82 protein-coding genes and 1 pseudogene (1 of these 83 running past the window's edge) are annotated in these 115343 nt (G+C 61.5%); 58 read left to right on the top strand and 25 right to left on the bottom strand.

The window, feature by feature from the left end; translation table 11 throughout:
* The 9 genes from ACILSO_RS24695 to ACILSO_RS24655 form a co-directional block, all read left to right on the top strand.
* A protein-coding gene (locus ACILSO_RS24695; protein ID WP_395740146.1) for a sulfatase crosses the window boundary here: on the top strand, positions 1-739 show its 3' portion. It extends 668 nt beyond the left edge of the window; the window shows 739 of its 1407 coding nt (coding positions 669-1407); its start codon lies beyond the left edge, outside the window; the stop codon is at positions 737-739.
* A 23-nt stretch (positions 740-762) separates the two neighbouring features.
* Positions 763-2205, top strand: coding sequence for a sulfatase-like hydrolase/transferase (locus ACILSO_RS24690; RefSeq protein WP_395740145.1), 1443 nt, complete (start codon positions 763-765; stop codon positions 2203-2205).
* Positions 2206-2330: 125 nt separating this feature from the next.
* Positions 2331-6074: a family 16 glycoside hydrolase gene (locus ACILSO_RS24685; RefSeq protein ID WP_395740144.1), complete on the top strand. Its 3744-nt coding sequence runs from the start codon at positions 2331-2333 to the stop codon at positions 6072-6074.
* Positions 6075-6093: 19 nt separating this feature from the next.
* A complete protein-coding gene (locus ACILSO_RS24680; protein ID WP_395740143.1) occupies positions 6094-7851 on the top strand; it encodes a sulfatase in 1758 nt (585 codons plus the stop codon).
* Positions 7851-9311 (top strand): sulfatase, encoded by a 1461-nt coding sequence (locus ACILSO_RS24675; protein ID WP_395740142.1) that lies wholly within the window; start codon positions 7851-7853, stop codon positions 9309-9311. The genes ACILSO_RS24680 and ACILSO_RS24675 overlap by 1 nt, the downstream gene beginning before the upstream one ends.
* A gap of 113 nt (positions 9312-9424) precedes the next feature.
* A complete protein-coding gene (locus tag ACILSO_RS24670) occupies positions 9425-10834 on the top strand; it encodes a hypothetical protein (protein WP_395740141.1) in 1410 nt (469 codons plus the stop codon).
* A 26-nt stretch (positions 10835-10860) separates the two neighbouring features.
* Entirely contained in the window at positions 10861-12261 is a 1401-nt protein-coding gene (locus ACILSO_RS24665; protein WP_395740140.1) for a sulfatase, read from the top strand.
* On the top strand, positions 12258-13829 hold the full coding sequence (locus tag ACILSO_RS24660; RefSeq protein WP_395740139.1) for a hypothetical protein: 1572 nt from the start codon (positions 12258-12260) through the stop codon (positions 13827-13829). Before ACILSO_RS24665 ends, ACILSO_RS24660 begins: the two co-directional genes overlap by 4 nt.
* 71 nt (positions 13830-13900) lie before the next feature.
* Positions 13901-15784, top strand: coding sequence for a sulfatase (locus ACILSO_RS24655; RefSeq protein WP_395740138.1), 1884 nt, complete (start codon positions 13901-13903; stop codon positions 15782-15784).
* Between the two features lie 25 nt (positions 15785-15809).
* On the opposite strand, the pseudogene ACILSO_RS24650 reads toward ACILSO_RS24655, so the two are convergent.
* Positions 15810-16343, bottom strand: a pseudogene (locus ACILSO_RS24650) (IS630 family transposase); the annotation flags it as partial.
* The gene (locus tag ACILSO_RS24645) at positions 16331-16747 is read right to left on the bottom strand and encodes a hypothetical protein (RefSeq protein WP_395740137.1); all 417 of its coding nucleotides are present in this window, start codon (positions 16745-16747) and stop codon (positions 16331-16333) included. The pseudogene ACILSO_RS24650 and the gene ACILSO_RS24645, both read right to left, overlap by 13 nt.
* 88 nt (positions 16748-16835) lie before the next feature.
* On the opposite strand from ACILSO_RS24645, the gene ACILSO_RS24640 reads away from it, so the two are divergent.
* From ACILSO_RS24640 to ACILSO_RS24625, 4 genes are all read left to right on the top strand, one after another.
* Positions 16836-18338 (top strand): sulfatase-like hydrolase/transferase, encoded by a 1503-nt coding sequence (locus ACILSO_RS24640; RefSeq protein WP_395740136.1) that lies wholly within the window; start codon positions 16836-16838, stop codon positions 18336-18338.
* Between the two features lie 37 nt (positions 18339-18375).
* Positions 18376-19320 carry an alpha/beta hydrolase fold domain-containing protein gene (locus tag ACILSO_RS24635; RefSeq protein ID WP_395740135.1) on the top strand — a complete coding sequence of 315 codons (945 nt, stop codon included), beginning with the start codon at positions 18376-18378 and terminating at the stop codon, positions 19318-19320.
* A gap of 169 nt (positions 19321-19489) precedes the next feature.
* Complete coding sequence (locus ACILSO_RS24630) at positions 19490-20059, top strand: hypothetical protein (RefSeq protein WP_395740134.1); 570 nt, start codon at positions 19490-19492, stop codon at positions 20057-20059.
* Positions 20060-20115: 56 nt separating this feature from the next.
* Positions 20116-21000, top strand: coding sequence for a GH25 family lysozyme (locus ACILSO_RS24625; protein WP_395740133.1), 885 nt, complete (start codon positions 20116-20118; stop codon positions 20998-21000).
* Between the two features lie 5 nt (positions 21001-21005).
* On the opposite strand, the gene ACILSO_RS24620 is transcribed toward ACILSO_RS24625, so the two are convergent.
* Positions 21006-21926: a LysR substrate-binding domain-containing protein gene (locus tag ACILSO_RS24620; RefSeq protein ID WP_395740132.1), complete on the bottom strand. Its 921-nt coding sequence runs from the start codon at positions 21924-21926 to the stop codon at positions 21006-21008.
* A gap of 101 nt (positions 21927-22027) precedes the next feature.
* Here ACILSO_RS24620 and ACILSO_RS24615 point away from each other — a divergent pair, with 101 nt between their 5' ends.
* From ACILSO_RS24615 to ACILSO_RS24595, 5 genes are read left to right on the top strand one after another with little or no spacing between them, the layout of a single operon-like run.
* A complete protein-coding gene (locus tag ACILSO_RS24615; protein ID WP_395740131.1) occupies positions 22028-22399 on the top strand; it encodes a hypothetical protein in 372 nt (123 codons plus the stop codon).
* A gap of 42 nt (positions 22400-22441) precedes the next feature.
* The gene (locus ACILSO_RS24610; RefSeq protein WP_395740130.1) at positions 22442-23053 is read left to right on the top strand and encodes a pyridoxamine 5'-phosphate oxidase family protein; all 612 of its coding nucleotides are present in this window, start codon (positions 22442-22444) and stop codon (positions 23051-23053) included.
* Positions 23050-23475: a DUF1348 family protein gene (locus ACILSO_RS24605; RefSeq protein ID WP_395740129.1), complete on the top strand. Its 426-nt coding sequence runs from the start codon at positions 23050-23052 to the stop codon at positions 23473-23475. The genes ACILSO_RS24610 and ACILSO_RS24605 overlap by 4 nt, the downstream gene beginning before the upstream one ends.
* Positions 23476-23498: 23 nt before the next feature.
* Positions 23499-24185, top strand: a complete 687-nt coding sequence (locus ACILSO_RS24600; protein WP_395740128.1) for an SDR family NAD(P)-dependent oxidoreductase — start codon at positions 23499-23501, stop codon at positions 24183-24185.
* Positions 24186-24223: 38 nt separating this feature from the next.
* Positions 24224-25189, top strand: a complete 966-nt coding sequence (locus ACILSO_RS24595) for a right-handed parallel beta-helix repeat-containing protein (RefSeq protein ID WP_395740127.1) — start codon at positions 24224-24226, stop codon at positions 25187-25189.
* Here the strand turns inward: ACILSO_RS24595 and ACILSO_RS24590 are convergent.
* Positions 25173-26111, bottom strand: a complete 939-nt coding sequence (locus tag ACILSO_RS24590) for a VPGUxxT family thioredoxin-like (seleno)protein, type 2 (protein WP_395740126.1) — start codon at positions 26109-26111, stop codon at positions 25173-25175. The genes ACILSO_RS24595 and ACILSO_RS24590 overlap by 17 nt on opposite strands.
* 72 nt (positions 26112-26183) lie before the next feature.
* Between ACILSO_RS24590 and ACILSO_RS24585 the strand changes: the two genes are divergently transcribed.
* The 9 genes from ACILSO_RS24585 to ACILSO_RS24545 all read left to right on the top strand — a co-directional run bounded on the left by ACILSO_RS24585 (position 26184) and on the right by ACILSO_RS24545 (position 38059).
* A complete protein-coding gene (locus tag ACILSO_RS24585) occupies positions 26184-27563 on the top strand; it encodes a sulfatase (RefSeq protein ID WP_395740125.1) in 1380 nt (459 codons plus the stop codon).
* Between the two features lie 50 nt (positions 27564-27613).
* Positions 27614-29008, top strand: coding sequence for a sulfatase (locus tag ACILSO_RS24580; protein WP_395740124.1), 1395 nt, complete (start codon positions 27614-27616; stop codon positions 29006-29008).
* A gap of 65 nt (positions 29009-29073) precedes the next feature.
* The gene (locus ACILSO_RS24575) at positions 29074-30393 is read left to right on the top strand and encodes a sulfatase-like hydrolase/transferase (RefSeq protein ID WP_395740123.1); all 1320 of its coding nucleotides are present in this window, start codon (positions 29074-29076) and stop codon (positions 30391-30393) included.
* Positions 30394-30454: 61 nt separating this feature from the next.
* Complete coding sequence (locus ACILSO_RS24570; protein WP_395740122.1) at positions 30455-31054, top strand: hypothetical protein; 600 nt, start codon at positions 30455-30457, stop codon at positions 31052-31054.
* Positions 31055-31095: 41 nt separating this feature from the next.
* On the top strand, positions 31096-31998 hold the full coding sequence (locus tag ACILSO_RS24565) for a leucine-rich repeat domain-containing protein (RefSeq protein WP_395740121.1): 903 nt from the start codon (positions 31096-31098) through the stop codon (positions 31996-31998).
* Between the two features lie 46 nt (positions 31999-32044).
* Complete coding sequence (locus ACILSO_RS24560) at positions 32045-33592, top strand: arylsulfatase (protein ID WP_395740120.1); 1548 nt, start codon at positions 32045-32047, stop codon at positions 33590-33592.
* Between the two features lie 58 nt (positions 33593-33650).
* Positions 33651-35024: a sulfatase-like hydrolase/transferase gene (locus tag ACILSO_RS24555; protein WP_395740119.1), complete on the top strand. Its 1374-nt coding sequence runs from the start codon at positions 33651-33653 to the stop codon at positions 35022-35024.
* A 20-nt stretch (positions 35025-35044) separates the two neighbouring features.
* Entirely contained in the window at positions 35045-36466 is a 1422-nt protein-coding gene (locus tag ACILSO_RS24550) for a sulfatase (RefSeq protein WP_395740118.1), read from the top strand.
* Between the two features lie 69 nt (positions 36467-36535).
* Entirely contained in the window at positions 36536-38059 is a 1524-nt protein-coding gene (locus ACILSO_RS24545) for an arylsulfatase (protein ID WP_395740117.1), read from the top strand.
* Here ACILSO_RS24545 and ACILSO_RS24540 read toward each other — a convergent pair.
* The 5 genes from ACILSO_RS24540 to ACILSO_RS24520 form a co-directional block, all read right to left on the bottom strand.
* Positions 38056-39159 (bottom strand): radical SAM protein, encoded by a 1104-nt coding sequence (locus ACILSO_RS24540; protein WP_395740116.1) that lies wholly within the window; start codon positions 39157-39159, stop codon positions 38056-38058. The two genes, ACILSO_RS24545 and ACILSO_RS24540, sit on opposite strands and share 4 nt — an antisense overlap.
* Before the next feature lie 75 nt (positions 39160-39234).
* Entirely contained in the window at positions 39235-40431 is a 1197-nt protein-coding gene (locus ACILSO_RS24535) for an NnrS family protein (RefSeq protein WP_395740115.1), read from the bottom strand.
* 17 nt (positions 40432-40448) lie between these two features.
* On the bottom strand, positions 40449-41738 hold the full coding sequence (locus tag ACILSO_RS24530) for an SUMF1/EgtB/PvdO family nonheme iron enzyme (RefSeq protein ID WP_395740114.1): 1290 nt from the start codon (positions 41736-41738) through the stop codon (positions 40449-40451).
* Between the two features lie 3 nt (positions 41739-41741).
* Positions 41742-43286 carry a copper-containing nitrite reductase gene (gene nirK, locus ACILSO_RS24525; protein WP_395740113.1) on the bottom strand — a complete coding sequence of 515 codons (1545 nt, stop codon included), beginning with the start codon at positions 43284-43286 and terminating at the stop codon, positions 41742-41744.
* Positions 43283-43759: a group III truncated hemoglobin gene (locus tag ACILSO_RS24520; protein WP_395740112.1), complete on the bottom strand. Its 477-nt coding sequence runs from the start codon at positions 43757-43759 to the stop codon at positions 43283-43285. The genes nirK and ACILSO_RS24520 overlap by 4 nt, the downstream gene beginning before the upstream one ends.
* A 162-nt stretch (positions 43760-43921) precedes the next feature.
* Here ACILSO_RS24520 and ACILSO_RS24515 point away from each other — a divergent pair, with 162 nt between their 5' ends.
* The 8 genes from ACILSO_RS24515 (at position 43922) to ACILSO_RS24480 (ending at position 58093) form a co-directional block, all read left to right on the top strand.
* The gene (locus ACILSO_RS24515; RefSeq protein WP_395740111.1) at positions 43922-44518 is read left to right on the top strand and encodes a hypothetical protein; all 597 of its coding nucleotides are present in this window, start codon (positions 43922-43924) and stop codon (positions 44516-44518) included.
* A gap of 125 nt (positions 44519-44643) precedes the next feature.
* A complete protein-coding gene (locus tag ACILSO_RS24510; RefSeq protein WP_395740110.1) occupies positions 44644-45894 on the top strand; it encodes an alpha/beta hydrolase family protein in 1251 nt (416 codons plus the stop codon).
* Positions 45895-45908: 14 nt separating this feature from the next.
* Entirely contained in the window at positions 45909-47024 is a 1116-nt protein-coding gene (locus tag ACILSO_RS24505) for an acyltransferase family protein (RefSeq protein ID WP_395740109.1), read from the top strand.
* 34 nt (positions 47025-47058) lie between these two features.
* A complete protein-coding gene (locus tag ACILSO_RS24500; RefSeq protein ID WP_395740108.1) occupies positions 47059-48423 on the top strand; it encodes an AAA family ATPase in 1365 nt (454 codons plus the stop codon).
* Positions 48424-48480: 57 nt separating this feature from the next.
* Positions 48481-50931: a CehA/McbA family metallohydrolase gene (locus ACILSO_RS24495; protein ID WP_395740107.1), complete on the top strand. Its 2451-nt coding sequence runs from the start codon at positions 48481-48483 to the stop codon at positions 50929-50931.
* Between the two features lie 50 nt (positions 50932-50981).
* On the top strand, positions 50982-53342 hold the full coding sequence (locus tag ACILSO_RS24490) for an alkaline phosphatase D family protein (RefSeq protein WP_395740106.1): 2361 nt from the start codon (positions 50982-50984) through the stop codon (positions 53340-53342).
* Positions 53343-53437: 95 nt separating this feature from the next.
* On the top strand, positions 53438-56584 hold the full coding sequence (locus ACILSO_RS24485) for a DUF4838 domain-containing protein (protein ID WP_395740105.1): 3147 nt from the start codon (positions 53438-53440) through the stop codon (positions 56582-56584).
* Positions 56585-56620: 36 nt separating this feature from the next.
* On the top strand, positions 56621-58093 hold the full coding sequence (locus ACILSO_RS24480) for a flavin monoamine oxidase family protein (RefSeq protein ID WP_395740104.1): 1473 nt from the start codon (positions 56621-56623) through the stop codon (positions 58091-58093).
* A gap of 3 nt (positions 58094-58096) precedes the next feature.
* Here the strand turns inward: ACILSO_RS24480 and ACILSO_RS24475 are convergent, their stop codons facing one another.
* Positions 58097-58888, bottom strand: a complete 792-nt coding sequence (locus tag ACILSO_RS24475) for a DUF1080 domain-containing protein (protein ID WP_395740103.1) — start codon at positions 58886-58888, stop codon at positions 58097-58099.
* Between the two features lie 119 nt (positions 58889-59007).
* On the opposite strand from ACILSO_RS24475, the gene ACILSO_RS24470 reads away from it, so the two are divergent.
* From ACILSO_RS24470 to ACILSO_RS24445, 6 genes are all read left to right on the top strand, one after another.
* The gene (locus ACILSO_RS24470) at positions 59008-61809 is read left to right on the top strand and encodes a DUF1553 domain-containing protein (RefSeq protein ID WP_395740102.1); all 2802 of its coding nucleotides are present in this window, start codon (positions 59008-59010) and stop codon (positions 61807-61809) included.
* Positions 61810-61889: 80 nt separating this feature from the next.
* The gene (locus tag ACILSO_RS24465; protein WP_395740174.1) at positions 61890-63287 is read left to right on the top strand and encodes a DUF1501 domain-containing protein; all 1398 of its coding nucleotides are present in this window, start codon (positions 61890-61892) and stop codon (positions 63285-63287) included.
* A gap of 73 nt (positions 63288-63360) precedes the next feature.
* Entirely contained in the window at positions 63361-64158 is a 798-nt protein-coding gene (locus ACILSO_RS24460) for an SDR family oxidoreductase (protein WP_395740101.1), read from the top strand.
* Between the two features lie 45 nt (positions 64159-64203).
* Complete coding sequence (locus tag ACILSO_RS24455) at positions 64204-65625, top strand: sulfatase (RefSeq protein ID WP_395740100.1); 1422 nt, start codon at positions 64204-64206, stop codon at positions 65623-65625.
* Positions 65626-65684: 59 nt separating this feature from the next.
* A complete protein-coding gene (locus ACILSO_RS24450; protein WP_395740099.1) occupies positions 65685-67583 on the top strand; it encodes a sulfatase in 1899 nt (632 codons plus the stop codon).
* Between the two features lie 48 nt (positions 67584-67631).
* Positions 67632-68918 carry a nitrous oxide reductase family maturation protein NosD gene (locus tag ACILSO_RS24445; protein ID WP_395740098.1) on the top strand — a complete coding sequence of 429 codons (1287 nt, stop codon included), beginning with the start codon at positions 67632-67634 and terminating at the stop codon, positions 68916-68918.
* A gap of 127 nt (positions 68919-69045) precedes the next feature.
* Here ACILSO_RS24445 and ACILSO_RS24440 read toward each other — a convergent pair whose 3' ends face one another.
* Positions 69046-70128 carry a DEAD/DEAH box helicase gene (locus ACILSO_RS24440; RefSeq protein WP_395740097.1) on the bottom strand — a complete coding sequence of 361 codons (1083 nt, stop codon included), beginning with the start codon at positions 70126-70128 and terminating at the stop codon, positions 69046-69048.
* Between the two features lie 145 nt (positions 70129-70273).
* On the opposite strand from ACILSO_RS24440, the gene ACILSO_RS24435 reads away from it, so the two are divergent.
* The 10 genes from ACILSO_RS24435 (at position 70274) to ACILSO_RS24390 (ending at position 84887) form a co-directional block, all read left to right on the top strand.
* Positions 70274-71866 carry a sulfatase-like hydrolase/transferase gene (locus tag ACILSO_RS24435; protein ID WP_395740096.1) on the top strand — a complete coding sequence of 531 codons (1593 nt, stop codon included), beginning with the start codon at positions 70274-70276 and terminating at the stop codon, positions 71864-71866.
* Positions 71863-72711: an alpha/beta hydrolase gene (locus ACILSO_RS24430; RefSeq protein WP_395740095.1), complete on the top strand. Its 849-nt coding sequence runs from the start codon at positions 71863-71865 to the stop codon at positions 72709-72711. The genes ACILSO_RS24435 and ACILSO_RS24430 overlap by 4 nt, the downstream gene beginning before the upstream one ends.
* 48 nt (positions 72712-72759) lie before the next feature.
* Positions 72760-74244: a sulfatase gene (locus tag ACILSO_RS24425; protein ID WP_395740094.1), complete on the top strand. Its 1485-nt coding sequence runs from the start codon at positions 72760-72762 to the stop codon at positions 74242-74244.
* A gap of 45 nt (positions 74245-74289) precedes the next feature.
* Entirely contained in the window at positions 74290-75750 is a 1461-nt protein-coding gene (locus tag ACILSO_RS24420; RefSeq protein ID WP_395740093.1) for a sulfatase, read from the top strand.
* A gap of 41 nt (positions 75751-75791) precedes the next feature.
* Positions 75792-77303 carry a sulfatase-like hydrolase/transferase gene (locus ACILSO_RS24415; RefSeq protein ID WP_395740092.1) on the top strand — a complete coding sequence of 504 codons (1512 nt, stop codon included), beginning with the start codon at positions 75792-75794 and terminating at the stop codon, positions 77301-77303.
* 21 nt (positions 77304-77324) lie between these two features.
* Positions 77325-78668: a sulfatase gene (locus ACILSO_RS24410; protein WP_395740091.1), complete on the top strand. Its 1344-nt coding sequence runs from the start codon at positions 77325-77327 to the stop codon at positions 78666-78668.
* A 256-nt stretch (positions 78669-78924) separates the two neighbouring features.
* Positions 78925-80556 (top strand): lysostaphin resistance A-like protein, encoded by a 1632-nt coding sequence (locus ACILSO_RS24405; RefSeq protein ID WP_395740090.1) that lies wholly within the window; start codon positions 78925-78927, stop codon positions 80554-80556.
* Between the two features lie 70 nt (positions 80557-80626).
* A complete protein-coding gene (locus ACILSO_RS24400) occupies positions 80627-82000 on the top strand; it encodes a sulfatase-like hydrolase/transferase (RefSeq protein WP_395740089.1) in 1374 nt (457 codons plus the stop codon).
* A 74-nt stretch (positions 82001-82074) separates the two neighbouring features.
* Positions 82075-83631 (top strand): sialate O-acetylesterase, encoded by a 1557-nt coding sequence (locus ACILSO_RS24395; RefSeq protein WP_395740088.1) that lies wholly within the window; start codon positions 82075-82077, stop codon positions 83629-83631.
* Between the two features lie 20 nt (positions 83632-83651).
* Positions 83652-84887, top strand: a complete 1236-nt coding sequence (locus ACILSO_RS24390) for a hypothetical protein (RefSeq protein ID WP_395740087.1) — start codon at positions 83652-83654, stop codon at positions 84885-84887.
* A gap of 31 nt (positions 84888-84918) precedes the next feature.
* On the opposite strand, the gene ACILSO_RS24385 is transcribed toward ACILSO_RS24390, so the two are convergent.
* Both ACILSO_RS24385 and ACILSO_RS24380 read right to left on the bottom strand, forming a co-directional pair.
* Positions 84919-88179, bottom strand: coding sequence for a tetratricopeptide repeat protein (locus ACILSO_RS24385; protein WP_395740086.1), 3261 nt, complete (start codon positions 88177-88179; stop codon positions 84919-84921).
* Positions 88180-88454: 275 nt separating this feature from the next.
* Positions 88455-89738: an SGNH/GDSL hydrolase family protein gene (locus tag ACILSO_RS24380; protein ID WP_395740085.1), complete on the bottom strand. Its 1284-nt coding sequence runs from the start codon at positions 89736-89738 to the stop codon at positions 88455-88457.
* 48 nt (positions 89739-89786) lie between these two features.
* Here ACILSO_RS24380 and ACILSO_RS24375 point away from each other — a divergent pair, with 48 nt between their 5' ends.
* Entirely contained in the window at positions 89787-90806 is a 1020-nt protein-coding gene (locus ACILSO_RS24375) for a dihydrodipicolinate synthase family protein (RefSeq protein ID WP_395740084.1), read from the top strand.
* A gap of 74 nt (positions 90807-90880) precedes the next feature.
* Here ACILSO_RS24375 and ACILSO_RS24370 read toward each other — a convergent pair whose 3' ends face one another.
* The 4 genes from ACILSO_RS24370 to ACILSO_RS24355 form a co-directional block, all read right to left on the bottom strand.
* Positions 90881-92251 (bottom strand): NlpC/P60 family protein, encoded by a 1371-nt coding sequence (locus tag ACILSO_RS24370; protein WP_395740083.1) that lies wholly within the window; start codon positions 92249-92251, stop codon positions 90881-90883.
* 182 nt (positions 92252-92433) lie between these two features.
* Positions 92434-93333 (bottom strand): EamA family transporter, encoded by a 900-nt coding sequence (locus ACILSO_RS24365; protein WP_395740082.1) that lies wholly within the window; start codon positions 93331-93333, stop codon positions 92434-92436.
* A complete protein-coding gene (locus ACILSO_RS24360; protein ID WP_395740081.1) occupies positions 93330-94274 on the bottom strand; it encodes an AEC family transporter in 945 nt (314 codons plus the stop codon). The genes ACILSO_RS24365 and ACILSO_RS24360 overlap by 4 nt, the downstream gene beginning before the upstream one ends.
* A gap of 454 nt (positions 94275-94728) precedes the next feature.
* Positions 94729-95334 carry a class I SAM-dependent methyltransferase gene (locus ACILSO_RS24355; RefSeq protein ID WP_395740080.1) on the bottom strand — a complete coding sequence of 202 codons (606 nt, stop codon included), beginning with the start codon at positions 95332-95334 and terminating at the stop codon, positions 94729-94731.
* A 125-nt stretch (positions 95335-95459) separates the two neighbouring features.
* On the opposite strand from ACILSO_RS24355, the gene ACILSO_RS24350 reads away from it, so the two are divergent.
* The 4 genes from ACILSO_RS24350 (at position 95460) to ACILSO_RS24335 (ending at position 103101) form a co-directional block, all read left to right on the top strand.
* Entirely contained in the window at positions 95460-96947 is a 1488-nt protein-coding gene (locus ACILSO_RS24350) for a YdiU family protein (RefSeq protein ID WP_395740079.1), read from the top strand.
* 144 nt (positions 96948-97091) lie between these two features.
* Complete coding sequence (locus tag ACILSO_RS24345; RefSeq protein ID WP_395740078.1) at positions 97092-97841, top strand: hypothetical protein; 750 nt, start codon at positions 97092-97094, stop codon at positions 97839-97841.
* Positions 97842-97857: 16 nt separating this feature from the next.
* Positions 97858-98787, top strand: coding sequence for a CsgG/HfaB family protein (locus ACILSO_RS24340; RefSeq protein ID WP_395740077.1), 930 nt, complete (start codon positions 97858-97860; stop codon positions 98785-98787).
* Between the two features lie 18 nt (positions 98788-98805).
* Positions 98806-103101, top strand: a complete 4296-nt coding sequence (locus tag ACILSO_RS24335) for an ankyrin repeat domain-containing protein (protein WP_395740076.1) — start codon at positions 98806-98808, stop codon at positions 103099-103101.
* Positions 103102-103271: 170 nt separating this feature from the next.
* Here ACILSO_RS24335 and ACILSO_RS24330 read toward each other — a convergent pair whose 3' ends face one another.
* From ACILSO_RS24330 to glmS, 3 genes are read right to left on the bottom strand one after another with little or no spacing between them, the layout of a single operon-like run.
* Complete coding sequence (locus ACILSO_RS24330) at positions 103272-104324, bottom strand: NAD(P)/FAD-dependent oxidoreductase (protein WP_395740075.1); 1053 nt, start codon at positions 104322-104324, stop codon at positions 103272-103274.
* 22 nt (positions 104325-104346) lie between these two features.
* Positions 104347-105159 carry a hypothetical protein gene (locus tag ACILSO_RS24325; RefSeq protein ID WP_395740074.1) on the bottom strand — a complete coding sequence of 271 codons (813 nt, stop codon included), beginning with the start codon at positions 105157-105159 and terminating at the stop codon, positions 104347-104349.
* 23 nt (positions 105160-105182) lie between these two features.
* On the bottom strand, positions 105183-107036 hold the full coding sequence (glmS, locus tag ACILSO_RS24320) for a glutamine--fructose-6-phosphate transaminase (isomerizing) (RefSeq protein ID WP_395740073.1): 1854 nt from the start codon (positions 107034-107036) through the stop codon (positions 105183-105185).
* Between the two features lie 311 nt (positions 107037-107347).
* Between glmS and ACILSO_RS24315 the strand changes: the two genes are divergently transcribed.
* On the top strand, positions 107348-107662 hold the full coding sequence (locus ACILSO_RS24315) for a hypothetical protein (RefSeq protein ID WP_395740072.1): 315 nt from the start codon (positions 107348-107350) through the stop codon (positions 107660-107662).
* 153 nt (positions 107663-107815) lie between these two features.
* Here the strand turns inward: ACILSO_RS24315 and ACILSO_RS24310 are convergent, their stop codons facing one another.
* The 3 genes from ACILSO_RS24310 to ACILSO_RS24300 all read right to left on the bottom strand — a co-directional run bounded on the left by ACILSO_RS24310 (position 107816) and on the right by ACILSO_RS24300 (position 110537).
* The gene (locus ACILSO_RS24310) at positions 107816-108313 is read right to left on the bottom strand and encodes a ferritin-like domain-containing protein (protein WP_395740071.1); all 498 of its coding nucleotides are present in this window, start codon (positions 108311-108313) and stop codon (positions 107816-107818) included.
* 132 nt (positions 108314-108445) lie between these two features.
* Positions 108446-108880: a hypothetical protein gene (locus ACILSO_RS24305; protein WP_395740070.1), complete on the bottom strand. Its 435-nt coding sequence runs from the start codon at positions 108878-108880 to the stop codon at positions 108446-108448.
* 61 nt (positions 108881-108941) lie between these two features.
* Entirely contained in the window at positions 108942-110537 is a 1596-nt protein-coding gene (locus ACILSO_RS24300) for a hypothetical protein (RefSeq protein WP_395740069.1), read from the bottom strand.
* A 130-nt stretch (positions 110538-110667) separates the two neighbouring features.
* On the opposite strand from ACILSO_RS24300, the gene ACILSO_RS24295 reads away from it, so the two are divergent.
* Positions 110668-111165, top strand: coding sequence for a cytochrome c oxidase assembly factor Coa1 family protein (locus tag ACILSO_RS24295; protein ID WP_395740068.1), 498 nt, complete (start codon positions 110668-110670; stop codon positions 111163-111165).
* A gap of 40 nt (positions 111166-111205) precedes the next feature.
* On the opposite strand, the gene ACILSO_RS24290 is transcribed toward ACILSO_RS24295, so the two are convergent.
* Both ACILSO_RS24290 and ACILSO_RS24285 read right to left on the bottom strand, forming a co-directional pair.
* Positions 111206-113596: a PVC-type heme-binding CxxCH protein gene (locus tag ACILSO_RS24290; RefSeq protein WP_395740067.1), complete on the bottom strand. Its 2391-nt coding sequence runs from the start codon at positions 113594-113596 to the stop codon at positions 111206-111208.
* A gap of 462 nt (positions 113597-114058) precedes the next feature.
* Positions 114059-115021: a hypothetical protein gene (locus ACILSO_RS24285; RefSeq protein ID WP_395740066.1), complete on the bottom strand. Its 963-nt coding sequence runs from the start codon at positions 115019-115021 to the stop codon at positions 114059-114061.
* Between the last annotated feature and the right edge of the window lie 322 nt (positions 115022-115343).

Below are 115343 nucleotides of genomic sequence, written 5' to 3'. Positions count from 1 at the left end.
ACTGGCCAGGGACAAGGTGCCGGGAGACACGCTCTTCATCTACACCGCAGATCACGGCGGGCAGTGGCCCTTTGGGAAATGGAATCTGTACGATGCGGGCATTCGCATCCCGTTCATCGCAGCATGGCCAGGGCATCTCGCTCCCGCTTCCACCAATGATGCCATGATCGCCTGGCCGGATCTCATACCCACCTTTGTCGAGCTCGGTGGCGGCATGGTGCCCGAGGGCATCGATGGCAAGTCGTTCGCGGGTGTGCTGCTGGGCAAAGCCACGGCACACCGGGAACAAATCTTCACCACGCACAGCGGCGATGGCGACTTCAACGTCTATCCCATCCGCAGTGTGCGCACGCGGGACTGGAAGTACATCCGCAATCTGCACCCCGAGTTTCAGCACCACACCCACATCTCGCGCTCCAGCAATGTGAGCAGCGGACTCAACTACTGGCAGAGCTGGCTGACTGCTGCAGAATCCAGCCCGGCTGCTGCTGCCATGGTGAAAAACTATTCGGTGCGTCCGGCGGAGGAGCTCTATGATTTGAAGAGTGATCCTGCTGAGTTGCACAACCTTGCCGCAGATCCCGCGCAGGCAGAGCGCCTCCGGCAAATGCGCGCTGATGTGGATGCCTGGATGCAGCAGCAGGGCGACAAACAAACCGTCTTTGGCAAACCGCTCCTCCTCGGCGAGCCGGTGACGATGGTCGATCCCGGTGCCGGCAAAAAGAAGAAGGCCAAATGACAGCTCATTTTTATTCTCCTCCCATGAAAACCCTTACACTTCTATTTTCATCGCTGTTGCTCACGGTTTCGGCATTTGCCGCCGGGAAGCAGCCGAACATCGTGTTTTTCTTGATCGACGACCTCGGCTACGCCGACTGCGGCTTCAATGGCGGCAAGGAGATCCACACGCCAAATATCGACAAACTTGCGGCCGGAGGCACGGTGCTGGAATCTCTTTACGTGCAGCCGGTCTGCTCGCCCACGCGTGCCGCATTGATGACCGGGCGCTACGCCACACACACGGGCGTGTACACCATCGTGCGCCCCCATGCCACCTGGGGCCTGCCACTGACCGAGCGCACGCTGGCCAATGCGCTGCATGATGCAGGCTACGCCACCTCGATCATCGGCAAATGGCACCTCGGTGAATATGAGCCCGCCTACCTGCCCACCGCGCGCGGTTTTGACCACCACTACGGCCACTACTTTGGCATGCTGGACTATTTTACTCACCTGCGCGGCCAGGACCTGGACTGGTACCGCGATGGCCAGCAGATCAAAGAGGAAGGCTACACGACGCATCTGCTCGCGAAGGAGGCCTGCCGCACCATCACGGAGAAGGACAAGACGAAGCCGCTCTTTCTCTACGTGCCGTTCAATGGAGTGCACGGCCCTCTGGAAGTGCCGGATGAGTACCTCAAGCCCTACGGTGCTCTGACGGGCGGACGGCAGAAGCTCGCCGGCATGCTGGCGGCAGTGGACGAAGCGATCGGCCAAATCGTCACAGCAGTGGAAAGCAGCGGCGAGCGTGAGAACACGCTCATCATTTTCTCCACTGACAACGGCGGCCCGCCTCCCGGCAGCAATGGGCCGCTGCGCGCCTTCAAAGGCAGCATCTATGAGGGCGGCGTACGTGGATGCGCCTTTGCCAACTGGCCGGGACATATCCCCGAAGGCAGGCGCCTCAAGGAACCCATGCACACGGTGGACTGGTACCCGACTCTGGTGAAACTGGCCGGTGGCTCGCTGGAGCAGAAGACGCCGCTGGATGGCAAGGATGTGTGGCCGATGCTCACGCAAGGAGCCGCCTCTCCCCACGATGCCATCCTCTGCGTTCAGTCTCCCACGGTGGCTGCACTCCGCATGGGTGACTGGAAACTCGTCATGAACGGCAGCGATGCCGACAGCGAAAACGCCCCCGAAGGCGCCGCCAAGGGGCAGGGAAAAGGGAAGGGCAAAAAAGGCAAGGCCGGGAGCACCGCGGATGCCGCCACAGAAGCCCAGTTCGGCGAAACCCTCGCTCTTTACAATCTGGCCACCGACATCGGCGAAAAGAAAAATCTCGCGCTCGCACAGCCGGAACGCGTGGCGGCCATGCGCGCACGGCTGACGGAGTTCCTCAAGGACGCCGCCAAGCCCGGCCAGCTGGGACAGGAATCGAACGCCTTGATCGAGCAGCCGAAGAAAAAGAAGGGCCAGCAATAAGCGGGTCAAGGGGGTTGCTCATCGCCGAGCCCCTCGCCGGGGGGCAGCGGCTGACTTGCGGAATCCGACACATCCTTTGCCGGTATTTCGAGCTGGGTGCGAGCGTTTAACCACGATTCGCCACCATGAAACGCCTCCTTCTTCTTCCCTTCCTGTTTGCCTCCCTGGCTCCTGCTCAGGATGGCTTTAAACCGCTCTTCAACGGCAAAGACCTCACTGGCTGGGATGGGAACCCGGAGCTGTGGAGCGTGGAGGATGGGTGCATCATGGGCAGGACGACCGGCCCGGAACAGCTTAAGTACAACCAGTTTCTCATCTGGCGCGGCGGGAAGGTGAAGAACTTTGAGCTGCGGGTGAAGGTGAAGCAGGCCGGCAATAACACGGGTATTCAGTATCGCAGCCGCGAGTTCCCTGAAACGGGAAAATGGTCCGTGGGCGGTTATCAGTGTGACATCCATCCCTCCGCCCCCAACAATGCGATGGTGTACGGAGAAAAATGGGGCGGCATTCTGGTGCAAAACGGGCAGAAGGTGGTGATTGATCCCGAAGGTGCGAAGTGGCTGACGGGCACGCATGAGCCGGTGAAGGTGGACATCGCGGAATGGCACGAATACACGATCGTGGCGCAGGGGAATCATCTGGTGCACAAAATTGATGGGCAGGAGACGATTGATCTGACGGATTTTGGCGCGAAGACGCAGCTGCTTGAGGGCATCCTCGCGTTTCAGATTCACCGCGGCCCAGCGATGAAGGTGCAGATCAAGGACGTGATGCTCAAAGAGCTGGCGGAGGGCGGCGTGGCGGCTTTTGACAAGAATTTGATCGCGAATGCCAAGCCGGTGGAAGCAAAGGCCAAAGCCAAGACGCAGCCGAAAGCCGAAGCAAACACGCCCGCGGCTGCGACGGATGCCGCCGCGAATGAAGAGTGGAAATGGCTCTGGAGCGATGCGGCGGCGGCCAAAGAAGCGGCAAGGCTGAAAAAGGAATTCGACCTCGGTGAAGCCGCTATTAAGAGCGCGACTCTGCGTGTGAGCTGCGACAATGGTGCGCAGGTTTTCCTCAATGGCGAGCTGGTGCTGACCAATCCTGACTGGCAGCGGCCCACGCAGGCGGATGTAACGAAGAAGCTGAAAAGCGGGATGAATGAACTGCGCGCCGAAGCTACGAACAAAGGCAGTGCGGCGGGTTTTCTGGCGGTGCTGAGTGTGACGTTTGCCGATGGCAAGGAGCGCAGCATCTTCACGGATGCCTCCTGGCTGGCAGCGGCGCCAAATACAAATGAGTGGAAACCGGCGAAGGTGGTGAACACCTACGGCAAAAAGCCGTATGGCGAGATCTTCAGCAAAGACCGGGTGAAGAGCGCCGCTGCGACTTCGGATGAAGTCATCGCGCCTGCGGACATCAAGGCGCTGCCGGGCTTTAAAGTGGAACTGATCCACAAGGTCTCAAAGACGGATGAAGGCTCATGGGTGGGGATGACGGTGGATGACAAAGGGCGCCTCCTGGCCACGGACCAGTATGGCGGCCTCTTCCGCATCACCCCGCCGCCGGTGGGCAGCGGCGACAAGGCTCAGGTGGAGAAACTCAGCGCGGAGATCAACGGTGCGCACGGTTTGCTGTATGCCTTCGACAACCTGTATGCGCTGGTGAATGAGAAGCCGAATGTCGCTGGCCTCTACCGCCTGCGCGATACGAAGGGCACGGGCCAGTTTGATGAGAAGACGCTGCTGCGCGAAATCAAAGGGCAGGGCGAACATGGGAACCACAGCATCACGCTTTCGCCGGATGGGAAGAGCCTCTACCTCTCCTGCGGCAACGGCACGGTGCAGCCGCAGATCGAGCACACGCGCGGCTCGCGGCCCTTTGCGGATGACCAGATCGTGCCACGCACGAGCAAGGGCGCGGAGTTTTCTGACACGGAGCCGCAGGCCTTCACCCTCAAGGTGTCGCCCGACGGGAAACGCTTTGAGATGATCGCCGACGGCATGCGCAATCACTTCGACAGTGCCTTTAATGCGCTGGGCGATCTTTTTACCTATGACAGCGACATGGAGTGGGATGCGGGCACGCCGTGGTACCGGCCCACGCGCATCTACCACGTGGTGAGCGGGGGCGACTACGGCTTTCGCGAGTCCTCCGGCAAGCTGCTCGGCTACTGCCCGGACATCGTGCCGCCGCTGGTCGAAGTGGGGCCGGGCTGCCCGACGGGCGTGGTGTCCGGGCTGGGCGCGGCGTTTCCTGCGAAGTATCAGCACGCCATCTATGCCTGCGACTGGACCTACGGCACGCTGTATGCCGTGCACCTGACGCCGAAGGGCGCGGGCTATGAGGCAAAGCTGGAGGAGTTCATCTACGGCAAGCCTCTGCCGCTGACGGATGCCGTCATCGGCAAAGATGGCGCGATGTATTTCGCCATCGGCGGACGCCGCACGCAGTCGGCGCTGTATCGCGTGACTTATGAAGGCAAGCAAAGCACCGCACCCGCCGCCGCACCGGCTGAAACGCCTGAGCACAAGCTGCGCGTGGAGCTGGAGCGCCTGCACGAAGAAGGGACCGGCCCCGAAGCGATCGACAAAGCATGGCCGCATCTCGGTCATGCGGACCGCCTGGTACGCTATGCTGCGCGCGTGGCCATCGAGCGCCAGCCCGCGAAGCTCTGGGCCGCACGTGCGCTGAAACAAACGGAAGCCTGGGCGGTGATCGAAAGCGGGCTCGCGCTGGCCCGGTTTGGCGGCAAGGAAAACCAGGCTGCGCTGCTGAGTATGCTCAATGCGCAGGATTTTGGAAAACTCGATGCCGCGCAGCAGCTCGCGCTGGTGCGCGTGTATCAGGTGGCGGTGGCCCGCAGCGGCCTGCCCGAGGGTGATGTGCTGGCGCAAACCGTCGCACGGCTGGATGCGGTGTTTCCCGCCAAGACGAACGACCTCAACCGAGAGCTCTCGCGCACGCTTGCCGCGCTGGGTTCCAAGGAGGTCGTGGCGAAGACCGTGAAACTCATGCGCAGCGCAAAGGATGATCCCGTCTCCTGGCTCTCGGTGGAGCGCATGGCGCGCAATGACCGCTACGGCCCGAACTTTTTGCGCAGCGGAGAGGCGAGGCCGAATCAGCAGCAGATCGCGTATGCGTATGGGATTCGCTTTGCCAAGGAAGGCTGGACACCGGTGCTGCGGCAGGAGTTTTTCTCGTGGTTTGCCAGCACCGGCCCATGGCTGGGCGGCAATCAGTTTCGCGGCTTTATCGACACCATCCGCAGCGACGCGCTGGCCTCCGTGCCGGATGTGAAGGAGCGGGCGAAGCTGGCCATCGTCGCCGCGCCGAAGATTCAAAACAAGGCACCCGCAGTCATCAATCCACCGAAGGGACCGGGTAAAAACTACAGCGTGGATGAAGTGGTGGCCTTTGCGAAGAACCTGCAGCGGGAGCGCAACTTTGAGCGTGGTCATGAGCTCTTCATCGCTGCGGCGTGCCAGGCCTGTCACCGTCTGGGTGCGGAGGGCGGTGGTGTGGGTCCGGATCTCACGGGCGCGGGGAACCGCTACACCCTGCGCGATCTGATGGAGAACATCGTGGATCCCAGCAAGGTGATCTCCGACCAGTATGAGAGCAGCATCATCACGCTGAAAAACGGCAGCACCGTGGTGGGGCGCATCACGGGCGAAGAGGGTGGCATCCTTCAAGTGGCCACCAATCCTGCCGCACCAGGCCAGATCACCGAAGTGCGGAGCGCAGAGGTGCAGAGCCGCAAGGTGTCCCCCGTTTCCCTCATGCCGCCCGGCCTAATCAACAGCATGAACCAAGACGAGGTGGCGGACCTCATCGCCTACATCCTGTCTGGCGGAGACAAACGGAACAAGATGTTCAAGAAGTGAATTCCACTCAAAGCCCTGCATGAAAGCACTCTTTATCACCCTTTCCTTGCTGCTGCTTCATACAGCCTCAGCCGCTGAAAAGCCGAACATCATTGTCTTCTACACCGATGACCACGGCTACGCCGACCTGGGCATCCGAGGTGTGGAAAAAGATGTGAAGACACCGCACATCGACGCGCTGGCTCGCAGCGGTGTCATCGCCAAGCATGGCTACAGCACCGCACCGCAGTGTGTGCCGTCGCGCGGCGGACTGATGGTGGGGAAATTCCAAGGACGCTTCAACCTGGACAACAACGGTTCCGCGCTGGACGGTTTTAACAAGGAGACCACCATCGCCACGCGACTGAAGCGCGCTGGGTATGTGACGGCGCAGTTTGGCAAATGGCACCTGGGGCCCACGAGCGAGATCACCAAGCACGGTTTCACCCATGCCTACTCGCAGCACGGGCAGCAGAAATTTACCGCCAACATCACGGTGGATGGCAAGGACCAGCCGATGAGCGAGATGAAGCCGGAGCTTTACCATGTGGACGGCTGCACGCGGGCCGCCGCGGCGATCGTCACACGCTACAAGGAGCAGCCGTTTTTTCTATACGTCGCCCTGCGCGCGCCGCATACGCCGCTGGATGCACCGCAGTCGTACAAGGACCGCTTTCCCGGTCCGATGCCGGAGCGCCGCCGTGCCGCACTGGGCATGCTGGCCGCCGTGGACGAAGGCGTGGGCCTGATCACGGACACACTGAAGCAGCACGGGCTGACTGAAAAGACGCTGATCTTTCTCATCGGCGACAACGGGGCACCGCTGAAAATTCACAAAACCGACTCGCCGCTGGATGGCGATGCGGGCGGCTGGGATGGCAGTCTGAACACGCCGCTGAATGGTGAGAAGGGCATGCTGAGCGAAGGCGGCATGCATGTGCCCTTTCTCATTGCATGGCCGGGGACGATCCCGGGCGGGCAGACGTATGAGCATGCGGTGAGCGCGCTGGATGTCGCGGCCACGGCGGCGGCGCTGGCGGAGGTGTCCGTCAAACCCGGAGATCTCGATGGCGTGAATCTCCTTCCGTATCTCAAGGGTGAAAACACGCGCCCCCCGCATGAGGCGCTGATGTGGCGCTGGATGGCGCAGAGCGCCATCCGTGAGGGAAACTGGAAACTGCTGCGCGGGGGCGAGCGTGAGTATCTTTACGATCTCTCCACCGACCTGGAAGAAAAGCACAGCCTGGCCTCGCAGCATCCTGAAATCGCGACACGGCTGCGTGGCAAACTCACCGCGTGGTGCGCGGAGCTGAATCCACCGGGCCTCGCACTTGGGCCCATGGCTCCGGTGTGGAATGACTATTTTGACTTTTACCTCGAAGGAAAGCCTGCGCCGAAACCCGAGGCCAAAGCCGACCAACCCGACACCAAAGCCACACGCGGCTGGCTGGCGCGTGGAGGCAGCCTCGTCAACCAAAACGGAGTGCTCGTGCTCACGCCGGACAAGGCTGGCAAAGGCACCTTCATCACCCACAGCCAGATCAAGCTGCCAGCGCCTGCCACCGCCAAAATCGTCTTTAAAACGGCCGCTTCCGGCCAGGGTGCCATCGCGTGGCGCATGGATGGAGACAAAGACTTTCTCCCTGCGAACCGCGTGCCGTTTGAAGTGAAGGCTGGCGGTGAATGGCAGACGCAGGAAGTGGCGATTCCGGCCAAGGGGCGTGTCATCCATGTGCGTGTGCATCTGCCCCCTGGTGCGGCGGAGTTTCGCACGCTGGACTTCAAACCTGCCAACTGATGAAAAGACTCTGCTCCCTGATCTTTCTTTGCATCCTGGGCGATTCGTCCCTCGCGGCGCAGCCCAATGTTCTCCACATTCTCGCGGACGACATGGGATGGAACGCCCTGAGCTGCTATGGCAACAAGGATGTCGCCACGCCGAACCTGGACCGTCTTGCAGCACAAGGCATGCGCTTTACTGCTGCGTATGCGGATGCGCAGTGCTCGCCGACCCGCGCGGCCTTTTTGTCCGGTCAATACGGAGCACGCACGGGCGTGTTCAAGGTGCTCAATGAGAAAGAGCCCTCAAGGGCACCGATGCTGTCTCCCGCAGCCAATGACGCCCTGGCTCCGAAAGTGGCGACGCTGGCGACGACACTGAGAAAGGCGGGCTATGCGACGGGGATCAGCGGAAAGTGGCACATCGCCAACAATGCCTCCGTGGCCCCGCTGAGGAAACGCGACGGGGGCGGATACTTCGACGCCTACGGCTTTGATTTTGCCGGTCCGGCAAATGGAGCGGAGCATCACGAAGACAAAACTGTGACGTCTATCACCGATGACATCATTCATTTCGTGGAAATGAACAAAGACAGACCATGGTTTGCCTTTGTCTCTCACTTCAGCCCACACACGCCGCTGGAAGCGCCGGAGGCTCTGATCGCAAAGCATGTGGCTCGCGGCTATCAGCGTGCTGCGACGAACGAAGGCCGCGCCACCGAGCGGCCCATCGCAAACTATCTCGCCATGCTGGAGCATCTCGACAACCAGGTGGGCCGCCTGCTCGCAAAACTCGACGAACTCGGGCTTCGTGAACGCACGGCCGTGGTGTTCACCAGCGACAACGGAGGGCTCTCGCGTGTGACCAAAAACGCCCCGCTGCGCGAAGGCAAGGGCTCGCCGTATGAAGGCGGCATCCGCGTGCCGCTCATCGTGCGCTGGCCGGGAAAGGTGAAAGAGGGAAGCACATCCGACGTGCCGGTGCATGCCGTCGATTTTTATCCCACCTATGCGGCGCTCGCAGGAGCCACGCCCCCGGCACAGCATGTGCTCGATGGCGAGAACCTGCTGCCACTACTGGAGCAAAGCGGCGCCCTTCAACGCACCGCGCTGCACTGGCATATGCCCACCTACACCACCAACTATGGCCGCACGCCCTGCGCCGTCATCCGTGAGGGCGATTGGAAGCTCATTCATTGGTTTGGCGACTATCTGGAGACGACGGGATTCACCCCGGACGACAAGCCTTATGGCAAGCTCGTCATCGGTCCGCGCACTGAACTCTACAACATGCGCGAAGACCTCAGCGAGGCGCACGATCTCGCCGCCGAGCGTCCCAAAAAAGCCGCGCACCTGATCAAAGCGCTGAATGCCTGGCTGGAACGGACGGGCGCCAGGCTGCCAACCCAAAATCCTGGCTTCGATGAAAAGCGGTGGTGGACGAGTGCCGAGGAGGAAAAGAAGGCCTCAGGCGACTGAACCACTTCGCATGTTGATCCTGCCCCCTATTTGCTATGATTCGAATTCTCTGCTCCTTCTTAGTCGCTCGTGTGAAGCTGGTCTCGTGTGTGCTTTTGACGGCAGGAATGGTCATGGCTGCTGATGCGCAGCCAGCCGTGAGCCTCTGCCAGATCGAAGGTGTCTGGTGGTTTCGCTCTCAGGCGGGAGAAACGTTCTTGTCCATCGGTGCCAACCATGTCGAGCCGGTTTACTGGCAGAGTCCGCGCAATACGAGCTTCGTTCGCGCCACTTATGGAGGAGAGATTTTCCGTGGAGACGGCTCGTATGACGATGAATCCGCGGCGGTGAAAAAGTGGGCCTCGCGCGTGGCGGCGAACTTCAAGGCATGGAGTTTCAACACGCTGGGGTTTCACAACCCGCTCTCCAGAAGCCTGCAGGAGGCAGTCGGCGGCTACTACGTGTGCCATCTGCCAGTCGAAGTGCCGTGGGGCTGGAACATGAAGCGCGCGGAACTGGTGCGCCAGTTTGCGAAGCGGCCGACGGATGTGTTTGACGACCGTTTCCTCGTGGAGCTTGCCGCGGTGGCTGACAAGCTTGTGAAACCGCGTGCGCAAGATCCTAGACTGCTCGGCTACGCTTATACCGACGGCCCGCCATGGACGGTGGATGATGAAGAAGGAAGTCCGGCTTATGCGAAGCTCTCTCCTGCGCAAAAGAGGCTGCACCCATGGGTGCATGCCCTGATGTTACAACCGGCCACAGCCGCGGGCAAGCAGGCGTGGATCTCCCTGCTGCAAAAGCGCCACGCCGACCCGGCCAAGGCGGCTGCAGTGTATGCGCTCAAAGCCACAAGCTGGGATGAGATCGCCGCCTGCACGCAATGGGTCGAGCTGGGAAATCCCGATGCCGCTGCCGCCGACAGCCGCGCTTTTCTCTCCGCCCTCATGCACCGCTGGTATGAGGAGCGTGCCCGAAGCATTCGCAAACACGACGCGCACCATCTCATTCTGGGTGACAAGCTGAACATGAACCGTGATCGCAAACATCCTGCGGAACGGAAGGAAAGCCTCCGGCAGATGCATGGCTTTGTGGATGTCATTAGCGTGCAGTATTACGCCCCTGCCGACGAGCAGGTGGCCACGCTCGCCAGCGTGCATCAGGAGAGCGGCCTGCCCATCATCAACGGGGACACGACCTGCAAGCCCATCTGGCCGGACAGCGCTATGAATGGCGGGAACCCGGAGTTTTATCAGGCGCTCGGCCAGACCTACGATGAGACTCTGACCAAGTTATTTGCGCAGCCGTGGTTCATCGGCTGGCATCACTGCGGCTACGTGCGTGGTCTGCGCCAGCCTTATCTGGCCGCCCTGAAGAAAGGAGACGCCAGGGAAATCTCATCCTACGAGCAGCGCGGCACTCTCTACCGCGAGGGTTTTATCAGCGACCACGAGGAGCCCATTGATCCGATTCTCACGCCGCTCAAAGCTGCCATCGCCAAATGTGATGAGCTGCACAAGAAAAGCGGGGGCACAAAGCCGTAAACGAAAGCCAAACTCCACAGCCGCCAATGATGCGCTCTTTTATACTCTTCCTGGCACTGCTCGGCGCGCCTGTGCTGCACGCAGCGCGTCCCAATGTGCTGTTCATCATTGTCGATGATCTGACGACCACCCTTTCATGCCATGGCAACACGAGCGTGCACACTCCAGCCATGGATGCGCTGGCGGCGCGTGGTGTGCGGTTTGAGCATGCCTACACGCAGTTTGCCCTGTGCAACCCTTCACGCTGCTCCTTTCTGACGGGCTGCTATCCGGAGAAAACGGGCGTGATGGATCTCACGACCAGCCTGAGAAAGGCGCTGCCTGAGGTGGTGACGCTGCCGCAGTATTTCAAGGATCATGGCTATGCCACGGGGCGAATCGGAAAAGTCTTCCATGTGGCCGACCCCAAGACGAAGCTCGATGTGGAACTGCGCACCGCGCTGCACAAGGACACCGAAAATTTCGTCGAAGCCAAGGCGGCGAACGATCCTGGTGACAAGCCGCACGGCACCACCAAGGGAGAGGGCTACAACCGCGCCTACGCTGCCTCGGCACGACCGGCGGCTGACTTTACCGACTATCAGATCGCCGATGATGCCATCGCCACGCTGGATGCTTTTAAAGAGAAAACCTTCTTTCTGGCAGTGGGCTTCATCCGGCCGCACACCCCGTATGTGGCGCCAAGGGCGTTCTTTGAAGCCATCGACAAAAACCGGCTCAGCCTGCCGCCGTTTTATCGTGAGGGAGGAGAGGTGCTCACGCACCTGCCGCAGTCATCGTTGCGGCCCAACAACAACGTCTTCCGCTACGCAGAGCCCACGCATGACGAAGCCCTTGATGCGCTGCAGGCCTATCTGGCAGCCACGGGTTTTGTGGATTCGCAGATTGGCCGCGTTCTCGCCAGGCTCAATGAGCTGAAGCTCGCAGAGAACACGATCGTCGTGCTCACGGGTGACCACGGCTACCAGTTGGGCGAACATGGCCTGTGGGCAAAGCAGACGCTGTTTGAAGCCGGAACTCACGTGCCGCTCATCATTGCCGCGCCCGGGGTCAAACCGGGAGTGCGCGCGGGACTCGCGGAGCAGGTCGACGTGTATCCGACGCTGTGCGATCTCGCTGGGCTGCCGCGCCCCAAGCACCTGCAGGGCCGCAGCCTGAAACCCGTTATCGATGATCCCGCCGCCAAGGGGCGTCAGATAGCCGTCAGCACCATGGTGGCCACCAACACAAAGCTCATCGGTCACAGTGTGCGCACGGACGCGTTTCGCTACATTGTCTGGGATCAAAACGGCGGCGAGCTTTTGTACGACCTGCGCACCGACCCGGACGAACTACACAACCTCGCTGACCAACCGGCGCAGGCAGAGCGCATGAAGCGCATGCGGGAGCGGCTCACGACGCATTTGAAGAACGTCACCTCGCCATGAAGTCTTTTTTTGCCGTCTTTTTACTCCCGTGCCAGATCATGGCGCAGCAGGCGCTGAGCGAATCCGCCACGCCCGTGCGCGCTGGTGCGCCGTTTTGGAATCAGGAGGCGGTGCAGTTTCAGTTTGCACCTGCGTTTGATTTTAAGGAAGTCGAGGGGGCCAAGTCGTACCGCTTTACACTGACCCCATCATCGGGTGAAAAGCTGGTGTTTGAGGACGCAAAGCCGAATGTGCCGCTTTCTCCGGTATGGACGCGAGTGCCCGTCGGCAAAACGACGCTGAAGGTGGAGGCGCTGGATGCAGGTGGTGCGATTATGGGCGAGGCGATGACGCGCGCGTTTCATCGTGCAGCGGTGTTTCAATCCCGTGAAGCCAAGGTGGACCAGAGCTGGAGTGAGAGCGCGCGGACGGCGCTGGATGCCCTGGTGCATTCGCCAGATCTGCGCTGTTGGTTTACCACGGGCGAGATCGACGAGCAGTTCCATCTCTACCGCTATCCTGCCAAGATCATCGGTGCGGCAGCCTCGGCGCTGGCGGTGTATGCCACGCAGACGCCCGCACCCGCGGATTCTGCTGAAGCACTGCAGGCGGCGAGACGTGCGGCGGACACGCTGCTGGCGCTTTGCGAGCCCGCGGAGTCTGCCTGGGCCTTTCATCCGCCGACGTATCATCCCACCAAGTTCCGCGAGCGGATGCAGGGACACATCAATCCGGCCAACTACATGACCAACTGCGGTGCGGAGGCCGGACGGTACTGTCTGGATGTGCATCAGGCGACCCAGGATGAAAGGTATCTGAAGGCCGCAGTGCGCATCGCCGAGACTTACCAGAAACAGCAGCGCGAGGACGGCAGCTGGCTGCTTTTTGTGACACCGAAGGACGGCAGTGCGGCCACGGACAATGTGCTGGTGCCCACGCTGGTCGTCGAGTTCCTCGATCATCTTGCCCATACAACGAAGGAGCGGCGCTTTGATGCCATGCGTGATAAAGCCGTGGCGTGGATCATGCGCAACCCCGTGCGCACCTGGAACTGGCAGGGGCAGTTTGAGGATGTAAAACCGCTGCCACCATACGAGAACCTGACCAAGCATGAGGCCTGCGATTTCGCCATTCACCTGCTCAACCAGACCAAGGTGTCACCGGTGGAAAAGACTCTCTCGCTCGATCTGCTGCGCTTTGCGGAGGATCAATTTGTCATGTGGGATCAGCCGCCTGAAACTCGTCCTGGCGGACAGAACGACGACGGCCAGGCCACGGCAAAATCAAAAAGCTGGCTGCTGCCCTGCGTGCTGGAGCAGTACCGCTGCTATGCCCCTGTCTGTGCCAGCTCTGCCAAACTGATCCGCACCTACCTCGCGGCGTATCGCGTGACTGGAGACCGGCTGCATCTGCAAAAGGCACGGGCGCTGGCGGGCACTCTCGTGCGCAGCCAGCAGAACAAGAAGGCACCGGGGCGCTATCTCACCTGGCTCATGAAATCCGGCGGGCCCACGATGTGGTTTAACTGTGAGCTCATGGCCGTGCGTGCCATGCAGGAGCTGCAGCAGGAGGATGCCGCAGCGCCCTGAGCTGCTAGATTTGAACCGCCGCCCCGCGCTTGCTGAAAAATCACTGTCACCGCTTCATTAAACACACCGTCATGCTTCGCCTTCTAGCCTGTCTTCTCGCGCTATCCACGCCGCTGTTTGCGGCACATCCGAATGTCATCATCATTCTGGCGGATGATCTCGGCTGGAGCGACACGACGCTGTATGGCACGACAAAGTTTTACCAGACGCCGAACGTGGAGCGGCTGGCGAAGCGTGGCATGACCTTCACGCGGGCGTATTCGGCCAGCCCGCTGTGCTCGCCCACGCGCTCCGCCATTCTCACGGGGCTAAGCCCTGCCCGCACGGGCATCACCGTGCCGAACTGCCACATGCCACAGGTGGTGCTGGAAGCGACGCTTCCAAAAAAATCAGCAGCAGACCAAAAGGCGATCCAGCCCACGCCGCCAACGCGTCTGAAGACCGAATATCGCACGCTGGCAGAGACGCTGCACGATGCAGGCTATGCCACGGGCCATTTTGGCAAATGGCATCTGGGCCCCGAGCCCTACTCACCGCTGCAGCAGGGCTTTGATATGGATGTGCCGCACCATCCAGGGCCCGGACCTGCGGGCAGCTACGTGGCACCGTGGAAGTTTGCCGATTTTGACGCTGACCCGGACGTGCCGGACCAGCATATCGAGGACCGCATGGCCAAGGAGGCCGTGGCCTTCATGGAGAAGCACAAAGACCGGCCGTTTTACATGAACTACTGGATGTTCAGCGTGCATGCGCCGTTTGATGCGAAGAAGGCGCTGATCGAGAAACATCGCGCGCGTGTGAATCCCGCTGATCCGCAGCACAGCCCCACGTATGCAGCCATGGTGGAGAGCATGGACGATGCCATCGGCACGCTGCTGGATGCGCTGGACCGGCTCAAGATCGCGGACAACACGATCATCATTTTCACCGCGGACAACGGTGGCAACATGTATGACAAGGTGGACGGCACCACGCCCACCAGCAATGCGCCGCTGCGTGGGGGCAAAGCCTGCCTGTTTGAGGGAGGCACGCGCGTACCGGGTGTGATCGTCTGGCCGGGTCTTGCCAAGGCGGGAGCACGCAGCGATGCGCTGATCCAGAGCGAGGACTACTACCCCACGCTGCTCGAAGCTCTCGCCATCCAGCCTGCGGAGGGACAGATCTTTGACGGCCACAGCATTCTGCCCGCGCTGAAAGGTGGCGATCTGCCTGGCAAGGCGGTCTTCCAATACTTCCCGCATACGGCTCCCAATGTGCCGGACTGGCTGCCGCCCGGCGTGTCCGTGCATCGCGGCGACTGGAAGCTTATCCGCCTCTTTCACGGCGGCGAGAATGGCGCGCACCGTCACCTGCTTTTCAATCTGCACGACGATCCCAGCGAGAAGAGCAACCTCGCCGCGCAGAAGCCCGAACTCGTGCAGGAGCTGGACGCGCTGATCGAAACCTTCCTCAAGGATACCCATGCCGTGGTGCCCGTGCCGAATCCGGCCTTTGATCTGAAGCAGTATCACCCGGAGCTCGAAGGCAAGCCGCAGGCCAAAGCGAAAGCCAAGGCCCCCGCCAAGGACGATGGTGACCCCGCACTGCAAGGCTGGAAGGCACGCGACTGCAAGGCCACGGTGAAGGACGGCATCGTGAATGTGACCAACATAGGCTTTGAATGCTTCCTCGGGTTTGCTGCTGGCAAGCACAGCGGGCCGACCACAGCGAAATTCCGCATCAAGGCCAAGGCGGGAACTTCCCACTTTGACTGGCTGCCCACCGGTGGCAAAGGGCAGCGCGCAGTCTTCACACTGAAGGGTGGCGGCTGGGAAGAAATCAGCGTGGAGATTCCTGCCACCGGACCGCTGGGCATCGCTCGGCTTTACCTGCCCATGCAGGAGAAGCCGGTGGAGATCGACTGGATCGAGGTGCGCTCGGAAAACGGCGCGAAGGTCACGCGGACGGAGTTTTGAGGCTGAGAACGCTGGCTAGAGCATATTAAAAAATACTATAGCCACAAGAGGCAAACCAACCCATGGCGTTTTTGGCCGTGATTTTTGAGAACGCCATGGTGATGGCTTCATCAAGCTGCGCGGGCGTGCGTGCCTCCGCGCTGCGCAACAGCCCCTTGATCTTGCTCCACATCTTCTCAATCGGGTTGAGATCCGGTGAGTAAGCGGGCAGGAACCGCACTTCAGCGCCAACCGCCCTCACCAGCTCCAAAACTACGGGACTTTTGTGCACCGCGAGGTTGTCCATCACAACGATGTCGCCCTGCCGCAACGTTGGGCAGAGCACCTGGCCGACGTAAGCCACGAAGGCGGCGGTGTCGGCCGCTCCAGAGAGGTGCATGCAAGCCGTGGTGCCATCGAGACGGATGGAGGAGATCATGGTGGTGCTCTGCCACCGGCCACACGGCGCTGCTGCATGCAGCCGATGACCGCGCGGAGCTCTGCCACGCAGGCGGGTCATGTTGGTCTTGGCACCGCTCTCGTCGAGAAAGACCAGCCGCCAAGGCTCTAGCCCGCCTTGCTTGCGCTTCCAGAGGCGGCGCGCTTTGCGGACGTCTTCGCGTTCTTGTTCGGCAGCGCGGAGCGTCTTTTTTTATATGTCAGCCCCATGTCCACGAGCACGTAGTGGATCGCAGGCAGGGTGCACTCCAGCCCCAATGCATCACGCAGTTCGGCCAGTGTCATGTCGGGCTTGCCCTTGAGATGCTGCCGAATGGCCATGCGGTGTGCGGCCACAATGAGCTTTTTGCGCCCGGCAAGGTGATGCCGTGGCTTGATGCATCCGGTGTGGCGCCGCTGCTGCAGGAGCTTTTTGACCATGCCAAGGGAGACCTGAAAGCGGTGCGCAATCTCATCGCGGCTGCCTTCGCCTTTGTCATAAGAACTCAGGATGCGTTCACGCAAATCAAGGGAGAGTGTGGCCATGTGCCTTCATAGCATGCAATCGCCACTACGGCTATATAATTATTTAAAATGCTCTAGAAATCATGGCGCGTTGCGTTTCAGCGCGGCCATGAAGCTTACTGCTGCACTTCGTTTCCTCATCTGCTTTGCTTTTGTCTCTTCCGCTGTTTCAGCGCGGGAGGGCAAACCCAATGTGATCGTCATTCTGACGGACGATCAAGGCTATGCTGATGTGGGCTTTCAAGGGCTGCCGGCTTCGAAGCAGGCGCTGACGCCGAATCTTGATCGGCTGGCGAAGGAGGGGGTGGTGTTTAAAAATGGCTATGTCGCCTTTTCCACCTGCGGGCCTTCGCGGCAGTCGCTGCTGACGGGGCGCTCGGCCAGCCGGTTTGCGGTGGAGGAAAACGGCTTCTTCGCCACGGCCAAGGAGGTCTTCATACCGCGTACATTGCAAGGGACGGGCTATGCGACGGCGATGTTTGGCAAATGGCACTGCGGACCCGATGGCGACAGCACGGGCGAGCTGAGTCCAAAGGGACGCGGGTTTGACCAAGCTTATCTGACATCATCGCAAGACTTCTTCATGAAGAAAACGCCGCACCCCAAGGCCTGGTCTTCGGGAGGCATGCGCGACTACGGGCCCTATGTGACCGATGCGATCACGGATGAAGCCATTGCCTTCATCCGCGAGCACAAGACGCAGCCGTTCTTTGCCTACATCGCCCACCACGCGCCGCACAGCCCCTTTTGCAGCAAGGAGGCGCTGATGCGCCGCATCGTGGAGCACGACCCAGGCTACAAGGCCGCCTTTGAGCGGATGAAGACGCACACTTCCGCCAAAGGCCGCAAGGCATCATATGCCGCGCCGAATTTTGACTTCGGCAATTTCAAGGGCACCGATCTCGACCAGGAGCTGCTGCGGCTGACCTACCTTTCCATGCTGCTGGCGGTGGACGATGGCGTGGGCCGCCTGCTGGACACGCTGAAGGAGGAAGGGCTGCGCGAGAACACGCTCATCTTTTATTTAAGCGACAACGGAGCTGCTCTGGCGCGACCCAATGATCTCGGCGGTGTCAATCTGCCGCTGCGCAGCGGCAAGGGCTCCGTGTATGAGGGTGGGGTGCGTGTGCCTTTTGTCATGAGCTGGCCCGGTGTACTGCCGCAGGGTGAAGTCAATTCCACGGCGGTGGTGAGCTCGATGGACATCTTCACCACAACGGTGAATCTGGCCGGAGGGAAAGTTCCGGAGGACCGGGTGATGGACGGTGTGGATGTGATGCCTTTTCTCACGGGCAAAAAGGCGGGCAGCCCGCATGAGGTTTTGTTCTTTCGACGTCTGGGACGCCAGGCGTGGTCCATCCGCAACGGAGACCACAAGCTGGACGCGGTGACGCTGCAGAGAAAGATGATCCGCAAGGGTGAAGATGCCTCACTTTATCCAGACGGAGGTGGATTTTATGACGTGCAGAATGACATCGGCGAGATCAAAGACGTCAGCGCCGGACATGCGGACAAAAAGAACGCGTCGCGCCAGCTGTATGAAAAGCTGACACGCGATTTTCCGGTGCCTCTGGACACTCTGCCTGGCGCGAAGCCGGACGCGGATGAGTAGCCGCACGCCGCGAATTTTTTACCCCGCCCTCTCCCTCATGAAACCCTTCCACATTCTCCTTACGCTGCTGTTGAGCACGCAGATCACCAACGCAGCGGGCAAGAACCGCGAGGCTGTTCCGCGGCTGCCCGCGGATCTAAAAATCGTCGATAACATCGTCTTCAAGCAGGTTGGAGAGAAGAAGCTGGAGCTGATGCTGTTTCAGCCGCTGGCAAAGAAGCATGATAAGTCACCCCTCGTGGTGTACATCCACGGCGGCGGCTGGGGCGGAGGAGACCGGTACAAGGTGCTGCGTCCTGACGTCATCGGGGTGATCCGCAGTCTCAATCAGGAAGGATTTACCTGCGCGAGCATCGAGTATCGGCTGGTGGATGGCAAACCCACGCTGGCCAGCGATGCAGTGGCCGACTGCAAGGACGCGCTGCGCTTCCTGATGAAGCATGCGCCAGAGCATGGCATCGACACGGAGCGGATCGGGACCTTCGGTTCGTCGGCAGGCGGGCACCTCACGCTGGTGACAGCACTCGGAAAGGACAGCGACTATCCCTGCGATCCCACGATCGAGGGACCAGCCGCCAGGGTGCGCTGCGTGGCGGCCTTTTACCCGCTGGTGTCGTTTGTGGACGCGGAGTGCATGAAGGGCGGAAACTTCGAGCGGCCGCAACGCATGATCCCCCTGCTGGGTGGACTGCTGGTGGAGAAGCGAGAACTGGCGCTGAAGCTCAGCCCCATCGAACTTTTGCGTGCAGACAGCCCTGACATCCTTGTGGCACACGGCGATGCGGACAAAGTCCTCTCCGTGCACAATGCCACCGCCTTGCGGGATGCCGCGCAGGCGAAGGGTGTGCCCATCGAATGCATCATCTCGAAAGGCGCAGGCCATGGCTTCAGCGGCGATGCGATATCGCCCACGATTGCGGAGATTGATCGGCAGACGACTGCTTTCTTCGTGAAGCATCTGGTGCCTCCGGCGGCACGGTGATCCCGGCAGGATGGAAACTCCTGTTCGTCGATCAACGCCTCCGCATGTTAAGAACTCTCAGGATGCCGGATACTGCAGTCGCTGGGTGCCGGGTCATCAACGATAGGTGGCTAGGAGGGTTCAGCGTCTTTTAAGTTGTCTTCTCGTCTTTCCAAGACCAGACAACTCCATGGGCCTCGACAGCGTCGAACTTGTTTTAACCTTTGAGGAAGTGTTTCAAATTTCGATCCTGAACGAGGAGGCCGAAAAGATGCGCACGCCTCGCGATGTGATTGATTGCATGGTCGCCAAACTGGAAGCGCAGGTGCACGGCCCTGCCATGGTCATGATGGCCAGAGAAGAGGCCGCCTGGGTGCAGCTGAGAAACGCCCTGCGAACTTCAGCCATGGTCAGTGAAGCTGCCACAAAGGAGAAAAAATTGGAGGACGTGTTCGCTGACCGTCATGCCCGTCGGCGGCAATGGCGGCAGCTCCGGCAGCAGCTCCAGGCGAAAGCATGGCCGGGTTTAAGCTGGCTTGGGCTGGGCAAAGACTTTCCCTGCCAGCTCCGAACACTCGGAGATTTGTCTGACTGGATCGCTCGCTGCAATCTGCAGCGCCTCACGGAAGCAGAACGCCAGGTGCTGACCCGTGCGGACATCGCCCTGCTCGTCAAACATATCACGCTCCAGCAAACCGGTCTGCGGGAGGAAAAATACGACGAGAACAAACATTTCGTCGATGACTTTGGCATCGACTAAGCGCTGCCGCGAAACGCCTTGTTGCGCACGCGGACGAATGAAGAATCTTCTTCGCAATGAAACCGCACCTTCTTCTTCCGCTACTTCTTGCTCTTGCCAGTTGCACCACACCGCCCACCGGCGGCCCGCCGGACATCCCGCCACCGATGTCCTCCTGGGGCATGCCGCAGGTGATCAATGTCTCCGCTTATGACCCCAAGGAAAAGCAGCGCCCTGGGCAGGGGTATTCGCAGCATGACGTCTCCGCGCTGCGGGCCAACGGGGCCAGCGCCCTGATCGCGCGGGCGGGCAAGGGTGGAAATCTGGATGAGAAGTGCGGGCATTTCCTGGCGGCGGCGGACCGCGCCGGAATGCTGCCTGGCGTTTACTACCGCCTGCAAAATCATGTGGATGCCGTGGCTCAGGCGGACCAGTTCTGCGCACGCGCGCACTCGCTGGCGCGCGGTCGCACGTGGAATGCACCGGCGCTGCTGCTATGCGCTGACTTTGACGCCAACTCGCGGATGTCGGACATCCTGCGCTTCATGGACCGCGTGGAAGCCCGAACCGGCGTGGTGCCGGTGGCGTATCTGGAGAACAGCACGCACCTGAAGCAGATGCTCAGCAGCGCGGATCCTGCCACGAAGGCAAAGCTGCGCCGCATGCCTTACTGGGTGGCGCTTTATTCGCATGATGGAGGCGCCGGTCCGGTGTACCCTGCTCCTGGCACTCCGCACGGCCTGCTGCACCAGTATGGGGTCTGGTCTGACTGGGCCATGTGGCAGTACGGCGGTGTGGACTGGTCCCATGGCCGCTCCCAGCCAAAAGTGTACAACCACGGCATGAACCGCAACAGCCTCTACTTTGGCAATCTGGACCGCCCGGTGGAGCGCAATGTGTTTAACGGCTCCCATGCGGCCATGCAGTCCTTCTGGCGGCAGCACGGCCTGGCGCTGCATTGACCGGATCACTGCAAGGCCGCAGCGACCTGCTTCAGTGCATCCACCAGCGCGCGGGTGGCGGCGGGTGCGCGGCCTTTCTGCCATAGCACCATGCAGTCCCAGCGTGCGTTTTCATCGGCCACGGGCACAAACGTCACGCCAGGGTGCTGCAGCTTTTCAAAGTAACCGGGCAGCAGTGTGACGGCGGACTCTGAGACGACCTGGGACAGCACATGGGTGATACCATCGACGATGATGACAAAGCGCGGCTTGAATCCTGACGCCTTGCACAAAGCCGCCGTCCAGCGATTGCGGCCTGGCACCTGGTCCTCATCCACACCGATGAAATCGCGGCCTTTGAGCTCATTGAGTTTGACGCTTTTCTTCATCGCCAGCGGATCTCCGTCTGCCACGGCGACGCACACATGCAATGAGCGGAGTCTGGCGCTGTGAAACTCCCTCGCGGCCAGCAGACCTTCCTGCCCGATAAGCGCGAGATCAAGCTCGCCAGCGCGCAGCCCGTCGATCTGCTCGCGCGGGGACATGTCGTGCAGTTTCAGCTTCACCTGCGGGTGTGATTTTCGCAGCCTGGCCAGCGCCGGCGTCAGCGTGCTCTGCGCCGCGGAACCGAGATAACCCACGCGCAGCACGGAGTGCTCCCCACGTGCCTGCCGCCGCAGACTGGCAAGTGCGGCGTCATAATTCTCCACGAGCGGGCGCATGACTTTGACCAAGGCATGGCCCAGACCTGTGGGTTTCACGCCGCTGCTCTCCCGCTCCAGCAGCCTGCCTCCGAGCTCGTGCTCCAGCGCCTGCACCTGGCGGCTCAGCGCGGGCTGGGTGATGCGCATCCGCACCGCAGCGCGGTTCACGCTGCCTTCCTCGATCACAGTCAGAAGGGCTTTAATGCGGTCCATCATGGCACCGAGGATATGCAGATCTGGCATAACGGCAAGAGACAGGCGGCATTACCCGCAGGTTCATTCATCGCGCAGTCTCCACTCGCTCCAGACGGAGCTGAACCGAACCAAACAAAACATATCACTCCATGAAACTTGCCATCATCATCACATCGGATCCTAAAAACGGCGAAGAAGCCCTCGGCCGCGCCTTCAACGGCCTGGCCCTGGCGGCTGAAGCCCAGGAAAAGAACGACGAAGTCAGCGTCGTCTTTGCCGGCACCGGCGTGCGCTGGCCTGCAGAGTTCTCGAAGCCCACGCATCCAGCCCATGGTCTCTACAATACCGTGCGTCCGTCCGTCGCAGGGGCCTCCTGCGGCTGCTCGGCGGTCTTTGGTGCCACGCAGGAAGTCGAAGCCTGCGGTCTGCCGGAGATCAAAGATTTCGCACTGGCCGGCACCCCCGGTTTTGCAAGCATCCGCCGTTACCTGGCAGAAGGCTGGCAGACGCTGGTCTTTTAAACCAATCCATCCTTCCTTCAACCCTTCGCTCCCACCTCGACCATGGCCGACCGATTCATGCATACCGTGCTCACGCCTGCTGTGTTCGAGGCGGAGCGTCACTACTATGGGCGGACCTACCCCGCCTTTGACTCCACGCCCGAGCATGATGTGCTCACTCCCGCAGAGGCAGCCTTCATCTCTGAGCGTGATTCGTTTTACATGGCCACGATCACGGAAAATGGCTGGCCGTATCTCCAGCATCGTGGCGGGGCGAAAGGCTTCCTGCGCGTCACCGGACCCAGCGAACTCATGTTTGCCGACCACGGTGGCAACCGCCAGATGATCAGCGTGGGCAGCCTGGCGAAGAACGACCGTGTGAGTCTCTTCCTCATGGACTACCCGGCGCGGGAGCGGCTGAAGATCCTCGGCCACGCCCGGGTGCTGGATGCCCGCGAGCATCCGGATCTGGTCACCCAGATCGCCCCTCCGGGAGGTCATGCTGCGAGGGTGGAACGCATCTTTGTGATCGACGTTTTATCCTATGACTGGAACTGCCCCAAATTCATCACGCCACGCTTCACCGCCGCCGAAGTACAGGACGCCGTTGCGCCGTTGAAGGCGCGCATTGCCGAACTTGAATCCCAGCTCAAACTTCACACCTCAACACCATGAACCCACGTCCGCCCCTGCCACCCTTTACTGAAGAAACGGCCATCAAAAAGATCCAGGCAGCCGAAGATGCCTGGAACAGCCGAGACCCAGAGCGCGTCTCGCTGGCCTACACATCTGACACCGAATGGCGCAACCGCGATGTATTCCTCAATGGTCGTGCCGAAGTCGTCGAGTTCCTGAAGAAGAAGTGGGCCAGAGAGCTTGACTACCGCCTCAAGAAAACGCTCTGGGCATTCACAGGAAACCGCATCGCCGTGCGCTTTGAGTACGAGTGGCATGACGACTCCGGCCAATGGTGGCGCAGCCATGGCAATGAGAACTGGGAGTTCGACGAAAACGGCTACATGGCCAAACGCTACGCCAGCATCAATGATCAACCGATCCGAGAGGAGGAGCGTAAGTTCCGCTGGGCTCGGGCGTGAGCTTCGTGTCCCAACACATCTCCATGAAACCAGTCATCCTCATCACCGGCGCGACACGGGGCATTGGCTTTGCGGCTGCAAAGCAACTGGCCGCACGTGGCGCGCAGGTCATCATCGGCAGCAGAAATGGCAGACGTGCGGCTGAGGCGGCAGAGCTTGCTGGTGGTGGAGCGGGCAGTGTGGAGCTCGACATCACGGATCAGGCGAGCGTGGATGCAGCAGCAAAACAGATCGGGCTGCAGTTTGGGAAGCTGGACGTGCTGGCGAACAACTCCGCCATCCTGCTGGATCACTATCAGAATCTTCTGGAACTGAAGCCCGAGGTGCTGCTGGAAACGCTGAATACCAATGTCGTCGGCACGCTGCGAGTGAGCCAGGCTTTCGCACCGCTTCTTGGCAAATCCGAGGCACCACGCATCATCAATGTGTCCAGCGGCGCCGGTCAGCTCGATGGTGAGCCACAGGCTTGGGCTCCTGCGTACTGCATCAGCAAGGCCGCGCTGAACATGCTCACGCAGCAGCTCACCGCCGCACTACCTCATGTGACGGTAAACAGCATGTGCCCCGGTTGGTGCCGCACGGAGATGGGCGGCAGCGAGGCACCGCGCACGCCCGATGAAGGCGCAGACACACTGATCTGGCTGGCCCTGGAGGCACCTCACTCCCTGCGTGGAAAGTTCCTCAAGGACCGCGCGGTCATTCCGTGGTGATTTGGAAGCATCGGGCCTGAACCGACGTTCTGGGTGCCATGACCCGCACCCTTCTCCTCTGCTCCGCCGTTGCCTCCCTTCTGCCTTCGTTGCATGCTGCGGACCTCGCCGGCGCGCCCGGCCCTGTAGGCACCAAGTCAGGTGCCAAGCTCGTGCACCGGCTGGAAATCACCAAGCCCGGTGTGTATGAAAACTTTCGGGTCGATGCCCAGGGCGCGGGCGGCAACATTGTGAAGATCACCGCGGACGATGTGACGTTGCGCAACTGCGAGATCTTCAACGGCACCGGCAATGGCGTGGGCGTCTTCGGCACACGTGTGGTCATTGAGAACTGCCGCATCCACCACCTTCTCAACGGCACTTTTGAAAAACAAACGGACGCGCATGGCATCACCGGCCGCTGGGGAGATGTGACCATCCGCAACTGCGACATCTCCCACATCACCGGCGACTGCATTCAGTTTGATCCGGACCGCAAGCAGCGCGGCAGCCTCACCATTGAAAACTGTCATCTGTGGACGGGCCCGCTGGCCGAAGACGCCCCCGGTTTCAAAGCAGGACAAAGCCCGGGAGAAAACGCCTTTGATTCCAAGACTCCGCCGGATGGTGAACGCTGCAAACTCATCATCCGCCAGTGCTACATGCACGGGTGGAACCAGCCCAGCCAGATCAACACGCGTGCAGCGCTAAATCTAAAAGAACACATCGAGGCGCTGGTCTCCCACTGCGTCTTTGATGACAATGAGGTGGCCATCCGTGCACGTGGCCCGGGCGGACGTGGAGATGCACGCGTGACGGTGGAGGACTGCGCTGTTTATCGCACTCAGGTGGCCGTACGGGCCGAAGACAAAATCCAGGATCTTAAAATCCTGCGCATGGCCTATGGACCGGACGTGAAGTCACGCGAAGAACGCCACGGTGGCAAGGAGCTGCCGGGCTATGAAAACAGCGGCGCACACGATGCTCCGCCGATGGAAAACCTGCTCATCAAGCCCCGCCCTTGAGCTGTGCCTGCTGCGATTTCGTGAGAAACGGCAATGCTTTGGCCGGATCGGTGCGGATCCACGCATTTACCTTGGTGGCCTGGCCGGGATCAAGTGTCAGCTTCTCCGCCGCAGTGCCGCTGATCTGCTTTTTCTGCTCGCTCTTCGGCGCCGCGCGGTAGCCCGAGATCGTGCCGACTTTGAGCTTCATCGTCCTGGCCGCGGGCAGTTCCGCCGCAGCAACGTACACTGCATGCGCGCACTCCACCTTCTCCGCTGCGGCGATCAATTGCGGCAGCGAAATCAGCTGCGGATCATATCTCACCAGCGTCACCTCTTTTCCATCCATGAATCCGGCCTCGGTGGTGATGACACCGTCGATGCGGCCCAGTTCCATCTCGCCGGTCCAGAAGCAGTACATGGCCAGCACCGCCTGTTTCAGACGCGGGGAGTGCTCGGCGGCCAGCAGCTTCAAATAGGCGGGCACCGGACGCTTTGCCTCCGTGAGCGCCGCCACCATGCGCTCGGCGATGCCACCGGCATCCCACACCTGGTCTTTGCGCGAGATGATGTCCTGGGCCTGCGCATTGAAAAAGCGCACCACCTGGTAGTTCCAAGCTGGTTCCCCGAAGCGCTGCAGCACTTCCGTGTCCCTGCCAGGCTTGTTGTTGTGAATGAGCAGCGGAATGAACTCGGTCTCGACCGCCTCCACGATCAATGGATGCGACATCACCTCGCGGCCAAACTGCCTGCAGCCCGCACAGCCGGGGATCTCCTGAAACAGGGCAAACACCGGCTTGCCCGTCTGCGCGCTGGAGGCCAGTGCGGTGTCCAGGATGCGGCCCCAATGCACCGCGCCCGCCTCTTCGGCGTGTTCGGTGGTGCCGGCGGAAAAGGACAATGAAGGCAGCATGAGAGCGAGGGCTAAAACGGCGGAGTTCATGCCTGTGAGAGGCGGGCCACGCGAATTTATTTCACGAAAGACTTCGTCGCACCTGCGTTTCAGGGGCCGAACATGAAACTGCTCTGCTGCCTCTGGACTCTTTTTGCCGTCACACTGGGTGCGGCTCCATCAAAGCCGAACGTGCTCCTCATCGTAATCGACGATCAAAACGCCTTCTCCGGTCGCACGGATCTCGCTCCTCAGCCGGTGACACCGCAGCTCGATCGCTTCGCCAAAGGCGGCATGACATTTGCCAATGCGCAGTGCGCGGCACCGGTGTGCAATCCCTCCCGCACCGCCTTTCTTTCCGGCCTGCGACCCTCCACCACGGGCATCTACGACAACAGCCAGGATAACCTGCCGAAAGATCACCTCTTGAAGAGCAAGATCTCGCTGCCCGCTTGCTTTCGCGATCAGGGCTATCATCTCGCGGGAGCAGGAAAGGTCTTCAGTTCCGCCATTGCCGCTGCAGCCGGAAAACGCATCTGGACCGAGAGCATCGAACTTGGCCGCAAAGAGAAGAAGCATGCTCCCGCACCGGAAGGCGAAGGGATGAATGCCATCGGCAAACATGCCTGGGGTCCGCTGTACAAGAGCAAGGACGAGATGGAAGACTGGAAGCTGGCGGGATGGGCTGCGGAGTTTCTCACAAAAAAACATGAAGCGCCCTTTTTCCTGGCCTGCGGAGTGGTAAAGCCGCACACGCCCTGGTACGTGCCGCAGGAGTATTTCGACCTCTTTCCGCCTGCCAGCATCACAGTTCCGGATCTGGCTGCTGATGAAAACGCGGGCCTGCCAGCCTCCGTCCGCGAAAAGAAGCACAAGACCGAGGACATGCTGATTCAGCGGCGCAAAGAATTGATCTCCGCCTACCTCGCCTCATCCCGGTACGCTGACGACTGCGTGGGCCGCATCTTGAAAGGTCTGGCGGAGGGGCCCAGCCGCGACAACACCGTTGTCGTCATCTGCGGAGACAACGGCTATGAATTTGGCGAAAAGCACAACTGGTCCAAAGGCAGCCTGCGCGAGGGCTCGGCCCACGTGCCTCTCATTATGGCCGGACCCGGCATCGCGGCGAATCAGACTTGCACGCACCCCGTCAGCCTGCTGGATATTTATCCCACGCTCGTGGAACTGACGGGACTCCCCGTCCAGCCAGGGCTTGAAGGCGTGAGCCTGATGCCGCTTCTGAAAAACCCCGCCGCGCCATGGGAGCGCCCGGCACTCACCACCGCCGGTTTTAAAAACCACGCGCTGCGCTCCGACCGCTGGCGTTACATCCGCTATGCTGATGGCGCGGAAGAATTGTACGACCACGACAAGGATCCCCTGGAACGCAACAACATCGCCAGCCAGCCAGATTCCGCCAAGGTCAAAGCAGAGCTGCAAGCCTGGCTCCCAAAACACGACGAGCCGCGAAATCCGGACTCGTCGGGTGGGAAGGAAGATTGAAGGCGTGCCCTGCATGAAGCGCTCCGTCTTCATCGTTTCCGCGGGCGACCATGAAGCCCCTGCTGCTCGCGATCCTGACCTTCGCTCTTTCACTGTCCTGCCGTTCAGCTGACAGACCAAACATCATCTTCATCCTCGCGGATGACCTTGGCTGGGGAGATCTGCACTGCTACGGGCATCCGTATGCGAAGACGCCGAACCTTGACAAGCTGGCGGCGGAAGGCACGCGCTTCACCAAGTTTCACGCCACCGGCGTCACCTGCTGCCCGGCGCGAACAGGGCTGATGACGGGCAGGCTTCCCGCCACGTTTCAGAAGTACCCGGCCAGCTTTGGATTTGGCAGCCGCATCACCATCACGGAGCTGCTGAAGAAGAACGGCTATGCCACCGGCCACTTTGGCAAATGGCACATCGGCACCACGCTGGAGCCGGGCACCTATGGCATCGATGTGATTGGTTCGGACCAAGGCGCGCCCAACAAACACCGCCAGCCGCAGGACGGACGTGGCCGCGATGCGCCGATGTATGATCAGGCCATCGACTTCATCGAGAAACACAAAGGGGAGCCGTTTTATGTGAACATCTGGGACCACATTTCGCATCACCCCATTCACCCCACGCAGGCGGTGCTGGATGCCTTTGGCCCGCTGGAGCTGGAGGAGGCAAAGTTCACCCCGGCGATGCAGGAGAAGTTTGCGCTGTGCAAGAAGATGGGAGGAGACCCGGCTGCGCACCTGCGGGCCTTTCTCGCCGATGTGAAGTCAATGGACGACGAGATAGGCCATCTGCTGAAAAAGCTGGATGAACTGGGCCTGCGGGAAAACACGCTCGTCGTTTTTTCCAGTGATCAAGGCGCCGCACCGCTGCGCGAGACGGATGGAGACGAGGCGAAGACCAGGAAGAAAAAAGACCGGTCTGGCGGCGACCTGGCAGATACCCGCCTCAACGCCATGGGCTATGCAGGGCCCGACTTCCGCGGCGGCAAGCACACCGATCTCGAAGGCGGGGTATGCGTGCCCTTCATCGTCCGCTGGCCAGCAAAGGTGCCCGCCGGACGCGTGGATCAACAGTCGGTGATCAGCGGCGCGGACTGGCTTCCTTCGCTTTGCAGCATCACCGGCATTTCCATCAATGCCGCAGATTTTGATGGCGAGGATTCTTCCAAGGCACTGCTTGGCAGCATTCATGTGCGCGGCAAACCGCTCTTCTGGAAGACAAACACGGAGCGGAGCGATCCCACGCTGCTGGTGAAAAACTGGAAGCTGCATGGCTCGCACCGCCGCCATGGCGAGGTGACTCTCTACGATCTGGACGCGGATCCAGGGGAGAAAAACAATCTGGCGGAGAAACAGCCCGAAGTGCTGAAGCGCCTCACCGAGCAGCTCGCCGCCTGGACGGCCACCCTGCCCAAAACCTACGAGCATGGTGATGACAAAGGAGATTGAGCTGCATGATCCGGCCGCGGCCAGCGTTTCAGCGGTTCACATCGCCCTTTCATCCCAGCCTTGCCATGAAACGCCTGCCGCTCCTTTGCTGTGCACTGCTCTGCCTGACATCCATCATGCTTGCAGCCGAACCCGGCACCAAGCCGAACATCATTTTCATCCTGGCAGATGACCTCGGCCACGATGGCCTGAGCTGCTACGGCTCGGACGTGCGCAAGACGCCAAACATCGACAAGCTCGCCGCCTCCGGCACGCGGTTTGACCTCTGCTACTCCGCACCGCTGTGCGGCCCCTCCCGCTGTGTGCTCATGACCGGGCGCTACGCCTTCCGCACCGGCGGCATTGGCAATGGCTCCTGGCGCGCCGACGGCCCGGGTGCAAAGGCCGCAAATGAGCAGCCCATGGCCAGGCTGCTCAAGCAGGCCGGATACGCCACCGGCGAGTCCGGCAAATGGCGGCAGGTGGGCGAAACACCGAAAGACTGGGGTTTTGAAGAATATTGCACAGACCCCACCGCGGGCGGCTGGTACTGGAAGACCAGCTACGAGAAAAACGGCGAGACCATCGACACGCCCAAGGAAGAGTACAATCCTGACATCATCCAGGCTTTCAGCCTCGACTTCATCAACCGGCACAAGGAACACCCTTTCTTCCTCTACTACCCCATGCACCTCGTGCACGGCCCCATCCTGCGCACTCCAGATTCAGCGGCGGATGCGGGCAGAGGCACGGATTTCTACAACGACAACATCGCCTACATGGACAAGCAGGTGGGGGCTCTCGTTGCGGAGGTGGAGAAGCTCGGCCTGCGGGAAAAAACCCTCATCATTTTCTCCGGGGACAACGGCACCGCTCTAAGCCATCCCAGCACCATCGGCGGCCGCATGATCAACGGCAAAAAAGCGTCCATGCTGGAAGGCGGATCGCGCGTGCCGTTCATCGCCAGCTGGCCCGGCGTGACGCCCGCCGGAAAAGTGAACAAAGACCTCGTAAACTTCACCGACATGCAGGCGACTTTCCTGGAGCTGGCCGGGGCAAAAGCACCTGAGGGCTTCAAGTTTGACAGTGTCAGCATCGCCCCGCAGCTGCGTGGAGAAAAGGGCACGCCGCGGGAGTGGGCCTACGTGCAGCTAGGCTCCAGATGGTTTGTGCGCAGCCAGGGCTGGAAGCTCAATGAAAGCGGCGAGCTCTTTGACATGAGCGATGCGCCCTTTGTGGAGAAGCCCGTGGCCGTGTCTGAAGACACCGAGGCCAGCAAGGCCGCACGCACACGCCTCACCGCGGTGCTCGCAGAGCTGAACCCAGCCGCAGGCAAGACGGACGGAGGCGATGGCAAAGCAGCCAGGCCCGGGAAAAAGAAGCGGAAGAAGAAAAAGAACCCCTGAGCCCCGGAACCCATGGCTGCGCGCTGCCGCATGCCTCAATGGCTGCCTCACGATCTTGTTCATGAAACGCTTCGCTCTCATTGCAGTCCTTCTTTGTGCCTGCCCTGTTTTCGCTCCGGCACAACGTACACAGCCCGCGCCCACGATGCTGCTGGGCCCTTCCGACTGGCGCTTCGAGCGTCTGCCCATCCCGCCGGGCTTCGCGCGTGACATTCCGTGGACGGGTTATGAAGAGGCGCGTTTTTCTCCCGGCATGTTCAGCACAGATTCGCCGACGTACTTCACCTACGCGCTCTCCATCTGCATTGATGGCACGCCCGAGATTCGGGAAAAAGAACTGAAGGACTTCTTCGACAAGTACTTCAAGGGCCTCAGCACCCTGGTTGGGCGCGGCAAAGGCATGAAGCCTGACCCCGCCGTCTTCAACGCCGAGGTGAAGCCTGGAGACAAGGCGGGCTTGTTCTCTGCAAAGGTGCCATACATCGACACCTTCACCGACGGGCGCCAGATAACGCTGAATCTGGAGATTGATGTGCGCCCTTTGCCCGGAAGCAGAAAGACACAGATCATCCTGCTTCTCTCACCTCAAGCACCGGAGGCGGAGATCTGGAAAAAGCTGCACGAAATCCGCGATGGGGCGCAGCCTCCCGTTTCGCGATAACCTGATAAGAGGCAGGCGGCAGCGACGTTCCGCAGCGAATCATGAAGCCCATCGTTTTTATGTTTCTCCTGTCTGCCGCATGCAGCTTGCAGGCCGTGATGCTGAGCGAAGTGGCGGCGAAAGGCCCTCTCAAACTCTTCGTCGCGGTAAAAGGCGCTGAGATGCCGAGTGATCACGATCAAACCAACAACCTGAAGGAAGGAGACCGCGCTCTGCTGCTTTCCGGAATGGGCCTCACTGATCTCACCGGCATCAGCACCCTCGCCGTCGTGGACGAAGGAAATCAGATTCCCATATCCAGAGTCAAAAACCTGCACCTCTTTGTGAATCAAAATGACCTCACAGCGCTGCCGGAAGAACTCAGCCGGCTCGACAACATCACCTTCATGTATTTCGAGCACAACAAGCGTCTGCGCTCCATTCCCGAGTCCATCATAGAGATGGACGCGCTCGAAGGCATGTATTTCACCCACTGCGATTTTCCAGCGATCCCACCATTCGTCTTTGGCATGACGCGGCTTAAGAAGCTGCAGTTTTCCCAAAACCACCTCACCGAGCTGCCCGCCGCCATTGGAAATCTAACCGAACTGCGCCACTTCAACGTGGCGGACAATCAGATCTCCAGCATTCCAGAGAGCATGTCCAGTCTGACGCGCCTGCGTGTGTGCGACTTGTCCGACAACCCGTTTACCTCATTGCCCGAAGCCTTTGGCAAGGTGCAGATCGTGAACCAGCTGCGCGTGAAGAACTGCCCGGTCACCTCGCTGCCCTCCGGTTTTTCCACCATGCGTGCCACCATCGACATCACCGGCACGAAGATTGATGAGAACAAGCTTCCGCCGGAACTGCGCGCCAGGATCAATACCGAAAAACCTCCAGGCTCGAAGGAGCCGGAAAAGATGATCGTGAAGAAGAAAGAGAAGCCGCAGAAGGGCGGCAGATAGAAAGCACGGCGTCATTTCCTTCAAAAAAATCCTGCGCCTTTCCATCATGAAACTTATTCCCAGACTTCTTGCCATCGTCGCATTCGTGGGTGCAGCTCAGGCCGCAGGTCCTTCCCGCCCAAACATCATCCTCATGATGGCGGATGACATGGGGTTCTCCTGCATCAGTCCTTATGGAGGCGAGATCCACACACCGAATCTTCAACGCCTTGCCGATGAGGGCCTGCGTTTCACGCAGTTTTACAACAACGCCAAATGCACCACCACCCGCGCCTCCCTGCTGTCCGGCATGTATCCGCGCGGCAGTGGAAACAGCATTCCTGAAAACATCGCCACTGTGGGCGAGCAGATGCGCGCCGCCGGCTACCGCACCGCACTCTGCGGCAAATGGCACCTCGGCAGCAAGGCGCCACAGCGCCCGTTTGACCGCGGATTTGACGAATACTACGGCCTCATGGACGGCTGCTGCAATTTTTTCAATCCCGCACAGCCTGACCCCGATTCGAAAGGCGGCAAGGTGCGTGTTTTCGGGCACAATGACGGGCTCGTCACGCAGTTTCCGCCCGGCTATTACACGACAGACGCGTTTACGGATCATGCCATCAAGACGATCAAAGGCTTCTCCGGTGAAGGGAAGCCTTTCTTCCTGCACCTCGCCTTCACCTGCCCGCACTACCCGCTGCATGCACCTGCAGAAGACATTGCCAAATATCGCGGCAAATACAAAGCCGGCTGGGAAGCCATGCGAAAGGCACGCTACGAGCGTCAGAAGGCCATGGGCCTGTGGGACACAGTGCCTGCGCTCTCCGGCACCGACTCCAAGGCCTATGCCTGGGACGGCGCGAATCAGGACTGGGAGGACCTGCGCATGGCCACCTACGCTGCCATGGTGGACCGCATGGATCAAAACATCGGCCGGCTGCTCAAGACGCTGGATGAACTCGGCATCGCCGACAACACGCTCATCATGTTCCTGTCCGACAACGGCGGCTGCACCGAGGAGCCCGGCGGGCGCGATGATACGCAGCAGCCGGGCATCGTGAGCACCTACACCGCGGTGGGTCCCTCCTGGGGCTGGGCGCAAAATGCGCCGTTTCGCCGCTACAAGAGCTGGGTGAATGAAGGCGGCATCAGCACGCCTTTCATCGTGCGCTGGCCTGGCCATGTGAAAGCAGGCACCAGGACGAACCAGATGGGCCACATCATTGATGTGCTGCCCACCTGCCTCGACCTCGCCAGCGCCAGGCCACTCGCAGAAATCCACGGGGCCAAAACATCGCCCCTCGAAGGCAGCAGCCTCGCCGCCATTCTGCGCGGCGAAACACGCCAGGAACCTGCCCAACTCTGCTGGGAATGGAGCGGGAACTGCGCCGTGCGCCATGGGAAGTGGAAACTCGTCTGGGACACCGCCGCCAAACCGGTGAAGTGGGAGCTTTACGATCTCTCCTCCGACCGCACCGAGCTTCACGACCTGGCTGCAGAGAAGCCTGAGCTTGTGAAAGAACTCAGTGAGTCCTACACCCAATGGGCCAACGCCACGGGGCGCAAGCTGCCTGGAGCGACGAAGGGGAAGAAAAAGAACGTGGAAGAGTAGCCACACAACCACCCAAACTGCCGCCGATGAACCGCCAACTCACATGTCCTGCACCCTTATGAAAACACATCTCCTGCTCCTGGCATCACTTCTCCTCTCGCACGCATCCTTTGCCGCGCCACCCAATGTCGTTCTTGTGATGGCGGATGACCAGGGCTGGGGAGACACAGGCTACAACGGCCACCCGGATCTCAAGACACCCAATCTGGATACGCTGGCCAAAAGCGGCGTGCGGCTCAACCGCTTCTACACCGCACACTTCAACTGCTCCCCGACCCGCGCCAGTGTCATGACGGGACGGCATCCGGACCGCATGGGCACCTTCAACCCCGGCGCGCCCATCCGCGCGGAGGAGCTGACCGTGGCGAAGGTTTTGCAATCCGCAGGGTACGCCACGGGTCATTTTGGCAAATGGCACCTCAATGGCAAAAACGGCGACAAGAACACCACCGACATGCCAGGCCGCGCCATCCTGGCCAGCGATCCCCTTTCTCCCGGGAAGATGGGGTTCGATGAATGGGTCTCTGCAGACAATTTCTTCGATCTCGACCCCGTGCTTGGCCGCAACGGCGTGCCGGAGAAATTCCATGGCGACAGCTCCGACGTGACAACGGATGAAGCGCTGAAGTTCATCAAAAAGCAGGCCGCGGCCGGCAAGCCTTTCCTCAGCGTGGTGTGGTTTGGCTCGCCGCATGTGCCACACATTGCGCTGCCTGCGGACAAGGCGCCCTACAGCAAGCTCTCTGAGGAAGAACAGAACTACTATGGCGAGATCACCGCGGTGGACCGCAGTGTGGGCCGTCTGCGTGCAGCTCTGCGTGAACTGAAGGTCGCGGATAACACGATCTTTTGGTACAACAGTGACAACGGCGGCCATGAAGGCGCGAAGTCCACCGGCTATCTGCGCGGTGAGAAAGGCACGCTCTGGGAAGGCGGCGTGCGCGTGCCCGCAGTCGTCGAATGGCCTGCACGCATCACCCAGCCCTTCATCAGCGAGACGCCCTGCTCCACGCTGGACATCTACCCTACCGTTCTCGCCGCCACTGGCGCCGTGGCGCAGAATCAGATCCAGCCGCTGGACGGCATCAGCCTGCTGCCGTTGTTTGACCGCCAGACGGAGACCCGCAGCAAGGCGATTCCATTTTGGGCGCACGGTCGCGACGGTGGTGGCCACGCCGCACTGCTGGAGTGGCCCTACAAGCTGCACACGAACCCGGCGAGCGGTCGCGGCAATAAAAAGAACAAGAAGGGAGCGGCGCCGATGGCGGCCACGCTGCTGTACGATGTTTCCAAAGATCCCAAGGAAACCACTGACCTGGCTGCGCAGGAACCGGAACGTGTGGCAAAGATGACCGCCGAATTGAATGCCTGGAAAGCCTCAGTGGAAAAAAGCCTCGCGGGTGCTGACTACCCGCAAAAGGCGGGGAAGTGACCTGCGTATTCATGCCAGCCATGAAGAACTTTTTGATAGCACTTGCTTTGCTGGCCGGCAGCGTGCCGTTTCAGTGCGCCTTTGCAGCATCCCCGCCCAACGTCATCATCATCCTTGCCGATGATCTGGGCTTTGGCGATCTCGGTTGCTACGGTCATCCGCAAATCAAGACACCTCATCTGGACCACATGGCTGCGGAGGGAGTGCGCTTCACACAGTTCAACTGCCCCGCGCCTTTCTGCGCACCCACGCGCGCTGCGCTGATGACGGGGCGCTACCCTTTCCGCTGCGGCATGACGCAGAACCCCGCACCGGACGGCGGCGCTGCGGCGGATGCGCTGCATCTGCCGGAGAAGGAGATCACGCTGGCGCAGGTGCTGAAGTCTGCCGGCTACGCCACGGGCATGGTGGGAAAGTGGCACCTCGGGCACAAGCCGGGCTTTCTGCCCACGGAGCGCGGCTTTGATGAGTACTACGGCATCCCCTACTCCAATGACATGCGCCCCGTGCAGGTGCTGGAAAACACGCAGGTCATCGAATACCCCGTGGTGCAGGCCACGCTGACACGGCGCTACACGGAGCGTGCGCTGGGCTTCATTGAACGCAGCAAGGACCGGCCCTTTTTTCTGTATCTTGCCGAAGCCATGCCACACAAGCCGCTGGCGGCCTCCGAGGCCTTCTACAAGAAAAGCGGTGCGGGCCTCTATGGCGATGCCGTGGCAGAACTGGACTGGAGCGTGGGCCAGGTGCTGGCCAAACTCAAAGAGCTGGGCCTGGATGAGAACACGCTCGTGCTCTTCAGCAGCGACAATGGCGCGTGGTTTGGCGGCAGCAGCGGCGGTCTGCGCGGCATGAAGTCGGCGCAGTGGGAAGGCGGCTACCGGGTGCCCATGATCGCCCGCTGGCCGGGACACGTCCCCGCCGGACGGGTGAGCGATCAACTCGGCATCACGATGGATTTCTTTGCCACCGTGCTGGAGGTTACCGGCGCGAAGCTGCCGGATGACCGCGTGCTGGACGGCCGCAGCCTCATGCCGCTGCTGAAGGGCGAGGCGAAGTCACCGCATGAGTTCATCTTCGGCCACCTCAATTCCAAACTGGCCAACATCCGCGACGCACGCTGGAAGCTGCACGTGCTGCCCGCCACGCAGATCAAACTCAAGCCCGGAGAGGATGGAAAATGGCTGGACCCACGCGCACCAGATGGCGTCACCATTCTCGCCCCGTACGAGCAGTACAATCTCGACGCCTTCCCCGGCCTGAACACGGGCGGTGCGGCGGCCAAGATGCAGCTCTTTGATTTGCAAAACGACCCCGGCGAGCAGAATGATGTGGCTGCCCAGCATCCTGAAGAGGTGAAGCGCCTCATGTCCGCTTATGAAGCCATGAACAAGGAGGTGCCGGTCATCGATGAGGTGAAGCGCGCGCCGTACAAAAAGTGACCTCCCCGCCTCTTGCGCGCACTTTGCTTGAAAGAGCGGCGCGCGGCCCTCGTCCTCAAACTCCCGACCATGAAACTCGCCCTGACCCTTCTCTTTGCCCTGGCTGCGACCGCGATTGCAGATCTCGCAGGCAGCAAGCCGAACATCATCCTCATCATGACCGATGACCAGGGCTACGGCCAGATGGGCTGCGTGGGCCACCCCTGGTTGAAGACGCCGAATCTCGATGCGCTGCACAACAAGAGTCTGCGCTTCACCCGCTTCCTTGTGAGCCCCACCTGCTCTCCCACGCGCAGCGCCATCATGACGGGCCGCCCCGACTTGAAGAACGGCATCACGCACACCATCCTGGAGCGCGAGCGCATGACGCTGAAGGCCACGATCCTCCCGCAGGTGCTCAAAACGGCGGGCTACACCTCCGGCATTTTTGGCAAATGGCACCTGGGTGATGAGGACGCATACCAGCCCACTCAGCGTGGCTTTGACGAAGCCTTCATCCACGGCGCGGGCGGCATCGGCCAGGCCTATCCCTGCTCCTGTGCGGATGCGCCCAATAACACCTACATGGACCCCGTGGTCCGCCACAACGGCAGCTTTGTGAAAACGCACGGCTTCTGTACGGATGTCTTCTTCTCCGCCGCGCTCGGCTGGATGAAACAGAAGAAGGACAGCGGCAAACCCTTCTTTGTCTATCTCACCCCCAATGCCCCGCACGGCCCCTACATCGCTCCCGAGAAAAACGCCAGGCGCTTCACCGATCTCGGCTTTGGCAAAGATCAGGCCGGGTTCTATGGCATGATCGAAAACATCGACGAAAACATGGGCCGCCTCGCGGAGAAGCTGCAGGAGTGGGACCTGTACAAAAACACTGTCGTCATTTTCATGTCTGACAACGGCACCACTGGTGGCGGCCCGGGCGCCGCCATCGCCGGCAAGGAGATCGTGCCGGGCTATCCCTTCTTCAATGGCGACCAGGTGGGGATGAAGGGCTCCACCGATGAAGGCGGCGTGCGAGTGCCGTTCTTCATTCGCTGGGACGGCCACATCACCCCCGGCCGCGACATCAGCACCATCGCTGCGCACATCGATCTCCTGCCCACCTTTGCCGCGCTGGCCAGCGCCGAGCTGCCAAAGAACCAGGTGGACGGCCGGAACCTGCTGCCGCTGATCGAAGGCAAGGGAGGCAAGTGGGCGGATCGCTATCTCTTCACCCATGTGGCCCGCTGGCCCACGGGCACCGAGCCGGACACGCAGGAGTTCCTCAACTACGGTGTGCGCAATCAGCGCTTCCGCTTTGTGGGTCCGCGTCCGGGCCAGGGCAATCCGAAGAAGAAACAGCAGGCCGCCGCACAGCCCGGCAAAAGCGCGCTCTATGATCTCGAGGCAGACCCTTACCAGAAGACGGATGTCAGTGGCGACTACCCCGAGGTGGTGCAGCAAATGAAAGCCGCCTACGAGGCCTACTGGAAGGAGGCGCGCCCGCTCATGGTGAATGAAACCGCGCCCATGTCTCCCACGAAGCCCTACTTCGAAGCTTATGAGAAGCAGCAGAAGGCCGGGGGCATCCCAGACTGGACGCCGCCTTCGCTTTAAGCGGACACCATGCCGCCAAGACGCGGCTGATACGCACAGGCCGGATCCTCCGCGAAAGGATCCCCTGTGACGCAATACGCACGCGCTCGCGAGCCACCGCAGACGGTGCGGAACTCACAGCGCCCGCATTTGCCGCCGAGGGCGTTGTTGTCCCTCAGCGAAACAAAGAGCGGATGATGCCGGTAGATTTCCCCCGGATGCTCCTCACGCACATTGCCGCAGTCAAAGGGCAGGAAACCGCTCGGCGATACGACACCGGTGTGTGAGATGAACATGACCCCGCGCCCGTCCCGGATGCCCAGCGGCGAGCGCATGCCCGGGCGCTGCCTGCCGCCCGCGCCGTGTCTCTGAATCAGTACACGGCGGAAGTGGTGGCCCTCCGTGGTCTTGATGGCAAACGGCGCCTTGCCCACCAGCGAGGCCATGTCTTGAAACACATGCTCGATGTCCTGCGGGTCCGGCAGATCCGCGATGCCAGCCCGTCCGGTGGGAACCAGCAGAAAGACGCTCCACATGGCGGGCTTCAGTTCAAACATCAGCTGCTTGAAGGCCTCATACTCGCGCAGATTGCCACGAGTGAGTGTGGTGTTGATCTGCACGCTCAGATCCGCCGCATGCGCACGGTGCACTGCGGCGATGGTGCGGTTGAAGGTCCCATCCACTCCGCGAAACGCGTCATGCGTCTGCCGCGTGGCGCCGTCCAGACTCAAAGAGATGCGCTCCACGCCTGCCGCTTTGATTTCAGAAAAATCGGCATGCATCAGCCGTGCGGTCGCGGACGGGCTCAGGCCTACATGCAGCCCGGCTGCAGTCGCCTCCCGCACGAGGTCCAGGGCATCCGTGCGCATGAGCGGATCGCCTCCCGTAAGAATGAGCATCGGCGGTTTTAGCTCTGCCAGCTGGCGGATGAGCCGGCTGGACTCTTCACGGTTCAGTTCATCCGGATGCCGGTGCGGCTGTGCCTCGGCACGGCAATGCTTGCATGCGAGCGCACAAGACCGTGTGATCTCCCAAAAAACAAGAAACGGGCGCTCGTCAAAGCCATCGTAGGCCATCGACTCCACCTTGGACCATTGGGGATTGCTCAGCGCGGGATTCATGACTGAAGTAAACCAAAACTGCACGCCGCATTCCCATCTGCCCGTGTGGAATGCTGTGCTGATTTTGCGGCGAAACTATTCCTCATCCCGCTTCGCAAACCGCCGGCGGTGCCAGAGCAGCCAGAATACTGCCAGAAGCGCCCATGTCCCGGCGGCATAAATGTGATGTGACACCGTGGTGGAAGGCACCCATGCCGGGGTGGCGCGGGTGAGCGCCGCAAGCACTCCGAGGAAGATCAAAAACCGCACCCATTTGCTTTTCACAAAAAAACCATCGAGATCGCCACTGTGGCCGAACAGCACGCGGCTTCCCACGACGAGCATGAGCATGCCGAAGCCGCCGATGTACAGCAGGTGCTCCACGCTGGTGTGCTGTGCGTAGAAAAATCCGCTCAGCGCCAGACCGAGCCCGCCCAGGAGGAGCGCCCAGAACAAGCCCGAGGTAAGAGAGCCGCTTTGAAAGGTTTTCCATTTTACTTCCACCAGCAGATAACCCGCCGCCACGCATGCGCGAAGCGCATATCCCGCCTGCACCCAGCCGTGCACCTCGACGAAAAAGCTGAGCACCAGGAGCACTGCAGCCACCACCGCACGCCCCAGTTTGGCCCGGCTCTGCGCCGCAGTTTTAGGATCGCCAAAATCTCCACCGAGCATGCGCGGAAACACAAAGGCGCCGATGCCCAGTACCGGCGGCAGCAGCAACCCTTGGTAAAGCAGCAGATTCGCCAGACGCAGACGCTGCGCGTCCAGCAGCGTCGCATTCGACAGCAGCAGCGATGCCCCCGCGATTCCGCAGATCAATCCCGTGAGCGCCAGCAGCATCTGCGGCGGTGGCGCTTCTTTGCGGAATTTTGCCACGCGGAGCACCAGGCAAAGCAGCAGCGAACCGAGAAGCGCGATGAAGCAGACGTCTCCCCACACCATGTGCAGAGTGAGGTGAGCAATGCCGCAGGCCTGATGCAGCGCGAACAGCCAGATCAACTCCGCCGGCGTCAGCTTCGGCGCCGTGGCCATGCGCGGCCCCGCGGTCCCGAGAAAGCCCACCACAAACGCCGCGCCAAAGGCCTCGATCATGAGGCGCGCATGCACAAAGTTCGGATAAAAGCCGATCTGCTGCGCATAATACAGCGGCCACAACGCCACGCCTATGATGCTCCACACCGCCCCGCTGAAAAAGAACAGGCGGTAAGGCTCCGCCGCCAGCCAGCGCAGGCCATCACGCCGCGGCCCCGTGGCGCGGTGCTTCTTGTGTTTGCAGGCGGGAAAACTCACGGGAATGAAAAAGGGGTTCAGTGTTTCGTCAGCAGCTCGCGCACGGCATCAACGACCGGCTTGATGTCGCCCCCCAGCACTTCCTCCCGGTGGACGATCCGGCCGTTTTCATCCAGGACCGCGATGAGATTGCTGTGCGCGAAGAATCCGTCCACCTGCTGGTATTTGAAGTCCAGCGCCACCGCGGCCTGCTGCACGGTGTTCGTCGGGGCGGCCAGAAACTTCCAGTGCCCCGGGTTCATCTGATGGTCCTGCATGGTCGCCGCCATCTGGGCCGGGGTGTCAAATTCCGGATCGATCGAAAGGAAGACAAAGCCCGCCCGCTCCGCGTCCTGACCCAGGGCCTTTTCGATGCGCTTCATGTCTGACAAGATGCGCGGGCAGGCCGACTTGCAGCGCGTAAAGCCCATCGTGAGCACGCGCACCCCGCCGCGCAGGCTGCCTAGTGCCACCCGCTGATTATTTTGATCACGCCATTCACCCGGCAGCTCATAGATGGTGGTGAAGACTGCCGCAGGAATCTTGGCCACATCCGGCGTGATAGACCGCGCCGCACGAAACCCCAGCGTGCCCACGCAGTAGCCGCCCTTCAGGCTGCTGCGCAGCGCATAGCGCATGAAGGCCGCGTAATTGCCCACGTCCGTGGCCAGCAGGGAGCCCGCTCCGCAGAAAAGCTTCCGCTCCAATGAGCCGTCGCTGCGCGAGTCACCCATCAGCAGCGTCGCGTTGAAATCATAAACCCACTCCCAGACGAGGCCGTGCATCCCGCGCAAGCCGTACACATTTGCCACGCCGGTGTTCACATCCTCCAGCGCAGAGGTCGCAGGCTTTGAGTACCACTCCAGCAGCTGCCGCAGATAGTCCGGGTTCGTGCTCGCATCTGGCTGGGTGGCACTGGCACGCGCGGCAAATTCCCACTCATCCTGGGTGGGCAGCCGATTGCCCTGCGCTTCACACCAGGCCTTCGCGGCAAACCACGAAACATGCGTCACCGGGGCGTTGGCGGGCGCCCTCTCGCCGGGTTCCAGATCACCCGTCCACTGCGCGAGGTAGTTCTCATCCGCCAGAGAGCGATTTACCTGCGAGCGCCGCCATTCCGGATGCGCCTTCACAAACGAGAGAAACTCCGCGTTCGTCACCTGCGTCACATCCATGAAGAAGGGCTCCGTGTGGCGGATTTTCGCGTCCTTCGCATACAGCGGCTTGTAGTCGCCTCCGGGAATGTACACCATGCCCTGCGGCGGCCTCGGCGTCTCGGCGGCGGCCGTGCCCAGGACCAATGTCAGCCATGTGAGAAACGTTTTCATGCCTCACTGCGCTCCGGTGGGTGCTGCCGCGGGCGCGGTCGCCCGCACTTCCTTCACGGTTTCAGGCAGCACCTCGGTGCCGTTGTTGCCCCACTGGCTGTACACATACGTCAGCGCATTTGCCACCTGCTCGTCATTGAGCCCGAGCTGCGGCATGAGACTTTCATACGTCTCCCCGTTCACCGTGACCTTCCCCTGCAGGCCATGCAGCACGTTGCTGATCGCCCGCTTCGGATCGGCGTTCAGGTAGTCAGACTTTGCCAGCGGCGGGAAGGCTTTCGGAATCCCCTGCCCTTCCGGCTGGTGGCAGGCAAAGCAGACAGAGTTGTAGATGATCTTGCCGCGCGCGATGCGCTCCTCCTTGTTCGCCGCCGGTGGCGGCTGGGATGAGGCCTGCGGAATCGTCTGGACCGCTCCCCCTTCCAGCCGGTAGATGCGGTCATCCTGCTTACCGGAGTACACCACCTTGTTCTCCGCCCCCTCCACCTTGAGCATCCCGATCGCCCCCTTGTTGAACGCACGGAAGATGGAATGATCCACCAAGATGTAGGTGCCGGGAACTTCGAGGCCAAACTCCACGATGGTCGATCCGCCGGCCGGGATCATTGTGGTCTGCACATTGTGCTGTGCGGGCACGGCCCCGCCTTCGAGATACACGCTGTCGAAGATTTCACCGATGACATGAAACGATGATGTGAGGTTGGGTCCGGCATTGCCCACAAACAGGCGCACTTTCTCGCCGGCCTTCGCGGGCATCGCGTTGTCTCCGGCTACGGCGCCCACGGAACCGTTGAAGACCACGTAGTCCGCTTTCTCTGCCAGCGCCTTTTCCATGCTGAAGGGCTGCAGCCCCGCCTCGCCATAGGGCCCCTTGGTGTAAAACTCGGACTGCATGACATAGTACTCCCGGTCCACCTTCGGCAGCCCGCCGATCGGCTCCACCAGGATCAGTCCATACATGCCGTTGGCCACATGCATGCCCACCGGTGCCGTGGCGCAATGGTACACATACAGCCCCGGAATCAGCGCCTTGAACGAAAACACGGACTCATGGCCTGGGGCCGTAAAAGAGGCTGCCGCACCGCCGCCCGGACCCGTCACCGCGTGCAGGTCGATGTTGTGCGGCATCTTGCTGTCCGGCCGGTTCATGAGATGAAACTCCACCTCGTCGTTCTGGCGGATGCGTATGAACTTGCCCGGCACGCTGCCCCCAAAGGTCCAGAACGTGTAGTCCACGCCATCGGCCATGCGCTTCACCAGTTCCCGAACCTCCAGCTTCACGGCCACTTTCGTCGGATGATCCCGCGTGATCGGTGGCGGCACGTGTGGCGCATCTGTGAGCACCGCATCTTCACTGCCGGAGAGCGGCTGGTCCGGCGCCTGCGCGGGATCACGCGCCGTGTCTGCCGCAGCCTTCGACAGTGCCGCCATTTCTTTAACAAGCGTTTCCTGCGACTGCTTTTCATTCGGGCTCAGCCCGCGGTCACCGCATTGCGTGAGCAAAACGGCGGCAAGTGCGGGCAGGATGCGGGCGGTGTTTCGGATCATGAGGCTGCTTCGGCTTGGGATTGCGGTTGGTAGCGTGCATAGCGCGCGCGTTGCTCGGGAGTGAGGTTGGCGGGATCAAAGCGGGGATCCGGCACCTGGTTGATGCGCGCATAAATCACATTGGCCATGTCGGCCGCGCAGTTCTTGATGTGCTCAGCACGCTCTCCTGCAAAGAGATCGTCCACCGTGGCCCGGAAGAGCTGCAGCCAGTGGTCAAACTGCGCACGTCCCATTTCCGTCTGCGGCACCAGCCTGGCATGCGCGGCAATCGGGTTTCCGGTAAAGCCCCCGGTGCGGAAGAGCACCGTCTCCCAAAAGGCGTACATCTTTGGCAGATGCACGGTCCAGTTCGTCTGCGCGATGTCGTTGAAGATGAATCCCAGCACCTCGTCCGCGCGGATGCGGTCGTAGAAGGTGTTCACCAGTGTTTCGATTTCAGCGCGGCCGCTGATGTCCGGTTTGCTCTCAAACATGTATTCATTATGCAACATTAACATCGGCTGTCGCTCCTCGGTTTGTGCTTCCTTGTGCGTGGGAATTGCTGCGCCAGCACCGCGCAAGCCACGCACATCTCTGCGCAGGATCGGCGCATTGATGTATTATCAATGCAACTTATTAAATGGTCCAATCCAACCATGAAACTCATCCTCACCTCTCTTGCCACCATCACCGCTGTCATGACCCTCCTGGTCAATGCCGCCATGGCGATCGATCCCGCAGCCGTTGCCACCGAGACCGCCGCCAATACCATCTGCCCTATCACCGGCAAGCCGGTCGACCCTGCCATAACCGCCGAGTATGAAGGCCGGAAGTGGGCCTTCGCGAAGGAAGCCTGCAAAACCAAATGGCTCAAGGCCCGCGAAGACAGCCTGTATCAAAAACTCGGTGGCAAGGCCGCCATGAACGCTGCGGTGGACGCCTTCTACGTGAAGGTGCTGGCAGATGACCGCGTGAAGCACTTCTTTGACAACGTGAGCATGGACAAGCAGCGCCGGAAGCAGAAGGAATTTCTCAGCGCAGCTTTTGGCGGACCTTTGCCCTGGACGGGCAAGGACATGCGCAAAGCTCACGAAGGCATGGGTCTGACCGAGGAGCACTTCAACGCCATCGCCGAAAATCTGGTGAACACCCTGAAGGATCTCAAGATCAAGCAGGAGCTTATTGACCAGGTCGTGGCCGTCGCCCTCACCACCAAGGACGATGTGCTCGGCCGTCCAAAGAAGGCCAACTGAGAGCCGGCCATCTCTCGTTGACCCAAACATCGCCGCAGTAAGCGCCGGGAGTCGCTTGCTGCGGCGTTTTAGTTTGCCGAAAAAAGATGCTGAATCGAGTGCGTGGGAGCGTTTGATCTCCCGCCATGAGGTATTCTTTTCTTTTCACTGCCGCAGTTTGCTTCGTCACATCGCTTCACGCCGAAAAGTTCGGCCCCTGGGATCTTGATGCGCTCAAAAGCAATGTGCCTGCCATGAAGTGGGTGCGGCAGGATCAGCCGATCCATTCCCTGACCTATGCCGGAGAGAAATATCAGGGAAAGGACACCGAAGTTTTCGCCTTCTATGCCTCTCCCATCACGCTGGGAGAGGCGAAGCCGGGAACGAAGTTTCCAGGAGTGGTGCTCATCCACGGCGGCGGTGGCACAGCCTTCGCAGACTGGGTGCACCTCTGGGCCAAGCGCGGCTACGCGGCCATCGCCATGGATCTAAACGGCTCGCGTCCGCCCGAGGTGGAGCTTGATCCGAAAACCGGCATGGCCATCGGCAACGGCCATCGCGGCGTGCGCACGCGCCTGCCCAATGGCGGCCCGGCGCACGGTCATCCGGAAAAGTTTGACTGCATTCTCACCCCGGACACCAGCGATGACTGGCCTTTCCACGCCGCCGCCAGCGTGATGCGCGCGCACTCCCTGCTGCGCAGTCTCCCGGAGGTGGAGGCAGAGCACACCGCCGTCACGGGCATCAGCTGGGGTGGCTACACCACCTGCCTCGTCGCTTCACTCGATGACCGCTTCAAGGCCGCCGTGCCCGTCTATGGCTGCGGCTTCCTGCATGAGGGCGAGTCCGTGCAGAAGCCCAGCATCGACAAGCTCGACGCCGAACACCGCGCCCTGTGGGTGAAGGAATACGACCCCGGCAGCCTGCTGCCACGCTGCCGTGTGCCCATCCTCTTTGTCAACGGCACCAATGACGTCCACTACGTGCTGGACAGCTACATGAAGAGCTACAACGTGGTGCCTGGAGAAAAGCACATCCGCATCCAGGTGAAGATGCCGCATGGCCATCCGCCCGGATGGGCGCCGCAGGAGATCGGGCTTTTCATCGACTCCAAGTGTCGTGGGGGAGATTCCCTGCCGAACCCCGCGGCACCGGTTGTCTCCGGAGAAAAGGTGACCGTCAGCTGCGAAAGCAAGCTGCCTCTGAAGAAAGCCGAGCTCAACTACACCACCGACACGGGCCTGCGCTCCAAGCGCGAATGGAAGACCGTCCCCGCTACCATTGAAGGCCGCACCATCACCGCTCCGAAACCACCTGCCGAGGCCAACACCTGGTACCTCAGCGTCACCGATGATCGCGATGCCATGGTCAGCACGGTGGTGGAGTTTGCCAAATAGTGCGCCCCACTTACATGCCCGCTCCCGCCCACTCCACAAACCGCCTCGTCTCCATCGACGCCCTGCGCGGTTTTGACATGCTCATGATCGCCGGGGCGGGGCAGGTCATCCATCAGTTGCAGGGAAAGACCGGCCTGCCGTGGGTGGACACGGCGGCGGCGCAGTTCACGCATCCCGCGTGGTTCGGCTTCACTTTTTATGACTGCATCTTCCCGCTCTTTCTGTTTCTCGCGGGAGTGTCCATTCCGTTTTCACTGGGCAAGGCCATCGCGCAAGGAACGCCAAAGAGCGAGCTCTACAAGAAGGCCTTCGTCCGCCTGCTCATCCTTGCAGCGCTCGGATTTCTGGACAAAAACGCGCCCATCCCTTTCTTTGACCCGCACCACATGCGCCTGGGCAGCGTGCTGGGACGCATCGGCCTGGCGGGGTTTGTGAGCGTGGTGCTGTATTTGAATTTCAGCTCGATGAAGCGGCTCTGCATCGCGGGCGGCATCCTGCTGGCCTACTACGCCGCGCTCTTTCTCATCCCGGTGCCCGGCTTCGGCGCGGGGAATCTCACTTTCGAAGGTAACCTCGTCGGCTGGTTTGACCGCAGCTTCCTGCCCGGCCGCCTGCTGCAAGGGACGTATGACGAGCTGGGCCTGCTCACGCAGTTCCCCGCCATGTGCCTGACGATCTTCGGCGTGTTAGCCGGGGAGCTGCTGAAAAACGCCGCGAGCTCCCCGGCGGCGAAGTTCCGCCAGCTCCTTCTTGCGGGAGCCGGCTGCCTCGCGCTCGGCTTGCTCTGGAGCCTGCACTTCCCCATCGCCAAGCGCCTTTGGACCAGCTCCTTCATCCTCGTCACCACCGGCATCTCCTTCACCCTGCTCGCGGCGTTTTATGCCATCATCGACCTCATGAGCTTCAGGCGCTGGGCCTTTCCGCTGGTGGTCGTGGGCATGAACAGCCTGACCATCTACATGGTGTACCACTTCGTGGACTTCGGCCATACTTCCAAACTGCTCTTCAACGGACTCTACCAGCCGCTGGATCCGAAATGGCATGGCGTGCTGGAAAGCACGGGCGCACTGCTGCTGGTGTGGCTCTTCCTCTACGCTCTCTACCGGCGGCAGATCTTCTTCAAGGCCTGATGCAGGCGAAGCCAGTGCACACTCCCTGCGAACGATGAACCCAAAAAACAAGAAACGGAAAAAGCCTGCCGTCATCACCGTGGCCAGCATGCTGCGAAAGCATTTCCGCATCGGCGAACTGCACCGCCTGAGCACAGCCTCCCGCTCCTTTCCCGTTACGGCGCGGATCGACCTGCAAAGCGCACTGCTCAGCATCATCACCAGGCGCTGCGGCATCGCGCACCAGTCGGGCGTGCAGGCGGGTTATGCCTACCAGACCTTTACCTTCAGCATGCTGTCTGTGGACCGCGATCACGCGGCCATCATAGCGCCGCTGGAGTATGAAGATGTGGATGTTGGCGAGGCGATCCCCGTGCGCTGCCTCAAATCCACCCTGTGGCTCTGCACCATGGAGGGTGCGCGCATCGCCCTGCTGCTCACGCCGATTCTTGGTCATGGCCAGATCAGCGGCTGGCAGGTGGAGATCGCCCAGGTGCCGCAGAAAGGCGCTGAAGACTACAGCGCCGTCATCCTCGCGGAGCTGGAGCATCTCATCAGCCAGGCGCAGTCTTACCGCGGCAAAGTCATCTCTCTGGAGCAGCGGGACAACTACTCTGGAAAAGCCGCCAGCGTGCGGGTGCACAAGCTGCGCAGCGTGACTCGCGAGCAGGTCATCCTGCCAGGCAAAACGCTGCGGCTGCTGGAGCAGAACGTCACCGAATTCATTGGCCAGCGGGACCAGCTCCAGGCCCTGGGCATGAGCATCAAGAAGGGTCTGCTTTTGTACGGACCGCCCGGCACCGGGAAGACGCACACCATTCACTACCTGGCCAGCCAGCTGCCGGAGCATACCACGCTGCTCATCACCGCGGACCAGGTGGGAATGCTGGATGAGTACATGCAGCTGGCGCGCTTTCTGCAGCCGGCCATGGTCGTGCTGGAGGATGTGGACCTCATCGCCCGTGCGCGCACCTCCATGCGCAATCCGTGCGAGGAAAGCCTGCTCAACAAACTGCTCAATGAAATGGACGGCCTGCGGGAGGATGCCGCGCTGCTTTTTGTGCTGACCACCAACCGCCCGCAGGAGCTGGAGGCCGCACTGGCCGCGCGCCCGGGGCGCGTGGATCAGGCCATCGAGTTTCCGCTGCCAGATGCGGAGGGCCGCGCCAAGCTGGTAAAGCTCTATGCCGGCGGTCTTGAACTGAATGACAAGGTGACCACGCTGATCGTCCGCAAGACGCAGAATGCCAGCGCCGCCTTCATCAAAGAACTCATGCGCCGTGCGGCCCAGGTGATGCTGCGCTCCGGCACTGGCAAAAAGCTGCACCTGCCGGAAGTCGAAGCGGCACTCGATGAAATGCTCTTTTCCGGCGGCAGTCTGAACGCAAAGCTCCTGGGTGGTGCGGCAGGCGCGGGCTGATCTCGAATGATGCATGATCGGCTCCAAGATGCGGCGATTCACAGCGTATGCTGATTTATGACCGCGAAACTCACGCTGCTCACGGCGCTCCTGGCCTGCCTCATTTCCCCGGCGGCGGAAGTCCCGCCGGTGATCGAAGTCGAAGGCCAGCCGCTGGCGGCCAATGCGCGGCGCGTCATGCAGGCGCTGGAGTTTTTCGGCAGGCCGCTCGACGCAGAGTTGCGTGAGAAATTGCAGGCCGCCATCTCCGCGCGTGATGGAGCAGCAGTGCAGGCACTCCTGGATCCGCAGGTGCTCTGCGTGGTGGACATCAATCCCGAATCCCGTGTCAAAGCGCAGCGTGGCCCGGCAGCGGCGCTCGTACAGCAGGCAGGCCACACGCCCGTGCTCATCAAGGTGGTAAATCACGCCGCCAGCGTGGCCAGTCTGCGTCTCAGCAGCCCTCAGGCCGGGCCTTCATATGCAGGTGTGGCCAAACTCACGATGGAGCGCGAGAGGCAGACGCATCTGCGTGAAAACGAGAATACGCAGGGCGCAGACCGTTTCCTGGAAGTGAGCATGTCCGATGCGCCGCCGATGACCGCCCACCTTAGCGGGCTGGAGGTGGAGTACGCGCTCGCTCTCATCTACTCCAGCGAGGCAGGCAAACGGGAGGCCACACTCGCCTTCGATATCGGCCAGGGCACGCAGGATCTCGGCTTTCGTGCGGAGGTGCCGGTGCTGCTGGACATCTCTCCCGCAGTGACGGTGAAGCTGGAGGTGAAAGACTACGATGGCAGCGACACCACGGCGCGGCTGACTTTCACCAATGCGCAGGGGCAGGTCTTTCCGCCGCAGGCGCGCCGGCTGGCACCGGATTTCTTTTTTCAAAAGCACCTGTACCGCCCCAGCGGCAGCACCGTGTTACTGCCACCGGGAGAGTTCACCATGGAGGCCTCCCGTGGCCCGGAGTACCGCACTGTAAAGACCAAGGTGGCGATTCCTTCCGCGAAGGAAATCACGCTGCCGGTGAAGCTTGAGCGCTGGATTCATGCGGCAGATTTCGGCTGCTATAGCGGCGATCACCACATCCACGCCGCCGGCTGCGCGCACTACACCTCGCCCTCCGAGGGCATGCGGCCGGAGCACATGTTTCAGCAGGTGAAGGGCGAGGGGCTGAACGTCGGCTGCGTGCTTGCGTGGGGTTACTGCTTCGACTATCAGCGCCAGTTTTTCGGCCCGCAGGTGGACCTGCTCAGCGAGCCGCTGACGCAGATGAAGTACGACATGGAGGTTAGCGGCTTCGGCTCCGCGGCTCTGGGACATGTGTGCCTGCTCAATTTGCGAGAGCTTGTGTATCCCGGTGCAGAGGGCATCAAAGGCTGGCCCACCTGGACGCTGCCCGCCCTGCGCTGGACGAAGCAGCAGGGCGGCTTCACCGGGTATCCGCACTCTGGCAGCGGCATGCAGGTGAACTCCGCCACTGCCTCAAAGCGTCTGCTCGATCTCTACGATTCCAGCAAGGATGCGCGGCTCACGGCTGCAGAAGCACAGGAGGTGCTGCTCCCGGAAGCGTTTGAAAAGATCGATGCCGACCACGATGGCGGGGTAAATGAGGCCGAGCTGGTGAGCAGTCATGAGCGCGTGCTCGATGCGCTGCCCAACGTCGCCATTCCCGATGCGGGCGGGCATGAGATCTTTGTGACCACCGCGCATGGCGTCTGCGATTTCATCAGCGCCATGGACACTGCGCGCCTGCTGGAGTGGAACGCCTGGTACCATCTCATGAACTGCGGCTTTCCTCTCAAGGCCGCCGGCGAGACCGACTTTCCCTGCATGAGCGGCACCCGTGTGGGCCAGGGCCGCACGTATGTGAAGCTCGGCAAAGTGGAGCGCATCGATTTCAAGAAGTGGTGCGAGGGTCTCGCCCAGGGCCGCAGCTATGTGAGCGATGGCTACGCACACGCGCTCGATTTCACCGTCGCTGACCAGCACTCCGGCGACGAGGTGCGCCTCACTCAGCCGGGCCGAGTGGAGGTGCGCGTGAAGGCAGCCTTCAGCTCCGAGACCCCGCTGGAGATCGCCTACGGCGGCGCGCTGCCCGTCGCAGGTGCACGTCTCACCGGCGATACCGTGAACTACCACGACGCCACCACCGGGCAGCCGTATGCTGGTGGCAAACGCAGGGTGGAACTCATCGTCAACGGCCTTCCCGTGGCCGTGCGCGAGGTGCCTGCGGACGATCAGGTGCATGAGATCGCCTTCAGCGCAGACATCCACCGCAGCAGCTGGGTGGCCGTACGCCAGTTTCCGCAGATGCATACAAATCCGGTGAATGTCATCGTCGCTGGCCAGCCCATCCGCGCCTCCCGTCGCAGCGCGCAGTGGTGCCTTGCCTGCATTGAGCAGCTCTGGCGAGTCCGCGAAAAAAACATCTCCCCCGCAGAGCGTGACGCAGCCCGCCGCGCCTACGAGGAGGCCAAGGAAATGTATCGCCGCATCGCGAAAGAGTCCCCTGAGGGGAGCTGAGTGAAAAATCGATGATGGGTGCGGCCTTTGAACGACGTTGCAGCACTCTCATGAAACGAAAGATCTCCCGACGCACCGGATTGAAATTGATGACGGCAGGCACGCTAATGGGCCTCGGCGCACGGGGAGGTGCGTCTGCAGGTACAGCTCCGCTGCCCACCCGCGATGGATGGGACACAACGCATGACCGCGTTTTTCTAGGGGGGGCGTTCTGGGCCAATCCCATGGAAGACTGGTGCGTAAGCGAGGGCGGTGCGGAGTGCCTCAGCATGGGCGGCGGACGCAGCGTGCACTCGCTGACACATCAGGTGACACAGAATGGTGCATTCACCATGAGCGTGCTGCTGACACGACTGGAGACTGGCAAGACCGACGGGGGCGCGGGTTTCCGCATCGGCATTCGCAGCGAGATCAACGAATACCGCAGCAACTGCTTCGTGCAGAAAGGCATCAACGCCGGATGGCAGGGCGACCAACTCCTTCTGGGACCGAAGAATGTGCCGCTCAAAGATGGCAGTGCGCTGAAGCAGGTGCGGCTGACACTGGAAGGCAGGCCCGAGGGCGCTCAGAGCGTGCTGACTCTCACAGCACGTGCTGTGGATTCCGACACAGTCTTAGCAGCGCTCTCGCATGAGTTCGGTGCGGATGCAATTCTCGGGAATGTTTCGATCGCCAACAACTTTGCCGCTGGCGCGGTGGCCGGAGCCAAAAAGAACAGCAATAACGGCAAGGCCAAGGCGGGCGCAGCAGGTGCAGGCCGCTACCGGTTTCAAAACTGGTCGCTGCATGGCGCTGCCTTCAAGGTGTCGCAGGAGAATAGCTTCGGCCCGATCCTGTGGTCCATGTATTCGCTGAGCGACTCACGCACAGACGAGGGCTTTGTGATGAAGCTCAGCGTGCTGACGGCCCCCTTGGGAGCAAAGGATGCGAAAGTCGTCTCACTGCTGGTGCAGGAGGGAGGCCGATGGAAATCGCTCGGCAAAGCAGAGCTTGATCCTGATGCGTGGGTGGCGACCTTCCGCATCCCCAAATGGAATGCAAAGCAGGCCACGCCCTACAAGGTGGTGTACCAGGAGTTCCCAAAGGTGGGCATGCATGCAATCACGCATGAGTGGGAAGGCATCATCAAGGCTAATCCTGAAGGCCGCCCGCTGCGCATGGCGGCGCTGACTTGTCAGAACGACTACGGCTTCCCTTATGCACCCGTGGCGGAGAACCTGCTCAAGCTTGATCCCGACCTCGTCTTTTTCTCCGGTGACCAGATCTATGAAAACCACGGCGGCTTCGGCATCATCCGCGAGCCCGCAGAGCGCGCCATTCTGAACTACCTGCGCAAATTCTACCAGCACGGCTGGGCCTTCCGCGAAGTGATGCGCAATGCCCCCACGCTCTGCCTGCCGGATGATCACGATGTCTTCCATGGCAACATCTGGGGTGAAGGAGGCATGAAGATGCGCGCCGGAGGCGACACATCCTCAGACGGCGGCTACATTGAGCCCGCGAAAATGGTCAACGTGGTGCACAAGACAAACGTGGCGCACCATCCGGATGCGTATGATCCCAAGCCCGTGCTGCAGGACATCAGTGTGTACTACGGAGACATGGTTTACGGCGGCGTAAGCTTCGCGATCATTGCCGACCGCCAGTGGAAAAGCGGACCGCAGCACGTGCAGACCGGCGCTGGACGCGGTGATCATGTGGAGGACGCCAACTTCGACACCTCCACGCTCGACAAGCCGGGCCTTGTCCTGCTGGGAGAGCGGCAGGAGGAGTTTCTCAAAAAGTGGGCGCAGGACTGGCGCGGGCACACGCTCAAGGCCGTGCTGAGCCAGACGGTGTTTGCGAATGTGGCGACACATCATGGTGGGCCGGATGGCTATCTGAAGGCTGATCTCGATTCCGGTGGCTGGCCGCAGACCCCGCGCAATCGGGCGGTGGAAATTATGCGCCCCTCCATGGCGCTGCACATCAATGGCGACCAGCATCTCACCACGCTGACGCAGTATGGCGTGGACAAGCAGCGCGACAGCAACTGGTCCTTCTGCACGCCCGCCATTTCCGCCGGTTATCCCCGCTGGTGGCTGCCGGATGAAATCAAGATGCCCCACGAAAACCGCCCCAAGCATGGCCTGCCGGACACGGGAGAGTACGTCGACGGCCTGGGCAACAAGGCCTACGTCTATGCCGTGGGCAATCCCGTCGTGGGCCAGGCCCCGAACCGCTACGAGAAGGCGCACGAGAAAGGGAGCGGCTTCGGTTTCATCACCTTCGACACCGAAAAGAAAACCTATTACATCGAATCCTTCCGCTTTCTCATTGATGTGAAAGACGGGAAGGCGGCCAACCAGTTCCCGGGGTGGCCGTTAACCATCCACCAGAAAGAAAACCGCGGTGAGAATGTGATCGCCTGACACCCCGCTTCAATCACTCTTACGTTGGGAACGCCGCGTCGCGCGGGCGCTCGATTGCTGCATCTTTTTGTGAACCCATCCACGATATCGAATCCATGAAGACTGTCGTTGCCATCTTCCTGACACTCACGTCTCTCACTGCCGCAGAAAACGTCCTCGTCGAAAACGGCCAGCCGCGAGCGGAGATCATCATTGCAGAAACTCCCACCCGCATGCAGCGGCTGGCGGCGCATGAGTTTCGCGCGAACATCGAAAAGATCAGCGGAGCCCGCCTGTCAATTCTCACGCGGCCCAGCGGCAAGGCGCTGAAGATTTTCATCGGCGCCAGCGCGTTCAATCCCGTGAAGGCAGACGGACTGAAAGATGGCGCGTACCGCATGCAGTCCGGTGCGGACTGGCTGGCGTTGGTGGGAGATGACGCGGACTTCGTGCCCACGGAACCGTGGGCGAAAAACAATGGCGACATCCCCCGCGCGCAGGCGGAGTTTGAGAAGATCGTGGGCGCTCCTTACGGCATGCCGAACCGCGGTTTGTATAAAAACAAACTGCGCCTGCCCGGAGACACCGGCAAGCCGGAGGGCGCCACCACCGCGAAGAATGAAACACTGGAGATCTGGGGCCTGGACGAGCACGGCAGCTTCAATGCAGTGACCGCGTTTTTCCACCGCCTGGGTGCACGCTGGTACCTGCCGGGAGAACTCGGTGAAGTGATGCCTGCCATGAAGACCATCCCCCTGCCGAAAGTGGATGAGACGGTGCAGCCGGACTTCCCGCTGCGGCAGTTTAACTTCCGCTTCGCCACCGCCGGCCATGACACCGCCCTGTGGACGCTGCACCTGGGCATGCGCAATGATGACCGCTGGCTCATCGCCCATGGCCTGGATGGCATGACGGGAAATGACGCCACCTTTGCCGCGCATCCGGAGTGGTTCGCGCTCTATGGTGGCAAGCGCGACTACCGGCCCGGAGACAGCAAGAACCAGCTCTGCTACTCCAATGAAGAACTCTTCCGCGAGACCGTGCGCTACGCCCGCGCCCTGCTGGACACCTACCCGCTCAAGTCCGTCTCCATCATGCCGCCAGACGGCTACACCTCCATCTGCCAGTGTGAGAAGTGCAAAGGCAAAGACTCCCCCGAGCGCAATGAGCGCGGCCTGCTGAGCGACTACGTGTGGGACTTCGTGAACCGCGTGGCGAAGGAGATCGCAAAGACGCATCCCGCCGCGAAGGTGCTGAACTGTGCCTACGGCACCTACAGCCTGCCGCCGCTGAAGATCGACAAGCTGGAGCCCAACGTGCTCGTCTGCATTGTGGGCGGACGCCGTCCCATGAACCGCGCCGATGGCCGAAATGCTGGTGAAACGGCGCCCGAAGCCCTGCGTGCGGCCTGGCTGAAGAAGACGGACAACCCGCTCCTCAATTTCGAGAACTACCCCTTCACCGACCGCGGGTGGTATCTGCCCTTCTTTGCCCCCCATGCCATTGGGGACTCTGTCAATGCCACCAAGGGCATCTCCCAGGGAGAAGACATCTGGCTCTCCGCGCGGCAGGATTTCGACAAGGTGGGCATCGGCTTCAATCACTTCCAGGTCTATTTCACCGCACGCATGTACTGGGGTGGAAAGAATGCCGATGTGGACGCCTTGTTCCGCGAGTATTGCACGCTCTTCTACGGACCGGCCGCTCAGGAGATGCAGGACTTCTTCAGCTACTCCGAAGCCCACTGGAGCCAGATGGAGGAGGACAAGGCGCAGGCAGAGGCCGCTCTGGCGCTCTTTGCGAAAGCGCAGGCAAAGGCAGACGCCGCCAGCGTGTATGGAAGGCGCATCGCCCTCATCGATGACTTTCTCAAAGGCCTGCGCATGAAGTGCCAGCAGCTCGCGCAGCAGCGCGGACCGGTGCCGATTGTGCGGCTCGTCGACGATGCCGAGGACATCGTCATCGATGGCAGGCTCGACGATGCCTACTGGCAGCACTGCCCCACGGCGGCGAGCGGAAAACTCAGCGAACTGCAGACCGGTCGTGTGCCGACTTTTGGGACCACCTTCAAGACCGGCTGGCGCGGGAACAGCCTCTACTTTGCCATCCGCTGCGATGAACGGCCTGGCGACAAGCCAAACATCACCACCACGCGCAACGGTGACCAGGCGCTGTGGCATGGCGATGCCGTGGAGATCGAGCTGGCCACAGAAACGCACTCCTATTATCAGATCGCCGTCAGCCCGGCGGGCCACGTCGTGGATCTGGACCGCGGCGCCTCGCGGGACCGCTGGTTTGAGTGGGATTCCAAAGCCGAAGTGGCCACTCACATTGCAGATGATCACTGGACGGTGGAGGTCCGCATTCCCGTAACGCAGGATGAGAACGACCCGCTGCACCAGGTCATCGGCCGCCAGCCCACGCCGAGCCTGCCGTGGCACATCAACATCTGCCGCCAACGCATTCGCGAAGATGGCCGGGAACTCAGCGCCCTCTCCCCCACCGGCACGGAGGGTTTTCATGAGCCGATGAAGTTCGCGCATTTTTACCACGGGAACTCGCGTGCGTTTCCGGAAGATCCCACCGTCACGGACTTTGCACTCGGTTTCCGTGATGCCACGCAGAAGCGCAAGCCTGAAGGATTCCTGACGCTGGCGGAGGGAAAGGTGAATGACTTCCAAAAAGCCGCCGCGCTGGAGCAGGCGGCGCTTTACAGCCGCAAGGAGGCCGGGCCGATCATCGAGCGCATTCCTGTGGAGGCGGTGAGGAAGACCGCGCAGATGCAATACCTCCTCACGATGGGCAAGGCGCCGGAGATCATCGCGCAGTTTGCGGGAGAGGACTTTAACAAGTGGCCCTTCTGGAAGCGCGGCGCGGGTCAGCACCTTCGTGGCTTTGCCTATTCCATCCTCAAGCAGGGAGACAAGGCCGAGGCGGACCTCAGCGCGGCGCTGCCCTGGACCAGCGAGCCCCGTGCGCGGGATGCGATCCTGCTGGCGCAGGCACAGAACCGGGAGCGCAACCTGAACAAAGATGAGCAGGCGCTGGCGGCGTATCAGGAGATTGTGACCGGCCGCGCACGCATCGGCGGTGCGGATGAATACGCCGCGCTGCAGGGCATTGCCCGTATTCTGACGCGGCAGCGCAAGTATGAGGACGCCATGGCCGCCTTGAACCGCGCCGAGCCGGAAAAGCTGACCGGCGTCTGGCGGGACAACATCCTGAAATCCATCGCTGAAGTGCAGAAGGCGCGGACGCAGTGATTCAAAGATGCGCGCATTGGCAGCGTATGTTTGCTCATGCGCGCGACTCCCACAGCCCTGACCCGCCGGCGAATGCTGCAAACCACCACGGGAGCTCTGCTCGCGGGTGCGGCAGTCCATGCAGCTCCGGCGAAGAAAAAGGTCATCATCATTGGCGGCGGCATTGGCGGGCTGAGCTGTGCGTATGACCTGATGGAGCGCGGGCATGACGTGACCGTGCTGGAGGCCTCCCGCCGCACGGGAGGGCATGTGAAGACGATCTATGATCCGCTGCCAGACGGCCTCTATGCGGATGTGGGCGCGGAGCAGTTTACCGATCCTGGCTATGACACGTATCGTGAATGGGTGCGGAAGTTTGATCTCCCTGTGCTGGCCTACGAGCGGCGGCGGAAGATGTACTCCAATGTGCGCGGCCAGTGGCGCACCGAGGAGGAGCTGGCAGATGCGAAGACGCAGCACGCATTCGGCTTCAACGAACGCGAGGTGGCCTACATGCAGGAGCACGGGTGGAAGAACATGTCCCGCCTCTACTTCGGCCCCATGGCGGAGAAGTTTAAAGACGAGTACCAGCCTTTTGGCATCGGCTTGGATGAACTCGATCACGTGGTGCTCGGTGACTGGCTGGCGGAGCAGGGTGCGTCTGAAACCGGGCGCAGTTACTGCGGCGGCTCACGACTGAGCAGCAAAGAGAAACCCGCCACGGAGAGCGATGTCTCCGCGCTCTATCGCATCTGGCAGGAAGCGATTGTGAAGATGCGCGGGCTGCCCGTATTTAAACGCGAGGTGTTTCGGCTCAAAGGCGGCAACCAGCTGCTGCCGGACACCTTCGCTCAGCGCCTAGGTGCGCGTGTGAGGAAAAACTGCAAGGTGAGCGCGCTGGCGCATGATGCGGGCGGCGTCGCGGTTACTTTCACCGAAGGGCCGGACAAGAAGGCGCAGACATTGAAGGCCGACTATGCGGTGATGTGTGTGTCGCCACTGGTCATCGCCGGCATCGAAGTGTCCCCGGGCTGGCCCGCGGAAAAGAAGTTTGCGCTGGAGCACACGCCCATGGGCATGCAGTCGCGCATTGTGCTGCAGGCCAGGACACGCTTTTGGGAAGGTGACTCGCTGCCGAGCATCAACCTGGAAACGGGCAACAGCACGATGGGCCTGGTGTATGAATGCGCTGGCGAAGTGGCTGGAGAAGGCTGCGTGCTCATGGGCAGCGGGCCGCCTGCGCTGGCACCGGCGGATGCGCTCGCCGCCTTCCGCAAATTTTATCCCGGCAAGAACAAGGACACAATTGAGAAAGTGATCGTGCATGAGTGGTGGAAAGAGGAGCCTTATGCGATCGGGTGTGAGAGGCATCCCTTCGCGCTGGGCAAACTGGCGCAGGTGTGGCCGCATTTGATCCAGCCGGTGGGACGGGTTCACTTTGCCGGTGCTGCGTATGACAATCTGCCGTGGGGTCAGGATGCGGCGACGAGATCGGCGCGAAGAGTGACGCTGGCGATTGATGGGGCCTGATTGCTACTTCTTCTCCAGCGACATCAGCTCAATCTTCCGGAACCACACCGGCTGGCCTTCGGCCTGCAGCGCGATGTGGCCGTAGCCGAGCATGACATCGCCACCGGCCTCCACAATGTCACTCGCAGGCGCGATCTTGCAGGCCGCATCCAGCTGCGGGCGCTGGTAGCGCAGGACTTCGACGCCATTGATGCGGTGGATGATCTCGTCATTGCCGCGCACCTCCACTTCCGCGCGCACCCATTCCTCGGCAGGGAAAGTCGGCGCGCTGGATTTGACAATGTGCTTCGTGATCAGCTCACCGCCCATTTCCACGTGCGTGCCGGGTGTGCAGAGGTTGCCTGTGGAGCGCGGGCCCTTGCCTTCATCGGCGAGGAACTGCATTTCCAGGCTGGAGGGAAAGCCTTGATCGAAGCGCATGCTCTGCGGCGGCTGGGCGTGCAGCATCACGCCGCTGTTCAGGTTCACATACTTCGGCGCGTCCTCCATCATCCTGCCGGTGAAACGGTACTCCATGCGCAGGATGTAGTGGGAGTAGGCCAGATTGGTGAAAAGGTGGCCATACTGGGAATCGAATTTGTCGTAGCCGTCGTAGCTCACTTTGAGGATGCCGTCTTCAACCTGGAAAGTGTTGGCGAAATTTTCGCCGAGAGGGCGTTTGGCGATCTTGATCGTCCATCCGGCGAGGTCTTTGCCATTGAAGAGAGAGATCCATTTGGACTCGTCGGCCGCGACGTTGGAAAGGGCGAGGGCTGCGGCCAATGCGATGGCGGCGGAACGGAAGAGGTGGATCATGAAAAGCACCTTGGCGGTGGCCGTGCAGTTTCCAATCGGAAGATTTGCCGAAAAGAGCCGTTGGCATAAAACCGATCTTTTCTTGTCCAAAGGTTCTCCATTCCTGCCTTTCTGTCGTTGTGCGCCGCATCATCACCCTTTCAACCCTGGCACTCTGCACCGCGCATGCGGGCGCAGCGGATGGCGTGGCATTCTTTGAGAACAAGGTGCGGCCGCTGCTGGTGAAGCACTGCTACGAGTGCCACTCGCAGGAGTCGGGCAGACGCAAGGGCGGGCTGCTGCTGGACCGCAAGGAAGGCTGGCAGACCGGCGGCGATGCCGGACCCGCGCTCATCCCTGGCGAACCCGCCAGCAGCCTCATCATGCACAGCATGAGCTATGAGGATGACAAGCTGCAGATGCCTCCGAAGTCCAAGCTGCCGCCGGAGGAATTGCGCATTTTTGAGCAGTGGATCTCGATGGGCGCTCCCGATCCACGGACCGCGGCGCTTGCGGAGGTGGTGAAGAAAAAGACCATCGACTTCGCCGCCGCACGCCAGGGCTGGGCCTATCGCCCGCTCGCCAGGACGCCGCTGCCTGTGGTGAAGCAGAAGGACTGGCCGCGCAAGGAAATGGACAGTTTCATCCTCGCGGAGTTGGAAGCCAAAAATCTCGCGCCTGCCGCGGATGCAGATGCACGCACGCTGATGCGCAGGCTGAGCTATGACCTTACCGGCCTGCCACCTGCGGCGGCGGATCTCGAAAATACTTCCAACCTGCCTGCCTATGTGGAGAAGCTTCTCAACAGTCCGCAGTTTGGCGAAAAATGGGGGCGCTACTGGCTGGATCTGGCTCGCTACGCGGACTCGAACGGAGGCGATCGCAACTACACCTTCTACCAGGCATGGCGCTACCGGAACTACGTCATCGATGCCTTCAACCGCGACCAGTCTTACTATGAGTTCATTCGCGAGCAGATCGCGGGCGATTTGATGAAGGGAGAAAATCTGGAACAGCGACGCCGGCAAATGATCGCTTCCACCTTCCTGGCGCTGGGGCCGAAAATGCTCACGGATCGCGACAAGGAGAAGCTGCACCTCGACACGGCCGATGAGCAGATCGACACCATCGGCCGCGCTTTTCTTGGCCTCACCATCGGCTGCGCGCGTTGCCATGACCACAAGTTTGATCCCTTCAGCCAGCAGGACTACTACGCACTCGCGGGCTTCTTCCGCTCGACAGAGGTCGTGATGGGCACACGCAACGGCTGCGTCAATGTGGCGAGCTGGGTGGAGCAGGCGCTGCCGCAGCCTGAGCCTGGAATGAGCGACCTGGCGGCCAGAATGAACCGCCTGGAACTGGTGATGCGCCTGAAGGTGGAGCGAGATTTCATGGCCAAGGTGGGCGGCAAGATGTCGCTGAAAAAACTGCCGCTGGCAGGGGTGATCTGTGACGAGTCGGATGCGGAACTGGTGGGCGACTGGAAGCAGTCCAGCCTCTCCGCAAACCGCTTCGGCGACTTCTACATTCATGATGACCGGAAGCAAAAGGGAGTGAAGCAGGCGGTGTTTCGCGGCAGCCTGCCCGAGACGGGCGTGTATGAAGTCCGCCTCGCGTATCCGGCCAAAACGAACTGCGACAAGCAGGTGCCGATCACCGTGGAAGCCTTCGACGGCGTGCATGAGATCGTCTTTGACCAGACGAAGAAGCCCAGCATCGGCGGATTGTTCGAGCCGATCGGCCGCTTCCGTTTTGAAAAAGGCGGACGCACCAATGTGATCATCCGTACCACAGGCACGAAGGATTATGTGGTGGTGGATGCCGTGCAGTTCATCTCCGTGCGTGACATCGAGCGCGAAGCAGCGGCTTTCGCCATGGTGAATGGCAAAGGCGGCGGCGATCCCGCGCTGGCGATGCAAAGCGGTGATCTCGCGAAGGAGCTGAACAAGAGCCTCAGCGAACTCAAGGACGCCGAACTGGCCATGGCCCCGCGTGATGCACGCGATGCGGGAGACATCCACCTGCGCATCCGGGGAGAGGTAAGCCAGCTCGGCCCCAAGGTGCCGCGGCATTTCCCTTCTGTGCTGCATGACGGCCCACCGCCGAAGATTGCACCTGGATCCAGCGGCCGCCTGCAGCTTGCGGAATGGATGACGAGCGCGGAGAACGCGCTGCTGGACCGTGTGATCGTGAACCGCCTGTGGGCGCAGCTCTTCGGGCGCGGCCTTGTCAGCACAGTGGACAACTTTGGCGTGCAGGGCGAGAAGCCGACGCATCCTGCACTGCTGGATCACCTCGCCGCGAAATTCCGCGCCAGTGGCGGCTCCATCAAAACGCTGATCCGTGAGATGGTGCTCAGCCGCACCTACCAGCTCGCTGCCGAGGCAAAATCACCGCGCACGGTCGCTGATCCGGAGAACCGTCTGCTGGGCCGGCGCTCGTATCGCCGGCTCACAGCGGAGGAGATTCGGGACAGCCTGCTCTTCCTTGCGGGAGACCTCAATCTGGAACAGGCGGGTGCGACGGCGCTGACCTATGGCGAGGATCTCGACAAGCCGATGAAGTTCGACCAGGAATTCCGCCGCAGCATCTACCTGCCCGTGGCGCGCAACAACCTCGCTCCTGAGCTGGAGATCTTTGACGCCGCGAATCCTGAGATGGTGGCCGGTGACCGGCCGCTGACCACGGTGCCCACGCAGGCGCTGTACCTGCTCAACAGCACCTTCCTGCAAAAGCAGGCCGCCAGGCTGGCGCAGCAGGCCTACGCGCAGCCCGAGCCCGTGGCATGGCTGCACCAGGCCATCCTCGGCCATATGCCGGAGGCGCGCGCCGCAAAGCGTGCGAATGATTTCATTGAGCAAAGCGGCGGCGATCGTGAGCAGGTGCTCGCGGATCTGGCGCACGTGCTGCTCGCCTCCACGGAGTTTCTTTTCCTCGATTAAAGTCGTCATCTCGCTCCGCGGGATGATCCCCAACGCCACTCACCATGTTCTCTGCCACTCGTCAGTCATTCGCTTCGGCCATGCCGAGCGCTCATCTCGCGGAGCGAGATGGCTGCTGTACGCGCCGCACCGCCCTGAAGTCGGCCGCCTGCGGCTTTGGCTCGCTCGCATTCAGCAGCATCGCCACGGCGGCCAGCCTGCCGCGCGGGCTGCACCATACGCCACGGGCGAAACGGGTGATTTTTCTTTTCATGCATGGCGGGCCCTCGCAGGTGGACACGTTTGACTACAAGCCGATGCTCCAGCAGATGGACGGCAAAAAGCTGCCCTTTGCCCCCGCGAAGAATCTGGACCCTTCCGCCGCCAGCCAGGCGAAGATGCTCGGCTCGCCATGGAAATTTCAGCAGCATGGCGAGGCAGGCCTGTGGGGCAGCGAGCTGTTTCCCGAAGTTTCCAAGCGTCTTGATGACCTCTGCGTCATCCGTTCCATGCAGAGCAAAGGGCAGTCGCACGGCCAGGCGGTGTGCATGGTCCACACCGGCTCCGACAACTTTGTGCGTCCGTCCATGGGAGCGTGGATCAGCTACGGGCTGGGAACGGAAAACGCGGACCTCCCAGCGTTTGTGAGCATCAGTCCGCCGGCCACGCATGGAGGCCCTCGCAACTACGGCCCCGCCTTCCTGCCCGCCGCACATCAGGGCACTACCGTGGGTCGTGCAGGCAAGCTGGGCAAGGACGCCACCTTCCGCTTTCTGGATGCCGGGGGCGATTCCGACCAGCAGCAGCGCAAGATGAAACTGCTGCAGGCGATGAATCGAGAGCACTACGAGCGCACGCACCACGCCCCGGTGGAAGGCATGATCCAGAGCATGGAGCTGGCCTTCCGCATGCAGCGGGAGGCCCCCGGCGTCATGGACATCGAGCACGAGCCGGAGCATATCAAAGCGCTCTACGGCATCGGCAATGCGACCACGGACAACTATGGCCGCCAGTGCCTGCTGGCGCGGCGGTTTGCCGAGGCTGGCGTGCGATACATCCAGGTCAGCACGCCGAACGTTTGGGATCAACACTCGAACCTGGTCAAAGGCCACACCGCCAATGCCGCCGCAGTGGACCGGCCCATCGCGGGGCTGCTCGCGGATCTCAAACAGCGCGGCATGCTGGAGGATACGCTCGTGGTCTGGGGCGGTGAATTTGGCCGTACGCCCATCGTGCAGGGCGCGAACGGGCGCGACCACAATCCGCAGGGCTTCACCATGTGGCTCGCAGGCGGCGGGGTGAAGAGCGGCCTTGCCTATGGAGAGACGGATGAATTTGGCTACTACGCGGTGAAGGACAAGGTGCACATGCACGACCTGCATGCCACCATCCTGCATCTGCTGGGCATTGACCACCTGCGCCTCACCTACCGCTACGCCGGGCGTGATTTCCGCCTCACCGATGTGTACGGCGAGGTGGTGCACGGAATCATGGCCTGAGGCCGGACCGCGGGTCCGCGAAAAAAATGCGCGTCGCAGTCGAAACTGGCGGAACTCTCGTTAAGGTCGGCGGATGGACAAACAATGGACAGACAAAATCGTCATCGTCACCGGAGGTGGCGGCGGCATGGGACAGAGCGCGGCGAAGCGGTTTGCAGACGCTGGCGCGAAGACATTTATTTTTGGCCGAACGCTGGAGTCGCTGCAAGTCACTGCGGCGCTCTCGCCCAACATCACCTCCATCGTGTGTGACGTGGCGGACTCCGGCAGCGTGGCCACGGCGCTGGAGCAGGTGCTGAAGCATGGGCCGATTGCCGCCCTCATCCACACCGCCGGCATCAACACACCGGACCGCTTCATGGCACATGCCGATCCCGCCAAGCTGGCCAGCGAGGCAAGCTGGCGCAACGTGATGGATGTAAATGTGATGGGCGTGGTGAACATGATCCAGGCCGTGTCCAAGCCGATGGCCCAGAATGGCGGCGGCAGGATCGTCGTCGTTTCCTCCACCGCCGGGCATGGCTTTGACTCGTTTGCCGGGGTGCCCTACACCGCCAGCAAATGGGCCGTGCACGGCCTGCTTTTCACCGCACGCATGCAGCTCAATGCGCATGGCATCGTGCTTTCTGAGTATGCCCCCGGAGAAGCCCTCACGCCGTTGGTGGAAAAGCGCCCTGTGAAACCCACCGCCGAACACCGCAGCGCCATGATCCAGACGGAGGACTGCGCGGAGACACTGTTCTTCATCGCTTCGCAGGCGCATAGCATGAGCGTGATTCAGCTTCCCGCGTACCAGCCCTTTGGCGGCATGCCACCGCAGATCACGGCACCGTGGCTGGCGGGCTTGGAGATCGGGCCGGTGAAACGATAGAGGCAGCAAGTCGCAGCCATTTTGGGCGTTGAAGAGGCGGCAGCCATGAAACTCTTCACCGCCCTCCTGTCCGCTTTTCTTTTTGCGTCGTATCTCCAGGCGGAGCCGCGGCCGAATTTCATGATCATCATCGCAGATGATCTCTGCTGGCGGGATCTGGGGTATGAAGGCAATGCCGAGGTCAGAACACCGAACCTCGACCGACTCCGTGGCGAGTCAATGCATCTGCGCGGCATGTTTAATCCGGCCACCAGCTGCTCGCCCACACGGCATGCGCTTTACACCGGGCTGTATCCCATCCGCAGCGGGGCGTATCCGAATCACACCCGGGTTTATGATGGCACGAAGAGCCTTTTTACTTACCTGAAGCAGGCGGGCTATCGCGTGGCGCTGCAAAACAAGGAGCACGTGGGGCCGGAGCCCTCGTTTCCTTATGAGCATATCGAGGGTGCGGATGACCTCACCGTCACGAGGACTTTTGTCACACGCGATGCCGCACAGCCATGGCTCATGGTCTTCGCTTCGAATGATCCACATGGGCCCTGGACGCGCGGACCGAAGTACGATGCGTCCAGGCTCACCATCCCGCCCTACCTGCACGACAACAAGATCACGCGGGAGCTGCTGGCGGCGTATTATGGCGAAATCAGCAGGCTAGACGAGCAGGTGGGCGCCTTGATGACGATGCTCAAAGACACGCAGCAGGTGGACAACACGCTCGTGCTCTTTGTCAGCGAGCAGGGCAGCAGCTTCCCCTATGGGGGCAAGTGGAGCGTCTATGACAACGGCATCCACGCCAGCGCCCTCCTGCGCTGGCCGGGCAGGGTAAAACCCGGCAGCACCAGCACAGCGCTCATGCAGTATGTCGATGTAACTCCCACGTTTCTTGAGGCGGCGGGCATCGATCCCACGAAAATCGACGTCGGGTGTCCTGATGCGCATGGCGGAACCGGCTTTGACGGGCGCAGTTTCCTTCCCGTGCTGCGTGGCGAGAGCGATTACTGCCGCGACTACGTCTTCGCCCAGCACACGACCCTTGGCACCAACGGCGCACTCGAGGCCTACCCGATGCGCATGGTGCGAAATGCACGCTACAAGCTCATCCGCAATCTCGCGCCTGCAAATACCTACACCATCGGCGGGATTCACCAGGGCGAGCCGATCGAGTCATGGCAGGCCGACGCCAAGACCGACGCCAAACTCGCGACACGGGTGAAGTGGCTCTTTAAACGCCCCGGTGAAGAGCTCTATGATTTGCAGGCGGATCCTGAGGAAACGAAGAATCTCGCGGATGATCCCGCTTTTGCGCAGACCAAAGCGAAGCTGCAAGGCCAGCTCGACGCATGGATAGCGCAGCAGGGCGATAAAGGACTGGAGACCGAGAACCTGGCAAACACAAGGCAGGGCAAGAGCGACGCCGAGCCGCGCAAGGAAAAGAAGAAGGGCAAAAAGAAAGCCGCCCAGTAGCCAGCTTGGCGCTGACATTGCTGAAAAGTCGCCGGGCCGCCTGCGTTCACAGCGCCATCATGAAGCGCGCCCTGCTCTCTTTCCCTCTGTCATTCGTCGCTGCCTCACTTCGCTCGCTCCTTCGGAGCAGCACGCGCTTCGCCGTGCTGGCTGTCTTGCTTTGCTCGGCTCTGCATTCGTCATTTGCGGCGAAGCCGCAGAACCTCCTCGTCATCACCACTGATGACATGAGCTGCGACTCCGTGGGTGTGTACGGATGCAAGCTGAAGGACACCACGCCAAACATGGACAAGCTCGCGGCGCAGAGCCTGCGTTTCAACTACGCCCACACGGTGGTGGGCAACTGCATGCCTTCGCGCAATGTGATGTGGTCCGGCAAATATCCGCACAACAACCGCATTGAGGGCTTCAAGTCCATCACGCCTCAGGAGAAGAACTACCCGGTGCTCGGAGACCTCATGAAGGACGCCGGTTATTTCACCGGCATCCGGCACAAGGTCAGCCACTCGACGCCTTACTCACCCTTTCCCTGGGATCTCGTCATCGGTGAAGAAGGGCGGGATGACGCCAAAAATGCTGCTTCATGGGGCAAGGCCGCCACCACCGGCATCGACGCTGCGAAGAAGGCCGGCAAGCCCTTTTGCCTCCTGCTGAACATCGCAGATCCGCACAAGCCCTTCTACGCCGAGGGCAAGAAGGGAGAGACCATCCCAGACAAAAACGTGCCTTCGCGCGTGTTCACTCCCGAAGAGGTGGCCGTGCCGGGTTTCCTGCCGGACGACCCCGTGGTGCGAAAGGAGCTTTCCCACTACTACTCCAGCGTGCGGCGCGCGGACGATGGCGTGGGCGAGATCCTCGCGGCGCTGAAGGCCTCCGGCGAGGACGAAAACACCATCATCGTCTTCCTCTCCGACCACGGCATGCCGCTGCCGTTTGCTAAAACGCAGCTCTACCACCACAGCACGCGTACGCCGCTCATGGTGCGCTGGCCCGGCGTGACCAAGCCCGGCAGCGTGGATGACGAGCACATGATCTCCACCGTGGATCTTCTGCCCACCATTCTCGACATGCTCGCCCTGCCCTCGCCCGGCGGCTTTGACGGCAGCTCCTTTGCCGCGGTGTTGAAAGGCGAAAAACAGCCCGAGCGCACCATGGTTTTCAAGGAGCATAATGAAAACTCCGGCGGCCAGAACACGCCCATGCGCGCCGTGCAAACGAAGGACATGGTGTACATCTTCAGCCCCTGGTCCGACGGCAGGCGCGTGATGAGCGGCGCTACGAACGGCACCGCCACCTGCCGCCAGATGCGTGTGCTGGCCGGGACGAACGAGCAGATCGCCGCGCGCATCGATCTCTTTGACCATCGCGTTCCCGAAGAAGCCTACGATGTGAGCTACGATCCCGATGCGCTGACCAACCTCATCGCCAAGCCCGAGCATGCCAGACAAGTCGCCGCACTGGAAAAGGCCATGGAGGACTGGATGGTGAAAACGAAGGACCCGCTGCTGGAAGTTTTCCGCCACCGTGAAGACGCCGCCGCGCGCGAAAAGCTCATGCTGGAGCTGGAAGGCAGGCAGATGAGCAAGAAGGATCGCGTGGCCGCCAACCGCGCTGTGAAAAAAGCTGTGACCGAGACAACAGGAGCTGCGAAGCCCGGCGCGCTCATCGCCCTCGAAGTCCCTGCTTCTGTGAAGCCCGGCCAGAAGGCCACGGTAAAACTCACTCACCACTTCCCAGCGGACCTCGCCGAAAAGCCCGTGCAGGTCACCCTCAAAGGCGGAGACAACAGCCGCATCGAGCGCAAGGAAGTGAAAGCCAGCGGTGATGGCGTCATCGAGGTGACCTTTGACGTGCCGGCCAAAGTTCCCGGAGACAAGGTCATCTTTGCCGCACTCGTGGGCACCTCCATCAAGGATACGCCGCAGCATTTGCAGACGAAGCCTGTGCCGGTGAAGTAACCACTTTGCGGATAGGCCATCATCGACGGTGCGTTTGAAATCACCTTGATGATTCGCCCTCTTCTTTTCCTTTTCGCCTGCGTCAGCGCTGCCTCAGCCGCGGACCTCTCAGTCACCAGCTATACCTCCATCCAGGAGGCGCTGAATGCGAATCCGAACCGCATGGTGTTTGTGCCGGCTGGCGATTACCCGATCACAGAGAAGATTCGCATCCGTGGAGAACGCAGCGGCCTGTTTGGGCCGGGGCGCATCATTCAGCAGAGTGCGGACCAGCCGATTATCGAGATCGAAAACGCTGCTGGCGCGGAGATCCGTGACCTCACCCTCACGCGCCCGGAAAGGAAGATGGAAAGCCGCAACGAAGGTGTGCTGGCGATCAAGTGCCGCGATCTGGTGATTGAAAACGTACGTGTCATCGACAACCGCAGCCCCGCAGGCGCCATCACTGTGCGTGAGAGCAAGGACACGCGCATCTCCCGCTGCGTGGTGCGCAACTACATGCGCGTCAGCATCGACGACCGCACCCAGAGCAAAGACTGGGGCTATGCTTTCAACTGCACCGACGGCACCGGCATCAGCGTCAGCTACAGCACCGGTACGCTCATCGAGGGCAACCGCGTCATCGAGGACAATTTCGTCCCTACTCCCGAGGTGAAGGCCAGGTACAAGCTGGGCGACTACGTAAAGAAGAACGATGAAAAAGGCGCGCTCATGAACCAGCAGGCCTGGGATTCCAACTACACCAACGCCTGGCAGCAGGGCTCCGGCATCATCGTCACCGCGCCTGAAATCAGCGACCTCACCCGCATCATTGGCAACCACATCGAAAACGCTGCGCAGGGTTTGGACATCCATTCAGACCACGTCATCGTCTCGCAGAACATCATCACGAATGCCTTCATCGGCATGAAGGCCATGCACGGCTCGCGCAATGTGCTGATCACGGGGAATCAATTTGTGCGCAATTCCCTCTGGGCCATCGGTCTTATGCCCGGTGCAGCCGCGCATCCCGCCACCGACGACATACCCGAGAATTCAGACGGCGGTTCCATCATCAGCAACAATATCATCTCCGACTTCGGCCACGGCGACGCCCACTGGATCTGGGGCGATGAACGTTCCGCCATCAAGTTCGACACCGGCCAGCAGCCCGATGACCCACCTCTCACGGATGTGATCATCACGGGAAACTTCATCCACTGTTCGGACAAGCCACGCTATAAATACGCCGTCATCATTCCCGACGGTCCGAATGCACCGAGGGGACTGCATTTCTCCAACAACCTGTTTCATCCCGGAACGCAGGGTGTGTGCAATAGGGAGCTGCCGCAATAGTGATAACCGAGTGCGCTTTGCATTCTGGAGTGGTCCAGTCCTTTCGAGCTTTCGTGGCACAGAAAACGTTCGAAAGCGCCGGAGGACCAGCACAGTCCAAGACGCTCTCGCGATTTTTTCGCCCCCCCTACCTCCGATACTCCCCAAACCGTATCTTCAGAGCATCCTCCACCTGCTTGAGCTGCCACTTCTCTTTGGGGTCGATCAGCGCCAGAGAGAGACCCTTCTTGCCGGCGCGGGCCGTCCGGCCGCTGCGGTGGGTGTAGTACTCGATCTGCTCAGGGAGCTGCTCGTGAATAACGAAGGAAAGCTCCGCCACATCGATGCCACGCGCGGCCACGTCGGTGGCGACGACGAACTGCACGCGCTGTTTTTTGAAGGCACGCATGACCTTGTCGCGTTCCTTTTGCATGAGGTCTCCCTGGAGAACACCCACGGAGAGGCCCAGGCCGGAGAGCTCCTCGTGCAATTCGCGGGCGCCTGCCTTGGTGCGGCAGAAGATGATGCCTCGGCGGTTTTTCTGGCGCTGGAGGAATTCGAAGAGAAAGGCGGTCTTGTTTTCGTGTTTGCAGATGACGTAGCGGTGGTCGATGTCCGGGTTCACCACATTGGACGCATCAATCTGAATGCGGTGCGCGGTGGCGGACATGCAGCCTTTGATGAGTTCCTGGATGGCGCCGGGGAAGGTGGCGGAGAACAGCCAGGTGCTGCGGCGCATGGCGGCTAGCTTGAGGATCTCCGTGAGCTGCTTTTTGAAGCCCATGCTGAGCATTTCATCCGCCTCATCCAGCACGACGTAGCGCACAAACTCCAGCGTGAGGGCATCGCGCTCAATGAGATCGAGCAGGCGGCCCGGTGTGGCCACGACAATATGCGTGGGCCGCTGCAGCGCCTCAGCCTGGAGGTCGATCTTGTCCCCGCCGCAGACAACTTCGACGAATGTCTTTTGCGCCGCGTACTTCGTAAAACGGAAAAGCTGCTTGCCGATCTGCTTGGCCAGCTCCCGCGTGGGTGCGAGGACGAGGCCCTGGATGTCGCGGTGCTTCGGGTTCACCTTGGTAAGGAGCGGCAGGCCAAAGGCGGCCGTCTTTCCTGTGCCCGTCTGTGCCTGTGCGACGAGATCACCGCCGTTTTCCATCAGAAAGGGAATGGCTTTCTGCTGCACCTCGGTGGGATTGACGATGCCGAGCTCCTCCAGGGCACGAAGCATCTCTGGTGGAACTCCAAGGGCGGCGAAAGGATGGGACGTTTCGGACATTGCGATGTTGTCCGTCACGATGCCATGAATTGCCAGCAGAAACCGGAGCGACGCTGAAACATGAGCGAGAACATCCGTTGAACATCGTTCACGTGGCATGAAATTCCTGCTCACCTGGGTGTCAGTTTTGGTTCAGTTGAGTGCGCCGCTTGCAGCAGAACCACGTCCGAACATCCTTTTCATCTATGCCGATGACTGGGGCTGGGGCGATCTGGCCTGCCACGGGCACCCGCATTTGAAGACACCGCATCTGGACCGTCTCGCGAAAGAGGGCACGGACTTTCAGCAGTTCGTCGTGTGCAATCCGGTGTGCTCGCCCAGCCGCACGGCCATCGTCACGGGTCGGTACCCGGCGCGGTTTCTCGTGCATCAGCATTTCGCAGGGCATGCGGAGAATGTCGCGCGTGGCATGCCTGACTGGCTGGACCCGAAGGTGACGCTGCTGCCGTGCCTCATGAAGGATGCGGGCTACGCCACGGCGCACTTCGGCAAGTGGCACCTCTCCGGCGGTGGCAAGGACATCGATGCGCCTCTGCCTGTTGAATACGGTTACGACGATGCCGCAGTCTGGACCGGACCCGGACGCAACGTGTTCGAAGGCACAAGTGTCGAGCGGCAGGCCGGAGACGCCCATGACAAGTCGGGCGCTTCGTTTCAAACGATCGCCGCAGCGGAGCATGTCCTGCGTTTCGTCAGACAGGCGGACGAGGCAAAGAAGCCGTTCTACATCAACTTCTGGCTGCATGAGACGCACCATCTCGTGGCTGCCACCGACGAGCAGAAGGCGCCGTATCCGGATACCGCCGAGCCGCAGCGCACCTACTATTCCGCAGTCACGCGTGCCGATGCACAGGTGGGCCGGGTGCTGGCGCTGCTGGATGAACTGAAGCTGGCTGATAACACCATCGTCATTTTTTCCAGCGACAACGGACCAGAGAACTCGCAGCCGCGCCCGACAGACAAGCTCTACCACAGTGTCGGCACCACGGGCGGACTGCGCGGGCGCAAGCGCAGCCTGTACATGGGCGGCGTGAACGTGCCATTCATTGTGCGCTGGCCGGGACATGTGCCTGCCGGGCGGGTGGACAAGACGAGTGTGATCGCGGGTGTGGACATGCTGCCAACGCTGCTCGCCGCCACGGGCGTTGCTGCTCCGGCGGGTTATCAAAGCGATGGGCTGAATGTGCTGGCCGCATTCCACGGCGAGCCCTTCACCCGCTCGCAGCCGCTCTTCTGGGAATGGCGCGGCCCGAATGCGCAGGAGGCCGACTGGCCACAGCTGGCGATGCGCGAAGGTTTCCACACTCTGGTGATGAACTATGATGCGAGCCGCACCGAACTCTATGATCTGAGCAAGGATCGCGCGCAGGAAAACAACCTTGCCACCGCGGAACGGGATCGTACCTCTGCGATGACAGACGCCATCCGGACCTGGCAGAAAACGCTGCCCGTGCCCACTCCGCCAGCCCAGGGTGCGATGCGCAAAAAGCAGCCGGCCGCTCCCCCTGCCAAGCCCGCGCCCAACCGTGCTGCCGCCTTCAAAAAATGGGACAGGAACGCCGACGGCATCCTCACACTGGAAGAATACATCAACGGCCTATCCCAGAAGGAAAACGCGGAGCAGCGCTTCAAAAATTTTGACAAGAATCAGGATGGCCGGCTTTCTCCGCAGGAGTTTGCAAATCCATGAAGCATTTCACTCTGATCCTGCTGTTCGCCAGCCTTGCATCGTTGTCAGCGGTTGAGAAACCTGCCGTGCTCTGGCCGGATGGCGCTCCAGGAGCCCTGGGCACAACGCCGAAAGACATTCCCACGCTCACACCCTGTCTTCCAGCCAAAACCAGCGGCGCTGCAATGCTGCTCATCCCTGGCGGAAGCTACTCGGGCATTTATGAGGGGCAGGCGGAGCCGTTTGCGCTCTGGCTGAATGAGCAGGGCATCACCGTTTTTGTGCTGCGGTACCGGCTTGGCAGCGCGGGCTATCGCTACCCGGCGCAACTGCAGGACGCGGTGGAAGCCATGCGGCAGATCCGTGGCGCTGCTGACAAGTGGAAGATCGATCCCAAGCGCATCGGCGTGATGGGTTTTTCCGCCGGTGGACACCTCGCTTCTACTTTGATCAACCGCCCTGAAGACGGCGAGGTCGAAGGGCGCAAACCCGCCATCAGTGCGCGGCCCGACCTGGCCATTCTTTGCTACCCGGTCATCAGCATGATCACCAAGCCGCATGCCACTTCGCGCAAGATGCTCATTGGTGAGAAACCCAGCGACGAACTTGTGCGCCAGACCTCCAGCGAACTGCAGGCACACCCAGGTCTGCCGCCTTGCTTTCTCTGGCACACTGCCGAGGACAAGCTGGTGCCCGTGGAGCATGCGCAGCTCTATGCCGCCGCGCTTCATCAAAACGGCGTCCCGCATGAACTCCATCTCTACCAGCATGGCGACCATGGCACCGGCCTCATCGGCACGCAGCACCCCTGGTTTGCCGATCTGGTGTTCTGGCTGAAGGCGCACAAGTGGATCACGACACCGTGAGTTCAAGTCGCTGACACAAACGAGCGCCGCACGCGTTCAGTTCTGCCCATGAAGTTTGTCCTGACCGGCCTGTTTCTTTTTGCATTCTGCTCCGCCATTCATGCGGGGGCACCGAATTTTGTGTGGATCATCGCTGACGACATGTCTCCGGACATCGGGGCCTATGGGCTCAAGGAGGTGAGCACGCCGAATCTGGACAAACTGGCGGCGGAAGGCCGGCGGTACACCCGTGCCTACGCCACGGCTCCGGTGTGCAGCTCCTCGCGTTCGGCCTTCATTCTCGGCTGCTACCAAACCACGACGGGGCTGTACCCGCATGACACAGAAAAGCCTCAGCCGCTGCCCGCGCCTTACCAGCCGCTGCCGGAGCTGCTGCGCAAAGCGGGCTGGTTTGTGACGAATGCGTCCGCGCCCGTACCCGCAGCACACCAAGGACGTGTGCCAAAGGTGGCGAAGACTCACTACAACTTCGCCCACGACTCCGCGCAGATGTATGAAGGCAACGACTGGCGCAAGCGCAAGACAGGGCAGCCTTTCTTTGCGCAGTTTCAGGTTTCCGAACCGCACCGGCCGTTTCCCATTCCCACGCAGTATGATGAAGCAAAGCTGCGCGCCATCCAGATCCCGCCGAACTACCCCGAGCATCCTCTGATCCGGCGCGACTGGTATGCCTACCAGCGCAGCGTGGAGATGGTGGATCAGAGGGTGGGTTTGATTTTGGAGCAATTGAAGGCGGAGGGTGTGCTCGACAACACCGTGGTGATGTTCTTCGCCGATCACGGCCGGCCCATGCCCTGGGGCAAGCAGTGGCTGAGCGTGGAAGGATTGCAGGTGCCGTTGATCGTACGCGGGCCCCAGATACTCGCGGGCAGTGTGGAAGAGCGGCTGGTCAGCCTCATTGATCTTGCGCCGTCCATGCTGCAGCTCGCGGATCGGCCCATCCCGGCGTGGATGGAGGGAAAAGCGGTGCTTGGCGGTGATTTTCCGGAGCGCAGCATGCTCTTTGCCGCTCGCGACCGCTGTGGCGATGCGATGGACCGCATTCGTGCGGTGATCGGCACGGACGCACTCTTTGTGCAGAATTTTCATCCTGAACTCTCGCGGCTGAACTGGTCCGGCTACAAGGAGTCCAGCTACCCCGGCATGCCCCTGCTACGCAGGCTGCAGCAGGCGGGAAAGCTGGATGCGCTGCAGACAGAATGGCTGGCACCGGAGAGAAGGGAGCCGCAGGAGCTTTACGATCTGAAGACTGATCCGCTGGGTGTGCGAAACATCGCCAAAGCGCCGCAGGAGGCAGCGAGAGTGACGGCCATGCAAACCACTTTGGAGACGTGGATCCAAAGCAGCCGTGACCAGGGCGCGCATGAAGACCCTCCCACCGAGCCGCCGCTCACGGAGATCCAGAAGGAGAAACGGATGGAGTACCAGCGTGTATGGAAGACGCGCCTGAAAAAAGCCGAGCCTTCCGATGCGGAGCGCGTGGCGTGGTGGGAGAAGAGCTACGGCCTTTCTTCAGACCAGCCGGTTCCCTGATCTCCGGCGGAAGATTGGCGCTGCTGGCTCCGTTCGCACAGGTTCATGAAATTTGCTTTTGTCCTGCTTTCTCTCGGCTTGGTAACAGCGGCTTCGGCTGCCGACAAGCCACGCCCAAACATCCTCTTCCTTTTTTCCGATGATCAGCGGTGGGATACGCAGAGCTGCGCGGGCCACCCCATCGTGCAGACCCCCACGGTCGACTCTTTGGCGGCACAAGGCGTGCGTTTCAGCAATGCTCATGTGACCACGCCCGTGTGCTGGGTCAGCCGTGCGGTCATTTTGACAGGGCAGTGGGCGCGCAGTCATGCGCAGCCGAAGGCCATCCCCACCGTAAAGCCGGAGGCGCTGGCCACCATGTACCCGGTGCTGCTTCGCTCGGCGGGCTACCGCACGGGGCACTTTGGCAAATGGCACATGATGGCGCCGGAGGGCTTCAAGCCGCAGGAGCAGTATGACGAGTACGAGGCCGTCGGTCGCAATCCCTACTTCAAAACGATGCCGGATGGCACAAAGAGGCATGAGACCGACATCGTGTGCGACAAAGGCATCGCGTTCATCAAGTCACAGCCGAAGGACAAACCCTTTGCGCTGAACCTGTGGTTCAATGCCGCGCATGCGGAGGACAATGACCACCGCCCGGGCATCGGCCTGTATCCCTGGCCGCAGTCCACGGATGGCATGTATGAGGACCGCTCCATCCCGCCGGCGCGCCTGGGAGATCCCGCCATCTACGAGGCGCACCCGCAGTTTCTCAAAGACTCGATCAATCGTGAGCGCTGGTTCTGGGGCTACGACACACCGGAGAAGTATGAGATCAATGTCCGCGCCTACTACCGCATGATCAGCGGGATCGACAAGGCCATCGCCCGGGTGCTGGCCGCGCTGAAGGAGGCGGGCCTGGATGACAACACCATCATCGTTTATTCCGGCGACAACGGCTACTACCTCGGCGACCGCGGCTTTCAGGGCAAGTGGTCGCACTATGAGGAGTCCCTGCGAGTGCCGATGATCGTCTATGATCCACGTGTACCAAAGGAGCAGCGCGGGCGGGTGCTGGATGAACTGGTGCTCAACGTGGACCTGCCCGCCACGTTCCTCGACTGGGCCGGGGTGAGGCGTCCGGACGCCTATGAAGGACGCAGCCTCTCCACGCTCATCGAAGGCAAAGGCAGCGACAAACCCTGGCGCACCCACTACTTTGGCGAGCACCTTGACCTCGCGCCCACGCTCACATGGGAGGGCGTGCGCGGCCAGCGCTACGTGTATGCGCGCTACTTCGATCAAAAGCCCGCCTATGAGTTTCTGCATGATCTCCAGTCTGACCGCGACGAACTGAAAAACCTGGCTGCTGATCCCGCGCATGCCGCGACCCTGAAAGAGATGCGTGCGCTGTGCGATGCCGAAATGAACGCTCGCGGCGGTGCGCTGCTGCCCATGGGCGAGCGCGGAGCGCGCAAGGCAGCTGCCAAAAAAGGCGCAAACAAGAAAGCCAGGGCTGAATAGCCCCTGGCGGCTGACCATGCACTACCAACCTTCCATCCACCATGAAGCCCCTCGCTCTCATCCTGCTGTCGCTCTGCGTTTTGAGCACCTCCTTCGCGGCCCCCGCAAAGCGCCCGAATTTTCTCTTCATCGTCGTCGATGACCAGTCGCCGTTTGACTTCAAGTTCTACAATCCAAAGTCCCCGCTGCAGTCGCCCAACATCGACAAGCTCGCGGCTGAGGGGATGGTGTTTGATTCCGCACGGCACATGGGCTCGTTCATCGGCGCGGTGTGCACGCCTTCGCGCCACATGATCATGAGCGGGCGCACGGTGTGGCACCTGCCCATCGGCCCTGGAGCGAAGGAGCACTGCCCGCCAAACCTGGAGCTGAACACGCTGGCCGCCGTATTCAATCGCGCTGGCTACGACACCATGCGCACCTGCAAGCAGGGCAACTCCTACGAGGGCGCCAACAAGCAGTTCACCGTGCGCCATGATGCCACCAAACGCGGCGGAACGGATGAAAGCGGCAGCACCTGGCATGGCGACCAGGTCATGAACTACCTGAACGAGCGCGAAGCCAGAAAGGACACGGATCCCTTCCTTATCAACTTCGGTTTCTCCCATCCGCACGACACCCGCGATGGCCGCCCCGAGCTGCTGGCGAAATACGGTGCTGTGAATCACGAAGACCCGAACACGCTGCCCGCGTTGAACCCCAGGCAGCCCGCGCTGCCCGCCAACTACCTCAAAGCACACCCCTTCAACAACGGCGATGCCAATGTGCGCGACGAAGTGGAGGTGAGCGGCGTGTGGCGGAACCGCGATGAGGCCACCATCCGCAACGAAATCGGCCGCGAGTATGCGTGCGGTGAGAACATTGACATCCAGATCGGCCGTGTGCTGGAAAAGCTCAAGGCCATGGGCGAGCTGGACAACACCTACATCATCTACACCGCAGACCACGGCATCGCCATCGGCCGTCACGGCCTGCAGGGAAAACAAAACCTCTACGAACACACCTGGCGCGTGCCCTTCATTGTCAAAGGCCCGGGCATCAAAGCCGGCTCCCGTGTGCCTGGAAACATCTACCTGCTCGACATCGTGGCCACGCTTTGCGATCTCGCCAGCATCCCCGCGCCCGAGAGCAATGAAGGTCTCAGCTTCAAGCCGGTGCTCGAAGGCAGGCAGGACTCCATGCGCGATGTCATGTTTGGCGTGTACTGCGGCGGCACCAAGCCCGGCATGCGCTGCGTGATGCAGGGAGACTGGAAGCTGATCAAGTACGACGGCATGAACGGCACTTCCCGCGAGACTCAGCTCTTCAACCTGGCAGCCAATCCGGATGAATTCCTCAAAGAACACGGCAATGCCGACCCGATGAAAACCAATCTCGCCGCGGACCCGAAGCACGCAGCCAAGCTTGCCGAAATGGAAGCCCTGCTTCTGGGTGAAATGCGCCGGCTGAATGATCCTTATCGTTTGTGGAACCAGCCGAATGATGGACTGACACCACCACCAGAACCGGCGCCGAGGGCGAAGAAAAACAAAGGCAAACCGGCAAAGCAATAATCGAAAGGGTTCCCGCCTGCCATGAAGCCCCTCCCCCTCCTTCTTTCGTCATTGCTTTGTGTGGCTTCGGCTTTCGCTGCCGATGTGAAGCCAAACTTCCTCATCATCTACGCCGATGATCTCGGCTACGGCGATGTCTCCACCTATCACGCTTCCGACTGCCACACGCCGAACATCGACAAGCTGGCGGCGGAGGGTCTGCTTTTCACCAACATGCGGGCCAACTGCACCGTGTGCTCGCCTTCGCGCGCGGCGCTGCTCACGGGTCGGTATCCGGACCGTGTGGGCGTGCCGGGAGTGATCCGTACGAATCCGGATGATTCCTGGGGCTGCCTCGCACCCGGCATTCCGACCCTCGGCAATGAATTGAAGAAAGCCGGATACCACACGGCGGTGGTAGGCAAATGGCATCTCGGGCTTGAGCGTGAAAATACGCCGAATGAGCGCGGATTTGACCTCTTCCATGGTTTCCTCGGCGACATGATGGACAGCTACACCACGCACCTGCGCCAGGGGCACAACTACATGCGGCACAATGCAGAGGAGGTTGATCCGAAGGGCCATGCCACGGACATCTTTGCCGGCTGGGCGGCGGACTACTTCCGCGAGCGTGCGAAAGAGAAGAAGCCCTTCTTCCTGTATCTCGCCTTCAATGCACCCCACTTCCCCATCGAGCCGCCGGAGGAATGGGTGGCCAAAGTAAAAGCGCGCGCGCCGCAGCTGGAAGAAAAACGCGCACGCAATGCCGCGCTGGTGGAGCATTTGGACGACCGCATCGGGCAGGTGCTGGCGGTTTTGAAGGAGACCGGTCTCGATCAAAACACCGTCGTGGCTTTCAGCTCTGACAACGGCGGCTCGCTGCCTCATGCGCAGAACAACGACCCCTGGCGCGATGGCAAGACCAGCCACTACGACGGCGGCCTGCGCGTGCCCTTCATGGTGCGCTGGCCGGGCCACATCAAAGCGGGCTCCCGCAGCGACTACAGCGGCCTGAATTTCGATCTCTTCCCCACCTTCCTCTCACTCGCCGGCCTGCAGCCTTCCGCAGAGCTGGATGCCGTGAGCCTCGTGCCCATCTTCAATGGCGGCACCCTCGACACTCCCAAGCGGGACCTCTACTTTGTGCGCCGCGAAGGCGGTGCGGCTTACGGCGGCAAAAGCTACGAGGCTATCATCCGTGGCGACTGGAAGCTGATGCAGAACACACCTTACACCCCGCTGGAACTCTACAATCTGAAGAACGATCCTCAGGAGAAGACAAACCTCATGGGCAAGGCGCCAAAGGTCTTCAAAGAACTCTCCGATGCTCTGCGCAGGCATGTGCAGATCGGCGGCGCCACGCCCTGGCAGGCACCCGAAAGATAGCTTGTCTGGCCTTCCGTCATTGAGCTCAGGGGTGCCGAGCGTAGCGAGTGCTCCCCTCGGTTTTCCAGCACAGCCGAGGAAGCAAACCCATCGCTTTCTGCGCACACGGCGCTAACCATCAGCGTCCGTCACGCCATTCCGCCGCAAGTCTGCACACGGCGTGTTTCGAAGCTTGCGCATTCCAAAGAACAAAGCCGCTTGTAATGAAGCATCATTGCCTGCTGCCATCCGCGTGATACAGAAGCGCCCCACTGACATGACGCATTTCCTTATCCGTCTCGCGCAACCGCTGCTGGCGCTGCTGATTCTCACCACTGCCGTGCTTTGCGATGAGCCTGCACCTGAGATGGCCGCCGCGCGCAAAGCAGCCGCTGAGCTGCTGCCAAAACTCGAAACCGGCGGGTGGGTGGCGAGCGAGGCGGCATTTCAAACGATCAACCAGCTCGCGCGCAGCAAGGATCAGGCGGACAAGGACCTTTCCGACAAGCTGGTGGACCTGTGCGCCACCTCAATCGCACAGGGGTTCAAGGAACTGCCTGCTCCTCCTGCGCGCGAGCAACTGCTCTGGGATGCCGAAACCCTGACCCACGCCCTTCTCGACAATCCTACTCCCGCTCACTTGAGCCACGCGCGAGAAATCGTGGCTTCATGGGAGAAGGCGCTTCCCCAGTCTGTAGAGGCACGCCTCCTGCGTCTGCAACTGCTCGTGACGGATCAGAAGCGTGCAGAACAGATCACACTGGCCGCCGCATTGGTGGGAGAGAAGGAGCTGAGCGCGCCCAATCGCGCGTATGTCCGGGACGTTTATGTGGGAGCGCTGCTGCGTGGAGATCCTTCCTCGGCTGAGGAGATTGAGCGCGCTCGGTCGGTGCTGCAGGACTGGCTGAAAGAAGAGCCGCAAGGCCCAAGGCCCCGTCTTCTGCTGCTGGAGCTGCACCATGCCAAAAGGGAGTGGCAGGCGCTGTACGTCCTGGCCACCGAGCTGCTGGCAGATGAAAAAATCACCGGCCCGGACCGCCTCTACGCCCACCATTGCCGTCTGGAGGGAGCACTCAATACCGGCAAGACCCAGGAGCTGAACGATGCAGACTGGAATTACATGATGGAGCAGCTGACCGGCGGCAAAGGCCTGAAGAAGTTCATCGACGAACATGGCCAGCTGCTGGCCGGGATCGCTCTGGGCATCGGCTGGCTGTGGCTGCTGATCGTGGCGTTCATCACACGCAGCCTGCGTTCAAAGCCCCCTGGTTTTTGGATGGTCATATTGTGGTCCACAGTCATTCTCTACGGCAGCTCGGTGATCCTGGCGCCCATGGTCCTTTGTGTCTCATTCTCACTGCTGGGGATCATGTTCCTCATTTTTGCCACGACCGGCAGCAGGGCGCCGCTTGGCTATCTCGTCGCTCCGCAGGCTGCCACGGAATCTGGCAAGGCCAGGTGGCCGGCCATCCTGGGCTGGTGTGTGCTGGCCTTCCTCCTCATCGAGCTTTTCAATTTGGGCTATGCCTGGGCTTTTGAGCAAGTGATGGACCGCGAACTGGACTCACAGCTGGTGGCCAAACTCCTGCAGGCAGACTCGCTCCCCAAGCTTCTCGGCATGGTGATTGCAGGAGGGATCTTTGTGCCCTTCCTTGAGGAGGTCGTCTTCCGTGGCATGCTGCAGGACTGGATGGGAAGGCGGCTTCGGGCGGGATGGTGTGTGGCGCTTGTCTCCATCATCTTTGGCATCGTGCACGGGCTGGAAATGGCCATTCCGATCACCGTCATCGGAGTGGCGCTCTCCCTCCTGCGTCTCCGCTTCCGCAGCCTTCTGCCCTGCATCCTGCTGCACGGGCTGAACAACAGCGTGATGATCGTTCTGCTGTATTACTTCCCGCACTTGGTGTGACTTGGAAACGGAAGGCGCGCGGTCAACTCTGGTTAAAGATCGCCTCCACATGCTTCGTTCTGGGGCGGCTATGAAGTTCTTTCTCGGCCTCCTCTCGTCGTTCGTCATTCTGCATCCTTCATTCCCGTTGCAGCCCGCCTTCGCACGGGCTGCGGAGGCCAGGCCAAACATCGTGCTTATCATGGCGGATGACCTGGGCTACGAATGCATCACGGCAAATGGAGGCGAGTCCTACCAGACACCGAACCTCGACAAGCTCGCCGCCTCCGGCCTGCGTTTTGAAAACTGCCACGTGCAGCCGCTGTGTACGCCGACCCGTGTCCAGCTCATGACCGGGCGCTACAACGTGCGGAACTACCTCAACTTTGGCACATTGCCGCGCACCGAGACAACCTTTGGAAACCTCATGAAAGGCGCGGGCTACGCCACCGGCATCTGCGGCAAGTGGCAGCTCGGGCATGAGGCGGACTCTCCGCAGCACTTCGGCTTTGAGGAGTCCTGCCTCTGGCAGCAGACCCGCCGCCCGCCGCGCTATGCCAATCCCGGTTTGGAATACAACGGCGTGGAGAAAGACTTCTCCCACGGCGAGTACGGTCCCACGCTCGTGAACGACTTCGCGCTGAGCTTCATCGCCAAAAACAAAGAGAAGCCGTTCTTTCTCTACTACCCGATGATGCTCACCCACAGCCCCTACCAGCCAACGCCCGACAGCCCGGACTGGGACCCCACCATCAGCAGCGAAAACAAGCAGCAGGCTCCGAAGCACTTTGCCGACATGGTGGCCTACATGGACAAGATGGTGGGCCGCGTGGTGGCCTGGCTGGATGAACTCGGCATCCGCGACAACACTCTGCTCATCTTCCTCGGAGACAATGGCACCGGCGCCGGCACTCCCAGCCGCTTCAAAGGCATGGACGTCAAAGGCGGCAAAGGCAGCACCACCGCCAGCGGCACCCATGTGCCTCTCATCGTCAGCTGGCCCGCGGCGATCAAGCAGGGCCGTGTGAGCACCGATCTCGTCAGCAGCACGGACTTCCTCCCCACCATTTGCGCCGCAGCCGGGGCCAAAGCGCCTGAGAATGTCGATGGCGTGAGCTTTCTCCCGCAGCTCAAGGGAGATCCCGGCACGCCGCGTGAGTGGCTATATTCCTGGTACTCGCCACGACAGAGCCAGGACCTCACGGTGAAGGAGTACGCCTTTGACCACCGCTTCAAGCTCTACCGCGGCGGCCGCTTCTACGATCTCAGCACCGACTCCGCTGAAAAGCAGGATCTCTCCGCCACGACACTCAGCGCTGACGCATCTGCCGCCAAAGCAAGACTCCTGGCCGCGCTCGATCGCTACAAGGACGCACGCCCGACTGAGCTCGACCGCGAGTTTGAAGCTTCCGGCAAAGGCAGGGAGAAGCCGGAGAAGAAGGCCAGAAAGAAGAAGCAGAAGTGATTCACCCTGGCTGCGGGCGGGCAAGCAGACGTCTGGCATCAGCGTTCCCAGGCAACACACCCTCTACCCTACTTATGAAGCATCAAATCCCCCTCCTGCTCGCGTGTTGCGCGGCCACTCTGCATGCAGAGGTCACTTTGCCGCCGGTCATATCCGACCACATGGTCTTGCAGCGCGATGTCCCGGCACCGATCTGGGGGAAGGCTTCACCCGGTGAAGAAGTCGCCGTTTCCATCGCAGGACAGAGCAAGAGCACCAAAGCAGATGAGAAGGGAGGCTGGAAGGTGAGCCTGGATCCGCTGCAGGCGGCCGAAGGCCTCACTCTTACGGTGAAAGGCTCAAACACTCTCACGATTCAGGATGTGCTCGTTGGTGAAGTGTGGCTTGGCTCAGGGCAGTCCAACATGGCCGGGCCGGTGCGAACCTTCAAAGGTGCCGATGAGGGCCTGCAAAAGACGCTGGCTGCCGCGCCTTATCCGCGCATCCGTCTCATGAAGCAGGGCGCCAAAGGCTGGCAGCCGGCCACTCCTGCCAATGTGGACGCCTTTTCAGCCATCCTGTTTGCCTTTGGCTCCCGCCTGCAGACGGAACTGAATGTTCCGGTGGGGCTGATGGTGGGCGCAGTGGGTGGCACCCCCTCCGGTTTCTGGCTCACCGAAGAGATGTTCCGCGGCGATGCCGCATGCCAGGCGCAGATCAAAGAGTTCGCGAAGACCTATGATTTTGCCGCCGCCATGAAGGCCTATGAACGCTACATGACCGCCTGGAAAGCCAATGCGGAAAAGGCGAAGCAGAGCGGCGGCAAAGTGGGCCGCGAACCTGCCGTGCCACTGCAGCCCGGCGAGTGCAGCGGTGAGATCGGACATCTTTATCAGGCGCATGTGCAGCCGTATGTGCCGTATGCCATCCGTGGCGTATTGTGGGATCAGGGCGAAGGCGGCACGGGCATCACAGGCGTGGATCAATTCCACGTCATGGGCGCTCTCATCAAAGGCTGGCGCAAGGCCTGGCAGCAGGATTTTCCGTTCATCTACATGCAGAAACCCAGCGGCGGTGGCACCGCGTGGGATCTGGCCAATCCGACCACAAAAAATGCGGACGCCTTCGCGCCCACACCCGCCAAGGTGCCCGCGGACATTGAGGGACAGGCCCGCGAAGTGCACATCAAAATTCAGCAGCATCCGCACACCGCCATGGTCATCAGCACCGATCTCGGCGGCATGACGCACCCCACGAACAAATCGGGCTATGCTGACCGCGCGAAGCAGGTGGCGCTGAGTTTTGTGTATGGCGGTCAGGCCGAATTCAGCGGCCCTCTGTATGCATCGCACAGCATCGAAGGCGGGAAGGTGCGCATCAAGTTCAGCCACATAGGCCGGGGCCTGGCAACGCGGCACAGCGATCAACTGCAAGGCTTCATCATCGCCGGTGCGGACAAACAATTTCACTGGGCTGATGCCGTCATCGAAGGCGACAGCGTGATCGTATCGAGCGCCGCTGTGCCGCAGCCCGCCGCGGTGCGCTACGCTTGGTCCAGCCAGTCCCCATGGGCCAGTCTGTTCAACAAAGACGGCCTTCCTGCGCAGACTTTCCGCACGGACGACTGGTCTTTGCTCAATGCCAGAAAGTGATTGAGGTGAACTCCCATTCCATGCATTGGCTCCCACCATTCCGCGCCTTCCTGCTGCTGCTCCCATTGGCGATGCTTCGTTCCGAAACGCCGCCGGCCATGATCGTCGAAGAGGGCGCGGGCGCGGTCACGCCACGGGAGATTCAGGCCTTCAAGCAGTTCATGCAGACGGTGCCGCTGCCGAAGGACAACCTGCGCAACAACATGGTCTATGGCACAGGCGGCACTGCCGTCGAAGCTCTGGCGCGAGTCTTTGAAATCAGCGGCGATGTCGAACTGCTGGATCGCATGATCGCCTTTGCAGATGCGATGCTCGCAGGCCGCAACGACCCCAAGACCGGCGCCATCATCTGGACCGGAGAGCGAGACTTGGTCTGGCCAAACTCCGTCTCAAAAGATGGCGCGCGCGTTTACGCCGGCTCTGAAAGCGGCGATGTTGTGGGCCACATCGCCTGCACGGCGCGGGAGATTTTGAAGAACGAAACGCTGTGGGAGACACCCGTGCCAGGCGGAGATGCCTATGACTTTGGCAGGACCTACCTGGAGCGGGCGCGCACCTACGTCCGCGAAATGGACCGCACCATGGACAGCTTCATCGTGAAGTACTTCTTACGACCGGACAATCTGCGCCTCTACACGCCGGATTCTCCGGCCTTTGAGGCAGCCAGTCGTCCTGGGGCTGCTGCCAGAGGTGTGCCGTGGAATCAGCAGGCCATGCTCCTCAACGGCTTTCAGCGCATGTCCGAAGCTCACGCCCTGATGGGCGATGCACCCGAGCGGGTGCGCCAGTATGAGGCCGTGGTGAAAGCAGCCATCGAATGGTTTTTTGCCGAAGTGGAGCACTGCGAGGTCAAAGGCAGGCCCTGCTACAAATGGTCCTACGCCGCCGGAGAGCAGCCGATCAAGCACTACGAGGACATCGCCCATGGAGGCTATGACATCGCGCTGTTCTCACGCGCTCTGCAAAGCGGGCGCTATGGCATCACCCCGGAAATGATGCGGCCTTTTGCCAACACCGTCACCTGCATCCTGCTGCAGCCGGGAAACAAGTTTGTCGATCATGTGAACGGCATCCACACCGGCAAGCGTCCGCCCGGTGGCATCAGCGGCTACTGGAGCGATCTCTGCGAATTTGATCCGGCGCTTTATCCCATCCTGTTTGAGGTGAACCAGGCCCGCTTCAAATCGGGTGTGGACCGGACCGCCAATTTTCTCTGGGTCAGGCATCAGATGCAGCGGGCGAAGACGTCCAGGTGATCTGCCTGTCAGTTATCCTGTTCCCTGGCGATTACTTTTTACGCATCATGAGCTTTTGAGGTGCTGCCACAGCCTGCGGCGAGGCAAGCTCTGACTGCTGCCGCTTCTGCCCGCTTGTCTGCGCCACGCTGCCGGTGGCGGCATTGAATTGGGCGAGTCGCTCGGCGGCTGCCCTCAGATGCTGGCGGGCCTGTTCCGGGAGGGCGGCGGCGCGGGCATTCAGCCCTTCGTAGCCGGAGCGCAGAAGCGGGCCGGCTTCGGCGATTTTCTTCAGCTGCAGCAAGGCGCCCCCCAGCAGGCTTTCAGCATGAAAACGCAGCCAGTGCTCAGGCTGTTGTTTGACGCATTGTTCGAGCGAGTCGCGCAGCAGAGACTCAGCCTGGACCCATTTACCGCTTTGCAGCCACAGTCCGCCGAGGTCAGAGGCTGCGGAGGTCACTGCTGCAATGTCTGCAGGCGTGCGCTTGCGCCGGGCCTCCAGCACCTGCTGGTACAGAGTTTCCGCGTCTTCGAGCCTGCCCGCATGCCGGTGCACATCCGCCAGGCCGGCCATGGTGTTGAGCGTGTCCTCATGCTCAACACCGAGAACGCGCTGCTGGATTTGCAGCAGCTCGGTGTACATCTTTTCGGCCTGGGCATGGTCGCCGCGGCGGTCATGCATGGCCGCCATGGCATGCATTTGGGAAAGCACGTCCGGATCTCCAGGTCCAAACGCCGCCTTCATCGTCTCAAGAGTTTCGTTCTGCAGTGCGATGGCCTGGGCATGCCTGCCCGCTGCCGCCAGGGAAGCCGCCAGCTGCTGCCTTGAGCGCAGCGTCTTGGCGTGCGCGGACCCCAGCACGCGCTCCCGCACTGCAAGCGTCTCCTGCCGGAGTTCTGCGGCCTCTGCGGGGCGCTCATGGCTGTCATACACCTGCGCCACGGTGTCCATTTGAGTGAGAATTTCCGGGTGCTCCGGTGGAAAGGTCTTCTTCAATGTTTCAAGGACCTGCAGCTGTGAATCTTCGGCATCGCTGCGCCGTCCCTGCACCTCGTATTCATCCGCCAGGTGTTTTAGCGAGAGCATCGTCTGCGGATCCTTGGGGCCGAGCACGCGGCGCTTCGCATCCAGGCTTTGATGGTGCAGCTTCAGCGCCTCATCATGCCTCCCGCGCCGCCCCAGCATCAGTGCCAGCTGGTCCGTCTGCACCAGCGTGTCAGGGTGCTCCGCACCGAGCGATTGCTTCACAATTTCCAATGCTCCGAAGTAAAGCTTTTCAGCCTCTGAGGGCATGCCTGCGGCCTCTGCGGCCTGGGCGGTGATATTCATCGCGATGAGAGTGCGCGAATCATTGGGCCCCAGCGTCCGCCGCGTGCCCTCCAGCTGCTCCCTGCGCAGCTTCAGCGCATCCGCGTGCCTGCCCTGCGCGCTGTAGGAGTTCGCCAGATTGCCAATCGTGGCAAGGGTGTCGAGGTGATCCGGACCCAGCACGCGCTTCTGCACATTCCAGAGATTGAGATACAAGGTTTCCGCATCCAGCCGTTTCTCCTGTTCATCGCACACCGCCGCCAGCACGGTGATCGTCACAAAAGTGTCCAGGTGGTCCGGACCCAGGGCCTTTTGCTGGGTGGTCAGGGTCTTGCGTAGCAGCGTCTCCGCATCCACGAAGCGCCCTTCCGCCTTCATCGCAGTGGCGAGCTGCCGCATGCTGCGCAGCGTGTCCCGGTGCTCACCACCGAGTGCGAGCATGCGCTTCTCCAGAGCCCCCTGCATCTGCTTCTGTGCATCCAGCGGCTGGGACAGCGCGAGGTAGGTCAGGCCTATCGTCTCCTGTGCACGCGCTCCGGATTCCGGATTTCCTGCCAGCCTGTCCAGATTTTCGACAGCGGCATCCAGCATGTTTTTCACCAGCGTGGTGTCCTTTCCCTTCACCGTTTCCGGCGTCAGCAGTGCAAACATATCCTGCAAAAACCGGGAGGTCATGGAGTGGGATTCCACCTTCTGCCCGGCGGACACACGGGTCTCCTCCTTCTTTTCCTTCAAGAGCAGCCATCCCACAAAGGTGATGCCGCCTGCCAGCAGCAAAACCAGCAAAGCCGCGAGAGAGAACAGCGCCCGGTGCTCGCCAATGAAGAGGCCCATCGCCGAGCCCTGCACCGCTGGCTGCTCTTCCTGGGCGGCGGCTTCCTTGAGGTAGCGCATGAAGTCATTCTCAAGCGCGTCCACGGTCAGGTAGCGGTTTTCAGGCCTCTTCTCCAAAGCGCGCATCACCACCCAGTCAAAATGCTCCTCCAAAAGTTCGGGAAATGTGGAGGCCTCCACCTTGCGGTTCAACGCCAGGCCGGTGAGGTGCGCCTTCGGCAGTGAGCGCATGCAGGCGGAAGGCTTCATCACCTGCGTTTCGCACACCGCCGTTTTCACTTCGTCCAGGTGCTCCGCCGCATCCTTGGGCGTTTGGATCGGCAGGCGTCCCGTTACCAGTTCATACAGCAGCATGCCCAGGGCATAAATGTCGCTGCGCGCATCGATGTTCTTGGCCGCCACCTGCTCGGGAGAAAAATAAGCAGCAGGTGCGCGCAGATGCCCCGTGGGTGCGACGAGGGTGTGGTTCATCGCTTTGGCGACCCCAAAGTCCGTCACCTTCAGGGTCGGCACGCCCTGGTCGCCCCATTTGACGAGGATGTTGGCAGGTTTGAGATCTCCATGCACCACGCCTTTGAGGTGCGCATGATGGATGGCATCGCAGGCCTGGATGAACAGCCGGATGCGCATCAGCAGGGAAATTTTCTGATCATCACAAAACTGAGTGATCGGTGTGCCGTGCAGCAGCTCGGTCACGAGGTAGGGCCTGCCGCCCGGGGTCATGCCGCATGCATGCGGCCGAGCGATGTCCGGATGGTCCAGCAGCGCCAGCGAGTGCTTCTGCGCCTCGTAGCGGATCAAAAAATCATTGGCGGCGACCGAGATGATTTTGATGGCCACGAACTCCGCCACGCGCTGGTTGCGCTCGGCCATCCAGAGCGTGCTGGCGGTGCTTTCATCAATGATCTGCAGCAGCCGATACGGGCCGATCATGTCTCCCGGTTTCTCCTCCACGACGCCATTGGAAGGTGTTTTCGGCACACGAATGCCGCGGGTCTTACGCTGCCTGCCGCCCATGCCAGGATGATTGCGCAAGCGGTCCCAGACCTCATTCCACAATGCGGTGTCATTCCCACAGGCGGCTGTGAGAAAGACGTGGCGCTCGATGTGGTTGGCACGTTCGAGCGCCTCATTGAAGAGCTGCTCAACGCGGGCGGGATCGTTGTTCATGGAAAGCAGGTCATATAATTTCCATAATAATATGACCCTCCCCGCCCTAGTGAAATTGAATGAGCCTTTAAACGTCTCTTAACCCTGGTTCACCGCTTTCTCATCCATACGGAACATGGTTCCCCCCGCAATTGGATGGGCAGACGCCCAGGAGCCAGGAGGCAGTCCATGCAGAACAACATGCCAGCACGACGGGCATGCGCCTGTGGCTCACGGACCCCAGGCGCGGCGTACATCCATGTGGCATGACCGCTGGGGTAAAGATCAGCGGGAGGCTACTTCACCAGTTCACCCACCAGCAAAATCGCTCCGGGATAAAACGCGGTTCCGTCAAAGCGCTCGGGCTTGTCGATCTTGTTTCCGTTCTTTGCCAGAATGGTCGCCTTGTCAGGCTGCGTGGCGTCGATCTCGATTTTCACACTGTGCACTTTGTCTTCGAGATCGCTGCCGATCACAAGCGTGGCCAGCCGGTGGTACGTGCAGTAGGCATCGAAGCGCGGCACCAGCTTGGCGGGCTGGTCATCCAGCGTCACACGCACCTGCCCGCAGTCGGGACCGATGATGTCGTAGATGGAGCAGCGCGTGCCCTTGAACTGGAAGGAGATCGTCTCACCAGGCTGCGTGCCTTTGTGCAGCGCGGTCATGCGGCTGGCCCATTGCTTGCCAAACTTGTCGCTCTTCGGATCCAGCAGCGTGAAACCCTTGGAAAGAGTCGCTGCACTGATGGGCAGCAGCTTGGCCTGCTCGTAATTCGTCGCGATGAATGGCGCACCGAGAGCGTGTGCTCCTGGATTTTTGGAAGCAGACTTGATCAGTTCCTGCGAGCGCACGATGGCCGCGAGATACAGCTCGTGCCCGGTCTCCACGTGCGGGTGCACGCTGTCTGGAGCGAAGACAAATTTATCTCCGAGCGTCTTCTTTTCCTCGTCCGTTTTTGGCAGCTTGGCCTTCCACTCGAGCTTGCCTTCCTTGGCCAGCTTCGCCACTTCCATGCCCATGTGGATGGTGGGGATGCCGTAATGATCGGCAATCTTTTCCATCGCGCTCGCGGAGCGCTGGAACTTGCCCTCCAGCATCGCCGGCACGAGCGCCTGAGTGATGGTGTAAACAAAGCAGATGTCGCACTCCGGCAGCGCCTTCCACGTCTGCCGCACGATGCCTTCCATACAGCGGAAAATTTGTTCGGGAGATGCTCCGCCGTCATTCACCGCAAACTCCACGAACAGGAGATCCGGCTTGTGATCCAGCACGTCCTGCTTCAGACGGAAGACGCCCAGGTCGGAGCCCGTGCCGCCGATGGCTGCATTGATCTCGCTGAACTTCGTCTGCGGGTAGGTCTTCTGAAAATACGCCAGCGTCTTCGGCCTCCAGCCTGGCTGCGCTGTGATGGAGCCCCCGAGATAGCCAATCTTGATCTCCGCACCTGCCGTGCTCGCCTTGGCAAAAAAGTTCGGCAGCCCCTGCCGCGGGTGGCACTCCTGTGCAGGCACAAGGGGAAATTCATCGGCGGCGTGGAGAGCAGCGGTGGCAAAAAGTGAAAACAGAAGATGGCGCAGCATGGGGAGTCGGTTGAAAGGTTGCGCCTTCAGCATGCGAAGCAAAATTTCATGAACAACTTCGACTTTCGCTCCCCGCTTCAGCGCGGCATCGCCATCCCCGCCCATCCGCTGGCCCTCACCGCGCAGAGAAAACTCGACGAACGGCGGCAGCGCGCCCTGGCGCGCTACTACATCGCCGCGGGTGTGGGCGGACTGGCCGTTGGCGTGCACACCACGCAGTTTGCCATTCGCGATCCGAAGTTCGGCCTCTTCAAACCGGTGCTGGAACTGGCGAAGGAAGAGATGGACCGCTCAGCGCGACCCCTCGTCCGCATTGGCGGCATCTGCGGTGCCACGGCGCAGGCAGTGGCGGAGGCGGAACTGCTGCGGGGTCTGGGCTACCACGCCGGGCTCCTCAGTCTCGCAGCTCTCCCCGCAGCCGGCGAAGACGAAAGGATCGCTCACTGCCGCGCCGTGGCGGAGATTCTTCCCATCGTGGGTTTTTACCTGCAGCCCAGCGTTGGCGGGCGTGTGCTGCCGTATTCCTTCTGGCGGCGCTTTGCCGAGATCGAAAACATCGTCGCCATCAAAATGGCCCCTTTCAACCGCTACCAGACCCTCGATGTCGTGCGCGCCGTCATCGAAGCCGGGCGCGATGACATCGCCCTCTACACCGGCAACGACGACAACATCGTCGCCGACTTCCTCACGCCCTATCGCATCGGCGGCAAAGAACGCCGCATCGTCGGCGGCCTCCTCGGCCACTGGTCCGTGTGGACCCAGCGCGCCGTGGAGCTGCTGGAGCAGTGCCGCAATGCCGAAGCCACCTGTGAGCTGCTGCGCCTCGGCATCGAGGTCACCGACAGCAACGCCGCCTTCTTCGATGCCGCGAATGCCTTCCATGGCTGCATCGCCGGCCTGCATGAAGTCCTCCGCCGCCAAGGCCTCCTCGAAGGCCTGTGGTGCCTCGATGAGCATGAGTCACTCAGCCCCGGGCAGATGGCAGAGATTGATCGTGTGTATGCCGCGTATCCGCATTTGAACGATGATGCCTTTGTAGCGGAGCATCTGGATGGGTGGATGAGGTGATGTTCGGACTTCAGATGTGGTTGACTACATCCGAATCTTTGGATGGAATTGTTCCGCGAGCGATCCTCGCTGAATCACTGCTGAAAAAACCGCCGCACCGAGTTGACGGTCTGATCGACCCTTTGCTGAAAGGCGCTCTTTTGCGGCTGAGCAGGGGTGCGACGGCGGGTGCTGCTGGCGACCGTGGTTGAGCGTTTCTTGGCGGTGCTCGAAGTCTTGGCCTTGGCCGGGGAGGTAGATTTCGCAGGAGCATTTGCGACGGTGGTCTTCTTAACCTCGGTTTTCGAGTCGCTGCTGGAGGCAGTGGGAGTGTCGGTCGATACCGCAATGGCTTTGCGCACTTCCTCGTGCTGGGCAGGTGTTTCCTGGCTGGCGGAGGGTTCTTTGACAGCGACCGTTGTCTTGGAGGCACGTGTCTCCTTGTTGTCCGGAAGCATCTCCTTCGGCTTGGAAGATTTTTTGAGCGCAACAGGGTCCTTGGACGAAGCCGTTTCCTTGACTGTCACGGCATCTTTCGATAGTGGTGAGGACGGTGTCTGGGCTTCCACTGTTTCCTTGGTCACGGCCACTTCCTTGGGCGCAGCCGCTGGCGTCATCGCCGCGATTACAGGCCGCTCCGGTTCCACGGGCAGCAGACCGGGCGTCGGGCCATATCCATAAAAGTGCTTGGTGCTTTCAGGGCGTGGCAGGCTGAAGTCGAAGACGCTCACGCCGCTGCGGCGCTCGCCCATGTAGCTGCGGCCGTCGCTGGAGCCAAAGACGACGCGCTTGCCACTTTTCTTGAGTTTGCCCAGATAGACCATGACGTGCGTCACGGGCAGCTTGCGCGTGGTCTCGGTGGTGCTTGTCCAGAAAAGAAGGTCGCCGGGCTTGAGGTTGGCAAATTCCTCGCTGTCGAAGTTCGTGGCGGTAGGGGTGAGGTAGAGGTGGGTTTTCTTGTCCACCCACTGGCACATCTCGTCCGACTGGCGCGGCACGTCTTTGAGGCCCTGAAAATGCAGCACATGGTAAATGGTGCCGGAGCAGTCCATGCCGCCTTTGCTCGGTTCACTGGAGCCATACAGGTAGCCAAGCTCCAAATGGGTGAGCGCGAGGCAGCTCTGCACAAGGCTCTGGATCTGCTTGGGGTAGCTGTCGAAGCCGCTGATGTCCTCGATGCTGAGGGTGGAGACCACCGCTGGCGTCGGCACGAGGGTGGGCGGATCTTCGTTCACCGGTTCAGGTGGAGGGGTCTTCTTTTTCGCCGGCGTCACCTCGTCCTCAGACTTCGAGGAACCGGACTTGGACGAGCCAGATTTATTGGAGGACGAAGGCGCGGATTTTTTAGCAGCGGTGCCCGACTTGGAGGCGGACGTGGACGACTTTTTCCCCTTGGATGAAGTCGTGGCCGCCTGCAGCGGAGCGCCTGTGCCTGCCGCCACAAGCATGACGAGCAGGAGTCGCAAGGAAGAGTGCATGAGATTCGGGGGACTGGAGGTTGTGACGTGTTCTTTGACGCCGGGTGGCGCATTCTGATCAAAGGAAATCTCGGATGTGGAGTTCGGGCAGGCATAAAGAAATCGTTTCCCAGCCGCCTGCCTTCCTTGTCAAAAAGTGCCTGCGTGCCGCCGCTGTTCCTCGGAACAGGCTAGTTCATGCGCGCAATCACAGCGCACACCACCCCGGCCATCAGCAGGATGGCTGCTAGGATGCGAATGCCATAGGCCTTGCCAGACTCATGCCTCTCGCGATTTCCCAGCAGAGGGCCGAGCAGCGCCACCACGGCCAGGCTCCACATGCCGCGTGTGGCATACACCACATTCACGCCGACGGCGTCGTTGAAATAAGCGAGCGAAAGGCCCAGCGTGATCGACTGCGCGGCGATCAATGCGCTGCCGCCAAGGGACCACTGCGTGGCGCGGTTCCACGGAATCGGCGGGCGGCTGGGAAGCAGCGTCATGGCGCCGAGGGAGAGCACGCCGGTGGTCCCCGCGAGGATGGCAAGGAAAGTCTTCGGCCCAAAAGCAGGCGCCCACTTTTGCAGAAACACATCCGCAAAGGCATACAGCGCCGCGCTGACGAGCGCCATGACCACCGGCCCCGCCAGACGCGCGCCTTTCGGTGTTTTGAAATCAGTGGCGCTCATGAGGGCGATGCCGCCCGTGGTGATGATGGCGGCCGTCCACATCAGCGGCTTCATGCTGCCCGCAATGAAGAGGCTGGCCCCGAGTGCGACGAACACCACCTTGGAACCAAGCACGGGCGTGACGAGCGAGACATCCCCGCGCTGCATGGCGATAAAGGTGAACCAGCCGCCGACGAAAAAAAGCGCTCCCAGTCCGACCGGCACATACCACTCCTGCCATTGCACGGGCTGCTTCTCCAAGAAAACGAGCGGCAGGAACGCGAGCATGCCGGCCCAGTTGTTGATGTGAAAGCACGCCATGGGGTGCGCGCCCTCCACGAGCGCTTTTTTCAGCAGCAGCGAAGCGATGGCATACACCACGGCGGCGGCGAGCGGGAAGAGAAGATACCAGGGAAGAGTCATGCGCCCACAAGCTTCAGCCCCCACGCGATGACGAGGGGCGTGGTGACGCAGCTCACGATCGTGGTGGCGATGACCACCTGCACAGCCGTGGAGGCATGGCCGCCGTAGAGTCGGGCGATCATGATGTTAAATACAGCGGAAGGCATGGCCGCCTGCACAACGATGACACGCTTCAGCTCCAGGGTGATGGGCAGGCAGGCACCCGCTGCGAGGAAGGCGATGGGGATGATGCCCAGGCGCAGAATCGGGCTGTAGATGGCCACCTTCCACTGCATGGCGCCCTGCCCCCAGAGATCTGCAATCGAGGCACCGATGAGCAGCACGGCGAGCGGGACGGCGCAGGCGCCCAGCATGGTGAAGGTGTTGTGCGCCACCTGCGGCACGTAAGCATGCAGCCCGGTGAAATTCAGCATGAGGGAGGTCAGGATGGTGAGGACCGGTGCATTCAGCGCCAGCCGCCACGGGGCCTTGTCCAGGCCTGTGAGCAGGCCCACGCCCGCCGTCCAGCAGGCCAGCTCCACCCCCAGCGTGAAGGTGAAGAGCACTCCCAGTGTACCTTTGTCTGGAAACAAGGCGGTGACGATCGGGATGGCCACAAAGCCGTAATTCTGCAGCCCGCAGGCCACGCTGAAGGTGCGGCGGCCCTCTCCTTTTTTCAGACCGATCAGCGGCGCGACGAAATAGGTGAACGCGATGCCGAGAGCCACGAGCCCATAGCCCAGCCCGGCCGCCACCAGCACCGGCGGCAGGCGCATCACGGCAGGATTCCCCACCACACGCTCGATGATCAGCGCGGGAGTGAGCAGCATGACCGAAAGTTTCATCAGGCTGACGTCCGCCTCCGGCTTCAGCAGCCCCGTGCGCCGCGCCATCGCCCCGACGGCCATGGTGAGATACACCGGCACAGCGACGGAGAGGATGCTGAAGTAGTCGAGGTTCATGCGCGCGGGCATTCAGCTAGGCGGAGATGGGGCACTGCGCAAGTACGAGGGGGCTTTGGAGTGCCCGCGGCACACAAAGGTATCTGTATTTTTCTACTGCCCCCTCCGAAGTACGACAGACACTCATGTCAGTCGGTCAGCGTTCCGCCTACACCTGCAGCATGCAGGCCATCCTGCGTGACGCTTCGCTGCGACGTGTGTCCCGGTGCAGATAGACCAGTTCTCGAAAAGATTGTCATTTTGACCGGCGAGCGCAGCCGCCCCAGTGGCAAGGCGGGAGCGCCGTCTGCTATTTGAAGATAACAGGCAAGCGACTAACGCAGCCAATGGGGCCGCTCCGCCGTGCGCGCAATGTGACAAGGTTTTTTGAGAGTTGGTCTAAGTGCGAGGCCGGGAGCATGCCACAGTCTTTTCGGTGCCGCTGATCGACGATCTGGAGTGACCATTGACTTCCTCACCCCCGCTTCCACACCACCCACAGCTCCGGCGGCGAGGCAGCACGGTTGATGGGGCGCAGGTGCTGCACCTCGTAGCGGCGGGACTCCAGCGTGGCAGCCCACCCGGCAATGCTGCGCCCCTCTTCCGCCCCGCCCTCATGCCCGGGATACACGGCAATGGTGAGCAGCCCCCCCGGCTTTAACAATTCCAGCGCGGCCTCCACGGCCACCATGGTTGTCTCCGTTCGGGTGATAAGCGTTTTGTCCGTCCCAGGCAGATAACCGAGATTGAACATGATCGCGCTGATCTTCCCATGCTGTTCCGCCGGAACGTGTTCGCGCATGGTTTCATGGCCGGAGTGAATCAGCGTGGTCATCTCCGCAGGCACACGTTTCGCCGTCTCCACCAAAGCGGTGGCTTGCACATCAAAGGCATACACATGGCCGCCGGGGCTCACGCATTGGCTCAAAAAGAGAGTGTCATGCCCGTTGCCCATCGTCGCATCGATCACCACATCCCCGGGTTGCAGTCGATCCTTCAGCATGAGCTGCGCCCACAGCACGGAGGAAGGCAGGCCGCCATTCGGGCTGGCGAGGTGGGGTTTGTGGAAAGGAGGTGTCATGGAGCGGAAGAACATCCATGGGGAGAAATCGCGGGATTGCATCTGGAGTGTTGAGAGCAGAGCGCACGAACGGCGCAGTGGACTTGCCGCCCCACATGGCGGATGAGGTTCGTAGTCCTCTCTGCATGTCCGAGTCCGTGATCTCCTCCACCGCTCCTTCCACACCCGGCTCCTTCGGCTGGAATCTGGAGCACTCTTATTCCCGCCTGCCCGCGATGCTCTATGAGCACCTCGACCCCACACCGGTGAAGGAGCCGCGAATGGTAGTTTTTAATTACGCTCTGGCCCAAAATCTGGGGCTGAATGGACCCGCGCTGGCCCAGCAGCCGGCGGTCTTCGCGGGAAACGAACTGCCGGAGGGCGCCAAACCCCTGGCCCAAGCCTACGCAGGCCATCAGTATGGGAATTTCACCGGCCTGGGCGATGGGCGCGCCATTCTCCTGGGAGAGCAGGTCACTCCCACAGGCGAACGCTTGGATGTGCAGCTCAAAGGCTCCGGTCCCACTCCCTTCTCGCGGCGGGGAGACGGTCGGGCGGCGTTGGGACCCATGCTGCGGGAGTTCATCATCAGCGAGGCCATGCACGCGCTGGGCATTCCCACCACCCGCAGCCTCGCGGTGGTGACGACCGGGGAGAAAATATGGCGTCAGGAGATGCAGCCGGGCGCAGTGCTCACACGCATCGCCGCCAGCCACATTCGCGTGGGTACCTTTGAGTGGGCAGCCGCGCATGGCGACCGTGAGGCACTGCGCGCGCTGGTGGAGTACACGCTTCAGCGGCACTACCCAAAGCGCGTCGGAGCCGAGACGCCCGGCCTGGCATTGCTCGAAGCAGCCATCGAGCGCCAGGCCGCACTGATCGCCCAATGGCAGTGCGTCGGCTTCATCCACGGCGTCATGAACACCGACAACATGGCGCTCAGCGGCGAGACCATCGACTATGGCCCCTGCGCCTTCATGGATGCCTTCGATCCCGCCACGGTGTTCAGCTCCATTGACCGCCACGGCCGTTACGCCTACGGCAACCAGCCGCAGATTGCGCAGTGGAATCTCGCCCGTCTGGCGGAGGCCCTTCTGCCTCTGCTGCACGCGGATGAAAAGCAGGCCATCGCAGCGGCAAATGCGGCCATCGAGTCATTCAAACCCCAGTTTGAAAGCCGCTGGCTCTCGGGCATGCGGGCCAAGCTCGGACTCTTCACGGCAGAGCACGGCGACAATAGATTGATCGAAACCCTTCTGGAGTGGATGCGCGCCCAGAAAGCGGATTTCACCAACACCTTCCACCGTCTGAGCGCCGCAGAAAACACTCTCCCACTGGAGGATGCGGCCTTTGCCGCGTGGCACGCGCAATGGCAGGAAAGGCTGGGCCGCCAGCCGCAGTCCGCGGTGGAAGTCCAAAAGCACATGCAGGCGCACAATCCGGCCGTGATTCCCCGCAATCACAAGGTGGAGGAAGCTCTCGCCGCCGCTGCGGAGCACGGAGATCTGAGCGTGATGCAGCGCCTTCTGACAGTGCTGGGAAATCCTTATGACTTGAGCGACAGCCAGTCTGAATATACGACGCCCTCCTCAGGGCATGCGCCGGGTGCCTATCAAACCTTTTGCGGGACGTAAAACGCCGAGGGACGGCTAAAATAAAATAGTATTGCCCCATCGCGTCCTTCCTGATAGCTCTGCTTGGAAGTGCAAATTTTCAGACGAGCATCCGCCACCCTGTGCCCTTATCTTGTCAGGACGGGTTTGCTGGTGGCCGCGTGCTTGAGCGCCCGCGCTGAAGATCCGAGCGTCACCTTCATCCACCCGGCCTCTCCTTCGGGCGAGACGCGGAAGACTGCGGAAGTGGAGATGTTCAGTGATCAGCCTTCCGTGCTGGGCTGGCGGATTTTGGCCGTGCCAGGCTCCAGGATCACGCTGCGGGGGAAGGTTTTTCAGGCTGCTTCAAGCCTTGCTGTGCCGCTCAAAGACCTCGGCTTTGAAGAGAAGACAACCATTGCAGAGGGCAGTGTGCAGGCAGAGGCGAGGCATTCGCTGGTGCTGCCAGAGACGGGCAAGCCGGCAGTGTATCTGGTCCAGTGGCAGGCCTTGAACGGGGAGACTCCACACGCTGCGGGGACGGTGCGCCTGCGCCTTTCTCCTCGAGGCCTTCTGACTCCGCTTCAGAGCGTCAGTGTCATGGCGGAGGACGATCTGAAACCTTGGATCCCTGTGTTCGAGCGAGATCAGGTCAAGGTCGTAACCCTGGCGCATGCGGAACGGCTGCCTGCATGGCAGGGGCTCCTGTTCGTCAAGGCAAGCCCGGCAATGCTGGAAAAAATCAAGTCGCAGCCCTTGGAGCCGGGCCAGTGCCTCGTCGTGATCGGGGATCTGCCAGGGATGCGGGAGACCATGCTCATGAAGCCAGCCGGGCGCGGACGGCTGATGGTTGTGCCTGCCAGCCGTTGCAAAGATTTTCCCTCCGATCCGGCGCTGCAACGTCTGATCGTCGAATTTTGCCAGTCAGCTTCTTGAACCGCGAGCCTTCCTTATGAAAACCAGTCTCTTGTTTCTGTTCTCCCTCCTTCTCGCATGCACCGCGCTGTCAGCGGCAGAGCCGGCGCCCCTGAGTGTGGCGGTGCTGGGGTTTGGGGCGCAGAAGGACATCGAGCCTGAATCCGAAAAACTGGCTCTGCTGCTAGGAGTGCAGCTTTCAGAGCATCCCGAACTCCAGCTGGTGGAACGGGTGGAGATCGAAAAGGTCCTGAGTGAGCAGGAACTGTCCCTGACGGGGACCATCCAGCCGGACACAGCCGCCAAGATCGGCCACATCATCGGAGCACAGGTGCTCATCACCGGCCGGCTCATCGACGTCAGCGGCAAACGCATGGCGGTGGTGAAGCTGATCGGAGTCGAGACAAGCCGGGTGGTTTCTGTGTCCGCCGAGTTCGCCGGTGAGCCGGGCGTCGCGGACGCGGCGAAAAAGCTCTCGGGCCAGATCACCGAGAAGCTGCGCGATCCCAAGTCTGCCTTCACCGCCGAAGTCGAAAGCTGGGACGCCATGATCGTCCGGCTCAAAGCCTTGCTGCCTGCGGGCAAGGAGCGGCCAAGCGTGCGTGTGCAGATTCCTGAGCAGCACCTCACCCGGCGTGTGCCGGATCCGGCGGCGCAGACGGAACTCCAGCGTGTGCTGCAGCAGCTGGGTTTCACGCTGGTGGACAGCGGCCCTGCGGACTACACCGTCGAAGGGGAGGCCTTCAGCGAGCGCGGCGGACAGCGCGGGCAGATGATCTTCTGCAAGGCACGGCTGGAGGTGAAGGTGGCGAATGCGAAACATGACAAAATCTGGGTCGACCGCCAGACCTCCAGCGCGGTTGATCTGGCGGAAAACATTGCTGCCAAGACCGCTCTGCAGCACGCAGGCCGCAGTGTGGCGGAACGTCTGGTGGCCCAGTATTTCGCGGCCAGCCTCAAACCCTGACCACCACCTTTTTTTGACATGAGAACCATCCATGCAGCGTGGAGATTTCTGGTGTGCGGTCTCGGCGCTGCGGCCCTGCTGCCCGCGCCGACATCCGCCCAGTTCATTGAAACCTGGAAGCCCGAGGGCATCTGGAAGGAGGCGTCCATCGGCAAGATCGGCTACGTGCGGCGCTACCTCAATGAGGGCGTCTCCATCAATGCGCGCGACAGGCGTGGCTACACACCCCTCATGCATGCGCTGAACACGTTTCAGAAGCATATCATCGCTGATCTGCTGGCCGCCGGGGCGGATGCCAATGCCCGGGACTATGATGGCGTGAGCGCCCTGGCGCTGGCCTGCCGTGCGGGCGATGCCGAGTCTGCGCAACTGCTGCTGAAGGCCGGAGCGCAGCCTGAAAAGGGCGAAATTTCAGAGACAGACGCCTTTGCCCTGGCGCTGAAAAGCGGCTCTCTCAAGCTGGTAGAGGTGATGCTGAACGGAGGTGCCGACCCCAGGGCCGAGGTGCGGGGCCGCGTCAAAGGCCCGTGGCCGGTGCTGGTGTATGCCGCGCGCGAGAGCAGCGCCGATGTGGTGGAGATGCTGGTGAAGCGGGGCATTCCGGTGGACACCCAGTGCCAGGACAAAAGCACGGCGCTGCAGCACGCCGCGCTGTTTGGCAACATGGCCACCCTCAAGCGGCTCCAGACCCTGGGGGCGGATCTCAACGCCCTGGACAAGCGCGGCGCAAATGCTCTGCGCTACGCCGCCTATCTGGGCCGGGAACCTGCCTTTTCCTGGCTGCTCAAGGAAGGAGTCGCGGTGCCGGACAATCCGGCCCTCTGGCTGCCTGCGGTGATCAACTGGGGGAATGAAGGCCTGCTCCAGCAGCTGACCGCCAAAGGCGTGGTCCTCCCCCCCAAGAACCCGGTGCTCGTGCTGGCTGAGGCGGCACGTCGTGGCGATCTGCAGGCGGTAAATCAAGCCCTGGAGGCTCACTACAAATCCTTCCGGCATGAGATGCATTGCACGCTCTTTGCCGCTGCGGCGGGCGGCAATGTGGAGGTCATGGAGCGGCTGAACCAGTTCGCCAATGAGGGCGACCACCTCCAGTGCAGCGATGGCGCGAAGTTTAACCAGCTTCATCATGCGGTGATGGCCGGACATGATCAGGCGGTGGAATACTGCCTGAAACACAAGGTGAATCTGGATGTTCAGAACTGCAGGGGCCACACGCCGCTGATGCTGGCCGCCCTGCTGGGTCGCACCTCCTTGGTGGAGCGTCTGACCACGGCTGGATCCCGTCTGGACACAGAGGATCTTGCCGGGCTTAATGCTCTGGACCTGGCCCGGCTTCACAAGCACGCGGAGACCGTCGCATGGTTGGAAAAGCGGGGGCTCAAGCCTTCTGCCAACCGGCTTGCCTCCGCGGATGTCGTGGAAAAAGCGCCCGCACCGCCGGCTTCCAAAGGCCACCGCGCATTGCCTGCCGTGACGGCTGCGGCGCTGCCCTTTGTCATTCAGGACGACACTTGGTACCCGAGCGTGGAAGCTGCGCGCGATTTTGGTCTGGCGCTGCAAACCGGCCTCCAGGAGATCGAGGGGGTGCACTGGGTGGAGCGTGCGGAGATTGAAAAAGCCGAGGAAGAACTGGTTCATGGTGCCGCAGGGCTGCTCTCTCCCGGCCAGAGCATGGGCATCGGCCAGTGGGTGAAGGCGGATCTGCTGGTCACGGGGCGTTTTGAGGTGGATGAAGGCCTCGGACGTGAGCTGATCCTGCAGGTGGTGGAAGCCCGTCGGGGTGATGTGCTGGCAGAGCGCAGGCTGTTTCTTCCCCAGACGACCGGACTGCCCTTGACCGTGACTGGCCCGCATCTGGAAAAGGCGGCGGCGGCAGCGCGGGAGGCCATCGGCGAAGCGCGCGCTCAGCTGGCTGCGGCAGAGGCCCAGAGGGTTTTCGCCCCTCTTTTCATTGGCAACCGCACCACACGCACAAATCGCCTGGACGCCGGCGTTCCCGGGCTGCTGCGAGCCATCCACCGGGGTGCCGCAGGCAAGGAGGCCCGCGTTTTGAACCTGATGGGCAGCGACCAGGCGGCCCATGAGTCCGAACTGGCCGTCAGCGGCCTGACGCAGGCCCATGGCGAGGCTTGGAAGGGCGTGGCCGACCACTACCTCTGGGGCTGGTGCGAGGAAACGGGGGATGCGAACACACCCTTCGCCGAGATGCCGGTCCGCATCGTGTTTGAACTGTGGAGCGGTGGGGACAAGACTCAGACCTTCAGCGTGGAAACCCGGCAGGGGGACATGGAGGCTGCTGCGGAGAAACTGGCGGCAGAGCTCATCACCGCGGCGCTGGCCATGCCAAAGCCGCAGCCGGGAAATGACGACCGCCTGAACGCCGCACGCATCCTCTTCACCCATGCGCGGGAATTGATCGCGCAGGAGCCGGCCACCATGCGCCTGGACCGCGGCAACCGCTGGCTGGTCACGCGCTGGGAGCTGACAATGCGCGCTCTGGAAGCCGCACGGTTCTTTGCCCCCGAGGACGCGGAAATCGCCGCCACCTGGCTGCTGGAGCGCTGGTACGACAACCTGCAGTTCCCGGTGGTGGAGGAGCGGATCGATTCTTCCTCGGGCACGTTCTGGCGGCTGTGGCGCCGCAGACTCGACTGGGATGAGCACGTGGCGCGTTTTGGCCTCGAGGGGCTGCGGCAGGTGGTGACGTCCGTCCGAAGAAATGAAAAGGTGCCCTTCACTGTTTTCCAGTCCGCCAAGGACGCCCCTCTGGACCTGCATTTTCAGATGAATGAGGAGCTTTACACCAGCGTGCTCCAGTGGCGGCGCGGCTTCCCCGACGGGGTGCCCACGACCCTGCGCCGCAAGTGGTGCGACGTCCTGGCGCGATCTACGGCGAACTGTCTCCTGCGGACTCTGGCAGAGTATACCGAGAACACCACCTACGACTCGAAATTTGTGACGCGGGATCTCGAGTTTTTTCTGCCGCTGGAGACGCGTCTCGAACTCGCCCAGGCTGCGTGGCGCCAGATCATTCGCAACTTCGTGAATCCAGTCCCGGCGGCCATCATCGAGAAGCGGTTGGAATTGCTTCACTGGTTTGACGAAGCGGGCAGGCACGCGGAAACCGCTGACGCCATGAAACTTCCGGCCAAGTATTTCAGCGATGCCTACAACGGCGTTTACCTGCCTGTGATTCAGGAGTCTGAAAATGCGCCTCCGCCGGGAGCCGCCGAACCCCAGCCGCCGGCGAAGCCCCTCTCAAAACGGCTGCCGGTACCGTTGACCCCGGTTCCTCTGCCCAAGGAGTGGGCCGAACCCACCCTTCAGCAGGCGGTCTGCAACGGGAAGGACGCCGTGATCGCCCTTACCTGTGAACTGAATGACCGCCAGCATACCATGGTGTCGGACTGGTCTCCGCAGACCCAGAAGTTTACGCCAGTCGCCCCGTTCCCGCAGCAGATCTCGGGTGAGCTGACCTTCCTGCTGCAGACCCCTGACAGCCTCTGGGTTGGCGGACCGACCTACGGGATCGCCAGGCAGGACCGGGCCTCCAAGCAGTTTACCCGGTTCACGGACAAAGAGGGACTGCCGCTGGGCCAGATCTCCCACGCGGTGCGGGTGGGAGACGAGGTATATGCAGCCGGCACGGGAGCGGCCGACAAGCCGATGCTGGCTGCATGGAGTGCCTCCAAAGGCTGGCGTCCTCTGCCTCTGGAGATGAACGGCAAGCCGCTGGCAATGAAGCGGATCTCGCAGCTGACCTCCTTTGGCTCCCGGCTCTACTGCCTCTACCAGCCGCTTCAAGGAGACACCGCTGAACTCTTCACGCTGGATGCTGCCACAAAAATCAGGACCCGGCAGCCGGTGCCCACCCGGGCGCTGGGTGTGGTGTGCGGGATGTGGGCGGACGAGCAAGGACTCTGGATCTTGAACAAAGACAGCATCTCCTGGGTTTCATCCACCCCGGGACCGCAGCCGCCGCAGACGATCCGCTTCCCGGAAGATATTCGCATCAACGTGAACGTACCCACTGCGGTGAATGATGGCGACTGGCTCTGGCTGGCAGGACAGGAGCTGATGCCAAAACCCGCGAATGTCCAGGGGGGCGACACCACGATTTATAGCAGGCTGCTGGCCATCCACAAACCCACCCGCTCCTACCGTGGATGCATCGACCTGCCCGGAAACACCCTCGTTAGCCTCATCGTGACGCCTGAGTCCGCGTATCCTATGGTCAAAGACCTGTCGCTGGAGGACGCGCCGTCGATTCTGCAGCTCGATAAGGCAGCCCTCATTCGCGAGGCTTTGAAATAACACCTTGGACCAGTTCTCGAAAAGATTGTCATTTTGACCGGCGAGCGCAGCGGCCCCAGTGGCAAGGCGGGAGCGCCGCCTGCTATTGGAACATAACAGGCAAGCGACCAACGCAGCCAATGGGGCCGCTCCGCCGTCCGGGCAATGTGACAAGATTTTTGAGAGTTGGTCTAAATCCGGTTCCCCTGCAAATCCAGCTCCGGGTCCAGAGCACTCCCGTCCAGCAGGTGCTCGATGAGATGGCGGGCCAGCCACGGACTGCGGAGGGAGCCTTTGGAGCCGAGGCCGTTGAGGAAAGCCACGCGCGGGTGCGTCGGATGGGTGCCCATGAGGGCCTGCTGATTTTTGATGATCGGGCGCACGGCCGTCTGCATGGCGGTGATCTCGGCGGGGGCTTTGAGCAGGCCGCGGAGATGGGTCTCAAGCTGCGCCAACTGACCGGGGTCAGGTGTGTTGGGATCGTCAAACTTCCACTCGTAGGTGGAGCCGGCACGGAGGCTGCCATCGGGCCGGGGGAGCAGCCAGCAGCCGCGGTTGAGGGTGCGCTTTTCTCCGCCAAGATCGGCCTGCACCGTGAAGATGGTACCGCGGGCGGACTGAAAGGGCACCCAGTGCAGCAGCGGGTGTTTTTCTGCGCTCCAACCCTGTGCCCAGATGACGTGGGAGAAGCGCTGTCCCTGCCATTTCACGCCGCTGGTATCATCCTGAACGTCAGCAGGTTGCACTTCGGCCCGCATCCAGGCACCAAGAGACTCGAAGAAACTGCGGCTCTCCTTGAGATACACGGTGGTGTCCAGCCAGGCGGCATGGCGCTGCTGGAAGCCGTTCTCCGGCGTGTGAATGACCTCCGCATCCAACACAGGCGGCTGCGGATGGAGGAAGGGCTGCATGTCCGGGTCCTGGCGGCGCTTGTGCCATTTGGCGATCTCCGCCTCGCTTTTGAGCAGGCGCACGTAGCCCCGTGGAAAGAAAAACCGCTGCCCAAGCCTCTTCCCGCAGTGCCGGTAAAAACGCAGCGCCTCACGGTAAAACAGGGTATAACGCCAGCTCACCGTCAGCCGCATGCCTGTGATGGGAGTGATCAATCCTGCCGCCACCTTGGAGCAGGTGACGGCTTCATCCCGGTCAGCAATGACAAAGGGCACCTCCCTCTCCCACAGATGCCAGGCCAGCGCCGTTCCGGCAAGCCCTTGGCCGATGATAAGGAAGCGGGGGCGGGTCATGGGGCCGGGAGAGCGAGACGGATCACGGCTGCTTCTCCACCAGCACCTGCATGACCTCCTTGAGCTTCTCATTCGTCTGCACCACCTGCTCTTCGCTGGGCTGGCTGGGGCCGGTGCCGCGCCAGAGGGTGCTGATGTCTTCGATGGCGGTGCCAAAGCGCTTGATGACGGCCTCCTCGTGCTTGGCCAGGCTGAGGCGGTTGTAGTCATCCCGGATCTCCTGCAGGATCGTGGGCGAGCCGATGCAGAGGGGCCGCGCTTCGACGGAGCCGTTTTCCAGCACCACGCTGGAGCTGATTTCCAAAAGACGCAGCCACAGACCCATGTCGATGAGGACCGCGAGGTCGTCGTCCCGTTGTTCCCGCAGCATCCGGATCATTTCCTGATGCCCTTCCACGATCTCCTGGCGCAATTCCTTCCACTCACTGCTTTCGGCCATTTTACCCTGGGCCATGAGGCGGGGCATGAGCTTCTCTCCGAGCCCGAGCATGCGGCAGTAGCTGAGCACTTCCTGGTTGTTATTCCGGAACTGCTGCGCGTCTCCCGCCTGCCAGACGAGGAAGCTGTCTGCCATGAGGCCGCCGAGGATCAGGGCGGCGCGGCCTCGGTCGGTCGGCGGTGTGGGCGGAGGCGGACGGAAAAGCAGGCGCCAGCGGGCCTTCGTCTGGCGGCCCACCAGATCGAGAAAATCTGCCGGGGTCTGATCCGGCGAGGCGACGGCGGGCGAGTCGTCAGGATCAGGGACATCCACCGCATGACCGCTCATCCCGCCCAGGCACAGAACCAGCGCCACGAGGCAAATCGTGGGGCGGGTGCGGCACAGGAAGGCAGTCATGAGCGGGAGGAGAATGCATTATTTTACTCTACCGTAACACTTTTGGCCAGATTTCTCGGTTTATCCACATCACATCCACGCGCCACGGCGGTGTAGTAGGACAGGAGCTGGAGGGGCACGACGTTCAAAATGGGGGTCAGATAGGAGGGACAATCCGGCACATAGATGACGTCGTCGGTGATGCGCTCCAGCTCGGTGCGGCCCTCGGTGGTGACGGCGATCACGGGGCCTTTGCGGGCGCGGACTTCCTCGATGTTGCTGACATTTTTATCAAACACGGCATCGTCCGGGGCGATGAAGACGGAAGGCATGTCTGGTTTCACCAGCGCGATGACTCCGTGCTTCAACTCCGCGCTGGGGTGGCCGCTGGCGTAGATGTAGCTGATTTCCTTCATCTTCAGCGCGCCTTCCAGCGCCACGGGGTAATTCATCTGGCGGCCCATGAAGAGCATGCCCTCGGCGTGCGCGTGCTTTTCGGCGATGGCCTTAATCTTGTCTGCCTGTTTGAGGATTTGGATGATTTTGTCCGGCATGGCCTCGAGCTGGTCGATCATCTCCAACCCGTCCACGCTGGAAAGGTGGTGGATGCGCCCGAGCAGCAGGCTCAGCAGGGTGAGAATGGTGACCTGGGAGGTGAAAGTCTTGGTCGCGGCCACACCGATTTCCGGACCTGCGTGGATGTAAACGCCGCCGTCGCTCTCGCGGGCGATGGTGCTGCCCACGGTGTTCACAATGCCTAGGCAGCGGATGCCTTTGCGCTGGCCTTCACGCATGGCTGCGAGCGTATCGATGGTCTCGCCGCTCTGGCTCATCACAAACTGCAGGGTGTTCTTGTTCGTGGGCACATTGCGGTAGCGGAATTCGGAGGCGATCTCCACCTCCGTCGGCACGCGGGCGAGGGACTCGATGAGGTACTCGCCCACCATGGCGGCGTGGTAGGCCGTGCCGCAGCCGGCGAGGATGATGCGGTCGATCTGCACCAGCTCCTTCGGGCTCATGTTCAGGCCACCGAGGATGGCGGTGCACTCATCACGGGAAAGGCGGCCGCGCATGGCATTGCGCAGGGAGTTCGGCTGCTCGTAGATTTCCTTGAGCATGAAGTGCGGGAAGTCGCCCTTCTCAGCGTCATCGGCATTGAATTCCACGCGGCTCACTTTCACCTCCGCCGGCACGCCCTGGTGGGACTGCACGCTGTAGCGGTCTTTGGTGATGGTGACGATATCGTAGTCGTTGAGGTAAACGACATCCCGTGTGTGATTCACCACGGCAGAGACGTCGCTGGCGAGGAAGTGCTCATGGTCGCCCAAACCCACAATCAGGGGGCTTCCAAGGCGCGCACCGACGATGACGCCGGGGAGGTCTCCGTGCATGACGGCGATGCCGTAGGTACCCTTCACGCGGGCCAGCGCGGACTTGACCGCATTGACGAGGCGCTGGGTGCCATCCTTCTCGGTGGATTCATCAAAGTAGGTGCCGACGAGGTGGGAAAGCACCTCCGTATCGGTTTGAGACTGAAAGGTGTGGCCCTTGGCCGCAAGCTGGTCGCGCAGGGTCTGGTAGTTCTCGATCACGCCGTTGTGGACGAGCACCAGCTTGCCGGACTGATCCGGGTGTGGGTGGGCGTTCACGTCCGTGGCAGGGCCGTGGGTGGCCCAACGGGTGTGTGAGATGCCCATCGTGCCGAGCGGATTGGCCTCGGTGACGGCCTGACGCAGGTTGTCGATGCGGCCCGCGCGTTTCACCACTCGCAAAGTCTCGCCGCCGCCATTCAGCGCCATGCCCGCGGAGTCATAGCCGCGATATTCCAGCCGACGCAGCCCGTCCAGAAGGATGGAACTCGCCTGCCGATTGCCTACGTAACCAACGATGCCGCACATGAGAGAAAGAGGGTATTAAGGGGTAGAAAAGGTGAAAAAGGAGAATCCGCCACAAATACTGGACAGGACACGACGGTACGATACCCCCTCGCAGGAGCCACGCCAGCAGTTCGTGTGCTGGTAATTTTTCTTTATTGGAAGGAAGTAAGCCCAAGAGGCAGCTGCCAGCCTCAGGAAGGTGCCTTATCCAGTGCCAAGGCCGCCGCGAAGGGGACCCAAAACCCGTGCGGGATGAGACCGGAACCGGCTTTCACACGATGGATGGGGGTGAGTTTGTTTTGACTCCACCCTGTCTCCAACACTGCACTGCAATGAACCTTGATGACTCCTCCTTGCCGCCCGATGAACCGTGGTTCCTCAACCCCGGCACGCCCTCCGCGGCGGGCAGGCAGCAGCGGCAGGCGGGACGCATGAACAAAGCTGCGGAAAAGGCTCCGACGACCACCGCGCCCGCCAAATACAAGGCACCCACCACAAGCGCCAGGCAAACGGCGGCTGCGCGGAAGAACCTCAAGAAAGCGGCCACTGCCGCGAAGCAGAAACGCACCCTCGCGAAACTGCCGAAAAAGACGCGCACCGCACTGGGCAAAGAAGGCGCCAGGGCCGCGCGCAAGAAACGCGGGTGAGGCCCCGCCCGGCCGCCTTTTGGGCAACGGAGGCACGCTCTCTCGGGCACGCACATGCGCAATGCTGGTCGCTAATGCCAAAAAAGACTGTGCCGCCCGATGCGGGCGGCACAGCCTGAGGGCAGGAAATAAAAAAGGAGGCGCTGCGCCCCCTTACGCCAGCGCGGCGGCTTCCTCATTCACTGTGGAGGTGGCCAGGTCGGTGAGCTTGTCGTTGGTTTCTTTTTCTTCGTCCAGGGTCTGGCCCAGCGTGTCTGCGGCGTCGTCATAGCCCAGGCGGATGGCCAGGGCGCGGGCGGTGCCGTAACCGGCGATCTCATAGTGCTCCACACGTTGTGCGGCGCCAATGAGTCCGGCATCCCGCACGGCATCCTCGGCATCTTCGCTGATGAGTTCGCTGCCTTCTGCGATGAGGCCTTCCATGGCCTTGCAGCGGTGGCCGGCGAGCTTGAAGTCGCCCGCCTTGGCAATGCTTTCCAGGCGCGTGACGTGGTTGCGGGTCTGCTCCAGGTGCTCTTCAAAGCCGGAGCGCAGTTCTTCGTTGGAGGCAGCTCTGGCCATCTTGGGCAGGGCCTTCACGAGCTGTGTTTCGGCGCTGTAAAGGTCCTTGAGCTCCTGCACAAAGAGATCGTTGAGTGTGTTGAGTTTCATGATGGGATTGGGGTTTGATTTGAATTTGGTGGTACAGGGGTTTCGCATCGGGAACCCTTGTGGATACACGGCATGCAGCCCCTGATGGCCACGCCAGTGCCCGCCCTGCCTCCAAACCTTCAGCCCATTCTCTCAGGGATGCTGCGCGGGATCAGTGAACTCGAGATCGCGCAACCATTTGAGGCTGCGTGCATCCAGTTCACAGCCATCCAGATCCAGCCAGTGGTCATCGCGATACTGCGCGCGGCGTGGCGGATCATCTCCGATGAAGGCCCACACAAACGCGGCATCCGCCGGCGGCTCGGAAAGCCCGTCGTGCCTGCGGGACCACACGTCGGGCATGCGCGGCGGCTGGTCCGGATTTTCACCGTAAGGCATCCAGTGGGTGATGAGCGGCACACGCTGCCCCGCGAGGCCGGTCCAGAAGCCCTCCTTCGGCGCCTCCTCCGCGTGATACACCACCGGCAGCACCTCCGCGCCACCCCAGCCCCAGACGACCTCGTCTGCAGGTGGCAGCAAATATCCGGAGGGGATGCTCCGCCAGGCAGGGTGTTGGCTCTCACTCATGCCGTGAAAACGCACGCCGCGTGCGGATCGGATGGCAGGTGCTGACAAATGGCACGCTGGCCTACCGGTCCGTCGCGATGAGGCTCACTTCTTTCTCCTTCTCCGGCTTGTGGCGCAGCAGGGAGGTCTGCAGCATGGCCATGGCGAGGGTATCGCAGCGGGAGGCGGCGGAATAAATGTTCTCACGCACGGAGGCACGGGGCAGAGGCTTGTCATCCGGCCAGAATTTCTTCACTCCCCAGGCGGCGAACCATTCGGCACGGGCGAGGTATCTCTCATCGTGCGTCATCTTGTAGGCGGCGTTGAGCAGGACAATGGCGTTGCCGATGGAGCCTGCCTCGATGTCGTAAGGGCGGTCGCCTTTGTTCGCGGGCTTTTCATTCAGCGACGTGTCGGGGTCGGCGGTGAGGTAGTTGTCGGCACAGGCCACAAGCAGCTTTTTGTAGCCTTCGTTTTGGGTCTGCGCGTAGCGGGCGATCAGTGCCGGAACCACCCAGGTGTGCGGATGCTGCCCGGAGTAGGCGGAGCGCCAGCCGCCGGTGTAGGGCGTGCGTTTGGGCGGCAGACCGAGATCGAGGTCTTCCTTGGTCTGCCAGTACTCGGTGGCGGCGAGGGTCTTGGGATCGGCGAAGAGGATGAAGCCTTTGCCGCCAGGGCCGGGATCGTGCGCCATGGCGAGGAAGAAGGCGTCAGTCGTCTTGGCCAGCGCGAGCATGCGCTGCTTCAGCGCGTCTGGCACCACGGCGGAGGCGGTTTCGAGATCGACCGCCAGGGAGACCGGGCTCTGCGAGTACACGTAGGCGACTTTGCGCCCGTCTTTGTCGAAGGCAAAGTCGTTGGAACCATGCGGAATGGCACCGGTCTGCGGGTCGCGGCTTTTCTCATAGAAGGACACCATTTCATCCATGGCCTGGAGCATCTCGGGGTCTTTCGTGCGCTGATAAGCGGCGGCCCAGGTGGCGATGTAAAAGCCGCCGTGGCGTGGGAAGTCCATGCCGCGCCGGCTGGGGCTTTTGCCGGTGATCATGGCATGGCGGGAGAAAGAGATTTTGCCGTCCTTGTGGTCGATCTGGTGCCGCCACAACGCCTGGGCAAAACGCAAGCTTTGCTCCGGTGCCATGTCGAAGGACTTCTGCCAGTAGATCCAGGGGCGATAAAATTCGTGAATCTGATCCTGATACGGCCCGCTGGTGGGCTGACCACCGAGCTGATTTTTCGTGAGGTCCCAGCCGATGTGCTCGCCCCAGCCGAAGAAGCCGTAGCGTGGCTCCTGGCAGTGGTGCAAAAACCAGTCGATGATGCGGTCCGCCTCTGCGGCGTATTTTTTCTCTCCGGTGATCTGGCTCAGCGCATAGAAGACCTGATACAGGTTCAGGTCGTGATGGATGTTGGCGATGTTCTTGAACTCCTGCGGCACGCGCGCGGTGTAGAGATTGCTCACCTTCCCGGCGGGGATCTGGTATTTGTCCCGCGTGAGCACGATGGGAAAGAGCGGCAGCGTCGGGTCTGGCAATTGCGTGCGGCTCTGGTCGATCATGGCATCTGCATAGCCGCGCACAATGCCCTGCAGGTCCGGTGCGTCCGCAGCCGGCAGCGTGGAGGTGGCGGAAAGCAGGAGAAAGATTTGAAAGCAGGCGGAGGCGCGAAAGCGATTCATGGTGGGAAGCGCCTTAACGACATCCGCCCGGTGCATCGTTCACGATAAGGAGCAGAACGCAGTGCTACGTGCAGGCTCGACATCTTGCCCGCCCTCCGCGTAAAATGCTCGAAACACTCCGCCCACGGCCATGGACTCTTTCCCTTCCCCTCCCCCGCCACCACCTTCGCTGACGCCGCCGCCTTCCTCCCCTTTCTCCAATGCGGCTCCCGTGCCAGCCCCGGTACCTCCGAAAAACAGCGGCGGCAAGTGCGCGCTGTTTGGCTGCGGCGGCTGCCTGGGGCTTCTCGTGCTCGGGGTGCTCGCTTCCATCGGCATCTTCCTCTTTGCGATGAACGTCATCAAGAAGACGGACGTGTATGCGGAGGCCTTCAGGCGCGTGCAAAACTCCACCGAGGTGCAGGAGGCCCTGGGCACTCCCATTGACAATGGGTGGGCCTTTTCCGGCACGGTGAACTACAACAACGGCGAGGGCAAAGCCGCCTTCACGGTCCCCGTGACCGGCCCCAAGGGAGAAGCGACCATGCGGGTGGTGGCGGAAAAATCCTCCGACTCCGAGTGGAAGTACTCCACTCTGGACGTGGAGTTCCCGGACGGACACAAGGTGGACCTGCGAGGGACGCCCTGACCCTGACATGCCTGACAGACGGACACCCAGCGCGCGCCATTTACCGCGAACGCAGAAAGACGATGATGTCGGCGATCTGACGCGGCTGCAGGGCTTCGGAAAGTCCGGAGGGCATGAGGGAGGTGTGGCGCACGGTGCGGATGCTGGCGTGCTTTTTGAGCACGGTGCGCTCGCTGCCGCCCGGCAGGCGCAGCGTCAGGCTGCCGGGCGCATCTGAAGCGGTGATGCCGAGAAGCGTCTCTCCTCGGCGTGTCTTGATGTAGGTGGTCTCAAATCCCGGCCGGGCGGCTTCGGCGGGAAAGACGATGTCCCGTACGATGGTCTCGGGAGCGCGCTGAAACTCGGCATCGAGATCCGGCCCCACGCTGGTGCCGATGCCATGGCTGCGATGGCAGGAAGCACACACGCCGGTGAAAAGCGTGCGGCCGGCTTCCAGGTCGGGTTTGTCTTTGAGTGCGGCGAGAATGGCGGGCATGCGTGCCTCCCACGCTGCAGTCTGCTCCGCAGTGGGTGCCGCAGGCGGCGGGACTTCGGGAGCGGCTGTGCCTTTGGCAAGGGGCTGCGCGTCCTCCAGCCCGAGGGCGAGAATCTGGCGCGGCTGGCCGGTGATGAGAGCATCTTCTTTGAGGCAGGCCTGGATCTCCGCCACATTTCCACGTGCAGCGATGACGGAGGCGAGCCGGGCCATGACGGGTGCGGACGCGCCGGGATCCCGCGCGAGGGCGAGGAGCATCTCGCGCTCCCGCTGGTGCAAGCCGCTGGTGATGGCGCAGTCGATCCACTGCAGGCGCGTGCCATGCGTGCGGGCGATGCTGCGCAGGCAGTTGAAGACCTGGGGAGAGCGGCTCTGGCCAAGGCTCAGCGCGGCCTGCAGCACGAGCTGGGGCGGCATGGCGGCGTCTTCGAAATTCATGGCCAGCAGCTCCTTCTCCACTTCGGGGCGAGTTTGAAAGTGGTCCGCATCCGCCGTGCGCAGTGCCAGCACGCGGGCCTCCGTGGCCGTGGGCGGCGGAGCCGGACGCTGCAGGCGGGACGCATCTTTCGGCAGCAGCAGCCACACCCGGCCGCGCTCATTCCCATGCGTGACGCCATACTGCTGCTGCAGGTGGCGCGGGATGGCGGAGTAGTCCTCGATGATTTCGCGGTAGAAGTCGCAGATGGCGATGCCGCCCTGCGGCGTCTGTGTGAGGCTGACCGGGTGGAACCATGAATCCCGCGAGGCGAGGAACTCGCGCTGCTCCTCCCCTTTCACCCGCTGAAGGCGCAGGGCGGTGCCGTCCCTCACGATCTCGCTCCGGTGGACGAGGCTGGCGGCGGGCTCGCATACCAAATAATGCCCGTGGATACCAGGGAGGACATCGTGCTGATAAACGAGCGGACTGCACGCGGAGGTAAAGTAGCCGGAGGCTGCGGCATCGCTGAGGCTGATCTTTTTGTAGAAGGCGAAATACTCGGCGTGCTGCTCGCGCTTGGTGCGCCAGGGATGCACCGGGGCGATGGGATAGACGCGGTTCTCCTCCGTGGCAGCACCATCCAGCGGCGGGGCGACATCGTCCGGATTGCGCGCCAGGTAGCGCCACTCCACGGGCGTGACGAAGAGCCCCGGCGTGGTGGTGGTGGTGACAAAGCGGTCTCCACCTGCGGTGAAGGTGGTGCCAATGGTGCGCGTGCTGCCGCCAACAGGCTCGATGGCGCTGCCATCCGCACGGATGCGGAAATCGGTGCCGGGGAGCGTGACCGGCTTCTGGAGATGCGGCCCCGTGATGGCACCGCTGCCCTGCCAGCCCCTTCCAAAGTAGATCCAGCCATCGGGGCCGTGCGTGGGGGCATTGATGCCGCGCTCCAGCATGCCGGTGCCAAAGCCCGTGAAGAGCCGCTCGTTCACATCGGGCAGGTCATCGCCATCGCTGTCTTTGAGGAACACGATGTGCGGGGCGCAGGCAACGACGAGCCCGCCATTCGCAGCGGTAAGTCCGTAGCAGGGCGGCAGGCGGTCCGCCCACACGATGGCTTTGTCCATGACGCCGTCGCCATCCGTGTCCCGCAGGAGTTTGACGGTGCCGTAGGTCTCCGCCTCCGCCCTGGACCTGGCACTTTCTGAAGCAGCGATGCGCCGCACGGTGGTGTCCAGCTTGCCGGACTTGTTGAGTTCATCGATGTCGATCTGCCCCTCCACATTGTAGCCATGCAGCTCGCAGACAAAGACGCGCCCACGCTCGTCCCAGCAGATGCCGGAAGGCTCGCGCACCACAGGCTCCGCCGCCAGCAGGCGGATCTGCATGCCCTCCGGCACCACAAAAGCACGCGCACTCTCCTGCGGGGAGAGCGGCTGCGGCGCATCGGCGGGCTTGGGGATGTCTGCACGCCCCCGCGTGGCGATGCACATGAGAACCAGGGAAAGAACGGAGGCGAGGTGAAGGCGCGGGGACATGAGGACAATGGGTTGCGTGGCATGCGGCAGGGCGCGTCTGAGCCGCAAGGGGTGAATCACCACTACGCCACAGGAGGGCGGATTTTTGGAAGCGTCTGCAAATCCTGGCTTGTCATGGAATTTTGCGCAGCCGGGTGGCCAAAGGCGTTCGCAGGATCGGCCCGGAAGCTGCTGGTATGAAATGGTAGAGTTTGCGGAAGGTTGTGGGACCAGGATGGTCCCACTCCTGGCCGGGCGTGGCCGCGCGCGGGCAGGGAGAATCATCTCGATCCCCTTCCGGGCGCGATCGTCCACCGCTCCGCGCCGGTGCAGCAACCGATACGACACCTGCTTTCAACAGCTCGCGGCATGAAACCCGCTTGGGACTACCGCAGTCAGCCGGTCGCAGCCTCAAACACCGGGAGCAGCCTCGCAACGCTGGCGGATGACTTCCAGGATGGAGCCTTGGATCTGGCCGGGTGCTCAGAGAGACTCGCTGCCTTTCGCCCGCTCCACAAAGCAGGTGCTGGAGATGGGGGAAAGGCTGGTTCCGAAGAGAAGCTGGAGTTGCTTGAATCTTTCCGGCTGCATGTCCTCCATGGACTCCTGCAGCACGAGGGTGAAGCAAAGTGGAGCGCCGCCGTACCGCACCGACCACACCGCCAGCGCGGGCACGGGCGATTTTGCCTCTGCGGCTTTCGCTTTGATCTCGCGGGCCTGCTTCACGGCGTCCTCCGCTGTCGGGTGGCTGCCGGCGCAGAGGTAGGCGGGTTGCAGGGCCAGATGGTCATGCACCTGGCGCGTCTTGGCGGGAATGAGGCAGATCCAGCGGGACTGACTGCTGCCTTCATCTTCGTCCGCCTCCTGCATGCCGGTGGTGACCCGCAGGTAGAGAGCATTCATGTCCTCCATGGCCTGCTCCATCTTCCATTTTGGCTGACGGTGGTATTCCCCAAAGATCTCCTCTGGGAGGGAGGTGTAGTTTGAAAGGAAATTCGCCTCGCCAGAGCTGATTCGGCCGTCCTTTTTCCATGAGGAGAGCTTGGCGAAGCGGGACGCATCCCAGCGCTGCGCTCGCGCCGGGTAGCGGGTCAGCAGATCAGCCATCTGGGTGCTGTCATCCCGGGTTCTGACGTTCTCACTTGGTTTTCCTGTGTCGGGATCTCTCAGATGGTCCACGTCCAGCAGCGTTGTGCGCTTGACCCTGCGGGCGAGAAAGCAGGCCTCGGGCTGCTGCTCGGGGACTTTCTCGTACTCATCCAGGTAGCGCGTCACCTGCAGCCGGTAGTAGCTCGAGTGGTTGTCGGTTTCCGTCCTGAGAATGGCAAAACCCGTCTCATTGGAGCCGAGAAAATCTTCCTCGACCCTGATGGTGCGGTCCGGTGTACCGAAAAGAGACAAGGAAGAGGCGAACATGCACGCGAGGCAGGCAAGGCTGGCTTTCATGCCGGGAGAGTAAGGGCGGCAGATGGCAGATCCAGCATCATTCTTACACGGAGTGCTGATTTTTTTGGCGGCAGCCGTAGTGAGGACTGACAGATTTGATCTCTTACTGTCCCTCTTCCTCCCTGACTCTGGAGACATCAGAGCGAATCATGAACCTCGAAATGTCGCGGCTCCGACGACGACGGGCTGGGGACACAGGCTGTGTGAAAACACTCTTTTTAGAGAGGCCTGCCCGGAATGCCGGTTAAATTCTGGCATTCTGCCAAGCGATTTTGCCTTCAGTGCTGTGCTGCTTTCCTGAGCGCTTGTAATGCGCTTATCA

The organism is Prosthecobacter sp., from assembly GCF_044226605.1.
GTDB lineage: Bacteria > Verrucomicrobiota > Verrucomicrobiia > Verrucomicrobiales > Verrucomicrobiaceae > Prosthecobacter.
This window is presented reverse-complemented; position numbering and strand designations above follow the sequence as displayed.

What these genes read in the sequence shown, in the direction of transcription:
- ACILSO_RS24675 (WP_395740142.1), top strand. Translation starts at nt 7,851, where the DNA reads ATGAAAAGACTCTGCTCCCTGATCTTTCTTTGCATCCTGGGCGATTCG.
- ACILSO_RS24410 (WP_395740091.1), top strand. Translation starts at nt 77,325, where the DNA reads ATGAAGCCCCTCCCCCTCCTTCTTTCGTCATTGCTTTGTGTGGCTTCG.
- ACILSO_RS24390 (WP_395740087.1), top strand. Translation starts at nt 83,652, where the DNA reads ATGCATTGGCTCCCACCATTCCGCGCCTTCCTGCTGCTGCTCCCATTG.
- ACILSO_RS24690 (WP_395740145.1), top strand. Translation starts at nt 763, where the DNA reads ATGAAAACCCTTACACTTCTATTTTCATCGCTGTTGCTCACGGTTTCG.
- ACILSO_RS24425 (WP_395740094.1), top strand. Translation starts at nt 72,760, where the DNA reads ATGAAGTTTGTCCTGACCGGCCTGTTTCTTTTTGCATTCTGCTCCGCC.
- ACILSO_RS24545 (WP_395740117.1), top strand. Translation starts at nt 36,536, where the DNA reads ATGAAACTCGCCCTGACCCTTCTCTTTGCCCTGGCTGCGACCGCGATT.
- ACILSO_RS24430 (WP_395740095.1), top strand. Translation starts at nt 71,863, where the DNA reads ATGAAGCATTTCACTCTGATCCTGCTGTTCGCCAGCCTTGCATCGTTG.
- ACILSO_RS24490 (WP_395740106.1), top strand. Translation starts at nt 50,982, where the DNA reads ATGAAACGAAAGATCTCCCGACGCACCGGATTGAAATTGATGACGGCA.
- ACILSO_RS24445 (WP_395740098.1), top strand. Translation starts at nt 67,632, where the DNA reads ATGATTCGCCCTCTTCTTTTCCTTTTCGCCTGCGTCAGCGCTGCCTCA.
- ACILSO_RS24595 (WP_395740127.1), top strand. Translation starts at nt 24,224, where the DNA reads ATGACCCGCACCCTTCTCCTCTGCTCCGCCGTTGCCTCCCTTCTGCCT.
- ACILSO_RS24580 (WP_395740124.1), top strand. Translation starts at nt 27,614, where the DNA reads ATGAAGCCCCTGCTGCTCGCGATCCTGACCTTCGCTCTTTCACTGTCC.
- ACILSO_RS24330 (WP_395740075.1), bottom strand. Translation starts at nt 104,324, where the DNA reads ATGACCCGCCCCCGCTTCCTTATCATCGGCCAAGGGCTTGCCGGAACG.
- ACILSO_RS24585 (WP_395740125.1), top strand. Translation starts at nt 26,184, where the DNA reads ATGAAACTGCTCTGCTGCCTCTGGACTCTTTTTGCCGTCACACTGGGT.
- ACILSO_RS24620 (WP_395740132.1), bottom strand. Translation starts at nt 21,926, where the DNA reads ATGCCAGATCTGCATATCCTCGGTGCCATGATGGACCGCATTAAAGCC.
- ACILSO_RS24385 (WP_395740086.1), bottom strand. Translation starts at nt 88,179, where the DNA reads ATGAACAACGATCCCGCCCGCGTTGAGCAGCTCTTCAATGAGGCGCTC.
- ACILSO_RS24655 (WP_395740138.1), top strand. Translation starts at nt 13,901, where the DNA reads ATGCTTCGCCTTCTAGCCTGTCTTCTCGCGCTATCCACGCCGCTGTTT.
- ACILSO_RS24515 (WP_395740111.1), top strand. Translation starts at nt 43,922, where the DNA reads ATGAAACTCATCCTCACCTCTCTTGCCACCATCACCGCTGTCATGACC.
- ACILSO_RS24635 (WP_395740135.1), top strand. Translation starts at nt 18,376, where the DNA reads ATGAAACCCTTCCACATTCTCCTTACGCTGCTGTTGAGCACGCAGATC.
- ACILSO_RS24625 (WP_395740133.1), top strand. Translation starts at nt 20,116, where the DNA reads ATGAAACCGCACCTTCTTCTTCCGCTACTTCTTGCTCTTGCCAGTTGC.
- ACILSO_RS24540 (WP_395740116.1), bottom strand. Translation starts at nt 39,159, where the DNA reads ATGAATCCCGCGCTGAGCAATCCCCAATGGTCCAAGGTGGAGTCGATG.
- glmS (WP_395740073.1), bottom strand. Translation starts at nt 107,036, where the DNA reads ATGTGCGGCATCGTTGGTTACGTAGGCAATCGGCAGGCGAGTTCCATC.
- ACILSO_RS24435 (WP_395740096.1), top strand. Translation starts at nt 70,274, where the DNA reads ATGAAATTCCTGCTCACCTGGGTGTCAGTTTTGGTTCAGTTGAGTGCG.
- ACILSO_RS24460 (WP_395740101.1), top strand. Translation starts at nt 63,361, where the DNA reads ATGGACAAACAATGGACAGACAAAATCGTCATCGTCACCGGAGGTGGC.
- ACILSO_RS24380 (WP_395740085.1), bottom strand. Translation starts at nt 89,738, where the DNA reads ATGCTGCGCCATCTTCTGTTTTCACTTTTTGCCACCGCTGCTCTCCAC.
- ACILSO_RS24630 (WP_395740134.1), top strand. Translation starts at nt 19,490, where the DNA reads ATGGGCCTCGACAGCGTCGAACTTGTTTTAACCTTTGAGGAAGTGTTT.
- ACILSO_RS24285 (WP_395740066.1), bottom strand. Translation starts at nt 115,021, where the DNA reads ATGAAAGCCAGCCTTGCCTGCCTCGCGTGCATGTTCGCCTCTTCCTTG.
- ACILSO_RS24290 (WP_395740067.1), bottom strand. Translation starts at nt 113,596, where the DNA reads ATGTCCCCGCGCCTTCACCTCGCCTCCGTTCTTTCCCTGGTTCTCATG.
- nirK (WP_395740113.1), bottom strand. Translation starts at nt 43,286, where the DNA reads ATGATCCGAAACACCGCCCGCATCCTGCCCGCACTTGCCGCCGTTTTG.
- ACILSO_RS24450 (WP_395740099.1), top strand. Translation starts at nt 65,685, where the DNA reads ATGAAGCGCGCCCTGCTCTCTTTCCCTCTGTCATTCGTCGCTGCCTCA.
- ACILSO_RS24315 (WP_395740072.1), top strand. Translation starts at nt 107,348, where the DNA reads ATGAACCTTGATGACTCCTCCTTGCCGCCCGATGAACCGTGGTTCCTC.
- ACILSO_RS24400 (WP_395740089.1), top strand. Translation starts at nt 80,627, where the DNA reads ATGAAGTTCTTTCTCGGCCTCCTCTCGTCGTTCGTCATTCTGCATCCT.
- ACILSO_RS24455 (WP_395740100.1), top strand. Translation starts at nt 64,204, where the DNA reads ATGAAACTCTTCACCGCCCTCCTGTCCGCTTTTCTTTTTGCGTCGTAT.
- ACILSO_RS24660 (WP_395740139.1), top strand. Translation starts at nt 12,258, where the DNA reads ATGAAGTCTTTTTTTGCCGTCTTTTTACTCCCGTGCCAGATCATGGCG.
- ACILSO_RS24440 (WP_395740097.1), bottom strand. Translation starts at nt 70,128, where the DNA reads ATGCTTCGTGCCCTGGAGGAGCTCGGCATCGTCAATCCCACCGAGGTG.
- ACILSO_RS24415 (WP_395740092.1), top strand. Translation starts at nt 75,792, where the DNA reads ATGAAGCCCCTCGCTCTCATCCTGCTGTCGCTCTGCGTTTTGAGCACC.
- ACILSO_RS24300 (WP_395740069.1), bottom strand. Translation starts at nt 110,537, where the DNA reads ATGAATCGCTTTCGCGCCTCCGCCTGCTTTCAAATCTTTCTCCTGCTT.
- ACILSO_RS24560 (WP_395740120.1), top strand. Translation starts at nt 32,045, where the DNA reads ATGAAACTTATTCCCAGACTTCTTGCCATCGTCGCATTCGTGGGTGCA.
- ACILSO_RS24305 (WP_395740070.1), bottom strand. Translation starts at nt 108,880, where the DNA reads ATGAGTGAGAGCCAACACCCTGCCTGGCGGAGCATCCCCTCCGGATAT.
- ACILSO_RS24335 (WP_395740076.1), top strand. Translation starts at nt 98,806, where the DNA reads ATGAGAACCATCCATGCAGCGTGGAGATTTCTGGTGTGCGGTCTCGGC.
- ACILSO_RS24495 (WP_395740107.1), top strand. Translation starts at nt 48,481, where the DNA reads ATGACCGCGAAACTCACGCTGCTCACGGCGCTCCTGGCCTGCCTCATT.
- ACILSO_RS24670 (WP_395740141.1), top strand. Translation starts at nt 9,425, where the DNA reads ATGGCTGCTGATGCGCAGCCAGCCGTGAGCCTCTGCCAGATCGAAGGT.
- ACILSO_RS24605 (WP_395740129.1), top strand. Translation starts at nt 23,050, where the DNA reads ATGAACCCACGTCCGCCCCTGCCACCCTTTACTGAAGAAACGGCCATC.
- ACILSO_RS24295 (WP_395740068.1), top strand. Translation starts at nt 110,668, where the DNA reads ATGGACTCTTTCCCTTCCCCTCCCCCGCCACCACCTTCGCTGACGCCG.
- ACILSO_RS24530 (WP_395740114.1), bottom strand. Translation starts at nt 41,738, where the DNA reads ATGAAAACGTTTCTCACATGGCTGACATTGGTCCTGGGCACGGCCGCC.
- ACILSO_RS24340 (WP_395740077.1), top strand. Translation starts at nt 97,858, where the DNA reads ATGAAAACCAGTCTCTTGTTTCTGTTCTCCCTCCTTCTCGCATGCACC.
- ACILSO_RS24475 (WP_395740103.1), bottom strand. Translation starts at nt 58,888, where the DNA reads ATGATCCACCTCTTCCGTTCCGCCGCCATCGCATTGGCCGCAGCCCTC.
- ACILSO_RS24325 (WP_395740074.1), bottom strand. Translation starts at nt 105,159, where the DNA reads ATGACTGCCTTCCTGTGCCGCACCCGCCCCACGATTTGCCTCGTGGCG.
- ACILSO_RS24355 (WP_395740080.1), bottom strand. Translation starts at nt 95,334, where the DNA reads ATGACACCTCCTTTCCACAAACCCCACCTCGCCAGCCCGAATGGCGGC.
- ACILSO_RS24500 (WP_395740108.1), top strand. Translation starts at nt 47,059, where the DNA reads ATGAACCCAAAAAACAAGAAACGGAAAAAGCCTGCCGTCATCACCGTG.
- ACILSO_RS24365 (WP_395740082.1), bottom strand. Translation starts at nt 93,333, where the DNA reads ATGACTCTTCCCTGGTATCTTCTCTTCCCGCTCGCCGCCGCCGTGGTG.
- ACILSO_RS24640 (WP_395740136.1), top strand. Translation starts at nt 16,836, where the DNA reads ATGAAGCTTACTGCTGCACTTCGTTTCCTCATCTGCTTTGCTTTTGTC.
- ACILSO_RS24610 (WP_395740130.1), top strand. Translation starts at nt 22,442, where the DNA reads ATGGCCGACCGATTCATGCATACCGTGCTCACGCCTGCTGTGTTCGAG.
- ACILSO_RS24310 (WP_395740071.1), bottom strand. Translation starts at nt 108,313, where the DNA reads ATGAAACTCAACACACTCAACGATCTCTTTGTGCAGGAGCTCAAGGAC.
- ACILSO_RS24555 (WP_395740119.1), top strand. Translation starts at nt 33,651, where the DNA reads ATGAAAACACATCTCCTGCTCCTGGCATCACTTCTCCTCTCGCACGCA.
- ACILSO_RS24360 (WP_395740081.1), bottom strand. Translation starts at nt 94,274, where the DNA reads ATGAACCTCGACTACTTCAGCATCCTCTCCGTCGCTGTGCCGGTGTAT.
- ACILSO_RS24665 (WP_395740140.1), top strand. Translation starts at nt 10,861, where the DNA reads ATGATGCGCTCTTTTATACTCTTCCTGGCACTGCTCGGCGCGCCTGTG.
- ACILSO_RS24600 (WP_395740128.1), top strand. Translation starts at nt 23,499, where the DNA reads ATGAAACCAGTCATCCTCATCACCGGCGCGACACGGGGCATTGGCTTT.
- ACILSO_RS24570 (WP_395740122.1), top strand. Translation starts at nt 30,455, where the DNA reads ATGAAACGCTTCGCTCTCATTGCAGTCCTTCTTTGTGCCTGCCCTGTT.
- ACILSO_RS24350 (WP_395740079.1), top strand. Translation starts at nt 95,460, where the DNA reads ATGTCCGAGTCCGTGATCTCCTCCACCGCTCCTTCCACACCCGGCTCC.
- ACILSO_RS24575 (WP_395740123.1), top strand. Translation starts at nt 29,074, where the DNA reads ATGAAACGCCTGCCGCTCCTTTGCTGTGCACTGCTCTGCCTGACATCC.
- ACILSO_RS24510 (WP_395740110.1), top strand. Translation starts at nt 44,644, where the DNA reads ATGAGGTATTCTTTTCTTTTCACTGCCGCAGTTTGCTTCGTCACATCG.
- ACILSO_RS24465 (WP_395740174.1), top strand. Translation starts at nt 61,890, where the DNA reads ATGCCGAGCGCTCATCTCGCGGAGCGAGATGGCTGCTGTACGCGCCGC.
- ACILSO_RS24565 (WP_395740121.1), top strand. Translation starts at nt 31,096, where the DNA reads ATGAAGCCCATCGTTTTTATGTTTCTCCTGTCTGCCGCATGCAGCTTG.
- ACILSO_RS24505 (WP_395740109.1), top strand. Translation starts at nt 45,909, where the DNA reads ATGCCCGCTCCCGCCCACTCCACAAACCGCCTCGTCTCCATCGACGCC.
- ACILSO_RS24480 (WP_395740104.1), top strand. Translation starts at nt 56,621, where the DNA reads ATGCGCGCGACTCCCACAGCCCTGACCCGCCGGCGAATGCTGCAAACC.
- ACILSO_RS24685 (WP_395740144.1), top strand. Translation starts at nt 2,331, where the DNA reads ATGAAACGCCTCCTTCTTCTTCCCTTCCTGTTTGCCTCCCTGGCTCCT.
- ACILSO_RS24645 (WP_395740137.1), bottom strand. Translation starts at nt 16,747, where the DNA reads ATGGCCACACTCTCCCTTGATTTGCGTGAACGCATCCTGAGTTCTTAT.
- ACILSO_RS24550 (WP_395740118.1), top strand. Translation starts at nt 35,045, where the DNA reads ATGAAGAACTTTTTGATAGCACTTGCTTTGCTGGCCGGCAGCGTGCCG.
- ACILSO_RS24485 (WP_395740105.1), top strand. Translation starts at nt 53,438, where the DNA reads ATGAAGACTGTCGTTGCCATCTTCCTGACACTCACGTCTCTCACTGCC.
- ACILSO_RS24395 (WP_395740088.1), top strand. Translation starts at nt 82,075, where the DNA reads ATGAAGCATCAAATCCCCCTCCTGCTCGCGTGTTGCGCGGCCACTCTG.
- ACILSO_RS24405 (WP_395740090.1), top strand. Translation starts at nt 78,925, where the DNA reads ATGACGCATTTCCTTATCCGTCTCGCGCAACCGCTGCTGGCGCTGCTG.
- ACILSO_RS24420 (WP_395740093.1), top strand. Translation starts at nt 74,290, where the DNA reads ATGAAATTTGCTTTTGTCCTGCTTTCTCTCGGCTTGGTAACAGCGGCT.
- ACILSO_RS24375 (WP_395740084.1), top strand. Translation starts at nt 89,787, where the DNA reads ATGAACAACTTCGACTTTCGCTCCCCGCTTCAGCGCGGCATCGCCATC.
- ACILSO_RS24680 (WP_395740143.1), top strand. Translation starts at nt 6,094, where the DNA reads ATGAAAGCACTCTTTATCACCCTTTCCTTGCTGCTGCTTCATACAGCC.
- ACILSO_RS24615 (WP_395740131.1), top strand. Translation starts at nt 22,028, where the DNA reads ATGAAACTTGCCATCATCATCACATCGGATCCTAAAAACGGCGAAGAA.
- ACILSO_RS24520 (WP_395740112.1), bottom strand. Translation starts at nt 43,759, where the DNA reads ATGTTTGAGAGCAAACCGGACATCAGCGGCCGCGCTGAAATCGAAACA.
- ACILSO_RS24590 (WP_395740126.1), bottom strand. Translation starts at nt 26,111, where the DNA reads ATGAACTCCGCCGTTTTAGCCCTCGCTCTCATGCTGCCTTCATTGTCC.